The sequence below is a fragment of the Devosia sp. Soil_C_22 genome (genome assembly GCF_057657195.1).
In genome coordinates this window covers 115,344-226,250 of record NZ_JBDGIY010000001.1, presented here as the reverse complement: position 1 = coordinate 226,250, position 110,907 = coordinate 115,344, and the positions used below count along the sequence as shown (strand labels likewise).

Genomic DNA, 110,907 nt, shown 5'->3' with positions numbered 1-110,907 from the left:
GACAGCTGTCGGGCCGGATCCGCGCCACCGGGCCGGCGACGCTGGGCGTTCACCGCCTCGCCGCCATCGTCGCGCGCTTCTGCGCCGACAATCCCGGCATCACGCTGGAGATGAGCCTCAACGACCGGCGCGCCGATCTCATCGCCGAAGGCTACGACGTGGCGATCCGCATCGGCGAGCTGCAGCCGTCGGCGATGATCGCTCGACGGCTCGGCACCTATCAACTGAAGTGCGTCGCGGCACCGTCTTACGTCGCCGCGCATGGGCTGCCGGCGACCCCGGAGGAGCTGAAGCAGCATCGGTGTCTGCTCAACCTCAACATGAGCCCGCGCAACCGCTGGCCGTTCATCGGACCGGGCGGCGTGACGGTGGTGGCCGAGGTCGATGGCGGGCTGCAGATCGACAATGGCGAGGCGCAGCTGGTGGCGGCGCTGGCCGGCGCCGGCATCGTCTACCTGCCATCGGAACTGGTGGAGACGCCGCTCGCCGAAGGCAAGCTGGTGCCGGTGCTGCCGCAATGGGGGACGATGACGCTGCCCATCCACGCCCTCTACCCGTCGCGCCGGCTGCTGCCGCGGCGGCTGACCGCCTTCGTCGAGGCGATCGCCGCCGGGCTCAAGACCCAGACGACTGCCGCCCCGCTGCAATCAACTTGAGTCAGCAGCACGTTTACTACGTAGTTGGCTGAATACTGGCGGAACCGAAGGCATTCGCCTAAAATATGAGCATGAGTACGGTAGTCAGCAGCGTATCCGCGTCAGAATATCTGCATTCCATCCTCGCGCGGGAAACCGTCGATCGCGAGCACGCCGCGATGATCATGCAGACGGGCGAGAAGATCGCAGCCCTCTGCAACGGACTGTGCGGCAAGGACGTGATCCAGGTCACGCTGGGCGGCGGCTACGAGAAGGGTCTCGCCAACCGTTCGGGCATCAGCGCCGACTACGTGATCTGGTTCCACACCCGCTCGGGCAAACGCATCGCCGAGCTCTATACCCAGCTCTTCGACGGCATCGCGCGGCTGGGGCTGGCGCCGATCCGGCGCGATGTTTCGATCGGGCTCGATATCGGCGGCGCGGTGATCGACCTGCTACCGGCCAAGAAGCTGTCGATGATGTCGGAAATCCACGAGCTCTACTCGACCCGGCGCGGCCGGCCGCTCACCACCAATCTCGGCCAGCACGTGCTCAACGCGCAGGCCGCAGCCTGGCAGCACGAGATCCGCATCCTGAAGCTGTGGCGCGACCAGAACGCGCTCGATTTCCCGTCCTTCTATCTCGAACTCGCGACCGTCGCAGCCCTGCGCCGCCGCCCAGCGGGCGCGCTGGCGGAGAATGTGTGGGTCGTGCTCGGCTTCATCGAACGTCTGCTGCTGCCGCGCGCCATGCTCGACCCGGCCAACGCCGCCAATATCGTGTCGGACGAAATGACCTCGCCGCAGAAGCGGGCGGTGGCGGCAGCGGCAGCCGAGGCCCGCACCGGGCGGCCGTGGTCGGAGATCGTGCGGTAACTGCGCACGCCTGCGAGCAACTTCCGGCTCAAATCATAACGCGCTATGCTGTGGCTTCCTCCAGGGAGGAGGGCATGATGTTCGACCACAAGGAAACCTTGCTCCACGCTGCGAGCCTGCTGGCGCGGCAGTTGCAGAACGGATTGCGCGAGGCGCTGGCGCCGTACCAGTTGCACCCGGCGCAGTTCACGGCGCTCAGCGAGATTGGCCAGCGCGAGGGATTGACGCAGGCGGAGCTGGTGCAACGGCTCGATCTCGAACAGCCGGGCGTCGCGCGCACGCTCACCGGGCTCGAAGCCGAGGGCTGGATCGAAAAGAGCTCGCTCGGCAAAGGCCGGGCGCAGGGACTGTATCTCAGCGACAAGGCGCGGACGGTGTTGCCGGCAGCAACGCAGGCGGCGGAGGAAGCCGATCGGCTGGCGCTGGCCTCGCTGAGCCGGACGGAGGCGGCGCTGCTGATCGACGGGCTGCAGGAACTGGCGGCGGCGAACCGGACATAGCCACCGCAGCTTGCGGTCGTCATCTCCCCCTTGGCGGGGGAGAAAGCGAAAACTTGGGCTTAGCGCAGCTAAGTCCTTAGTTTTCGCAAGAGAGGGGGGCTTTGGGAGGCACCATGCCAGCCATACCCCCTCTCTGCTGCGACTAGTTCGCTGTCGCTCACAAGTCTCGCGTCTCTCCCGCAAGGGGAGAGAGGGCATCGTGCCTAGGGCAAGCGCCCCTATCCGGCCCAGACTGCTTGCCCTCGGGCGCGGGTAGAGCGCATAGTGATTGCACGCGTGTGACGAGGGTGGCTTTGTCCCCTTGCGCGGCCGGAGCTTTGCCCCTATACACCCGGCTTCTTCGACGGGCCGCCCGGCCAAAAGGCATGCCGTGGCGGTTCCGAATGCAGGCTCTGACGAGCCGCCTCTAACCAGGAACGCAAAATGCCAAAGATGAAGACCAAATCGGGCGCCAAGAAGCGCTTCAAGATGACTGCCAGCGGCCGCGTCAAGACCGGCGTTGCTGGCAAGCGTCACCGTCTCCTCAGCCACGATGCCGACTACATCCGCTCTCACCGGGGGACCAAGATCCTCAAGAAGGGCGATGAAGGTCTGGTCAAGTGGTACATGCCGTACAACCGCTAAGGAGATAGCTGATGAGCCGCGTCAAGAGAGGCGTTACCGCCCACGCCCGCCACAAGAAGGTTCTGAAGGCCGCCTCCGGTTTCTACGGTCGCCGCAAGAACACCATCCGTACCGCCAAGGCCGCCGTCGACAAGGCCGGCCAGTATGCGTATCGCGATCGCCGCGCCAAGAAGCGCAACTTCCGCGCCCTGTGGATCCAGCGCATCAACGCTGCCGTGCGCGATCACGGCCTGACCTACGGTCGATTTATCGACGGCCTCAGCAAGGCCGAGATTGCCGTCGACCGCAAGGTGCTCTCCGATCTCGCGATCACCGAGCCCGCAGCGTTCGCCGCCCTGGTCGCCCAGGCCAAGACTGCTCTTGGCTACCTCGAGACCCTCGAGGCGACCACGCATCAGCGCGTTACTGCCTGATCAGCACTCGCCTTTTCTGAGGCCACAAGCTAAGCCTTGCGCCGCCCCGAAACCGGGGATGGCGCGGGGCTTTTGTGTTTCTGCCGCGACGTTGTCATAGCCACGATGTCATCCCGGCGCAGGCCGGGATCCATCCTGAGATATTTCCTCCCTCCGCGACGGTGGCGAGACCTCAGGATGGATACCGGCCTTCGCCGGTATGACCCGGTGGGTGAGGCAACAAGGAAGCAAACGACGGTAAACGGATAGAAAAATGTCTCTCGACGCCCAGATCGCCTCCCTCCGCGCCGAAATCGCCGCGTCCACCGCCGCGGCCGCCGATGCAGGCGCCATCGAAGCGGTACGCGTTTCCGCGCTCGGCAAGAAGGGCTCGGTGTCGGCCCTGCTGGCGACGCTCGGCGGCATCGCGCCGGAAGAGCGCAAGTCAGCCGGTGCCGCCATCAACGGGCTGAAGACCGAAGTCACGGCGCTGATCGAGGCCAAGGCCGCCGAGCTCGCCAAATCGGCCCTCGATGCCCGCCTCGCCGCCGAGCGCGTCGATGTGACCCTGCCGATCCAGCCGGCGCCGACCACCGAGGGCCGCATCCACCCGGTCAGCCAGGTGATCGACGAGATCACCGCGATCTTCTCCGACATGGGCTTTTCGATCGCCGAAGGGCCGGACATCGAGACCGACTGGTACAATTTCACCGCGCTGAACTTCCCCGAGGGGCATCCGGCGCGCGAGATGCACGACACCTTCTTCATGGCGCCCTCGCCCGACGGGGTGAAGCGCGTGCTGCGCACCCACACCTCGCCGGTGCAGATCCGCACCATGCTGAAGTCGAACGAAGCACCCTCGGCGCCCTATCTCACCCCGGCCATCGATCCACCGATCCGCGTAGTGATGCCGGGCCGCACCTATCGCCACGACAGCGACCAGACGCACACGCCGATGTTCCATCAGGTCGAAGGCCTCGTCATCGACAAGAGCTCGCATATCGGCCAGCTGCGCTGGGTGCTGGAGGAATTCCTCAAGGCCTTCTTCGAGGTCGACAACGTCACCCTGCGCTTCCGCCCGAGCTTCTTTCCCTTCACCGAGCCATCGATGGAAGTCGACGTGCAATGCGACCGCTCGGGTTCGGAAGTGAAGATCGGCGAGGGCAATGACTGGCTCGAGATCCTCGGCTGCGGCATGGTCCACCCGAACGTGCTGCGCAATTGCGGGCTCGACCCCGATGTCTACCAGGGCTTTGCCTGGGGCATGGGCATCGACCGCATCGCCATGCTGAAATACGGCATGAACGACCTGCGTGCCTTCTTCGACGCGGACAAGCGCTGGCTCGATCACTACGGCTTCCGCCCGCTGGACCTGCCGACGCTGTTCGGGGGGTTGAGCAGCTGATGCCTTGCCCGGTGCAAAGGCCCCCTCACCCGCCGCTGCGCGGCGACCTCTCCCCCAAGGGGAGAGGTGAGGCTGCCGCCCGATCTCGCCACCTCTTCACCTCTCCCTGGGGGGAGAGGTCGGCCGAAGGCCGGGTGAGGGGGCCTTTCGGCGCCGCGGAGACGCTCCGATGAGCCTGCAGCCCCCGCTTCAGCCCGACGAACAGCCGGTGACCACCTTCGTCGTCACCGATATAGAGTCCGACGGGCATAACCCGCTCGAGTCCTCGATGCTGAGCTTTGCCTCGGTGGCGGTCGACGTCACCGGCAAGGTGCTCGCCGAGTTCGAGGCCGTGCTGATCCCGCGCACCGACCGCAAGCCCGACGACAACACCATGGCGTGGTGGGCGACGCAGCCCGAGGCCTACAAGTGGGCAACCACCAACCCGGAAGATCCGGCCGTGGTGATGCCGCGCTACGCCGACTGGGTGGAGCAGCTCCCCGGCTTCCGCGTGTTCGCGGCGGCGCCGATGATCTTCGACGGTCCGTGGATCGACCATTATTTGTGGACCTACGCCGGCACGCGCGTGCTCGGCGGCCCGTACAAGAGCCGGCAGATTTTCCGCGGCGGCGGCGTGTGCCTCTACACCATGGCCGGGGCGCTGCGCGGGGCCGAGTATCTCAAGTGGGGCATGCAGCGCGTGCCGCCCGCCTGGTACGGCCATATCGAGCACACCCACCGCGCCATCGACGATGCGCGCGGCTTCGCCAACGTCCTTGCCAAACTTTTCGAGATCAGCGGGTCCCTGCCCAAGATCGAAGCGACCGAAAGCATCTACAAATGAAGTTCACCCTCGACTGGCTGAAAGAGCACCTCGACACCACTGCCTCGGCCGACGAGATCGGCAAGGCGCTGACCATGGTCGGCCTCGAGGTCGAGGAGATCGTCGATCCGGCCGAAAAGCTGCGGCCCTTCGTTACCGCGCTGATCGTCGAGGCCAAGCCGCACCCCAATTCGGACCACCTCAACCTCTGCAAGGTCGATGCCGGCACCGGCTCGCTGATCGATGTCGTGTGCGGCGCGCCCAACGCGCGAACGGGCCTCAAGTCGGTGTTCGCCGCGCCGGGCGTCTATATCCCGGGCAAGGATTTCACGCTCAAGGCCGGCGTCGTCATTCGCGGCGAAAAGTCGGACGGCATGCTGTGCTCGGCGGCCGAGCTCGAGCTTTCGAACGACCATGACGGCATCATCGAGCTGCCGGCCGATGCGCCGGTCGGCGTGCCCTATGTCGAGTACGCCAAACTCGGCAACACGGTGATCGACATCTCGATCACCCCCAACCGCGGCGACGCCACCGGCGTCTACGGCGTGGCGCGCGATCTCGCCGCCTTCGGCCTCGGGACGCTCAAGGCCACCGATATGTCGCCGGTGCCCTCCAAGGGGCCCTCGCCCATTCCGCCGCTGCCGCACAACTTCGCCGCCGGCGAGCCCAAGGCCATCCGCAAGTTTGCGGGCCGTTATTTCAAGGGCATCAAGAACGGCCCGTCGCCCGACTGGCTGCAGCAGCGCCTGCGCGCCGCGGGCCTCCGTCCGATCAACGCCGTGGTCGATATCACGAACCTCGTCTCGCTCGGCTGGGGCCGGCCGCTGCACGCCTATGACGCCGACAAGATCGTCGGCCAGGCGGTGCTGCGCGTCGCCAAGCCCGGCGAGGAGTTCGATGCGCTCGACAACAAGATCTATGCGCTCGACGAGACCATGACCGTCATCGCCGACGACGCCGGCCCGCTCTGCCTCGGCGGCGTCATGGGCGGCATCCGCTCGGGCACCACCGAGGACACGGTCAACGTGCTGATGGAATGCGCCAGCTGGGACCCCGACCTCATCGCCCAGACCGGCCGCAAGACCGGCATCGTGTCGGATGCGCGCTATCGCCTCGAGCGTTCGGTCGATCCCGCACTCACCGAGCCTGGCCTCGAGCTCGCCACCCGGCTGATGCTGGAGCTGGTCGGCGGCGAAGCCATGGAGCCGGTGATTTCGGGCGAGGACGTGTTCCCCAACACCGTGGTCGATTTCCCACTCTCGGAAGTCGAGCGCCTCACTGGCCTCGAGACCAGCGCGCATGAGATCGAAGCGATCCTGAGCCGTCTCGGTTTCAAGCTCGAGCCGGGCGCCGGCGAAAGCCGCAAGGTGCATGTCCCATCGTGGCGGCCGGACGTGACCATGAAGGCCGACCTCGCCGAGGAAGTGATGCGCATGGTCGGCGTCGACAACGTGCCGGTCGATCCGCTGCCGCGCCTCAATCATGTCGCCCCGCGCATGCTGACCACGCTGCAGAACCGCCGCCGCCTCGCGCGCCGCACGCTCGCAGCCCGTGGCCTCGACGAAGCGGTGACCTGGTCGTTCATCACTGAGGCGGCAGCGCAGCAATTCGGTGGCGGGAAGCCCGAGCTGAAGCTCGCCAACCCGATCGCGTCCGAGCTCACCGACATGCGGCCCTCGCTGCTGCCGGGGCTGCTCGCGGCCGCGGAACGCAACACCAATCGCGGCTTTGCGGACCTAAAACTGTTCGAGGTGGGCCAGGTGTTCCACTCGATCACGCCCGAGGGCCAGCGCACCTACGCCACCGGCATCCGGCTCGGCAGTGCCAGGCACTGGCAGGCGCAGGCGGGCAACGTGTCGGTGTTCGACGCCAAGGCCGACATCGCCGCGCTGCTCGATGCGCTCGGGCACGATATCGACAAGCTGCAGCTTGTCGCCGAGCCGGCGAGCTGGAGCCATCCGGGCCGCGGCGGGCGTATCCAGCTGGGGCCAAAGGTGATCATCGGCTGGTTCGGCGAAGTGCATCCGAGCGTGCTCGAAGCCTACGACCTCACCGGCCCCGTGGCGGCATTCGAGCTCGATCTCGACGCCATCCCGGAGCCGCGCAAGAAGGCGACGCGCGCCAAACCGGCGCTGAAGCTTTCCGACCTCCACGCCGTCAGCCGCGACTTCGCCTTCCTCGTCGATCGCGACGTGCCGGCGGCCAATATCATCCGCGCCGCCCGCAATGCCGACAAGGCGCTGATCACCGACGTGACGGTGTTCGACGTGTTCGAGGGCAAGGGCATTGCCGACGACAAGAAATCGATCGGCATCGCGGTGACGCTGCAGCCGACCGAGAAGACGCTGACCGACGAGGAGATCGAGGCCGTCGCCGGAAGCGTGGTCGCCGCGGTCACCAAGGCCACCGGCGGGACTTTGCGCGGCTGATGGAGCGCGAGGCAGGGCTGCTCGGTACGGCGGTTCTGCTCGTTGCGCTGGGGCTGGCCCCGGCGCTGGGATATGGCACGACGTTCGTGGTGCTGGGGCTTTGCGCCTTGGCGACCGTCTGGTGGCTTTGGTCGCCCCCTCCACCGGCTACGCCGGTCCCCCTCCCCCGCCCCGCGGGGGAGGATCCGATGGGGGCACGATCTCGCCTTGATCCTCCCCCGCGGGGCGGGGGAGGGGGACCATCCGAAGGATGGTGGAGGGGGCGGCCAAGTGCACCAACCCTCCTCCTCCTCGCCGCCTTCCTCCTCCTGACCCTCAGCGCCCTCCTCACCCTCCGCACCCCCGCCGATCTCCTTCCCCTGTTCGGCTTCTCCGCCCTGCTCTTCCACGCTCCGCTCGCCAGACTGCTCGGCGGCGCCGACCTCACGCGCTACGCCCTGATCGGCGCCGGCGTCGGCCTCGCGACCACCCTGCTCCTTCGCTTCGGCCTCAACATTCCCCGCGCCGCCGAAGGGTTCTGGCTCACCGACCCCTACCGCCTCGCCGTCACCACGCTGCTCGCCGCGACCCTTGGCCTCGGCGCGCTGTTCCCGCCTGCTCCCCTCCCCCTTGCGGGGAGGGGTGGGGGGTGGGGGTCCATCGGTGATCACCGCACTACCCCCACCCTCGATCCCTCCCTGCAAGGGGGAGGGAGGCGGTGGCTGAGCCTGCTCGGCCTCGCCGCCGCCCTAGTCGTGATCGTCCTCACCGGCTCGCGCACCGCGCTCATCGCCCTACCGGTGCTGCTGCTCGTCACCGGCCTCACCCTCGTGAAGCGCCCGACGACCATAGCCGCCGTGCTGGTCGCGACCGCTGCCGTCGTCATCGCCGCGCTGTTCCTGGAGCTGCCGGGCACCGCCCGCATCCGCCTGTGGGATGTGCTCGCCACCGTCGCCCGTGGCGGGCAGGTGGCGGATGCGGCGATCGATATCCGGCTCGGCCTCTATCGCGCCGCAGCCGAGCTGTTCGCGCAATCGCCACTCGCCGGCCATGGCTGGGGTGGCGCGACCATGCCGCTCGTGCTCAAGCGCCTCACGCCCGAGCAGTTGAGCTGGGGCCAGGTCGTGCACCTGCACAACGACATCGCGCAGTTCGCGGTGTCGGGCGGGCTGCTGGGACTGATCGCCTGGGCATTGATGCTGATCGCGCCAGTGGTCGGCTGGTTCCGGCTGCCCCGCGACGAGCGCACGTCGCAGCGGCGGCATGCGCTGCTGGTGCTGGTGATCGGCGCGGCCGTGCTGGGTTTCCCCGACACCTATCTTGCCGCGCCGATGACGCTGACGGTCTATGTCGTGCTGGTGGCGGCGGCGGTGGGGCGGCGGAGCTAGAACCGCGGCAGACAACCCCCTCCCATCCTCCCCCATAAAGGGGGAGGTGTTCTGCCGGTGCGTTGGGCTCGATCGAAGGCCAAGCTCGACGCTTCACCTCCCCCTTTATGGGGGAGGCCGGGAGGGGGCCGTCTCGATCGGCCCGCCCCTTACTTCAACGGCCGGCTATCCACTAATCCGCCCTTGGCGGCCTCGTCGATCGCCGCGATCTCCTCATCCGACAGCTCGATATTGTCGAGCACGCCGAGGCAATCCTTGAGCTGATCGAGCGTGCGCACACCGATCAGCGCCGAGGTCATTTCCTTGCGCCGCAGCACCCAGGCGAGCGCCAGCTGCACCATGGACTGCTTGCGCTTTTCCGCAATGGCGCCGAGCTTCTGCACCGCATCGAGAATGCGCGGCTCGAGCCGGTTGGCGTTGAGCGAGTAATTCTCCGAAGCGCGCGTGCCCTCGAGCTTGCCGGCCAGCTTGTTGTATTTGCCCGACAGGATGCCCTGCATCAGCGGGGAGAAGGCGATGACGCCAATGCCGAGCTCGCCGCAGGCATCGATGGTCTTGTCGTCCTCGATCCAGCGGTTGAGGATCGAGTAGCTCGGCTGGTGGATGATGCAGGGCACGCCCATCTCAGCGAGGATGCGATGCGCATCGCGCGTCTGCTGCTCGGGATAGGACGAGATGCCGACATAGAGCGTCTTGCCCTGCCGCACGAGCTGGGCCAGCGCCTCCATGGTCTCCTCGAGCGGCGTGTTCGGATCGAACCGGTGCGAGTAGAAGATATCGACATACTCGAGCCCGAGGCGCTTCAGGCTCTGCTCGGCCGAGGCGATCACGTATTTCTTGCTGCCCCACTCGCCATACGGGCCGGGCCACATCAGGTAGCCGGCCTTACTGGAGATGATCATCTCGTCGCGGTAGGGGCGGAAATCGCGCGCCATCACGTCGCCGAACAGCTCCTCGGCCGACCCCGGGGGCGGACCGTAATTGTTGGCGAGATCGAAATGGGTGATGCCCTTGTCGAAGGCGTAGCTCAGAATCTCGAAGGCCGACGGATAGTCGCGCGTGCCCCCGAAATTCTGCCACAGCCCGAGGCTGATCATCGGCAGCTTCAGGCCCGAGCGGCCAGAGTTGCGATACTGCATGCTGCCATAACGAGCGTCGCTGGCCCGATAGGTCATTTCATCCTCCATGTCGCGATTTGCCCGGAGACGGCGGTCGATGATACACCGCGCAAGACATGTCCGAGCTTCAAGAAATCGCCGCGAACCTGCCCGAAAGCCTGAACCGGTTCAAGGTGCTGGCGCTCTATAAGTTCGTCGCACTCCCCGATGCAGAGGCGCTGAAGCCGGAACTGGCGCACTACTGTTGTGCGCGAAAGATTCGCGGCACCTTCATCCTGGCGCCGGAAGGCATAAACGGCACTGTCGCCGGCACGCCGGAGGCCATCGACGCGCTGCTGGCGTGGTTCGAAACCTCGCCTAGCTGGGCCGGACGGCTGGCCGGCGCCGAAGCGAAATTCTCCACTGCCGAGGAGATGCCGTTCCTGCGCATGAAGGTGCGGCTCAAGCCCGAGATCGTGACGCTGCGCGCACCCGAGGCCGATCCGTCACAGCGCGTCGGCACCTATGTCGAAGCGCGCGACTGGAACGGGCTGATCGACCGCAACGACGTCACCGTCATCGATACGCGCAACGATTACGAAGTGAAGCTCGGCACCTTTGCGCGCGCGCAGGATCCGGCGACGAAAAGCTTCACCGAGTTCAAGGACTACGTCGCCACGCTCGACCCGAAGCGGCACCCCAAGGTCGCGATGTTCTGCACCGGCGGCATTCGCTGCGAGAAGGCTTCGGCCTACATGCTGTCGCAGGGGTTCTCGGAGGTATTCCACCTCAAGGGCGGCATCCTCAAGTATCTCGAAAGCGTGCCGGCCGAGCAGTCGCGCTTCAACGGCGAATGCTTCGTGTTCGACGAGCGCGTCTCGGTTACGCACGGCCTCGCCGAAGGCGAAGCCATCCTCTGCCGCGCCTGCCGCAACCCGATGCTGCCGCACGAAGCGGTCGGTTCGCTGTGCCCGGACTGCGCCGAAGCCGCGCCCGATGGCGCCGCTGAGCGCGAACGGCAGATGGAGTTGGCCCGCGCGCGCGGCGAAGCGCACTTGGGCGACGATGCGGCGGAAGTCGCGGCGCGGAACAAGGCGGCCAAGCTGGCTCGGAAAGAGGCGGCGCGGAAGGTGCACGGCCGATAGAGACGGCCCCCTCCCAGCCTCCCCCATAAAGGGGGAGGTGAAGAGTCGAGGCTCTGGCTTCTATTGTGCCTCGAGCACCGGCAGGGCACCTCCCCCTTCATGGGGGAGGTCGGGAGGGGGTCGTCTGCTTCAGTCAGCACTCCCCCTTGCTCAAACCCCACCCATCAGCCTATCCAATGTGACAGCGCCCCGCGCGCCGCATGTCCGTCCGTCACATAAGCCGAGCCGATCCATGGACCTCGATCAGATCCGCACTTTCGACCGCATCGCGCAGGATTTGAGCTTCACCAAGGCCGCGGCGAAACTCAACGTCACGCAGGCGACGGTGTCCATGCGTATGCGCGCGCTCGAGGATCTGCTCGGGGTGCCGCTGTTCCATCGCGGCCGCAACATCCAGCTCACCGACCAGGGCATGACCTTCCTGCCCTACGCCCGCCGTATCCTGCAGGCGGCGCAGGAGGCCAGGGAAGCCTTGCGCCGGGTCGAGCGCGGGCGCGTCTCCATTGGCTCGCTGCGCAGCCTCGTGTCGCCGCTGATCACGGAATCGCTGCTGCGCTTCCAGCAGAAATATCCGGCGGTCGACGTGGTCATCCACGAGGGCCGGCAGAGCCAGATCGCCGCTATGCTGCGCGAGCGCGAGATCGAGCTCGGGATCCTGTGCTGGCCGAACCTCGATCCGATCATCACCGATCTCGTACCGCTGCTGGTGCTGCGCGAGCGCGTGCCGATGATGACGACGCCGGAGATCGCGGCCGAGCTCGGCCCCAGCCCGAAGATGGAGGAGGTGCTGAAGCGCGTCCCCCGGCTCATCTCGATCAACTGGTGGCAGGTCTATCCGGACGCCGCGCTGGCGCTGTTCCGCCGCGCGCCCGTATCGGTGGAGCTGCCCACCGGTCCCGCCCGCCGCATCGCCATCCGCGGCGAAGGCGTCGGCTTCTTCGTCCACTCGGCGGTCGCCGACGACATCGCCGCCGGCCGCCTCGCCGAGATCACCCCGTCCGATGTCGACGCCGTGCACCGCGACATCGCCATGGTGGTGCGCAACTCGTCGGTGCTTGACCGCGACATGCTCAAGGATTTTGCCGTCGAGATCGCCGAGGAATGCCGCAAGTCCGGCGCCATCCTCGAGACCGTACTGGAGCGGAAGGCCGCGAACGCGGCTTAGTGCGCTGCCCCCACTCTGGCGGCTTGCCGCGGCGGCGGCGCTCGGCTCTATTGCATCCATGAAACCGGCAGAATTGCAGCGCGCCTTCTATGAGATGCTGATGGAGAGCCAGTATTGGTCCTCATCGCAGCTTGAAGACTACCAGCGCAGCCAGCTCGAACAACTGCTGCGGCACGCACGAGCGAATGTGCCCTTCTATGCCGGCCGCCTCGATCCGGTGTTTACCCCCAGCGGCGATATCGACTGGAGCCGCTGGGAAGAGATTCCGATCGTTACACGCCTTGACATGGTCGACCGCCGCGATGAAATGCTGGCAACGGAACGCCCCAAGGGACACGGCGCCGTCGGCTCAATTTCGAGTTCCGGCTCGACCGGCCAACCGATCCAGATCACCAGCAATCGTCTCACGACCCTCGCCGGCAACGCCAATCGGTGGCGGGCACACCGCTGGCACGACTTTGACTGGTCGGCCACCTATACGGCCCGCTACGGCGCCGATCCGCGCGCCGGATATCCGCATGGTTTCGAGCGCGGTCATTGGGGGCCGTCGTGGGATGCCTCCGCGCAGCGCGGGCGCGTCATCGAACTACACAGCGATGCCTCGATGGCCGAGAACGCCGAATTCTTGCAACGCACGGGTTCGCGCTACTACTCCACCGGCCCGAAGACGCTGCATGTCCTGGCGCTGGAAGTCGAGCGGCGCGGCATCGACCTGAAGCTGCACTACGTGCTCTCACATGGCGAGCGTATGGATGAGACAGACAAGGCCGCCTGCGCCCGTGTGTTCGGCGCCAAAACGCTCGAGCACTACAGTTCCAAGGAGGGTGGGCAAATCGCCTATCCCTGTGAGCTCGGCGAGGGTCTACATGTCAATGCCGAGAGCGTGCTTGTGGAGATCGTCGACGCTAGCGGGCGCGCCGTTCCGACCGGCGTCAGTGGTCGCGTGGTCGTTACGCCCTTCGTCAGCACCGCACAACCGCTGATCCGCTACGATCAGGGTGACATTGCGAGTTTCGGGCCACCCTGCGCCTGTGGACGCCATCTGCCGGTACTTGCCGGAGTGGAAGGTCGCACCCTCGCCATGTTCACGCATCCCGATGGGCGCAGCATCGTAACGATGTTCAGCGACGAGGCGCGACAAGTGCTCGGCTGTACGTTCTGGCAGATCGCGCAGGTCGGCCCGCTGCAGTTCGAGGTCCGCTATGTGCCCCGCGACTGGAATGTGCCAGGCGACCATGAGGTCGCCACGGCAATGTTCCGGGCGAGTTTCTTTGCTGACGCCGCAGTGCGCTTCGTGCCAGTGCGTGACATTCCGTTCACTGCCGCTGGAAAATACCTCGAATACGTCAACGAGTGGACCAAGGCGCATAGATGACATGACGGCCAATTACGACCGTCGTCATCATCAACTCGCTTCGAAGACGCACTCGCCGTCGATCAGGACTTCGCCATCGGGACAAACGATCTCTTCCTCGTTAGGTTCATCTACCTCGAGCGACCCAGCGGCCGCGAACAGATCCAGCACGCGGTTGCGCGGATCGTCCTGGCGGTGGCGGTCGATCAGGCTCTTGCCCTCGTCGCCGAAGTAGCCCTTGAGCCCGATCTTGGCCGACCAGCGATCCTCATAGGCCCGGATCTCGCCCGTCGCCGAGAGCGGGAAGCCGATATCGGCGAACTGGTACTCGGTGGCAAGGTTCAGCGAGCCCTCCCCGAGGATGGTCGAGGCGCCGACGCTGAGACGCCAGTCGTCGGTCACGTAATAGGCGATATCGCCGAAGGCGAAGAAGCCGTCATCGTCGAAGGCGTCGATGTCGTAGTCGACATTGGCCCAGCCGGCCCAGGCCTCGAGGCTCATGCGGTCGAGATAGAGTTCGGCTTCCGGGCCGATCGCCGACAGCGTCACGCCATCCGCCACCACCACGCCGGCGGTAACGCCGAGCAGGTAGAACGAGGGATCGCGCATGAACAGGTGCAGCGCGCCGCCGGCGGCCCAGTCGCCATCGGTATTGTCGAAGCCGACGTCGGCCTGCAGGCCGAACAGGTTGCCCAGCGGCATCGAGAAGGAACCGCCGGCGCGGAAGATGGCCGCGTCCAGATCGGTGATCCCGCCCAGCGCGAACTCGATCTTGCCGTTCGGGCCGGAGACGGCCGGCAAGGTCAGGTCGACATATTGCTCAGCCACCGGCGCCGGATCGTAGATGATCAAGTCAGCTGCGTGGGCAGCGAAGGCCAGGGGCGTAGAAAATACCGAGGCGAGCAGCGTCGCCTTGCTGATCTTTACTATCGACATCGCGCATTCCCTCAACGACGACTTGGATGATCGCATCGGGCCGCAAGTTGATCAAGGCAGAACGCCACATCCGCTCCACATGACGGCCACGCCGTTGCCCAATTGCCGCAACATTCGCTGTCGTGCCCCGAGATGCCCCGAAGCCTTGCCCCGGCCCGCTACCCAATCGCCGCTTTGCCCGCTATGCAAAGCACAGCGGGAGTGACTGATGGCCGAGCGCATATTCGACTTCATCATCGTGGGCGGCGGCTCGGCGGCGTCGGTGGCGGCCATGCGGCTGGTCCGCGATTTCGGCTATTCGGTGCTGATCATCGAGCGCGGGCCGCGCCACACCAACCGGATCATGGCCATGCCGGCGGGCTACATGAAGTATCTCGCCAAGGACACCTATCTCGAGATGCACAAGACCGTGCCGCAGCCGCAGCTGGGCGGCCGCGCGCCGATCGTGCCCGTGGCCAAGGCGCTCGGTGGCGGCAGCGCCGTCAACGCCATGGTCTACATGCGCGGCCAGAAGGAAGACTATGACGGCTGGGCCGCCGGGCTGGGCGGCAATGCCGGCGAATGGAGCTATGACGACCTGCTCCCGCATTTCAAAGGCCTCGAGGCCAACCGCCGCTTCAACAACGCCTACCACGGCATCGGCGGCAATTTGCGCGTCTCCGATCCGGGCCACATCTCCGACAGCACCGAGGATTTCCTGCTCGCCGCGCAGGGGCTCGGCCATGCCTGGAACCCCGATTTCAACGGCGAACGGCAGAACGGGGTGGGCATCATGCAGCACACCTACGGGCTGTGGGGCCGCTACAAGCAGCGCTCGGACGGCAAGCGCGCCTTCCTCGATCCGCTGCGCCGCAACCGCAAGCTGACCATCGTCACCGAGGCGCGGGTCGACCGCATCCTGATCGAGAACGGCAAGGCGGTCGGCGTCGCCTATTCGCGTGACGGCGACCCGCACGAGGTGCGCGCCGGGCGCGAGGTGCTGGTGGCGGCCGGCACCTACAACTCGGCCAAGCTGATGATGCTGAGCGGCATCGGCCCGGCCGATCATCTCGACGATTTCCAGATCCCGGTGGTCGCCGATCTGCCCGGGGTCGGCTCCAACCTCATGGACCACCACGAGGTGCCGATCATCGCCACGACCAAGGGCAAGTCGGGCTATTTCGGGCAGGATCGCGGCTGGCCGATGCTCCGCAATGGCTTGCAATACCTGCTGTTCAACTCCGGACCGGTGACCACCACAGGCATCGAGGCCTGCCTGTTCTACGATCCCGATGGCGGCGACCGGCCGACCATCCAGCTCTACTGCGCGCCCATCGTCTACCAGGACCGCGACGTCTCGAAGGCCAAGCCCACCTGGGGCGTCACCTTCACCTCGTGCCTGCTCCGCCCCAAGGCGCGCGGCACGGTGCGGCTGCGTTCGGCCGATCCGGCGGCCCAGCCGCTGGTCGATCCCAACTTCTTCGGCGACTCCGAGGACCTGCGGCTCACCCTCGCCTCGATGCGCCATGCGCGAAAACTGCTCGAAACCGAGCCGTTCCTGAGCAAGATCAAGGAAGAGATACTGCCCGGACCGGGCGTCACCGACCTCGCCGGCATGACCCGCTTCGCCCAGGAGACGGTGAAGACCAACTACCACCCCTCGGGCAGCCTCAAGATGGGCCGCGACGACGACCCGATGGCGGTGGTCGATGCGCGGCTCAGGGTACGCGGGGTGGAGAACCTGCGGGTCATCGATTGTTCGATCATCCCCGCCATTCCATCGGCCAACACCAATGCCATCGCCATGGCGATCGGGAGCAAGGCCGCGCAGATGATCGCCGAGGACCAGGATTCAGCGCTCGTTCAGCCGGGCTGAGGGTATCCGGTCTCCACCGGAGCAGGCATATTTGGGAGACGAGGAGTAGACCATGTACCAGCCGCCCGCCTTCCGCGAGACCGATCTTGCTACGCAGCAGGTCTTCATAACCGCGCACCCGCTCGGGCTGCTGATCTCGGGCGGCGCGGCCGGGCTGATCGCCAACCCGATCCCCTTCGTGCTCTATCCGGAGGAAGGGCCGTTCGGCACGCTGCGCGCTCACCTGTCGCGCGGCAATCCGCAGTGGCGGGCGCTGGTCGAAGCGGCAGAGGTGCTGGTCGTGTTCCAGGGCGCCGAGCACTACATCACGCCCAGCTGGTATCCGCAGAAGGCGGTGGATGGCAAAGTCGTGCCGACCTGGAATTTTGCCGTCGTGCAGGCCCGCGGCGCCGCCCGGGTGATCGACGATGCCGCCTGGCTGCTCGCCAATGTCAGCGCGCTGACCGATCAGCAGGAGGGGCGCCGGCCAAAGCCGTGGGCGGTGAGCGATGCGCCCGAAAGCTTCATCGCCAGCCAGCTCAAGGGCATTGTCGGCCTCGAAATTCCGATCACGGCGCTCGAGGGTAAGTTCAAGGCCAGCCAGAACCGGCCGGAGGCCGATCGTGCCGGCGTCGCCGAAGGCCTGCTCGGCGAGGTCGATCCGCACGCGCAACCCATGCGCGAACTCGTGAAGTCACGCGGCGGCGTCTAGGGTGTAAGCTTCCATCGGCCGGAGGAGGATCCGGCAGACTGGAGGCTCCCATGCGGACGCACGACAGTGACTCCAAGACCACCACTCCCAAGCCGCGCGGAAAGTTCATGCCGTGGCCATTCCAGGCCGCGCTGCTGGCTTTGCTCGCCGCGCTCGGCGTCGCGATGATGGTCGAATAGGCCCGGCCCCCGCCGAGGCCTGAAAACTCCGCGCAAGGCCGCGGACGGCTGGCTGCGGCCGCCGGCTTCCGCCGTGCGCCGTTCCGCGCTAAAATCGGTGACCGGGCTTCGGCCCGGGTGGGAGAAGACTGGGAGGACTTCTATGGAAGTGATCCGCCACGAACGTCTGGACCACGCCCTCGAGCCTCAGAAAGAGCTGCACCTGCTGCCATGGCCGTTCCTGACCGTGCTGTTCATCGTGCTCTTTCTGGTGGTGTTCTTCGTCGTCGCCAACTGAGGCGCCGGCCATAGCAGCCGGCCCCGTGAGGCCGGCCGGGGTGAAGTGACGGCAGCCTACGCGCTGCCGATGAGAATGCCTGCGGCAAAGACCAGCGAGCCGCCCAGCACCACCTGCAGCACCGCGCGCCAGAACGAGGTGTGCATGTAGCGGTTCTGGATGAAGGCAATGGCCCACAGCTCGATCAGCACCACGAAGGCCGCAACGCCCGTCGCCAGCCAGAAATGCGGGATGAGATAAGGCAGTGCGTGCCCGAGCCCGCCCAGCGTGGTCATGATGCCGGTGACGACGCCGCGCGTGATCGGCGAGCCGCGCCCGGTGAGCTTGCCGTCATCGGCCGCCGCCTCGGTAAAGCCCATCGAAATGCCGGCGCCGACTGCCGCCGCCACACCCACGAGGAAGGTCGACCACGTATCGCCGGTGGCGAAGGCCGCCGCGAACACCGGCGCCAGGGTCGACACCGAACCATCCATCAGTCCGGCGAGACCCGGCTGCACATAGGTCAGCACGAACTGCCGGTGCTCCTCCGATTTCTCGGATGCCCGCTCCTCGGGCCCGAGCGCGTCGTCGGTCAGCTCATCGGCACGCGTCGCGTGCTGGCGCTCCTCGACCGCGAGATCGCCGAGCAGCTTGCGCACCGCGGTGTCGGTCGTGCGCGCCGCGGCCTCGGTGTAGAAATGCACCGCCGCCTCTTCCATCTCGAAGGCGAGCTGGCGCACCTGGTCGAGGCCCATGGTCTCCATCAGCCATACGGGCTTCCTCGTCAGGAAGCCGCGCACATGCTCGCGCCGGATCGGCACCAGCCGCGGCCCGAACTTTTCGACATAGAGATCGAGCAGTCGCCGGCGATGGCCGTCCTCCTCCACCGCCATGCCGGCAAACACCTTCGCCGTCGCCGGATATTTTCCCGCCAGCCGCTCGGCGATCTCGGCATAGATCGCCCCATCCTCCTCTTCGGCGGCCACCGCAAGGGACAGGATCTCGCGCTCGTCGAGCGTGGAAAAATCGCGCCGGTTGGGCTGGAGCAGGCGTGCAAACATGGGGCTGGTCCGTCAACAGTTTAGAATAGTTCTAAACTTTGAGAGGGCTTGAGGCAAGGTATGGAACAGTCCGACCAGTGCGCGCGGCTCCACCCCACCCAGTTCCGCTAGGCCGCAGGCGGCCAAGCTCCACTACCCTCCCCATCAAGGGGAGGGAGATCGTGCTGGAACCGAAACACCGAAGCCTGCAGTCAGGACTCCCTCCCCCTTGTGGGGAGGGGGGACCCGCGTAGCGGGTGGGTGGGGGTGGCCACACGCTCCGCCCCTACTCTTTCACCGCAAAGCTGAAATACCGATCCTCCAGCCCAGCTCCGGCCAGTGCCCGGCATGCGCCCTCGGCCGGCGGGATGCCCTCCTCCCGACGACCCAGCAGATCGCCATAGCAGGGCGGGGTCAGTGGCGCCGTCATCGTCATCCTCCCGGCTGCGGGCCGGTGCCGCGCCGCACCTGCGCCACATACCCCTCGGCCGAGTCCGGCACCTCGGTGCGCAGCCACTTGCGGAACAGTTTTACCTTTTTGGGCACGCGGCGGCCCTCGGCGACAATCAGCCAGTAGCCGACGTCACTGTCCACGGCCTGCGCGAACGGCCGCGCCAGCCGGCCGTCGCTCACCGCGTCGGCGGACATCATGTCCACCGCCATCAGCACGCCCTGCTCGGAAATCGCGGCATCGAAGGCCAACGTCGGATCGTCGTAGAGCGGTCCGCTCTGCGGAATCGGATCGATGCCCGCGAGCGCGAACCACGGCGCCCAGGGCAGCATCGAGGCGGTGTCGCGGATCAGCGGCACCTTCGCGAGGTCGGCCGGCGACTGCAGCAGTTTCGCGACCGTCGGCGAAGCCACCGGGCTGTAGCGCGATCCCCCCACCAGCTCCGCCGTGACGCCGGGCCACGAGCCGCGGCCGAAGCGGATGCCGGCATCGATATCGGAATGGGCGAGGTCGATCATGGTGCCGGTCACCACCAGCCGAACCTCGATCTCCGGATGCAGCCTGTTGAACTTGGCGATACGCCAGATCAGCCAGCGCGAGGCGAACACGCTGCCCACGGTGAGCGTCAGTACGCGCTCGTCGCTCGCCTTGAGCCCCGCCAGTCCGTCGGCCAGCGCGTTGAAGCCGGCGCTCAGCTGCGGCAGCACCGCCTTCAGCGCCGGCGTGGGCCGCAGCCCCTGCGGGGTGCGCTCGAACAGCTCCAGCCCCAGCCTCTCCTCGGCCCGGCGCAGATGCTGGCTCACCGCCCCCGGCGTCACGCCGAGTTCCTCGGCGGCCGGTGCGAGCGCCCCGCGGCGCGCCACGATCTCGATGGCGCGAATGGCGTTGAGCGGGATGGGAAACGCGCTTGGCATATAGATTTTCTACATCGGGGCCGAGTTCTTGTCGATTGTTGCGCCTCCCTGTCGCGCGCATATTCAACACGCAGCCGAGAGAAAGGAGACTTCCAAATGCACAAAATCTTCACATCGATCCGCGCCTGGCTCGAGGGCTTCCTCGCCACGGAAGTCGTCGATGATCCGCTGGCCGGCATGAGCGTCCGCGAACTCGCCGACCTGCCGGCGCACCACCCGCGCTGAGCTGACAGCCCGGTTCAGCGGCGGTTCAGCGCTCCGGCCTTAGTCCGGGCCCCGAATGAAAGAAGGAGGCCACGATGGCTCTCAAGGATATCTTCGCCCGCCGCCGCCCGCCCCAGCGCAAGCCGGCGCGCGACTGGACCAATACGCTCACCCCGCGCGACTGGGCCGACCTGCCCACCTACCATCCGCGCCGCGACGAGGACTGACTAGCGCAGCACCCCCGTCCGCCACAGCGTCACCCGCAGGCCGCCATGCAGCACCGGCGGGCCCGGAGGCAGGAAGGGCAGGCCGGTGGCGTTCACCAGCGCCTTGTCGGTCGCGACAATGCCGACGCGCCAGCCGGTGAACCGGCTCAGCAGCACCTGCCCCATAGTCCGATAGAGCGGCGCCAGCCCGCCCCGATCACCGATGCGCGCGCCATAGGGCGGGTTGACGATGACCAGCCCCGGCGGCCCATCCGGCCGGACCAGATCGGCGATCGCCTGCTCGGAAAAGCGTGTCAGCGCCGCAACGCCGGCTCGGCCCGCATTCTCGCGGCTCATCGCCACCGCGCCCGCGTCGCGGTCGGAACCGTGGAACAGCAGGTCGGGCGTGGCCCCCGGCGCGTCGCTCCGCATCGCCTGCCAGGCCGCCGCATCGAACCCCTTCAGCTGCTCGAAGGCAAAACTCCGCGTCCGCCCCGGTTTCAGCCCGGCCGCGATCTCGGCCGCCTCGATCACGAAAGTGCCCGAGCCGCACATCGGGTCGAGCACCGGCTCGGTGCCTTCATAGCCCATCTGGCGCAGGAACATCGCGGCCATGGTCTCGCGCATCGGCGCGCGGTTCACCGCTTCCTTGTGGCCGCGCTTGTGCAACGAGGCGCCGGTCGTATCGATGCTGATGGTGACGAGGTCGTCCTCGATCCGCGCCATCACCCGCAGATCGGCATCGTTGCGGACCGGCGCACCGAGCTCCTCGCGAATGGCGGTCGCGACGCGCTGCGCCGCCGCTCCGGCGTGGTAGATCTTCGACTTGCGACAGGTCGCCTCGACGCTTACCGGCATGTCGGCACGCAGGAACTCGCTCCACGCCACCTTGCGCGAGCGCTTGTCGAGCTGGGCCAGATGCATGGCCCGAAAACTCGCGATCCGCACCAGCACCCGCGTCGGCCCGCGCAGCTCGAGATTGGCGCGCCACACCTCGGGCCAGCCGCCGCTCAGCGTCACCCCACCCTCGACCAGGTTCACCCCGGCAAAGCCACGCTCGCGCGCTTCTTCCGCCACCGCAGCCTCGAGGCCGGGCGTCGCAACGAGGAAGATTTCGAGATCGTCGGCGGGGCTATCCATGCGCGGCTCATAGCACAACGCTATGCGCCGTCACTCGCAGATGCGCGCGGTGCAGGTCTTACCGTGGCAGCCGAGGTCGAGATGCAGGTGGTCGCGATGCAGCGCGTTCGCCTCCGGCCCGAGCACGGTGGTGAAGTTGGCGCAGGCGGCGCCATGGGCGAAGCGCAGCAGCCGGCCTTCCGGCGACACGGCGTCCGGCCACCCCTCTTCCACCGTGACGAAGCGTCCATCCTCGAGCTTGAAGCCGACCACATCGAGCGCATCGGCGAAGGCATGGAAGCTGAGATTGCCGGCCGCTCCGTTGTTGACGTTGCGGCACATGTAGCTGGTGCCGACCACCAGCTCGGCGATGCGCGTGTCCTCGCGGGAGATCAAGTAGCTGTCGACCGCCTCCAGCCAGGCCGGTAGCGCGCTCGCCACGCCGCAATCGGTCTCGACCCCGCCCGAAACCGGCACCATGCGGCCATTGGCGAGCACGCCGGTGAGCGATAGCGGCGATTGCGCCCTGCACTGTCCGTCGGCGATCGGCGGCAGCGCCTCGGCCTCGACTCGCCCGAGCAGCACCGCCGGACAAGCCGTCTGGTAGATGCGCGGCTCCTTCGGCGCCGCCGGCTCGGCGACGTGATCCTCGGGCTTTGGCGGGCCATAGACCTCACCGGCGGGTCCAGGCTCGTCCTCCTCGGTTTGCCCGGCCGACGCAGCATCCGGCCGCTGTCGCGGCAGCGGCACAGCCGGTTGCGCGTCAGCCGCTTCCGGCCGCGTCCGCGGCAAGGGAGGATCGGCCTCCTGCGCCAGGGCCGGCAGGGTGAGGAGGGTGATCAGTAACGCCGCTGCGATCCGCATGGCGCCGCAACGCCTCAGGGCCCGCTCGGGTTGCCGCGCATCACCCGCAGCGCTCGAGCACCCGATTGATCGCCGCCGACGAGCCCTTGGCCCCGAACTCGTTCGCATCGAAGCTCTCCCCGCCCGTCCGCACATAGGCGACGCGCAGCGTAACCCTGGCCTGTTGGGCGATCCTGGCCCATTGCCGGGCGACCGGCCCGCGCACGATCACCGAGCTGCCGTCGGCATGGATCAGCGGCATGTCCTGGGCAAAGCTGGCGCCGCCGCCGTCGGGCGCGATCGACAGGTTCATCGAAGCAGCACCCGCCACCTGCTTGTGCGGCTTTCTCACCCAGAAGCCCATGGCGAGATCGCCGCCCCGGCAGGCGAACTGGAACTGCGCGTCGCCATTGTCGAACCAGGCGATGGGGGTATCGCCGCCCTCGTAGGACCATTCTTCCGCCTGGGCGGTGGTGGCGAGCAGGAGGGCGAGAGCGATGGCTGAAATTCGGGGCATGCGGATCCTCGGAAACAGGACGGCGACCCTAGCCGACAAGGGTTAACGTCCGTAAAGCACGTCCCCGGCGGTTCCGGGCGGCCACTGGCGCCGAACCCGCACATTAACCCTGCACTCGCCGCACGGTTAACACCGGATAAACCATCTTTGCCCGGCCACACGGCTCTGCTATCAGCCGAGCATGAGCGTGCCCCTCGACCATATCCGCAATTTCTCCATCGTCGCCCATATCGACCATGGAAAGTCGACCCTTGCCGACCGGCTGATCCAGCTCACCGGCGGCCTCGAGGCGCGGGAGATGAAGGAGCAGGTGCTCGATTCGATGGAGATCGAGCGCGAGCGCGGCATCACCATCAAGGCGCAGACCGTGCGCCTCGCCTACAAGGCGCAGAATGGCGAGACCTATATCCTCAACCTCATCGACACCCCGGGCCACGTCGACTTCGCCTATGAAGTCAGCCGCTCGATGTCGGCCGTCGAGGGCAGCCTGCTCGTGGTCGATGCATCCCAGGGCGTCGAGGCGCAGACGCTTGCCAACGTCTACCACGCGCTCGATGCCAACCACGAGATCGTGCCCGTCCTCAACAAGGTCGACCTGCCCGCCGCCGATATCCCGCGCGTAAAACAGCAGATCGAGGATGTGATCGGGCTCGACGCCTCCGACGCCGTCGAGATCTCGGCCAAAACCGGGCTCGGCATCGACCTCGTGCTCGAAGCCATCGTCCACCGCCTGCCCGCCCCCGAAGGCAAGCTCGATGCCCCGCTCAAGGCGCTGCTCGTCGACAGCTGGTACGACACCTATCTCGGCGTCGTCGTCCTCATCCGTGTGGTGGATGGCACGATCCGAAAAGGCCAGAAGATCCGCATGATGGCCTCGGGCGCCACCTACGAGCTCGACCGCGTCGGCGTGTTCACGCCCAAGCTGGTGGTGGTCGATAGCCTCGGCCCCGGCGAGATCGGCATGTTCACCGCCTCGATCAAGGAAGTGGCCGACACCAATGTCGGCGACACCATCACCGATGACAGGAAGCCCACCGAGCACGCGCTGCCCGGCTTCCGTCCGGCCCAGCCGGTGGTGTTCTGCGGCCTGTTCCCGGTCGATGCCTCCGATTTCGAGGAGCTGCGCGAGGCGATGGGCAAGCTCCGCCTCAACGATGCCAGCTTCTCGTTCGAGATGGAAACCTCCGCCGCGCTCGGCTTCGGCTTCCGCTGCGGCTTCCTCGGCCTCCTCCACCTCGAGATCATCCAGGAGCGGCTCGCCCGCGAGTTCGACCTCGATCTCATCGCCACCGCGCCGAGCGTGGTCTACCAGGTCGAGCTCACCACCGGCGAGACGATCGACCTCCACAACCCGGCCGACCTGCCCGAAGTCACGCGCATCAAGGAAATCCGCGAGCCCTGGATCAAGGCGACGATCCTGACGCCCGACGAATATCTCGGCTCCATCCTGAAGCTGTGCCAGGACCGGCGCGGCATCCAGCGCAACATGACCTATGTCGGCAACCGCGCCATGATCGAATACGACCTGCCGCTCAACGAGGTGGTGTTCGATTTCTACGATCGGCTGAAATCCATGTCGAAGGGCTATGCCAGCTTCGACTACACCCTCGCCGATTACCGCGAGGGCGACCTCGTCAAACTCTCGATCCTGGTCAATTCCGAGCCCGTCGACGCGCTCAGCATGCTCGTCCACCGCAACGCGGCCGAGTCACGCGGCCGGCAGATGTGCGAAAAGCTCAAGGAACTGATCCCCCCGCACCTCTTCGTCATCCCGATCCAGGCCGCCATCGGCGGCAAGATCATCGCCCGAGAAACGATCCGCGCCCTGCGCAAGGACGTGACGGCGAAATGCTACGGCGGCGACGCGACGCGTAAACGCAAGCTGCTCGAAGCCCAGAAGAAGGGCAAGAAGCGCATGCGGCAGTTTGGGTCCGTGGAGATCCCGCAGGAAGCGTTCATTCAGGCGCTGAAGATGGGGGATGAGTGAGGGGTAACTCAGCGCATTATCCCTCACTTAATCGTGGCTCATTTAGGCGCCCGTCAGGCGTACTGAGCATCCGATCAGTAAGCTGGTGCCCGTCAGATTAACCTCGCGACGCCGACGATGACTGTGTCGCTAGGCATCGGTCGATCGTGATCGAAATGCGAGACCAGCCACAGGAGTGACTAGCTCGTCCGCAGCTATCACTGTGCTAACACGTTGGAATAGTTCCCCAAACAAGCCGGACTCTGACACCGCCACTTCTTCCCTCTCCTGAACTGCTCGATAGCCAACGCCGTCCCTGCCCCTGGCGATATCGAAGTAGAACATATCAGCATCGGCCGACCGCGACGAGGATCCGTCCAATCCGCGAACCATTAGGGGAAAAAGCGGAAGCGCCAGACCCCTCTCTATATCGACGATAAAAAGAAACTCAGATGGATAGGCGTCGCTTCCTTCGTACTCCATAATATCTATGAATGTACTGGACGAACCAACAGCATTTCGGAATATTCCTGTAAATCTATTCATACTGAACGGCTTCTTTCGCCCTTCATCAAAATACCCGAAGGCTCTCCCCTCCATTGATCTTACGATGATATTTCCGACCATTTCCAATAATCGTGTGTATGGAATGTCTGCTGCAAGCTTTCCATGTTTAGACAGAGCTATCTTCGATACGGCCGCGTCAATCTCCTGAACAAGAGGCGCCGCCGTCAACTCCGAAAGAGCTGCACCGAAGCCCCAGCTCTTACCTGTCGCTGCCACACATTGCTTCAGCATCGCCCATAGGGGCCCTGCCGATCTTTGGCGCATCGTTCGAAGCACGCTTCCACCCGCACCACCAGACGCACAGTGCTCTGCGTAGCAGACATAGGCACAAAACGTGAGCATCGCCTCCAGCGCCTCGCGTCCGCGAGAGTCCATATGATCAGGCATGGTCTCTGACAGATATCGGGCGAGAGGGTAGGCGATCGGATATGGCAACTCGTCAACTAGGTTGCTCAAGCTCAGCCAAGTCTTATCGGCAGCCCTCTCTGCATACACTCGCACGTCGTTTGCATCGACGTAGCAGACCGAAGACGTGCTGGTGCCAAAATCTAGACCGATATAGGCATCGCCCGAGTGCTCTTCCGTCGCGTATGTCATGTCGAGATAAAATGGCTTTCCAGGGACCGTCTTGATGCGGTCCTGCCCTCCCTTTCCGTAAAGGAAGAACGGTTCGGCCGTGCCGTCTTCACGCACAACAAGCTCGACTCCAATACTCCCACCGAAGGTGGCATCTCGGGGCGTCTGCGTGCGGCTTTCAATGTTGTGCCTGGCCTTCATGTCCTCATGGTCGAAGGATGAGCGCATAAAGAAGTAGTCCAGACTTTGCGTTGGCGCTCGGGATAGTCGGACTTTCCAGCGCAGTGGCTTCCCTACAAAATTCCGAAGGCTCGTTGACGATGGCAGCAATACGCCAGCCTCAACCTCGGCAGTCTCGAGGGTTTCGCTGTCCGGCACGAACTTCTTAAGTTCTGTACCGGTTTGGTTGGGGTCCAGCAGCAAGCAAAGTCGATTATATGTGACCGCACGAAAGTCGCCTTCGCCCGCATTGTAGAACCGCCGGGCGCACTCAACTGCCAACCCCTTCGACACGATTTCCTGGAAGTTTTCGCTAAGCTCAAGCACTTCAGCGCGACGCAGGGCAGCCCCAATGTCTCGTTCGATCAGGGGGCGAAGCCAGCGGATATTCGAACTGCCACCCGACAGAAGCACGATGGAAATGGGCTTACCGCCGAGCTCAGTCTCAGCTCGGCGAAGTGTTTCCTGTATAGCAGGGAGCAGCTTCTGCTTCCAAACCCGCTCCTCAAATATCTGGCGAATGTCGCCCGCCTCGAGTCGAACGGATGCCATAGGCGACTGCTCAGAGAGGGGCGTCTTTGGAACGTCGATACGCGCCGCCGGGGCGGATCGCAAGTCGGCACTAAGACGCCAATCTACGATCCCCGAGCAGATCGACAATTTGGCTTGCTCTACAGCCTGCAGCACCCGTCGATAGTGCCGAACAAAGGCAGCGTAATCTACCCGATGGTTTGCGAGAGTTTCATCGTCAGCATTCTTTAGCTGCGTAAATGCCTCAAGCGCTTTTCGGACGGATGATTTCTCAACGCTCTTTTCGATACCTTTGAACAGCAAATGCTCAGCAATCATTCGGTTGATGAAGTAGCCACCGACGGGGATCGATTTGGCTGCCAATGGCCTTGAGTTACGGCCTCCGTTGCTTATGTCTCCGGCGGCGGTTGTCTCAATGACGGATGCGTCAAAAGTGCCACCGCCGAAGTCGAAAACTAACGCAATGTGCTTAGTCTTTTGCGCAACTAGCGGGTGCTTCACGCCATATCTATAATATTGAAAGACCGCGAACGGCTCAGGCAGATAGTCTATCTGCTTGAATTTTCCACTGAGGATGCGTTTAAGTGCTGCACGATAGTTTCGCAACCAGTCATCTCGAGCCAATTCATCATCGACCAACGTAAGTGGCTCTGCCACTAGTATTTTTGATGGGGTCGGAAGACCGTAATTTTCGATTGCCTGAGCCGCCCGATCGGTGACGTGATCTATGAAGTCCTTCGCAATGCCCAGAACGGATCGAGATGGGGTCCAGCCAGACTTGTCGCGTTGCTGGGTGGTGCGCACGGGGTCATCTCGGCCCAACTCGACCTTAAAGTCCTCCCTAATCTCAGACGGATCATTGCAGGCCTCGATCGCTTCAAAACCAACCAGATAGCCCTTCTCTCGATATAGAACTGCTGTCGGAATTGAGGTGTGACCTGCAATCCTCACCTGCCGGATGCTGTTAATGAATAGCTCTTTTTGTGGCATATTGGCGCTCCAGTGCTCTCGTGATTACTAGTTGATGTTGACTGGGTAAACTGAGGATCGGACCTTATCCCCGCCCCCTCCCACCCACCGTATCCTCCGCCCAAACATCGTCACGGAGGACCACGCATGCCCATCACTCTGACCAAAGCCCTCATTGCCACCCATGAGCGGCTTTATCCGCGGGTGGCGTCGCTGCTGAAGCAGGTGGAGCGGGTGGCGGGGCGGCGGCCGGGGATGGGGGTGCCGGAGGAGAGCGTGAAGCTCGCCCGGGAGCTCTGCCGGGAGGCGGCCGGCCTGCTCGGCAAGGACGGGCGTGGCATCGGCCTGCCGCGTACGGCCAGGGCCGGAACGCTCGATCATGCCGCGCTCGCCGTGGCGCTCGGCCAGGCGCTGGCCGGGCTCGAGGCGTTCGAGGGCGAGCACGCCATGCTGTCGCACAAGCACCAGGCCATCTGCTGGCTGCTGCCCGATGGCCAGCGCCAGCCGGTCGTCCGCCACCTGCCGGCGACCCCGCCCAAGGGGGCCACGGCCTGGGCCGCCGAGGAACGCCCGTTCAACGAACTCGATCGCAAGCGCATCGCGCGGCGGTTCATCGAGCGCGAGAATGTCATCTACCTGCGCGGCTACCGCGATGCGCAGGCCGGCAAGCCGCCGCGCGAGCCGCTCGACGAATTCGAAACCGTCTGAGGCGTCCGCACTTCCGGCAGGCGCTCACAGTCGGCGAAAGAATCTTCTGTTCTGGCGGCAAAGGCTAAGCGGTGTAATCAGATTATCGCGCACTGCCGCGAGATATGACGCACTTCTCAGCCCAAGTTAGAAAGCACCTTCCTCCCGTCCAAAGCTATGATTTCCCCATCGATGCACAGTCGCGAACCCCCGTCGAACTGCGGAATCGCTGAAACGAAGTCATGGTTACGAGAGGAGTCTCCTATGGTTGACACGTCGCATGCCAACTCCGTGAAGAATGTGGTGCTGGTGCACGGCGCCTTCGCCGATGGGTCGGGCTGGCGCAAGGTCTATGACGACCTGACCGGGCGCGGCTTTGCCGTCACCATCGTCCAGAACCCGCTGACCTCGCTGGCCGACGATGTCGCCGCCACCACGCGGGCGCTCGAGCGGCAGGATGGCCCGACCATCCTCGTCGGCCATTCCTGGGGCGGCACGGTGATCACCGAAGCGGGCCTCCACCCCCGCGTCGCCGGCCTCGTCTATGTCTCGGCCCTCGCCCCGGATGCCGGCCAGACCACGGCCGACCAGTATGTCGGCTTTGCCGCCACCCCCAACTTCGTCATCGACGTGCAGGCCGACGGTTTCGGCTATCTCAACCCGGCAAAGTTCAAGGCCGGCTTCGCCCACGACCTCAGCGACGCCGACGCCGCGTTCCTCCGCGATACGCAGGTGCCCATCAACATGGCGGTGTTCGGCACGGCCCTGACCAATGCCGCCTGGCGGACGAAGCCCAGCTGGGCCGTGATCGCCACCGAGGACCAGTCCTTCGATCAGGCGATGCTTGTCCACATGGCCGAACGCGCCGGCGCCAAAATCACCCGGGTTTCGGCCAGCCACGCGCTCTACATCTCCCAGGCCGCCGTCGTCGCCGACACCATCGTCGCCGCCGCACAAGGCGCCGCCGCCCGCTGAGGCGCGCCGTCGAAAATCTTATCCCCCTCCCCTCCACCCGCCCACATAGTACCGGCACCTTTCCCGCACGGGGCGGAGCCGAGACGAACGGCGGCGGGGAGCGGAACGGGTGGATCGGCAGTCGTGCCGGTCCAGGCCGAAAGCACGACGGCAGGATCCGGTTCGCCGGGGACGCCGCTCAAAACGCGAGGGGTCGCCCGATGCAGGGCGGCGCCAGGGTCGAGGCCGCCATGCATAAGGTGGCCGCAACGTCGTGGCGGTGTGGCGGATGCCAGCCGTTCACGGCCTGCGCGACTTGAAGCGATGCGGCACGGGATGCGCCCGGGCCCTCGTGCCATAAGCCCAAAATCCCGGTCGGCCGGCGAGGCGTGCGCCTCGTCTATCACTGCGGACTACCGCTGGGGCAAACGCCTCGCCGGCCACGTCCCACCTTGCCGCAATACTCCGGCGCCCCAGGGCGGCCGGATGCTTCGGCATGTCCGCCGCCCGCCCACGGTTAACGCCGCCTTGCCGCGCCGCTGCAAAACCTGCAGCCGCCGAAACCGGGCGGTGACGGCTTTCCCGTAGAACTCGCGATGGGGGCAAGACGGGTCATTCCGCCGGCTGCCTCGACGTGACCGGGAGGCAGGTTTGCTGCGGCGTACCGAAAAGATCGTTCTGCGCGAAGATGGCGAAGAGCCCGAGGCCGACAGCTTCGCCCATGTGCGCCGCGGCCTCAGCGCGCTCCGTCCGCAGCGGTCGAGCGATGTGCCGGCCGAGCCGGACGCCGCGCCCCAGCCGATCGCCGATCTCGAGAATGTCCGCCGCATGGAAGAGCCGGTGGTCGAGCTGTCGCCCGAGCAGAAGCGCAATATCGAGCGCTGGCGCGCCGAGGTGCTGCAGTCGGTCTCGGCCAATGCCGATGACGGCGAGGCCGGGCGGCTGTCGCGCTTCCTCAAGCCCGCCAACATCGCGCTGCTCGCCGTGGCGCTCCTCGCCGGCGGCGGTGCGGCCTTCCTCGCCACCCAGCCGCAAAGCGCCACGGTGACGGCCGAGGTCGCGCCGGCCCCGGTGCCCGAACCGACGCCCGTGGTGGTGCCCGAGCCGATGGCCAAGGTGCTGGTGGCCAAGGCCAATATCGGCATCGGCGAACGGCTCAGCGACAAGAGCGTCGAGTGGATCGACTGGCCCCAGGCCAATCTGCGGCCCGAGTTCATGACCACCGAAGCCGCCGATGCCGATACCGGCATCGCCGATGCGGTCGCCCGCTTCGAGTTCGTCGCCGGCGAGCCCATCCTCGAGACCAAGCTTACCCGCGCCGCCGAGGGCTTCCTGTCGGCCGTGCTCGATCCCGGCACCCGCGCCGTCGCCGTATCGGTCTCGGCCGAATCCGGTTCGGGCGGATTTATCCTCCCCAACGACCGGGTCGATATAGTGCACACCGTGAGCATCAACGAACGACGGGTCTCGACCACCATCCTCTCCAATATCCGGGTCATTGCCATCAACAGCTCGCTGGGCAAGGCCGATCGCGAGGCGGAAAGCGAGGGCGAGGACAAGCCCAAGTCGCGCACCTTCGCCAATGCGCTCGCGACGCTGTCGCTCGATCCGCGCCAGGCCGAGCTGGTGATCTCGGCGACCGGCTCGGGTCAGCTGTCGCTGGTGCTGCGACCGACGGCCGACGTGGCTGAAGCGCAGACGGCGGATCGCAGCCAGGCGGCCAACGAAGCCATCCGGCTGTCGAGCCCGTTCTGGGCCAATTGAGCACGGCATTAAGCCGGTGTTGACCGAAGGTCGGTAGATTTTGCAGTGGGCTTGGTTGGACTGGACGGACAGATGATGCGGGGGCATTTTCGGGCATTGGCCCAGGCGGTGCGGGCGGCCTTGTGCGCGGCCGCGATGAGCGGGCTCGCAGCGCTCGGCGCGGCGCCGGCCATGGCGCAGACCGTCACCTATGATCTCAGCACCACCTCGGTGATGCGCATCAACCTGCCCATGTCGCAGGCGGTCACCGTGGTGATCTCGGATGCCGTGGGCAAGATTGTCTCGGCCGATCCGGGCATTGCCGATGCGCAGCCGATCACCGATCGCTCGCTCTACCTCGTCGGCAAGGGTTTTGGCACGACCACCGTGAACCTTTACTCCGAAGCCGGCGCGCCGGTCGGGCTACTGGCAGTCGAAGTGGGCGCCGATCTCGCCGATATCCGCAGTTCGATCCGCGACGCGGTGCCCAATTCCAAGGTGACGGTGTCGAGCGTCAATGGCCGCATCCGGCTGGGCGGCACGGTCAGCGACCGGCAGGCGATGGACCAGGTTCTCGCTGTGGTCGAGCAATATGGCAGCCCGGCCATCATCAACACCATGACCCTGACCGGCGGCCAGCAGGTCAATCTCGAGGTGCGCATTCTCGAAGCGCAACGCGATGCAGGGCGCGAGCTGGGCATCAGCTGGAACGGCAGCGTCGGCGATACCGGCGTAACCATTGGCGGTGCCTCGGCGTCGTTCTCGAGCTTCGTCACGCAGGTCATCTCGTCGGGCATGGGCATCAATCTCAGCGCCACCATCAATGCGCTCGAGGGCAAGGCGCTGGTGCGCACGCTGGCCGAACCGAATCTGACGACGCTGTCGGGCATCCCGGCGAGCTTTCTCGCCGGCGGGCAGATACCCGTCCGCACGGTCGACAACGACGGCAATGTCGCGCTCAACTATCGCGATTTCGGCGTGCGCCTGCAGTTCACCCCGGTGGTGATGGAAGGCGACCGCATCCAGATCCACCTCGCGCCCGAGGTCAGCGGCATCAACGGCTTTACCGGCACCGGCGACCCGGTGTTCAACACGCGCAATCTCGATGCGACGGTGGAGCTGCGCGACGGGCAGAGCTTCGCCGTGGCCGGCCTGCTGCAGAACGACACACAGCTCGACCAGACGCAGTTGCCCTGGCTGGGCGACGTGCCGATCCTGGGCTCGCTGTTCAAGTCCTCGAGCTACAAGAAGCACGATACCGAACTCGTCGTGATCGTGACGCCACGGCTGGTGCAGCCGGCAACGCCGGGACAGGTGCTGGCCACCCCGCTCGACAAGACCGCGCCGCCGAACGATCTCGAATTCTTCGCCGTCGGGCAGATGGAAGTGAAGCCCCGGGTGCTCAAGAACATCCAGAGCGGCGCCGGTATCGTCGGCCCCTATGGCTACATCATCGACCTGGGGAGCGGCAGTTGAGCGGGCGCAGCATGAAACTCGCCGGGCTGCTGGCGTGTGCCGCAGCATTGCTGGTGCTGGGCGGCTGCGCCTACGACTACATCCAGCGCACCGACCGGGTGTCCTACAATGCCGGCGATGCGGTGAGGGCGAACATGGCGATCCAGACGACCAACCCGTCCAAGGCTTCGCAGTATTCGACCACCGGCCTGGGCAAGAACAGCAACGTGGTCGGCGAGCCGTCCAAGGCGGCCGGCGAGGCCACCGAGTAGTCCCCGCGCCGCTGTAACCGCGCTATTGTTTCAGTGTCGGGATCAGGCCTGCGAGGCGGCTGCGGCGTCGCGCAGCAGCTGGATATTGTTGGCGACGACGACGTTTTCGGGATCGATCGCCTGGGCCTTGCGGAAGTTGGCCATCGCCTGGCGGAAGTCGCCGCGCAGCATCTGGGAATAGCCGACATTGTTGTAGTACTGCGCCGTGCCGCCGCTGAGCTTGAACAGCGAGGCGTAGACGCGGTCGGCGAGGTCGAAACGGCCGAGGCGGTCGTATGAGGCGCCAAGGCCGATATAGGCCTCGGCATTGGCGGGCTGCAGCTCGGCGGCGCGCTTGTAGAAGGCGGCCGAATGCCCGAAATCATTGTTACGGAAATGCGCCCGACCCTGCAGCAGCGCGCGGTCGGCGGTGTAGCTGCCGATATCGGAGACTTCCGCCACGGCGAGCTTGTTGTTGCCGAACGAGGACAGCCCCGCCGAGCTGCAGGCCGACAGGGCCACACCACCCGTCACCAGGGCGACGGCAAGCGCACTCATCCTGAGCGAAGACCGAAACATCGAAACTGCCCCCATTCCGCGTCGCAATGCGGATGTAACCAAGGATCACGCTAGCGAGGCCCGTGTTACGATTGGTGAACAGGCTTGGTTTCCTTGCCGGTAGCCTTAATGGAGCATTACGGGCGGCGGCCCGGCCCCTTTCTCCGGCGGCCGCGTCGTGCAAGTCTGGCCGTCGATCAGGGAGTTCTTCCATGCCCAGCATAGCCGCGCTCTCCGTCTCGCTGCCGCTCGAAACGCTGTCTCCAGGCACGCATCTCACCACCGAGGGCACGCGGTCCGGCCAGCTCTACGTGCTGGAATCGGGGCGGCTCAAGGTGACGCGGGGCGGCGTGACGCTCGCCAGCATCGAGGAACCCGGCTCGATCGTGGGGGAGATGGCGGTGCTGCTCGGCACGCCGCACAGCGCCACGGTGGTCGCCGAGACCGAGGTGAAGATTCGGGTCATGGCCAATGCCATCGACGTGCTGAGCCAGAATGCCGATTTCGCGCTGCATATCGCAACGCTCGCCTGTGCGCGGCTCAACACGACTTCGGCGCTGCTGGTCGAGATGCAGAACCAGTCCGAGGACCAGCCGCGCGAGAAGGCGCTGATGCAGCGCATCCTCGGGGCACTCACCGCCGCGCCGAAGTTTTCGCGCGGCGGCAAAGTTGATCATGAGTAGGTCAGGGGCCTCACGCCGGACGGCATGTTCTAGACTCCGGCGTCATCCCCGCGCAGGCGGGGAACCAGTTGTGGCCAGCACTGTGCCCCGACTGGATTCCCGCCTACGCGGGAATGACGGTCGTGGTGTTGGCGGCGACCTAAGCTCAGGCCCCGGTGACGCGCCAGATCACGTCGCCGACGTCGTCGGCGAGCAGCAGCGCGCCATCGGCCGCGATGACCACGCCGACCGGCCGGCCGTAGGAGAAGGACTCGTCGGCCGATAGGAACCCGGTGAGTATGTCGCGCGGGGTCGAGCCATCCGGCTTGCCGTTGGCGAAGGCAACGAAGGTCAGCTTGTAGCCCGACAGCGTCGAGCGATTCCACGAACCGTGCTGGCCGATGGCCATGCCTTCGGGGAAGCCCGGCAGTTGGCCGGCCGGCAGCCAGGCGAGGCCGAGCGAGGCGGTATGGCCGCCAAGCGCATAGTCGGGCGCCGTGGCGCGGGCGACCAGCGCCGGATCCTGCTCGACGCGGTGGTCGACGATGTTACCCCAGTAGGAGTAGGGCCAGCCGTAGAAGCCGCCATCCTTGACCGAGGTCAGGTAGTCGGGCGGGGTCTCGTCGCCGATACCGTCGCGCTCGTTGACCACGGTCCAGAGCTCGCCGGTGGTCGGCTCGAAGGCGAGGCCGACCGGGTTGCGCAGGCCACCGGCGAAGATGCGGCTTTTGCCGGTCGCGAGGTCGAGTTCGAAGATGCAGGCGCGGCCTTCCTCGACCTGCATGCCGTCGTCGCCGATATTGCTCTTAGAACCGACGCCGACATAGAGCTTGGTCTTGTCAGCACTCGCCAGGAGACTCCGGGTCCAGTGGCCGTGCGGCTTGGTATCCATCAGCTTCTTGCCGGGCGCGGTGATGCGGGTCTCGCCGACCTTGAACGGGAAGGCGTAGACACCGTCGGTGTTGCCAACATAGAGCGTCTCGCCGATCAGCTGCATGCCGAAGGGCTGGTTGAGGTTGTCGAGCAGCGTGTGCTGCTCTTCGGCCACGCCGTCGCCATCGGCATCGCGCAGCAGCGTGATGCGGTTGGCCGAGACGCCCGTCGCCTTGGCCCGCTTCATGGTGGCGAACATGGCGTAGTCGAAGGCGTTCTTGACGCCGCCCGGCGTGCTCAGCGCTTCGGCGACGAGGACGTCGCCATTGGGCAGCACGTGCATCCAGCGCGGGTGCTTCAGGCCACGGGCAAAGGCATTGACCTTGAGGCCAGCAGCAGCGGTCGGCTTCTCGTCGCCCTGCCAGCCGCGCGCGGTCGGCATCTTGAGGGTCGGGATGGACTGCGGGCGCGCTTCCGGAATGTCCGGCGTCTTGCCGTAGATGGGGGAGCGCCTGGGCTCATTGAACTGACGCGCAAGAATGGCGGCGCCGCCAATCCAGGCGACGACGCGCGCAAACATGTCGGTGATATTCATCTATCGGTCCCCAAGTCCATGCAGTGGGGCACGACTGCCCCACATCTGTTGTGCGCATACGTGGCGGGCAGCGCGAAGGCAACACCCGCCATGCCGGATCAGACCAAGCCGGCCGCCTTCAGGTCGGCCCAGACGTCATCCTTGGGATCGTAGCCGATCCACTTGCGGCCATCCTCGAGGTCCCAGGGCATGCCCGAGTTGGCCGACATACCGTTGACGACGATGGCCGGCCCCGGCCACTTGCCGGCATCGGCGGTGAGCGCGGCAAGCATCAACCGGTCGTGGTCGTCGTTCGAAAGCCACATGTCGCGATACCACTTGAGGTTGCGCGCGCTGACCTCATCGTTCGGCTCGGCCCGGTCGCCGCCGCCATTGGAGAGCGTGGTGGCGAGGTTCTCGGCGCGCTGGCACCAGCCGATGCGGGTCGCGACCGCGGTGATGCGGCCGTCGGTGGCATTGGCGCGTGCGATGCATAGCCGCTCGCCCAGCATCTTGGTCGCGCCATAGGCCGCGCCCCAGCGATACATGTCGCCGTCCCAGTAGCGGGTGCCGCTCTTTTGCGGCGTCGACATCCGGAGCTTGCCGCCATCGGTCAGCGGCTCGTCCTTGTAGCCACCCATGGCGTGGTTGGACGAGGCGAAGACGAACCGGCAGGGCTTGGTGCCGCCCCCCGCCTGCTCGAGCAGGTTGGCGGTCATGTCGAACGACTTGGCCGATTCCTCCCAGCTCGAGGTTGGGGCGGGATTGGCCGACGCGTAGTGAACGATGCCATCCGCGGCGCGCACCGGCTCGAGCCAGCGCACATCATGCGGATCGGCGAGATCGGCGACCACGGACCGGGACTTGCCCGAAGCCTCGAAGGGATGAACGTCGATACCCACGATGTCGCTGACCCAATCGGCCTTTTCGAGGGCCAAGCGAAGTTTGGTCCCCAGATTGCCGGCGCCGCCGGTCACCACTACGCGCATGCTTATCCTCCACGCGGGCTTCTCGCCCGTGACACTGAACTTGCCTATAACACCCAGCGCGCCAGTCGGCACGATGGAGATCATGTTATGCAGATCGGTATTGTCGGGTTAGGTCGGATGGGCGGCAATATCGCCAAACGGCTGATGCGCGCCGGACATGATTGCGCCGTCTACGACATCGACGCCGCCGCCCGCGCCGCGCTCGGCGAAGCCGGTGCCCGCCCGGCCGAAACGCTCGAAGCGCTCGTCGACTCGCTGACGGAATCGCCGCGCGCCATCTGGGTGATGCTGCCGGCCGGCAAGGTGACCGAAGGTACGCTCGCCCACCTCGCCTCGTGCCTCGCGCCCGGCGACATCCTGATCGACGGCGGCAACAGCTACTACAAGGACGATGTCCGCCGCGCCGCCGAGTTCGCCAAAATCGGCGTCCGCTATGTCGATGTCGGCACCTCGGGCGGCGTCTGGGGGCTGGAGCGTGGCTTCTGCCTGATGATCGGTGGCGACACCGAAGCGGTCGATCATCTCGACCCGATCTTTGCCGCCCTCGCCCCGGGCCGCGGCGAGATCGAGGTCACGCCCGGCCGCGAACATCTCGATCCCAGGGCGGAGTTCGGCTACATCCACGCCGGCCCCGCCGGTGCCGGCCATTTCGTCAAGATGGTCCATAACGGCATCGAGTACGGGATGATGCAGGCTTATGCCGAAGGCTTCCATATCCTCGCCAGCAAGGGCGGCGAGATGCTGCCGCCAGGCGAACGGTTCGACCTGAACATCGCCGACATCGCCGAGGTATGGCGGCGTGGTTCGGTGGTGACCTCGTGGCTGCTCGACCTGAGCGCCATCGCGCTCGCCAGGGATCCGCGGCTCGACGACTTCACCGGACAGGTCGCCGATTCCGGCGAAGGCCGCTGGACGGTTGAAGCGGCGATTGAGGAAGCGGTGCCGGCCGAGGTACTGACGGCGGCTCTGTTCACCCGCTTCCGCTCGCGCACCGACAACACGTTCGCCGAAAAGATGCTCTCGGCCATGCGCCTCGGTTTCGGCGGCCACAAGGAAAGCTAGGGCGTCGCCGCCATGGCCTGGCACAGCGTGCTGATCTCACTCAGCCGTCTGCTTTGCTCGGCCGTCAGCTGGGCCATGTCGGCAATGTCGACGAGCCCCTCCGGCTCGGCCTGCTCGAGCGCGCACTGGCAGAGGCGCTGGCAGTAGCCGGCGTCGTTGCCACCAGTACCGCAGCTTTGCGAGCAGGAATTGAGGAACCGCTCGGACGTGGTGAGCACCGGCGGCATGATCACCGGCGACTGCAGCTGGCTGAGCCCGAACAGGATGCCGATGATCGCCGGCTGGTGCAGCAGGTAGATCAACAGGCTCCAGCGGCCGGCGAAAGCCAGCCCGCGCGCCACCGGCTCATCGGAACGCCATGCCGCGACCTTTGATGCCAGCGGACTGGCCCGCAGCAGCCGCATGCCGGCAATGCCGAGCAGCGTCACGCCGAACCAGGGAAAGATCGGCACCACGTCGCTGGTTGGCGGCGAAACCGGCCAGAAGCCGATCCAGCCGAGTTCGCGGCTCGAGAATATCGGATCGTTCCAGGCGAAGTTCGCCGCGATGACGGCGACGCCGATCGCTGCGACCAGCCATGGATTGAGCCGCAGGAAGGCAAGGCCGAGCAGCGAGAATAATGCGATGGCGTGCAGCACGCCGAAGAACACGAAGTAGTCGGGGAACATCCAATAGGTGCCGGCCGTCGTTGCCAGCGCGCCGGCGGCGATCAACACCCAGCGGCGCCAGAAGCTGCGCCAGCGGATGCCGTCGCCATGGCCGAGCACCAGCCCGGCGCCGACCAGCAGCAGAAAACTCGTCAGGATCGACTTCTGGAACACCACCCAGCCGAGCTCGCTGGTGACGTCGACGTTGGAGTAGCCGAAATAGTAGAGGTCCCACGCCACATGGAAGACGATCATCGCGAGGATGGCGACGGCGCGCAGTATGTCGAGCAGCTGCCAGCGCGGGCGCGGCGCGATGCTCATCTCATCCGAACTCAAACTCAGGCCTCCGGGCGACTCATGCCCGACAATAGTGGAACCGGATCACCTCTCAAGCATTGCTTGGACGCCCCTGTCGGCGTGTGCGCCCCCACCGCCGACCCCATGAGCCGCTCGAACTCCCCCGTTCGGGCGGTTCTCCATTTGGGCTGTGCGGAGCTGACGCGCCCGCTTCGCAATGTCGTAAAGCTCGGCTACCATTGGCCAATCGCGATCCGGGCGGGAGTGCGCGCGTGGCAGATCAGGATTGGCTGAGATTCGATTTCTTTCCGGCCGGAGCGGAGCTCATCAGCCAGGGCTCGGAAGCCGGCGGCAGCATCATGGTGCTCAAGGAAGGCGAGGTCGAAGTCCTGCGTGACGGCAAGTATGTGTCGACGATCAAGCAGCCGGGCGCCATCTTCGGCGAGATGAGCGTGCTGCTCGAGCGGCCGCATTCGGCTACCGTCCGCGCCGTCACCGACGTACAGCTCTTCGTCGTCGACGATGCACTCAAGGTGCTGGAATCGCACCCGGCCTGGCTGCTGCAGATCGCGCGGCTGCTGGCGCAGCGGGTCAACGCCACCACGGCGCAGCTCGTGGCGCTCAAGCAGCAGCGGGTCGAAGGCGAGGACGACGAAGTGCTCGTCTTGCCCACCAACGTCTTTGCTTCATGGGCGGACCCGCAGATATGACCGGCAAGCCCAAACTCGCCATCACCTACTGCACGCAGTGCAACTGGTTGCTGCGCGCCGCCTGGATGCAACAGGAGGTGCTTTCCACCTTCAGCCTCGAGATGGGCGAGGTGAGCCTCATCCCCGGCACCGGCGGCATCTTCGAAATCCATCTCGATGGCGAACTGGTGTGGGAGCGCAAGCGCGATGGCGGCTTCCCTGACGCCAAACAGATCAAGCAACTGGTGCGCGACAGGATCGACCCCGGCCGCGACCTCGGTCACATTGATCGCCCCCATGGCCCGGCGGCCCGTACGGGACATCCCTGACCGTTACGTTCACGTCCCGACGTTAATTCCTGACGAAGCCGCTCAACTCTAAATGCTTGACCACAATTCGCTTTCCGTCGCGATATACTGTATTTCGTGAGTTGACTCCGCGTTTAACTGGTGATTAACCGGTAAATGCGGCTGGGTAAATTCGGAGTAGGAACATGAAATCAGTTTTGGGCCGCTCCCAGGCGGTATTCGCGACAATCCTCAAGCTGGCGGCGCCCGGCGTGAGGCGCGTAATGGCCGTAGCGTTTGGAGCATTCCTCACTTTTGCGGGCGGCGCCATGCTTTCCGCCCCCGCCTATGCCATCACCATCGACTTCAGCACGGCGAGCGTTGCTGGATTTACGTTCGATGGCCTCAATACGACCAATGGCAACTGCCCCAGCGCGCCGCCCTGCGATCATGTCAACAATGCAGGGGCGACGCTGACAATTACGGCGCTCTCCGGCACTTTTGACTTTGCGAGCTTCCTCTACAAGTTCCAGGGCAGCGACGGCACCTTGACTGTTACGTCCGACAAAACCACGGCGACGGATTTCATCGCACTGGTGTTCCCGGATACGGCGATACACACGTATAACCTGGCGGCGAACCTGGTCTCGTACTTCACCGGTGTGACCTGGATCAAGTTTACGTCCGACAATCAGGCGAACGTTCGTATCGATGACATCACGCTCAATGTCGCGGCCGTGCCGGTGCCGGCAGGCATCGCGCTGGGCGCGAGCGCCCTCGGGCTGCTCGGCGTCATGGGCTGGCGCCGGAAGAAGACCGCCGCCGCCTGACGGCGCGACCGTCTCCGCGTATACCAGCCTCGAGTCTTCATGCGCCGGCGAAACTTCGCCGGCGCAGTCTTTCCGGGGAGCACAGCGGCCTGCCTCGATAATCGGGCCGATAACGCTTGCGTGAGGCGCAGGCGTTTCCCATGTGTCAGCCGTTCTGGTTTCACCACTGGCTCGGGATCCTCATCAATGCTCAAGCGCCTCGCTTCGATTACCTCCGTCCTGCTGCTGACGAGCCTTGTTGCCGCGTGCGGCAACAACGATAACTCCACTAATGTGGGCAGCGTCGGCGTCGACTGGACCGGAAACGACATCACTGTCGAGGCCGTGGCCGATCCCGAGGTCAAGGGCGTCGTCTGCCATGTCGCCTATTTCAACCGCTCGCTGATCGACCGGCTGCAACAGGGCAACTGGTTCGAGGACCCGTCCTATTCCGCGGTCGATTGCTCGGCCGCTGGCCCGATCACCGTGGGCAACATCAACACCAACAAGGGCGGCGAGGAGATCTTCCAGCAGTCGCGCTCACTGATCTGGAAGAGCCTGCGCGTGTCGCGCATCTACGATGCGCCGAACAATGTGCTGGTCTATCTCGCCCATGCGCGCGAGTTGCAGCTCGGCTCGGGCAAGATGTCGCTCTCGGTCGTGCCGCTCACCGGCGAGAATGTCACCTGGACGAACGGTCCGCCGGCCGGCAGCGCAGCCGCCACTGCGGCTCCGACCGGCACGGCCTCGGGTGGAATTTAGCCATCGCTCTGGCCGCGACAGCTAAATCCCTCGTCGTGCACGCATTTCGAGCAACGCCGGGGACGCGAAAGCGATGTCCCCGGCTTGACGGCAAAATACAAAAACATTCCAACCCTTGCGGTCGCATTGTCGCGGCAGCCATCGGATAGTGTGGCCGCGTGCGCGTGCGGCGCATGTACGGCTCGACCGTAGAAGGAGTAAGTCATGGCAATTCTCATCGGCGATACCGCCCCCGATTTCGAGGCGGAGACCACCGAAGGTCGCATCCGCTTCCACGATTACATCGACGGCAGCTGGGCCGTACTGTTTTCGCACCCGAAGAATTTCACCCCGGTCTGCACCACCGAGCTCGGCTACACCGCCAAGCTGAAGCCCGAGTTCGACAAGCGCGGCGTCAAGGTGCTCGGCCTGTCGGTCGACAAGCTCGAGAACCATGCCGGTTGGGCCGCCGATATCGCCGAGACGCAGGGCGCGACGCTCAATTTCCCGCTGATCTCGGATGCCGAGCGGGAGGTCGCCACCAAGTACGACATGATCCACCCGAACGCCAACGACAGCCTGACCGTGCGGTCGCTGTTCGTGATCGGGCCGGACAAGAAGGTGAAGCTTAAGATCGAGTATCCGGCCTCCACCGGTCGCAACTTCGACGAGATCCTGCGCGTCATCGACAGCCTGCAACTCACGGCGCGCCACCAGGTGGCGACGCCGGTGAACTGGAAGCACGGCGAGGACGTGATCATCGTGCCGGCCGTCTCGGACGAGGCGGCGCGCGAAAAATACCCCGAGGGCTGGAAGACGCTGAAACCCTATCTGCGCCTCGTGCCGCAGCCGCGTGCCTGACACGCACGGCGTCGCAGCGATTGGTCAACGGGCGGTCCCAGCGGGCCGCCCGTTTCGCATCACGGGTTGCCGTGCAGCGACCGGTCGATGGAGGCGAGCAGCACCACGATCCGTGCCAGCGCCATCAGCACCAGGCCGCCGACGAAGGGCAGCACCGCCCATTCGAGGAAGCGCGCCGTCGAAATGATGGCCGGGAGGATGCCGTTGTCGGCAGCCGCGGCCGTATAGCTGTCGAATAGCGCAGGCCCGGAAAAGCCCACGACCACTACGGTCACCAACGTTGTGACCAGACCAACGAGATAGAGCAGTGCTGCAACCATGTGTGCCCCCTCAGGCTCGGCAAGGCTTGCAGGTTAAGGAGGCCTTAACGTTGAAGTCAACGCACCGACTGCGACAATCCAAGCTCGGCCTTGAGCTTGCGCGTCAGCTTGGCCGCGATCATGCGATGTGACGCGGCGATATAGCCAGCCAGGAGCTCCGCTTCGAGCGCATCCGGGCTCACCTGTACCCACTGACGCTTGGCGAAATAGGCCGCCTGCCCGATGCCATCGAGCTCGATCAGGCCGTCAAAGGCGATCTCGCTGACCTTGAATACGATGTCGCGGCTCGCATCACCGAGCAGGCAGAACACCTTGCCGCCGACCTTGCCGACCAGCGCTTCCCACTGCTCGTGCAGCGTCGCCGCCGGCAGCGTTGCGACGAAGGCGGTGAAGGCGGCGCGATCGTGGAGACTCATGGCGCGCTAGATCTGGTCGTGGCGCACGAACAGCCGGGTGCGGCGCGAGCGGCCCAACCAGGCGAGCAATACGCCCGGAACCGCCAGCACGGCCCAGCCGGGAAAGCCGAGCACGGCCTCGAAGGTCGGCTCCAGCACGAGGCCGAAGAAGCGCGAGGCGAAGAACTCGCGCACGATCCCGAGGCTGTCGGCATGCAGCCAGGCCCAGTCCTCGGCAAAGGATGTGAACAGCAACTGGTTGGCGCCCAGCGAGCGCGTGCCGTCGATGATCAAGAGGATCAGCGCCACACCCAGCAGCCAGGTGCCGATAATCCTGAGAAAGAGCCGCATCTCTCTGCCCGTCGCGTCCAGGTATGGCCAACCGGCGCGCCGGATGACCATGGTTCTTGTGGCATGCAGGGAGGGACCGCACAAGCCGAAGCCCCCGGCGGGACGATAGCGTCACAGGCCATTCATTATCCTTGCGGTCGGGGCTTCGATGAGTATATTGCGCCCGCTCCGGCCGGGTCTCCCGGCGGACGAGCAGACCCCGGGCCCGACCCGGCCGCTGCAGCAGCGGAGAGATGGCCGAGTGGTCGAAGGCGCACGCCTGGAAAGTGTGTAGGCGGGGAACCGTCTCAAGGGTTCGAATCCCTTTCTCTCCGCCATGCAGGCGCCCGCGAAGGTGCAGAATGCCTGTCGCGGAAAAAACTTCAAACTTTCAAATGGTTAGGCTGCCTCATAGCCCTGATTCCGTACCACTCACCCGCATCTCTAGGTGTGCAACGGGCCCGATTCTGAGATCGAGATTTGGCCGATACGGTTGGTCAGCGACCGCTCCGCGCCAAGAGCGGACCTAATGGTGGTCGTCGAAATGACGAGCAGACCGCCTCCCGGCTGGTTCTCTAGCCGAAGAGCGCCGCACAACTTACGCCCATGGCGGTTTCGACGATCCAGAGGCCAGACCGTTTGCCCAGTTCGCACCCACTTTGCCTGGGTAGAGCCTGCCAGTGGCGGCAGACAGTTCGCTCTCGTCCATCCCGCGTCCCATATCGGCGACCAAGATAGACAATCCTCGATCGCCACACGATACCTTCGCTCCACCTGTGTGGAACGGTGGTCTACTATTTTGAGTTCTTGGGGCGGCCAAGTTCCGAAATTGCCTTAAGCAGGGCCTTCATACCATCGCCAAACGATTTGGCAGGCAGCTGCTCGACAACCGGTCTAGCGAGATTGCCTGGGCAAGGCGCGGTCGGCTCGAGTACTCTCGTCTCATAGTACCGGTCGCGCATTTTGCGGTCGTGCACCCGTCCCTGATCGATGCGCTCCTGGGTCATGTCGCCGGCCCACACCACCGTATCCTTGCGGACGATGTAGTGCGATCGACAGGGCAAACCCCAGCTCCCGACTGACGGCCATAGACTCACCGTGTCGCCGTCATAGGTGAGTTCCCATCCAGCCGGCTTAATCGGCGTCACGACTTTGGTGCCGCAGCCGCAAAAGCAATTATGCACGGCGGTCGCGAAGGGAATCGACACATAGAGGACCCCCTCCTCGCGCTGCGGCGGCATCGTCTCGACGAACTCGTGCCTGATGCGAAAGTTCGTGTTCATGCCGCGTCTTCGTTGCTGAGCTCGTTGGTGACGATCTGCAGCGTCGTGTGATGCTCATGCTGCAGGTCGGCATAAAACCCGAAGAGCTTCTTCCACCGCATCACCGCCATGAACGCGTTCGCCATGTTCAGATCGGCGATCTGAATGTTCCGGTCGTACTCGTTTCGGTCGTTGGCGGCATTGAACCCAATGCGGTCGTATTCATGCACATGCTGGCGCATAGCGGGCGTCGACAACGTGGCGCGCACCACACCACCGAGGCTGCCACTGGCGGTCATGTAGACGCCCATGCCGACATCGATGAACGGAACGCCGAGTTCCTCGAGCCGGGCGACGACGGCGCGCTTGCCCTCGCCCTCCATGCACAGGAACACGAAATCCATCCCTGCCAGCTCGTCGACCGTCTCGGGCGTGATGAAGTAGGCATGCGGTACGATCCCACGCCGCATGTTCCGGTAAATGCCGTAGTAGTAGTCGACTTTATGCGGCGCCTCGGCGAGCTGAGCGCGGGACGCAGCACCAGGCGCGCGGAACGCATTGTGCTGATACATGCGGTCGCCATCGTAGGTGTGGATCTCCCGCACCGGCGTCTTGGCGACCAGGTCGAGAACATATCCGCCCGTCCCGCCCAAGCCCACGATGCCGACGCGCGGCAAAGCGAGCTTCTGCGAAAGCGCCACGATGTCGGCGCGGCTCGACGCCGTATCCACATATTCGAACACGTCGTCCGCTTCGACATCGTCGCCGGAAACGAGCGGGAACACCGCCGCCGTCGCCTTCGGGTCGATGGCAGCCGCCGGGCCACCAAGGATGGCGATGTAGCTCGTCACCTGATGGTAGAAGCCGTCATAGTGATCGAGCGGCTTGGGCTTGGCCGAAAAGTAGTGGCGACCAACAACCCCCTCGCCAATCTCGGTATTGGGATTGCCGGCATTCATGCGCTCGATGCGACGGCCATCGACGTGACACGGAAATTCCCCATCGAAGAGGATGGTGTGATCTCGGGGCATCTTGGCCACGTCATCGGCGACATCGCCGAGCGAGATGATGATGGTGCCGCGGGCAACTTCGCGCTTGCTCGTCACGTAGGGTACCTGACGCACGGTCAGGTACCCATTGATGACGCGCAGGTCGAAGCCCTCGTCGCGCAAGCGCTTGAGGTCGGGACTACGAGCGATCGGTCGTTGTGACATCGAAGACCATCCCCTTCTTGATCCGCACCGTGTCGCCTTCGAGCAGCGAGCCCTTCGGATTCTTCCGCGGGCCACGGCTGTAGACGATCGTGAACATGATGTTTTCGCCCGCCGGCACAGGGTTGAACGCGAGCTTCACCAAGTCATCGAAGCTCAGCCGCGGCTGCGTCGTCGTCTTCGGTTCGGCGTTCACGAAGATCGTGATCTCCTTCTCCGTGTAGAAATGGTCGCCCTTGCGGAGATCGACCGGGGTGTCGTCGTTTGGGATGAATTCATCCTCATCGTCGGCCGGCAGATCGCGGAACAGCTCCCGCTTCCGGCCGATGTCGGCCAGCTCGTAAAGCGCCCCGCCCGTGGTCGGATCGGGGGAATCGTACTGCTGACCGTCGATATGGATGCGCACCGTCGGGCGCTTTTCAGAATCGCTCATAACCGAGCTCCTGCTTGATGTTGCGCCGGCACCAGATCGTCCAGCTTGTTTACATGGTAGGCAGGCTTCGGCCAAAAGTGCAAGAGAAAGTTTACACTATTGTGTTTTTGGTTGACACTCACGACGGAATAAGGGACACGTAGGCCATGGAAGTTGACAAGAAAATCCTCATCGCGCTGATTGAAGCGGCCATGTCCGCCGATTACACGCGAGTCCGTCGGACGGCGAATATGCTTTCGAAACAGTTTCTGGAGCTTAAGGACAGCGACACCGCCAAGCAGATTCAGACGATCGTCCGCAAGAAGGGCGTGCCCCTGCAGACCTCCGGCTACGCGCAGGCACTGCCGCTCGATGCCGGGTCCCGCTTGCCCCTCTTAGAGGAGGGCCCCGCACCATCGTCGCCTATCCTGCTCGACGAAGCCCCAGGCAAAATCGTAAGGCAGTTCCTCGAGGACGCCGCGAACTTCAATCTGCTCGAAGAGATGGGCCTGACCTCGAGGCTAGGCCTCCTGCTCTACGGCAAGCCGGGTACTGGCAAATCGCTTCTTGCTTCACACATTGCTGCAAAGCTCGAGCGACCCTTCTATATCGTCCGGCTCGACTCCCTGATTTCAGCGCGACTTGGTGAAACGGCCAAAAACATCCGCGGCATTTTCGACTTTGTTCCCGCCACCGGCGCAGTTCTGTTTCTTGACGAAATGGACGCTATTGCAAAACTCCGCGATGACCGCCAAGAACTTGGCGAGCTGAAGCGCGTCGTCAATGCTGTGCTACAAGGAATCGACTCCCTGAGTGATGGCGTCGTCATTATCGGCGCCACCAATCATCCACAATTACTCGATCAGGCGATTTGGCGTCGCTTCCCCTACAAGATCGAACTTGAGCTTCCCGGCGAATCCGTTCGACAGGCGATGTGGCAGGAATTCTTACTCGGCGGTCAGGAAAGCAGCGCGTCCGATGCGCTCGTGCTTGCGAGATTGTCCGAGCAGCTGAGTGGTGCGGACATCGAGAACATCGCCCTTAGTGCTCGTCGGCGCGCAATTCTCGATAAGACCGCAATCAACATGCCATCGGTGCTGCTCGCGATTTCAACCTCACGCACGGGGAGTCCGACGCTTCCCGATACGCGTCCACTCAGCAGCGACGACAAGCGCGCCCTCGCTCTCGTGCTCCGCGATCGTGCGCAAATCACAGTCAGCGAAATTGCCCGCGTAATCGGTACCAGCCGACAGATGGCGCATCGCTATTTGAAAAATGAAGTGGAGGGCGACGATGGCTGACGAACCGGTCAAACGGCCACTGCTCAATCCCGTTCTTAGGTTCACGAGGGACCCGAGGCCCGAGGGCATTGCTGGCGGCGGCAAGAATGCCGGCGGCATCCGCACCGAGCGCCTTACGGAACAGCGAAAAGCCCTGCGCGACGCATTTGCCAGTATCCATGCGCAACGCAGCAGCCTGCCCCAGCACGGCAAGCGCGTGGTCCTCTATGCATCGATGTTCGCGGATTCACACGCACCGACCTGGACGCCGGGCGATATCTTCAATGCCGATCACGGTGCGACGCTCATCGCGCCATTCCGCGCGGGCTATCTCCTCGAGGTGCAGGCCAACCGACTGCAATACCTTTCCGGCCTAATGGCGACCGCCACGACCGCCCGTGAGATGGTCGATATCTCCCGCGTTGAAGAAGTTCGCCCGTTCGACACCGATGATGCGTCGCATGGTGTGGATTTTGACGACCTCTGGGAAGAAGCGCCCCAAGTAGATGACGGCCGGGCCTTCGTGGTCTGGCTCATGCCCTTCTCGCATACCGAGGCCGTCGATAGCGTGCTGCGCGACGTCGAGCGCCTGCGTGGCAATATCCTCCTGCCTGCGCCCAACGTTGCGTTCGATAGCGCGAACAGCACGCTGCCTGCCACGCTGAGCAGCCGCCTCGCCATTCAATCCGCAGACAGCATCGCGACGTTGATGCGCGACTATCGGCTGCGCGGGCGCGGCAAAGCTACGATCGTCGTTCCAAATCAGGATGCCCTCATACAGCTGATGGCATCCGGTGGTGTCTTCCGCCTCGACCCGGTCGTGCCCATTACCTCGACCTCGCCTGGTGAAGGTGCGGAGCCGAACCGGCCACTTCCACAAGATTTGTCGTCCATGCCAATCGTGGGCGTGGTCGACGGCGGTCTGACGGCAGCCTCCTACAAGTCCGCCGAGGCCTGGCGCGCGCCTGCGCTCATCAAGGACGCGTTCGCAGACGCAAAGCACGGCAACCGTGTCGCCTCGCTGATCGTGCAGGGCCACGACTGGAACAACAACCTCACCCTGCCCGCGCTCTATTGTCAGGTCGGCGTGGTTCAGGCTGTTGCGCGCGAGAAGACCAAACAGTTCGTCAGCACCACCGACTTCATTACCTATCTCGATGCTGTGATGACCGCCCGGCCCGAAACAAAGGTGTGGAATTTTTCGCTCAACCAGAAGATCGACTGCGAGTTCGATCAGGTAAGCGAGCTTGGCCATGCGATCGCGATGCTCGCTCGCAAGCACAAGGTGCTGCCGATCATCTCCATCGGCAACAAGCCGGGCGACCGCATGCAGCCACCAGCCGACTGCGAAGCGGCGCTGACGGTTGGCGGGCGTTTGCACACATCGAACGGCAAGCCCGGTCGGTACTGCACGGTTTCGACTTCCGGCCCCGGCCCCTCGAGCATGCTTAAGCCAGAGCTCGCGCATTTCTCCCACGTTCGCGCCATCGGCGGTGCGACCGTGCCGGGCTCCAGCTTTTCCGCGGCGTTGACCTCACCCTTGGCCGCCCACACAATGGCTCAGTTGCGCGACCCCAACCCGGATCTTGTCAAGGCGCTTTTGCTGAACCAGTGCGATGGTCACGGCTTCGACCCGGCCATCGGCTTCGGCTCACCAAGCGAAACGATGCCCTGGAACTGCGCACCCGGCATGGTCACGCTGCAGTGGTCCGCATCTCTGAAGGCGGGGGCCGCCTATTATTGGGAGCTGCCGATCCCACTCGCCATGCGCAAGACCGGCAAGCTCCGTGGACAAGGCACTCTCACAGCTATCCTAAATCCGCACCCGCTCGTCAGCGAATACGGCGGCGCCAACTATTTTAGCGTCCGTCTTGCGACGGCGCTCCAATACGAGCGCGGCAACAAGTTTCACAACTTCCTCGGCTCCATCGACACTAAAAAGATCACCGAGGAAGAGGCGCGCGCCAACGACCACAAGTGGAGCCCGGTTCGTCACCATCACGCGGGATTGAGCTCCCACGATTTTGACGGCGACAATCTGCGCGTCTATGGCCGCGTCTACACCCGCGACCTCTTCCTCTACGGCTACTCCCACCCGGACGAGACACCCGAGATGGATGTCCAGTTCGTGCTCTCGATTGGCACCGGCGATCCCGAGGACGATGTTTACGGTCAGGTGTTCACCGACCTCGGCAGTTACGTCGAAAACGCTACGATCAATGCCGACCTCGAAGTGACGCACTAAGGGTGAAGCATGAAGGTCGGCGCCAAGGACGATTTCGAAAACAGGTACATGGGCCGGTTCCGCCAGCTCGTGGCGCCATATGGCGTGTTTGTTGAGTACGAGCGTGATCGAGCCGGTCGCGACATCGGCGTCCACCTAACGCAGCCGCACCCGAAGAAAATGGGTCACATCATGACGCCCGCCCTTATCTGGTTCCAGATGAAGGGCCTTATGAAGTCCACCCTCACCAAGGCCAAATTTGACGCTGCCACTGACGTCCCTGTTGGCCTCAGAACTGAGCACCTGCGGTTTTGGTACATGAACCCGCAGCCGACCTACCTGGCCCTTTACGTAGAAAGCGTAGACCGATTTCTGGTCATCGATATTCAGGATTGGGTGCGGAAAAAATTCGGGCAAGCAATCCTGACGCTCAAGCAAAAATCCGTTCAAGTGCGCGTGGGAAAACGCAATATTCTCGATGATGACTTCTTCCGGATCATCATCCAGAAGAACCTGACGCCGGTATTGAAGGCGACACTGGCCGATGAGAGCGATGCGGACATCGGGCGCTTTCTTCGTGACTCTGGCGTCATCAAATGGCTCGCCGAGTGCCGGAAGAACCGGTTACCGACGCGGCTGACAGTATACAAATACATGTCGAAAACCCGTACCGAGGCGTACTTCGAGAGTCAGGACGCCGACGGCGAATGGCAAAGATTTCGCGAGCATTGGCAATACATGATGGGCGATATCAACGTCGCTTTTCCCTACCTCACGTTCATCCCTGAGCGACGCGCCAAAATCTCGAACTGGATCGACGACGAAGATTTTGACGGCAATCCGATCTGGGCCAGAGGCATCACGATCGTCGAGAGCGAGGACGACGACGCTCTTATCTACGACGATGAACCGCTCGATGGAGAATGCCTGCTCCCAATCGGGGAGAACGACTACTCCTATGGAGAGATGCTCGGCGGCGAGCAAATCGTCCATCGCATCGGCATTGGGCTCAACGACATAGGCGACCGGTGGGCCGCGAGAATTGATGTTCTCGAAGCCGCCGAGGTGCTTTCGGTTGTTCGCGAACCGCACAGCATCAGCGTCGCGCCTTGGCACGCGAGGGATATCTAGACAATGCGGATGCCATGAACACGATGTTTCAACCGCCGTGGTGCGATCCTCTCACACTCGATCGGTGGCTCGAGGCGCCGCTCTACAAAGGCCTCTACATCGCTGGGAATTTGTGGAAGACCGCCGGCCCTAGATAGAGGGCCGGCGGTAATGCTCCGCCCCATGCTGCCCATAGATGTGATAGCTGCTCTCTCTATGCGCTGCAGCTGCCCCTCATTGCACTCCACGGCGGGGAGGACCCATCGGCCCGCGCGATCCAGGCGGCACCGCGATGGGGCAGTGGAGGCACATCGCCCTTGATGATTGGAGTGGCAGCGTCCGGCCGACAACGGAAGCATCCGAGCCCTGCAGTCTGCCATGTGGGCACTGAGACTGTTGGCAGGCCTCCTCGCGCATTCAGTTCTTTGCACGTCTTTGCACGCGGATCGACTGTGCGGTCTACCATTGCCCTGTCAGCGCTCGAACGAATGACTTGCAGTCGGTTCTGCTCATCCTCCACCGCCCCATCGCGGTGCCGCCTGGATCGCGCAGGCCGATGGGTCCTCCCCGCCGTGGAGTGCAATGAGGGGCAGCTGCAGCGCATGAAGGGAGCAGCTACGAAGGTTTTGTGGATCGCCGCCGCCGACCGGCGCGGAAGTCGAGGCATGTCGCGGAATAGTCGCGATGAAAGGGCTTCGGCAGGACTGATGTTGCCGGCGGTATCTGGTATTAGGCGCCGCTAACCCATTGATATGTCGCTACCCCGACGGCGACACGATCGCCGACCATACGACTTCATGACGCGCAGAAGGCGACACGAGCCGAGTGGCCGGCATATTCTGGCTTATCCACGCCACCCCAGCGGCACGTCACCATCAACGGTCAGCGCCTTGACCGACATCCCCGCCGGCTGCTCGCCCCGCAGGATCGCCTCCACCACATCCGGCGCAAGGAAGGCCAGGTTCACTACCCGGCTGACATAGCGGTCGGTGACGCCGACCCGCTCGGCGATCTCTCTGAACGAGGTGGCCTTGCCGCTGGCCAGCTCCTCGAACCAGGCTCGCCCGCAGGCCACAGCCCTGATGAGAGCAGCGTCCTTGATGGGGCCACCGACGTGGTGCGAAGCCTCGACCACGAGCCGCCTCTCAACCCCATGCCTCGGTGCTGAGGTGGGCACCTCGATCACCAGCGGGTCGTCGTGAGCCTCACCGTCATCTCCGAGCAGCCGCCAGCGCAGTTCTGCCGGCCGCAGCTCGATGCGCAACCGGTCCTTGCCCACCTGCACCTTGTCGACCAGCTGCTCGATCAGCGCACGCTGCTGGGTCGGTAGACCTTGCTGCAGCTCCGTCGAAAGAGCAGCCGCCATCTCGAGCGCGATCGCGATCTCGTTTGGCGACGCGGCATCCAGCCCCAGCGCCGACACCAGCCGCGGCTGGTCAGCGAACAGCGCCACGATGCCGGCAATGACCGCTGGCTCGATGTCGGCCGCCGCCAGCCGATAGCTGCTCACCGGCCGGTTGTGGGCGCCCCGCGCGGTCGATGCTCTGCTGGCATAGTACCGATAGCGCCGGCCAGCCTTGACCGTATGGGTCGAGGTCAGCTTGTTGCCGAACTCATCGACGATCAGCCCGCTCAGCAGCCCGGGATGCTTCGCATTGGAGCGCTTGCGAACCCCCTGCTGATTGAGCCGCAGCATCTGCTGCACCCGGTTCCATGTCGGCCGGTCGATGATCGCCTGGTGCAGTCCCTTGTGGTTTTTGCCCTTGTGCGAGACGGCGCCGGCATAGAGCGGATTACCGAGGATCTTGTAGAGATTCCCGCGGGTAAAATGCATCCCACCCATCTGCCGCCCGGACTTTGCGACATAGGATTTGGTGGTGAGCCCGAGCGTGCGCAGCTCTTCCTCGACCAGCCGGACGCTGCCGAGATCGAGGTAGAGCGCGAAGATGCGCCTAACCGTTGCGGCTTCCGCTTCGTTGATAACGAGGCTCCGGTCTTTCACGTCATAGCCGAGGGGGATCGGCCCACCCATCCACATGCCGCGTTTCTTGCTGGCCGCCACCTTGTCGCGGATGCGCTCGCCGGTCAGCTCACGCTCATACTGGGCAAAGCTGAGCAGCACGTTGAGCATCAGCCGGCCCATAGAGCTGGTCGAGTTGATGTGCTGGGTGATCGAGACGAAGGAGACGTTGTGCTGCTCCAGCACCTCGTTGAGTTTTGCAAAATCGGTCAGTGAACGGGTAAACCTGTCGATCTTGTAAAAGACGATGACGTCGATCTCGCCGGCCCTGACCTTGTCCATCAGCGCGGTGAGGCCGGGCCGTTCGGTGTTGCCGCCGGAAAAGCCGCCATCATCAAAATGGTCGGGGACCAGCACCCAGCCCTCATGGGCCTGCGACTTGATGTAGGCCTCGCAGGCCTCGCGCTGGGCTTCGAGCGAGTTAAACTCCTGCTCGAGCCCTTCCTCGCTGGATTTCCGGGTGTAGATGGCGCAGCGCAGCCGTTTTGCAGAACCATCAGCCATTGATCTTGCTCCCGGTCTTGCCGACCCCGAAGAAGGTGTGGCCGTTCCAGCTGGTGCCGGTGATCTCCTTGGCAACGGCCGACAGCGAGGTGAAGCGGCGGCCATTCCACTCGAAGCCGTCGGCGAGGACCTCGACGGAGTGCGTAACCCCCTTCCAGTCGCGGATCAGCCGGGTGCCGGGCCGAAGAGTCCGCGGTGCATCAGCAGTGGTGAAGCCACCTCCGGCCTCCGCCTCTTTGGCGATCCGCAGCAGTTTTCGCCGCGTGGCTGGTGCGAGACCACCGAGTGCTTTCTCCTGCAGCTTGTAGGCAATGGCCCGGATCAGCAGGTCACGCCGAAAACCCTGAGGGGCAGAGGTGCGATAGAGCGTTCGCCAGCGCTGGCGCAGCTCGCCAAGGTCAAGGTGTTGAAGCGCTGCGATCTCGGACCGCAGCGCTTCATTCTTGCCCAGTGGACGGCCTGCGGATGGCTCGACGTCATCGAGCCGTGCAGAATCCTCGTCGCGCAGGTCGTCCATCATGCTCAGGCCGCCTTCGTGCTCTTGAGCGGCGCGATATGATAATAGCGGATGCCGTCAGGGCCCTTCTCGGAGATGAACTCCAGCCCCAACCGCTTCTTCGCCGTGCCCGACATCCAGCCGCGCACCGAGTGCGGCAGCCAGCCGGTGGCCGTGGTCATCTCCGCGATCGAGGCGCCCTGCTGCCGGCGCAGCAAAGCCAATATGACATCCTGCTTGGAGACCTTCTCGTCGGCGCCAGACTGCTCCTCTGAAGCAGATCCAGGCTCGAGGCCGATGGCCTTCAGGCCAGCCTCGGTGACGACCAGCGTCACTCGAGCTTCGTCGGCCTCGCGCCACACGACTGCCTGATCTGCAGCCGGCGTTTCGGCAACCAGCCCGGCGCCGATCAGCTCCGTCACCATCCTATTCGCCATCGCTTCAGACACCTTCAGGGTCTCCGGCAGGGGAAGCACATGCAGGTCGGTGCGGGACGCCGCGCCGGCAAGGATCGTTCGCTTCGTATCGTTAAGTTTCGAGGCCATCAGCTCTCTCCTCAGTTCACCCGGAGCGACATTGCTCCCGATGCACTGACACAGGCCCGGCCAGACCTGCCGGGCAGAGAGGTGCTGGTGCACTTCACGTGCAGTACTCATGCTCCGATCGCGCAGCCAGTCCAGCGATTTCAAGGATTTCTTATGCTCGGCGGGCGAGGCACGACGGCGTCACGCGAGACGCGTTCGTTGCGCGAAAATTACGCGCGAGGCGACTTCGGGCAGAAACCCTGAAGTGCCGTCCACATTTCAAGCGACAACGCTCGCCATGCCCAAAGGGTGTAAGGCAGTCCTACTTGTTGCCACCTGGATCGAAGATCACCAAGCGCCCCACGGCGTCGACGACAGTGATGTCGGAGCCACCGGCGAAGCGGATCTCGGCAAGTACGCGCCCTAGCTCTTCGCTGGAACGTGCCTCAAGGCGTCCCATTCCGGTTTGCATGCGGTAAGTAAGGTAGTACGTCGCAGCTGGCGGCGGATCGGACGACCGGCGTCGTCGACGCAGCCAGCTCATACCGTGACGGTCGGCACGAGTTCGACCACGGTGATGGTCAAATAAACGTGGCCGTCAGTCATTACTCAGCTCTCCGGTGTTGACCAACGCGCCAGGTAGGCAGATCCGCATAGAGGCGATGGAGACACCCGCAGCGAGCGATGCGCGGACGTCTCCATCAGTTCGTGGAAAGACAGATGCATTCCACGCACCGCCTCGCCAATCCCGGCCGTAGACACTCCGGAATCGCCCATACAAGGCGGCTAAGAGGGCTTGGTCCGAACCCTCCCAACGGGTCGATACCGGCAACTGGAAGCCAAGGCAGCTCCCGACATCGAGAGTATCGTCGGCCACATGAGGGGCGGGGTAAAGTTGCGCGGCGGACACAATTGCGTGTGCCGCGTCGGAGCGCCGGCGGGTGCCGGAACGTGCAGCTAGCGATCCGCCAGCCAGTGTGGCCTTTGCGATAGGACAGGAGCCTAGCTGCCTCTCCTGGCAACGGCCTCGGCTTGGACAATGGTGATGGCCAGCTCTGCCTCGGACATGGCTTCGGCGGCCATGACCAGCCGCTCCAGCAGCCCGCCACGCGATGACTCGGCTGACGGCTCACCGAGCAACCAGCTCGGCGAGGTGCCCAATGCCCGCGCGATGCGGACCAGCGTTTCCAGGTCCGGTTCCCGGCGGCCAGTCACGTAGTGGGCATACCGGCGCTCGTCGAGGCCGCTCCGGCGAGCCGCCTCGGCATTGGAGATTCCGAGCTGGGCTGCCCGTTCACGCAATCGGTTGGCGAAGATGTCCATGAGAACGGATTGTTCTCGATAGACGTCAAATTGCACACGTACGTTACGGACTTCGACAGGAACGGATTGTACTGTCTTGAGAACACCAACGAGGCATCCCATGACACAGACAAAAGCCTTCGGCCGCCGCAATGCAACCCGCCCGCCATCGCCTTCGGCCCGGGCGGTTGCTCCCAGGACCGAGACCGATGAACCCGCGCCGATGGACAGAAAGCTGCTGCTCGACTGGAGCAGGTACGCTGCGCTCGCTGCGGTCGCCTTCCTTGCCGTGGTGCTCATCCGCACGACCAACAATGGCGAGGCGGCGCAGACTGCCCCTGCCACCAAGCCGCCGGTACAGACCAAGTGTGGTGCGACACTGGCCGAGTTCTACGAAATGCGGCCCGGCATGTCCTATCGCGAGGTCCGCGACATTGTCGGCTGCGAGGGCGAAGTCATCTCCCAGATGGCCCTGATGGGCAGCAACCACATCACCGTCCAGTGGGACGCCCAGAACACCCGGTTCGGCAGCATGACGGCGTCGTTCAGGGACAATTCGATGGTCTCGAGGACGCAGTTCAATCTGAAATAGATGCTCCCCTCCGTGAACCGGCGTGCGGGATTGGTCACGCCACCTCTACTTGATCTGGCCGGCGCTCGTTCTCGCGCTTCAGCATGCGCATCCATTCGCCGATGACCGGCCCGTGGTCGTGCCAGGTGCGGCCCGAGACGATATTGCCGTCGACGACGCAGGGCTCGTTGACGAAGATGCCGCCGCACACTTCGAGGTCGAACTGGCATTTTGGCACGCAGGCCATGCGGCGGCCGCGGACGCGGTCGGCGCGGGCCGGGATCTCGACACCGTGGCAGATGCTGGCCACCGGTTTGCCGCTATCGATGAAATGCTGCGTGATCCGGATCAGGTCCGGGTTGTCGCGGATATATTCGGGCGCCCGGCCACCGGAAAAGAAGATGCCGGCATACTCGGTCTCGTCGATCTCGCTGAAGGCGATGTCGGCGTCGATCGTGTAGCCCTCCCACTCGCGGGTGATGGTCCAGCCTGGCTTGATCTCGTGCAGCACCATCTGGAACTGGCGCTTTTCCGGGCCGGCGACGACGGGTTCGAAACCATCCTCCTGCAGGCGCAGGTAGGGGTACAGCGTGTCGACCGTCTCGGTCGCATCGCCGACGATGATCAGGACTTTGTTGCTATGCATTTTGTCGAACTTCCGCATGGAGAGAGAAAAGCGTCAGCCCTTGCCGCCGCTGAGGTTGATGCCCTGGATGAACTGGCGCTGCGCGAACAGGAACAGCAGCAGAGGCGGCAGACAGGCGAGCAGGGTTGCGACCATCAGGTACTGGTCAGTACTCTGCGAGGTGACCGTGGTGTCGGCGGCGCCCGTCTGCAGGAACCTCAGGCCCAGCGTGAGCGTGAAGTTGCTCTGCGACTGCAAATAGATCAGCGGCTGCAGGAACTCGGTCCAGTGCCAGATGAAGCCGAGCACGGCCACCGCGCCGAGCGCCGGCTTGGACAGGGGCAGGATGATCGACCACCAGATCCTGAGGTAGCTCGCGCCATCGAGCAGCGCCGCCTCTTCCAACTCGCGCGGGATGTTGGCGTAGAACTGCCGCAACAGAAAAATCGAGAAGGCGCTGCCCGAGCCCGCCGCCACCCACCACGGCACCACCAGCGGCAGGAAGGTGTCAAGCCAGCCCAGCTGCGTGTAGATCACGTATTGCGGGATCAGGTAGCTGATCCCGGGCAGGATCAGCACCGCGATCACCACGCCGAACAGGATACGGCGCAGCGGAAAGCGGAAGCGCGCAAAGCCATAGGCGACGAGCGAGCAGCTGAGCAGCTGGCCGGCCAGCGCCAATACGGTGACGATCATCGTGTTGGCAAAGAAAGTGCCGAGCGGCAGCAGCGTCCACACGTCGATCCAGTTTGACCACAGCCACTCCCTGGGGAACAGCGGCTGCGGATATTGCTGAAGCTCGGCCGGCGACTTCAGCGAGGCCAGCACAGCCCAGACCAGCGGGGTCAGGAAGAACAGCGTGAACAGCCCGAGCATGCCGTAGAGCAGCACCTTGCCGCCGGCCCGGTGCGGGCGCGCATGGCTCACATCCGCGCTCATCTCAGACCTCCGTTCCGTAGTAGACCCACTTGCGCTGCAGTCGGAACTGGATCGCCGTAAGCACGAACAGGATCAGCGTCAGCACCCAGGTCATGGCCGAGGCCGACCCGAAATCGAAGCTGTGAAAGCCCGTCGTGTAGATGTGCATGAAGTAGGTGTAGGTCGAATATTGCGGCCCGCCGCCAGTGGTCACGTAGACGATGTCGAACACCGTGAACGAGCCGATGGTGGCGATGATCAGGTTGAAGAAGATGGTCGGGCTTATCAGTGGAACAGTAATCGAAACGAACTGCACGAAGCGGCTGGCGCCATCGATCTCGGCCGCCTCGTAGAGCTCCTTGGGCACGCTCTGCAGCGCGGCGAGGAAGGTGATCATCATGGTGCCGCCAATGGCGCCCCAGATCGCAATGATCACCACCGAGATCAGCGCCGTATCGGTCGAGCCGAGCCAGTTCGGACCGTGGATGCCGACCAGCTCGAGAGCGCTGTTCACCAGCCCGAATTCCGGGCTCAGCATCCACAGCCACAGATAAGCCGCGGCGACCGACGGCACGAGCGAGGGGAAGAAGAACACGCCACGGAAGAAGGCCCGGCCCTTGACCCGGGCATTGAGCAGCACGGCGCAGAGCAGCGACAGCCCGACCGACAGCGGCACCAGCATGGCGGTGTAGGCCAGCGTGGTAGTGAGCGCCCGCCAGAAGATCGGCTGCGATGTCAGCCGCGCGTAGTTGGCGAGCCCGATCCACTGCGGCGAGGAAAATACGTCGTACTTGGTGAACGAGTAATAGAGCGACAGTACCATCGGGATGAGCGTCAGGCACAAGGTGCCGACCAGCCAGGGGCTGATGAAACAGAAGCCCCACAGGGCCTCGCGGACGCCTGCCCGCATGGGCTTGCGATCCGCGAGGCGATGACGGGCCGCCGGGGTGGCGCCGGCAGATGCCGTCATCTCGCTCATGCCTGGCTCAACAGATCGGCGAGCTGCTGGTCGGCGGCAGCAAGCGCGTCGGCGGCGGTCTGGTCGCCGCTCCACACGCCGTCGAAGGCGAGCTTCATCATGGCGTACATCTCGGTGATCTTGTTGTTGGCCGGCACCGAGGCGGGCGGCGGCGGATTGTCCATCACGGCGCGGTTGTAAAAGGCGTAGATCGGGTCGTTCGCCACCATCTCGGCGTCGTTGATGGCATCCTCGCGCGGTGCGGCGACGAAGCCATGCGCGATGCGCGCGATACCCTCCTCCTTGCTCGTCGCCAGCTTGGTGAAAGCCCAGGCGGCATCCGGATTCTTGGTGGTCGAAAAGATCGGATAGCCCTCGACCACGAGCTGGCCGACGCGACCGGCAGGGCCCTGCGGGATCAGCGCGATGTCGTAGGTCTCGGCGAACGCCTCGGGGCCGAGCGCGGTGCGCAGCATGTTTGCGTGCCAGGGCGAGGCCTGCCACATCGCCACCTTGTTGGAGCCGAAGAAGCCATTGTAGTCAATTGAGCCCGAGGCAAGGCGCGGCAGCTCGGCCGGCTGCTTCATCACCTTCTTGTCGTTGATCAGCCCGGCGATCCACTCGAAGGCGGCGCGTATGCCATCGTCCTTCAGCGCGCTCTCGGTGCCGTTGTTCTTGAGCACGTCGCCGCCGAACGAACGCGCCAGCACCACCAGTGCCTCGGGGTTATCGAGCGGCAGCACCACACCGAACTGGTCGTTCTCCGGCTTGGTCAGCGCCGCCGCCGCAGCCTCGAACTCGGCCAGTGTCCATTCCGGCGTCGGGTAGGCCACACCGGCCTCGTCGAAGAGCTTCTTGTTGTAGAACATCGAGATCGGCCCGCCATGAAAGCCGGTCGGGATCATGTAGAGCTTGCCGTCAATGGTCACCGCATCGAGCGCGGCCTTGAGGTACGGCGACAGGTCATGCCCGTCGGCGGCGACGAATTCGTCCACCGGCAGCACCAGCCCCTTGGACTGGAACAGGTTAAAGTTCTGCGTCGTCACCAGCCAGGCGAGGTCGCCGACGGTCTTGGAGATCGAGCCAGTGAGCAGCTTGGTGTCGTAATTGGTACCGGTATCGCTCGACTCGACCACGACCTGCAGGTTTGGCGCCTCGTCGATAAAGCGCGCGCCCAACTGCTCCCAGTAGGCGATCTTGTTGGGCGTGGCGCGCTCGTTGATCTTCAGCGTGCCGGTCCACGAGGCCGGGTCGGACGCGGCGAGCGACGACGTACTGTGGCCGAAGGTGGCGGCAACGGTGGCGCTGGCGGCCGATAGTGCGAGGAACCGGCGGCGGTTCAGGAAATCCAAGGTCATGTCTTCTCCTCCCAGATAAAGTCTCAGGCGCGGGCGCGCTGCCCTGCCGAAATTCCCTCGCGCCGAGCGGCATCGAGGGCCGAAAAACTGGTTCTGATCGCATCGAGCGGGTCGTAGCCCGCCGCGTTGAACACCATCGCGCTCACCTCCACCGTCACCGGCCGGCTCCAGCCATGGCGGCCGAGCACCGCGAAATACCGGGCCAGATCCAGCGAACCGGCGCCGGGCAGGACGAAGCAGAAGCCGCTCTCGGTGGGCACGCTGTCCTTGATGTGCGCGTGCACCGCATAGGGCAGCAGCCGGGTCGCGGCGTCCTCGAGGTCGAACTCGACCCCGGGCAGCGCGTAGTGGCTGATATCGAAATTGAGCCGGATGGCCGGGTGGTCCACGGTCTGCATGAGCCAGACGGCGCGGTCGACCGCGTCGATCAGGCCCTTCACATGCGGTTCGACGGCGAGCACCGCGCCCTCGCGCACCGCGATATCGCCGAGCTGGCGCAGCCGCTCGACCAGTTCCTCGTTGCGTGCCGGCCATTCGGCGCGCGCGCCACCCATGGTGAAGGTGATGATCGCGTCGTCGCCTGCGCCGCAGTGGTGCGCGGACTGGATCAGCGCGCCGAGCGTGTCATCGTCCATGCCGGCGCGATCGGCACCGGGCAGCACCGTGTCCTTGGCGAGGAACGCGGTTAGCTCAAGTCCCGCGTCGGCGATACCTTGGCGAATGACCGCGCCGTCCTGCACCGCGATCCGTCGCGATACATCGGGATAGCCATCGGCCAGGGTCAGCTCCACAGCCTCATAGCCAGCCGCCGCGATGGCAGGAATGGCAACATCCAATGCGACTGCACCCAGCCCGTATGTGCCGTAGGCGAGCGGGATCATTTCGCGGTCCAATCGAACAGGATGCCCGACCACTGGCCGGGATTGGTGCGCAGCCCTTCATAGGCGCGCGGCGCCTCGGCGGCGGGCACGACATGGTCGATCACCCGCGACAGATCGAGCCGGCCACGCGCGATCAGCCCGAAAATGGCGTGCGCGTTTTCTTCCATCGAGTGGCGATTGAACGGGGTGCGGTACGAGGGGAACTGCCACTCGTGGGCGCCCTTCACAGTCACCGAACTGTGCGGCCGCCATAGATGCATGCGCTCGAGGATCGGGGTGATGTCCACCACCTCGGCGCCGCGCGGCGAACCGAGCAGCACCAGGTCGCCGCCCTGCCGGGCGAAGTCGAAACACTGCGCCACCACGGATGGGATGCCGGTCGCCTCGATCACGATGTGCGCTCCGTCCTCGCCGGTCACCGCCCGCACCGCAGCCAGTGTGTCAGCGGTCCCGGCCAGTACGCCGTGGCTGATGCCCAGGGTCTTGGCGAGCGCCAGCCGGCCCGGGTCCCGATCGATCCCGACCACGGTCACCCCGGCCGCTTCGTAGAGCTGCGCCGCGATCATCCCCACCGGACCGAGCCCTACCACCACGACGCTGTCGCCCAGCTCCGGCGGGCTCACCCGCAAAGCCGTCATGGCCACCAGCGCCAGCGCCGTCGCCGCGGCCTGCTGCGAGGACACTGCCTCGGGCACGGCGACGCGGAATGCATCGGTCAGCACGTGGCTGGTGTGCGGTGTGTGCGCCAGCACCCGGTCGCCCGGCTTCACGTCGGTCACGTCGCTGCCGACCGACACCACCTCGGCCACAGCACGGTTTCCGGCCACCCATGGATAGGCGATCTTCTGCAGCCCGGTGAGCTTGGCGCGCTCGGTGCCGGTCGAGACGAACGAGTATAGCGTCCTGAGCAGGACCTGCCGCGGGCCGGGGTTCACCTCAGCCTCGCGTGCCCGCACCTCGACCTGATTTTGGCCAACAAAAACAACTTCGCGCACCAGCATGCGACGCAACTCTCCTCCTGTGCCGGTCGTTTCCGTAACCGGTTACGGAGATTGCTAAAGCCGATCGATTTCCGTGTCAATCACTTCATTTCAGATGCCGGAAAGTGACCTGACAATTGGCCGTTCGGCGGCCCCTCAGGCGGATTCCCTCACCACCAGCGTGGTCTCGAGCTGCACATCGGGGGTGACGTCTTCGCCGCCGGCGAGGATCTGCAACAGCAGCGCCACCGAACGGGCGCCAATCTCGCGCATCGGCACATGTACCGTGGTCAGGGCAGGCACTGTCACCGGGGACGAGATGATGTCGCCGAAACCGGCAACCGCGATCTCGTCGGGTATGCGCAGCCCGCGATGTGCCAGCGCGTGCAGCCCGCCGGTAGCCAACGCATCACTGGCGAAAAAGATAGCGCTGGGCCTGGCTTCGGCCAGCAGCCGGTTGGTCGCCGAAATCCCGTCGGCAAAGGCATTGCCTTCGGCTACGAGCTCGCTGCCGGATCCCGAACCGAGCGCCCCGATCGCCTCGCGATAGCCGGCAAGCCGCTCGAGCGCCGCCTGGGTGACGGGCGGCAGGCCGACATAGCCGACGCGATCATGCCCGCGTGAGGCGAGAAACCGCATCATGTCGAGCGCGCCCCGCTTGTGGTCGATGAACACCGCAGGAAAGGTCGACTCCTGCGAACGCCGGAGCGCGACCACGACGGGCAGTTGCGGGAACTGTGCCCGGAGCTCGACATCGTGCTGGCCGCTGCCGCCCAGCAGCAGCACGCCAGCGACGCGGAACTGCTCGAACGAGCGCACCGCGGAGTGCAGCGATTCCTCGGCATGGTCGGTGAACGACATCATCACCGCCACGCCGGCCTCGGCCGCCGCCTGCTGCACGCCCTGCGCGAAATCGAGGAAGAATGGATCGTAGACGGTCGGGATGACGATGCCGATGGCGGAGGTCACGTTGCGGGCGAGGCCCCGCGCCAGCGGGCTCGGCGTGTATCCGAGCTCACGCGCCTTGGCGAGGATGCGCTCGCGCGTCGCCCGGCTGACTTCGGGGTGGTTGTTGAAGGCACGCGATACCGTCCCCGATGAAATCCCAAGATCCCGGGCAATGTCATAGATGCTGAGCGCCTTGTCGCGCTGCTTTCTGGACAATGGAAACGTCCTGCCTGCTGCTTGTTGTTGCGGCAGTGCTACACCAGCCGTCTCTTGATACAAGTCCGTACGAGGATTGAATGCCAACCCTAGCGTGCACTTCGAACGATCACCAGCGCCTAAACACCGGTCGCGCCGCGCAGTTTTTGTGCACGTCAAAGCCTTGACGCGTGCGAACGCGGCCCTCGGTTGCGGTAGCGTTTAGTCCAGCCGAACGTCCGTTTTCTCAGCTCAGAAGTTCGCGCATTGAGGTGACCAAGTGGGGCTGATGGAAGGGCTTGGCGAAAAATACGCTCCCGTCCGGGATATCTGTGATCTCGACGAGTCGATGGCCTGAAACCACGATTATCTTGACCGGCGGCCATCGATCAGCCACGGCCCGGGCGAGCTTCAGCCCGTCCATGCTTCCGGGCATATCGACATCGGTGATGATCAGCCTGATGTCGTCGTAGCGCTCAAGGAAGCCGATTGCCTCGTCGGCGTTCGAGGCCTCACGCACGTTGAAGCCTTCGCTCCTCAGAAAGTCGGCCAGATCCAGCCGAATGAAGGGTTCATCTTCAACAACGAGTACGGAGCTAGCAACGGCCACGGTTAGTCCATTCGAAGTTAGTCTGCAGTGATCCGGAGGCCCTCCGTGGGCATCCGAACGTCCATTCCGCGAGCCGGTTGCGTAAAAGCTCGGCGCGCCGCTGTTTTGCTCAGCGTTAGACTAACATATGACAGTCCCGGGATCGCTGGAATGCGATACCGACGTCCTACCCCCGCTGGCTATCGTGGAGCACGATCCCCGTGTATCTGCGTACACAACGCGCCCCTCACAGGCAGACTTTCCAATGAACCGTCGGCAAGACCCCAAGACATCGACCCAGATACTCGGTCTGGACCTGAGCGTAGCGTTGGGCCTCGTCGCCGCGTTTCTGTTTTTCGTCGCGAGCGGCGTGATCGCGTACCTCAACTTCGACGCGCTTCGGATAGGCAACCAGAGGATCGTCCAGACACACCAGGCAATCGTGTCGCTGGACGTCCTCCTGTCACTCGTGCAGGACGCCGAAACCGGTCAGCGGGGCTTCTTGCTGACCGGTGAGGAGACGTACCTCGCGCCGTACTCTGCAGCTCTTCGCGCCATTCCGGGTCAGCTGGGCGAGATCGGGCGAATTACCTCGATCAATGCCGGGCAGGACGAAGCGCTCGTGGTGTTGGGCCAACGCGTCGATGCCAAGCTCGCAGAGTTGGCGCAGACGATCGAACTGATGCGCACCGGCCAGACCGATGCCGCGCTCGCTGTGGTCAGGTCGGATACGGGCAAGCAGGAGATGGATGCCATCCGAGCGCAGATCGCCTCGATGGCGCAGGAGGAGACGCGGGTTCGCGGCATTCGCCTAGCCGAGATGGACGGTGCGCAGCAGCGTGCTTTCCTCGGCACCCTTTTGTCCGCCTTGCTCGGCATACTGTTGACAGCCGTGATCGCATACCTTGTGCGCCGGGCGACCGATGCGCGCAGACGCGAGGAATGGCTTCAGTCCGGTGAAGTCGGCCTGAGCGTTGCCATGATGGGCGATCGTCCGATCGAACAATTGGGCGAGAGCATCCTCGACTACCTCTCCCGGTACACGGGCGCGGTGGCCGGCGCGATGTTCGTGAGCAGTGGCGAGAACTTCCTGCGGGCCGCCGTGCATGGCGTTCCACAGGACGCGGTCATCCCATCCAAGTTCGGCCCGCGGGAGGGTCTGCTTGGTCGGGCCGTCGGCGAACGCCGGTCGATCGTTGTCGAGGACGTTCCGGAAGGATATCTGGCCTTCGGTTCCGCACTTGGGCAGGACAAGCCCAGGCATCTTGCGATCGTGCCCGGTCTGGTCGACGAACAAGTCAATTCGGTTGTCGAGCTTGGCTTCCTGCGCCCGGTCGACGAGCGGATCATCGCCCTGCTCGACCGCGCTTCTGAGGCGGTAGCGATCGCGGTGCGATCGGCGGCCTATCGGGGTGAGCTGCAAAACCTGCTCGAAGAGACCCAACGCCAGGCCGAGGAGCTGCAGACCCAGAGCGAGGAGCTACGCGTCTCCAACGAAGAACTTGAAGAGCAGAGCCGCGCGCTGAAGGAATCGCAGGTGCGCCTGGAGCAGCAGCAGGTTGAGTTGGAGCAAACAAATGCTCAGCTCGAGGAGCAGGCCCAGCAACTGGAAACCCAGCGGGACGATCTCGAGCGCGTCAATATCTCGGTCGAGCTGAAGGCAAGGGAACTCGAGCAGGCGAGCCAGTACAAGTCCGATTTCCTCGCCAACATGTCGCATGAGCTTCGGACACCCCTGAACTCCTCGCTCATCCTAGCCAAGCTGCTCGCCGACAATCCCGAGGACAACCTGACCGACGAGCAGGTGAAGTATGCGAAGACGATCCAGTCCTCCGGCAACGACCTGCTGAACCTCATCAACGACATCCTGGACCTGTCCAAGATCGAGGCTGGTCACGTTGAGATCCGCCCCGAAACGGTCGTCGTGGAGCGCGTCACCGGCAACCTTCGGCAGGTCTTCCAGCCGCTAGCTCAGGACAAGAAGCTGGACTTCTCGGTCGAAGTGGCTGCCGACGTGCCGCGCACGATCGAGACCGATCCGCAGCGGCTGGAGCAGGTCCTCAAGAACCTGCTGTCCAACGCCATCAAGTTCACCGAGACGGGCAGCGTCCGGCTATCCATCAGCGCCGGCAGCGGCGGCGCCATCCAGCTCGCTGTTTCCGACACCGGCATTGGCATTGCCAAGGACCACCAGCAAAGCGTCTTCGACGCCTTCCAGCAGGCTGACGGCACGATCAGCCGGCGATATGGCGGTACCGGCCTCGGACTTTCGATCTCGCGCCAACTGGTCCGCCTGCTGGGCGGGAGCATCGGCCTGCAGAGCGAGCCTGGTCGTGGAAGCACTTTCACCGTAACTGTCCCGGTGACCTACGATCCCGCCAAAGTGGCGCCGCGCGAACCCGCAGCGATGACGGTTTCACCGGCGCTCGCGACGGCGGTCGCGCAATCGAGCTCAACCGAACGGCCAGTGCCGCGGACGATCGAGGACGACCGGGACGCGGCCGCAGCTGACGGACGACGCATTCTCCTGGTGATCGAGGACGACACGACCTTTGCGTCCATCGTTCGTGATCTGTCGCGCGAGATGGGCTTCAAGTCGATCGTCGCCGGCACCGCCGAGGAGGCTCTGCGGCTGGCGAAAGACCATATGCCCAGCGCCATCGTGCTCGACGTTGGCCTGCCCGACCAATCTGGGTTGGCCGTGCTCGACCGTCTCAAGCAGGACGTGCGGACCCGGCACATTCCGATTCACGTCGTATCGGCTGGCGACCACACCGAGAGCGCCTATTCGCTCGGAGCGGTCGGCTTTGCCAACAAGCCGGTGACCCGCGAGCAATTGGTCGATGTGCTGCAGAAGCTCGAGACCAAGCTCTCGCAGCGCATGCATCGCGTGTTGGTGGTCGAAGACGATGCCGTCCAGCGTGACGCGGTCGCGCGGTTGCTTGGCTCCAGCGATGTGGAGACTGTTACGGCGAGCACGGCCGCCGAGTGCCTTGCGCTGCTAAAGGAACAGACGTTCGACTGCATGGTCCTCGATCTGTCGCTGCCGGATGCCTCCGGCTACTCACTGCTCGAAACCCTGAGCGCCGAGGACGCCTACTCGTTCCCGCCGGTCATCGTCTACACCGGGCGCGAGTTGTCGGGCGTGGACGAAGAACGGCTCCGCAAGTACTCCCGCTCGATCATCATCAAGGGCGCAAAATCGCCGGAGAGGCTGCTCGATGAGGTGAGTTTGTTCCTCCATCAAGTCATCTCCGATCTGCCCGACGAGCAGCAAAAGATGATCCGCAAGGCGCGCAACCGGGACGCCCTGCTCGAGGGTCGGCGCATCCTCGTGGTCGAAGACGACGTTCGCAACGTCTATGCCCTGACCAACATCCTCGAGCCGCGTGGCGCAGCGATCCAGATTGCGCGTAACGGTCAGGAAGCCCTGGACGCGCTGGCCATCGCCGACAGCGGCATCGACCTCGTGCTGATGGACGTGATGATGCCCGTCATGGACGGGCTGACCGCCACTCGCGAAATCCGCAAGAATCCGGCCTGGAAGAAGCTGCCGATTATCGCACTCACTGCCAAGGCAATGCCGGACGACCAGCAGCGGTGCATTGAGGCCGGCGCCAACGACTATATGGCCAAGCCGCTGGACGTCGAAAAATTGCTGTCGTTGGTTCGTGTCTGGATGCCGAAGTGAGCGAGCTGTCGCATTCCGATAAGGTCGAGGACATCGAGATCCGGTTGCTGCTTGAGGCGCTCTTCCTCAAGTACCACTACGACTTCCGCAACTATGCCATGGCCTCGATCAAGCGTCGCCTGAGGCAGGCGCGAGTGCAGTTTGGACTGCCAACTTTCTCGGCAATGCAGGATCGGTTGTTGCACGACCCGGAAATTCTGCCGCGCCTTCTCAGCTACCTGACCATCCAGGTGAGCGAGATGTTCCGCGACCCGGGCTACTTCAAAGCGATCCGCGAACAGGTGGTGCCGCACTTGCGGACCTACCCCTCTCTTAAGGTCTGGGTCGCCGGCTGCAGCGAAGGCGAGGAGCTCTATTCGCTCGTCATCCTGTTCCGAGAGGAAGGTCTCGAGGATCGCACGATCTTCTACGCCACGGATATCAACCATCAGGCGCTCGAGGCAGCGCAAGGCGGCGTCTTTCCGCTCGAGCGCATGCAGCTTTACACAGAGAACCACCGCAAGTCGGGGGGCAAGTCCTCTCTGTCCGACTACTATCAAGCGGCTTACGGGCGAGCGTCCTTCGACCGGACACTCCGCCGCAACGTCGTCTTCTCCGACCACAGCCTCGTCAGCGATGCCGTGTTCGGAGAGATGAACCTCATTTCCTGCCGGAACGTGATGATCTATTTCGACCGCGCCCTGCAGGACCGCGCCATCGGCCTGTTCAGCGACTCACTGGCCCGAAAGGGATTCCTTGGCATCGGCTCGAAGGAAAGCCTTCGCTTTTCCAGCCATGGTGCGGCGTTTGCCGACTTCGTGAGGGAAGAGAAGATCTATCAGAAGCGATCTACCGATGCCGGCTGAGATCGAAGCGATCGCCATCGGCGCCTCCGCGGGGGCGGTTGAGGCTTTGACCAGGCTCTTGCCTTCTCTGAGCCTCGACTTCCCGCTGCCGATCATGATCGTCGTGCACCTGCCGGCCGATCGACGGAGCGCGATGGCGGATCTCTTTCGTGCCAAATGCAAGCTCGACGTGCACGAAGCCGAGGACAAGGAGGCCATCGCAGCTGGGACGATCTACTTTGCGCCGCCGGACTACCATATGCTGGTGGAATCCGACCGGACGTTTTCCCTGTCGTGCGATGCGCCTGTACTGTTTTCCCGCCCTTCGATTGACGTCCTGTTCGAAAGCGCCGCTGATGCTTATGGGCCTGCATTGATCGGGATCGTCCTGACCGGCGCCAATGGGGATGGCGCCCAGGGACTGAGGTCGATCATCGACGCAGGCGGCCAAGGAATAATTCAGACCCCTGCCTCCGCCTTTGCTTCTGCCATGCCCGAGGCAGCCCTGACGTTGAACCCGTCGGCGAAATCCATGACCCTCGAAGCGATTGCAGAATACCTTGACCACCTTTGAGCCAAACCCGTCCCCGGTTCCGCTTCTTCTGGTCGATGACCTCGCGGAGAACCTGCTGTCGCTCGAAGCGCTGCTAAAGCGCAGCGACGTGCTGCTCCTCAAGGCGCGCTCGGGCGACGAGGCGCTGGAGTTACTACTCGAGCATGATGTCGCGCTGGCGCTTATCGACGTCCAGATGCCCGGTCTCAGTGGCTACGAACTCGCGGAACTGATGCGTGGCAACGAGCGCACCAGACGCGTGCCGATCATTTTCGTGACTGCGGGCACCGCGGATGGGGCAAGGCGCTTCCGCGGCTACGAGGCCGGTGCCGTCGACTTTATCCAGAAGCCTATCGAGCCTGACATTCTCCGCAGCAAGGTCGACGTCTTCGTCGAACTTTATCTCCAGAGGCAGCTGCTCGCGGTCCAGCGCGACGAACTCGCTGTTCGCGCCGCGGCACTGGAAGATGCCGCTAGAGGCAAGGATATCCTGCTGCGCGAGATCAACCACCGGATCAAGAATCTCTTCAGCCTGACCGCGGGCCTAATCTCAATCAGCGCACGTTCGGCGACCTCGGTTTCCGACTTGGAATCCGATCTCAGGTCTCGCATGAACGCGCTGGCGCGAGCCCACGACCTGACGCTGCCTGATCTGTCCCGCTCGGCTGATCCTGTGGCGGCCAGCACCACTGTCACTCAGCTCCTGGACGCCATTTTTGATCCCCATCGACAGCCGGGCGGCGCACATATCAACGTTTCCGGCGACGACGCTGTGCTTCGTGGTTCGGCCCTGACATCGCTGGCACTGCTCCTGCACGAGTTGGCAACGAATGCAGTGAAGTACGGAGCCTTAGCGACTCCCCATGGCCAGTTGGACGTTCAACTGTCGAACGACAACGAAGTCCTCAATCTTGTCTGGGAGGAGCAATCGGCCTCCGCATCGCCATCCGGGGTCCCTCGGGAAGGCTTCGGCACGACTTTGGAACGCGCGGCATTGCAGGGACTGAACGGCGAACTCGTAAGGGAATGGCGTCCGGAAGGTCTCCGACTTCGCCTCGTCATCCCCCTGGTCAGCTTGGCGGCCCAATAGGTTCTGGCGCTGCGGAGACGCTCAACGCGTCGTGTCAGGTCAGTAGGTCGAATTTGCCGCACGACCGGTGCGGCGAATGACGGAACAACTCCCCAATCCCTACGTTCGCGTTGCAACAAGAACATTGGGAGGATGGGTATGGCCGGAAGCACTGGGCGTGGGATTGGCTTCTGGCTGATCATGGTATTTGCGGCGATCCTCGCACTCGCCGGGCTGGCACTGCTGGGCGGCGGCATCTACCTGATCGTGCTGGGCGGGTCGTGGTACTACGCCCTCGCCGGATCTGCGCTTCTGGCTACCGCGATCCTGCTGTTCCGGCGCTCGCGTCTCGCCGTCTGGGTGTACTTGGCGCTGTTCGCAGCGACAGTGGCTTGGGCGTTGTGGGAGTCCGGCCTCAATGGGTGGGCCCAAATACCCCGCATCTTCACGCCGTTCGTCCTGCTGTTGCTTGTGCTCGCCTGCCTGCCGGGACTGAAACGCGGACCGCGAGTGGGCCGTACTACGGTCGCCGCAAGCTTGGCGGCGTTGGTGGGCGTTTTCGCCCTCGGCATCACCCTCAACAGTTCCGATCGCGAACTGGTGGCACAGGAGGCGGCACCCGGCACGCCCGTTGAGCAGCCGGCGGCCGCCGCTCCTGCAGCGGCGAACGCGAACTTCCCCATGCCCGAGATCGGCGCTGACTGGCCGGCCTATGGCGGATCGAACTTCGCCACCCGCTATTCCCCGCTCGACCAGATCACCACCGAGAACGTCACCCAGCTCGAGAAGGTATGGGAGTTCCGCACCGGCGATCTGCCGGAGGGCAACGAGAAATTCGGCAACCAGAATACCCCGATCAAGGTCGGCGACCGGCTGTTCGTCTGCTCGGCGCTGAATAAGGTCAGCGCCCTCGACGCTGCCAGCGGCAAGGTGTTCTGGACCTATGATCCGCAGGTGTCGACCGACGCCATTGGCTACAACGCCACCTGCCGCGGCCTCGCCTACTACGCGAACACCGCCGCTGCTGCGACCGACCTCTGTGCGGAGCGCGTGGTCATGAACACGCTCGACGCCCGCCTCATCGCGCTCGACCTGGAAACCGGCCAGCTCTGCAGTGATTTCGGCAATGGCGGTAGCGTCAACCTGCTCGAAGGTATCGGCGACACAGCGCCGGGCTTCTACTCCCCCACCTCCCCGCCCACCATCGTGCGCAATGTCGTGGTGACCGCCAGCCAGGTCAGCGACGGGCAGACGCGCGAAGCGCCCTCGGGCGTCGTGCGCGGCTGGGACGTGCTGACCGGTGATTTGCTCTGGGCGTGGGACATGGGTCGCCCGGGTCAGACCGGACCGCTGCCCGAGGGTGACATCTATACGCCGGGAACCCCGAACGTCTGGACCATCGCGTCCGGTGATAACGAACTCGGCCTCGTCTACATGCCGCTGGGCAACTCGGCCGTCGACTACTGGGGCGGTGACCGCAGCGCCGAGGAGAACCAGTTCTCAACTGCACTCGTCGCGCTCGACGTCACCAACGGCACAGTGCACTGGTCCTACCAGACGGTGCACTACGACATCTGGGACTACGATCTCGGCTCTCAGGGCACGCTGCTCGATTTCCCCACCGCCGATGGCCCGGTAGCAGCGCTGCTGCTGCCCACCAAGCAGGCCGAGTTCTACGTCTTCAATCGCGCTACCGGCGAACTGCTGGTGAATGTCGAGGAGCGTTCTGTTCCGCAAGGTGGCGTTGAACCCGAACGCCTCTCGCCGACGCAGCCTTTCGTCACCGATTTCCCCAACCTGCTGAAGCCCGAACTGACCGAGGCGAATATGTGGGGCATCACCCCGCTCGACCAGCTGTTCTGCCGCATCCAGTTCCACGAGGCGAGCTACGAGGGCCGCTACACTCCTCCCACCACCGATACCTACTGGATCCAGTATCCTGGCTATAATGGCGGCGTAGATTGGGGTGGCGTCGCGATCGACACGCAGCGCAACATCCTCGTCACCAACTACAACGACACCCCCAACTATAACCGGCTGGTGCCGCGCGAGGAGGTCGACCGTATCGGCATCGTGCCGCGCGGCGACCCCGGCTATGCCAACAACCCGCAAGGCACGGGCATCAGCCCGCAGGCCGAAACACCGTTCGGCATCCATGTGAATGCCGGCTGGCGTGTGCCGCTCACCGGTATGCTGTGCAAGGAGCCTCCCTATGGCGGCATCGCAGCCATCGACCTCAACACGCGTCAGGTGTTGTGGGATCGACCGTTCGGCACGGCGCGTAAGAACGGGCCGTTCCGCATCCCTTCGATGCTACCCTTCGACATCGGGACACCCAACAATGGCGGCTCCGTGGTCACGGCGAGCGGCCTTATCTTCATCGCCTCGGCCACCGACGACCTGATCCGCGCCATCGACATCGACACCGGCGAAACCATCTGGACCGACGAACTGCCGGCCGGCGGTCAAGCGGGGCCGATGGTGTACGAGGCCGAGGGCCGGCAGTTCCTCGTCATCAACGCGGCCGGCCACAACTTCATGCAGACGCCGATCGGTGACTACTTCATCGCCTACGCGCTGCCCGACTGAGTTCACCTCAGGCCGACGAGTTGGGGACGAAGCTGATGCACCGGGCAGCCGTCCATGGCCGACGGCTGCCCCAAACCTCGCTTCGCCTGTCCACGTCGGAACGAAGCCATGACGCGGGGGTTGTGCACTTACCCCAATCGAGGAGTGATATCATGGACTGGAATCGCGTCGAAGGCAGCTGGAAGCAGCTTACCGGCAAGGTCAAAGAGCAATGGGGCAAGCTCACTGATGACGATCTCGCCCAGATCAATGGCAGCCGAGAGCAGCTTGAGGGCAAGCTTCAGGAGCGCTACGGCAAGGCCAAGGACGAGGTCAAGAAGGACGTCGACGACTGGTACAACCGGCAGGGGTGGTAACCCCCCAAGGGCCGATCCGAGCAAGGATCGGCCCAAACTTATCAGGGCACCATGCCGAGATGCTTCTTCGACGTGGATGAGGACGGTACTCAGGTCATCGACGAAGAGGGCCTTGAGTTGCCCGACGACCACGCTGCCGTGCAAGCCTCAATTGCCGCAACAGAGATGGCGCCGGAGCAGGCGGGCGCAAGCCTTCCCACGTCATCACGATGTCAGTGCGCCGAGATGGCCGTGAGATTTTTTTCCTCAGTGCTGGACTGGCGTATCGAGAGCGCGTTGACCTCCGATTTGCGTGGTTTCAGGCCTGGCGCGCGGCCATCCTTCCGGAGATGACGCTTCGGCTCGTAGCCGACCGTCCAAAGTCAGCTCTACGAAGGGCTGCGGCGACAACGGTTGCAGTCGCGTTAAGCAGAGACCGCATGGTTGGGGGAGCTGCTAGCACTGCACCACAGCACGCTGTGAGGCCTCACTCACGATGAGGTCGGCGGTTTCGTCCGCGGTCAGCATACCGGTGTCCAACCACCATCCCATGTTGCCGATCTCTCTCTGCATGTTGGCAGCGGTATGGGCAAAATCATAACTAACGCGATCGCGCTCAGGCCTTGTGGCGTTGCGGTGTCGAGCAACGTCCAATGGCGGGGCGAGGACGATCAACATTAGCGGCCGCGCCGTTACGAGGCCGGCAATGAACTCCAGCTCTTCTCGCGTCTCCACAACTGTGTCGAGCACAGGTGTGAACCCGGCGTTGGCAAAATTGTTTGCCACAGAACAGGCATTAATCATTCGCAACCGCAGTTCACGCCTGCCGTCAGGTCCAGGCGCCCAGTTGCCGGCCTCGTCGAGCAACGTCGCTTTGCCTCGGACCATCAGTTGCTGCATGACGTCGCCGTCGATACGTGCTGACCGCTCCAGCCGCTCAGCGACGAGCCTTGACACGGTGGTCTTCCCGGCACCGGGCGTACCGGTGACGATGATGCATCCATCCATGGGCAATTATCTCCTGCATCTGGGCGCCCTATCGCCGGTCGAAAAAGCGGGCTGACGCGTGCGGAAAACTCGACCGGTTAGCCTCACGGCGCAAGAGGCGGCGACGGCCTCCTCGTCAATCCACCGCCCGACCATAGTGGCCCGCAAGCGCCTCGATCTCCTCGTGCGTCAGCGGCCCTTCCTCGGCATTTGGCAGGAGACGAAGCGCCTGCGCCATGATGTCGGCGTGAGCGCCGCCCCGTTTAGCGCCGTGCTCGTTGAACAGCTCGAGCTGCCGGACAAGATAGTCCCGGCTCTGCCCCATCAGCCGCGGGTACTCGGCGCGGGCGGTACCGTGACAGGAATCGCAGGCGGCGACGTCTCGATCGGGGATGCCCTTCGCCGCAATTTCGGCTCCTAAGCTAGCCGCAGGCTCCGCCAGCTCGGCGACCTGCCGTCCAAAATACTTGGAAAGCTCGTCAATCTCCGCATCGGTCAGTCGAGCTGCCGCCGTCATCATCGTACCGCTGGGTCGGGTGCCATCCCGATAGGCCAGGAGCGACGCGGCAAGATAGGCCGGCGACTGAATGTTGAGCCTGGGTGCCGCCGGCGTTCCCTCGCCGGTCTCGCCATGGCAACTGGCGCAGCCTTCACGATCAAGTCCAGCCAACTGGGAGTACTCGCCCGCAGGCATCGCCGCCATCTGGTCGAGGAATGCGACCATGTCCCACACCTCGTCGTCGCGCATCTGCGTGGGCCAGGCCGGCATGGCCGTGTGCTTGATGCCGTGCTTCACCGTCCAGAACACACGTGCGCCCGGGTGCCAGTTATCCATCTGTTGCATCAGCCGAGGTGGCCGCGGGACCAGATCGTCGGCGAACTGCTCCGGCGGTCCGGCCGGGCTGCCGTGACAATCGGCGCAGACCATCTCGTAGTGCCCTGCAGCACGTGCCGCCGCGCCCTCGTCGTCAAGGTCAGGTACCGTCAGGCCAGCCGATCGCAGCGTGATCGATTGCTGCGCCGCAGTGCCAAAGTACCAGTCGGTGACGCCCCATTGTCCGCGGCTCGCGTCGTAGTCGAGAAGGCCGGTCAGCGGCAGGATGGCGGCTGCCATTACCGCACCGACGGCGCCGACGATGTAGGGCCGGTACTTCTTCATGCCGGCCTGCGCCGCAAGACCCGCGCCATCAGGATCAAACCGCCGGCCAGATAGACCACGCCGCCAATGGCCAGCATCACCACGCCGCCCAGTTGCTGATCGGCCAGCGGCGACAGGTCAAGCCAGCCTGCGGCTCCATCATGATGGCCGGCGTATAGGGGGCGCGGTGACAGTCCGAGCAGCGCCCCCAGCAGCGTCATGTGCATCGAGGTGAAGAACAGCGCCATGGCTCCGCCCAGTGCCGCATTGCCCTGGTCGCGCCCACCCAGCGCCACCAGCCACACGAGCAGCGAGGTGCCGAAGAAGCTCGCCTGCTCCAGCGCCAGCGCCCAAGGCAGGCTACGCGAAGCATGATGCAGCGCCGGGGCATGCCAGCCCCAGACGACGACGAAATCCAGCAGGCTGACCACGATCGGAAGCGCCAGAGCCGAGGTAAAGGCGAGGCGGGGCGCCAGCCAGGTCGCGATCAACGGCACCGCTACGCCGACGACCAGCATATGCAGCAACATATGCGCGGCAAAGCTCCGCGGCACGAGCTGCGGCAGCGGGCCAGCCCATGCGAAGAGGAGGATCAGCACTCCCGCGATTCCCATCACGCGCGGGCTCATCGGCAGCTCGTGAGGTAGAGCATGGGGATCGCCACGTAGACCACCGCGACGGCCGACAGCACGCATAGCATCAAGGCCACGTGGCTGAGGAAGCGGTGCCGCTCTTCGGGCGTGTTGTGCTCGAACTCGAAGTCGTTGTCGGTGAGGCTGCGCCCCCGCACCTGCCAAAGGTGCCAGGTCGAGGCGGCGATCAGCGCCAGTGCCACCGCCGTAGCGATCACGATCACCAGCGTGGGTCCCGCGAGCGAGGCGTCGCGTCCCGCCTTGGCGCAGTAGATCGCCCCGTAGACATAGCAGAACAGGAAGTGCAGCGCCCAAACGATCGGCGCCGCAATAACCCGCCACAGGTCGGTGCCGGAGCCGGTCTCGCGTTGGACTTCTCGTGTGAGCTTGCCGGTCATGTCAGCAGCGGAAAGCCTCCGATCACCATTGCCGTCAGCAACGCGCCGAACCCGGCGAAGTGCCAGTAGAGCGTGACGTTCCACAGGTCCGCGTCGTAGCGCGGGGTCATCTTGCCGTAGAGCGAGCGAGCAAGACAGTAGCCCTGCATCAGCATGCCGGTGGCGAGGTGGAGCACCGTCCACACAACCAGCGCCCAGACGATCGCCGGGTAAGAGTTCGTGGTCGGATCGAGCCCTGTGGTCACTGGGCCGGCGACCAGCGCCGCCGCTGCCGCGGCCGCCGCGATGAATCCTCCAACCAGCGCGAGGCGGGCTTGCTGCACTCGCTCGCTCGAGTTCAACAGCCGAGCTGCCAGCGTCAGCCCCCACGCGGCGACGGCCAGCACCGCTGAGACCGCGGGCCAGGCCCAGCCCGGACCATCGACGCCATCGGGGGGAAACTGCGGATGCACCGTCCAGAAGAAGAAATATCCGAAGATCAGCGACAGGAAGGCGGTCAGGTCGCCCGTCATGGTGATGAACATCGCCCACCACCCAGTAGACTGTACGCCCGACACATAGAGCGGCAGGCGCAGGCCTTCGCCGACCTCCTTGGTCTGCTTTTCCGGGATCACCGCCGAGCCGGTCCACAGCCAGCGCAGCACAGCGACGATAAACACCAAGCCGCCAGCCGCCGTTGGCCACCACAGCTTGTAGGTGGAGAAGATGAACAGGGCACCCAGACCGATGGCGGCGATCATCGGCAGCCATGTCGGGCCACCGACGCGCAACACCTGCACCGGCCTCGCGTCGAGCACGCTGGTCACCAGGGTTTCGCGTTTCCCCTCCTTAGCGCTCGCAAGCATCCCTCGACCCTCGTCCAAGGTCTCGAGGAAGCCGTCTTGCTCCCAAAGTGGGTAGCGTGTCTGTACCGTTGGGATTGAACGCATGCCATAGGCCGGCGCCGGCACTGGCGTCGCCCATTCCAGCGTGCCCGCGTTCCAGATGTTCCGTTTTGCATCCGGCGCCCGGCATTTCGATCGCACGCAATCCCACGCGAACACCAGAAAGCCGGCGGCGAAAACGAAGGCGCCAATTGTCGAGACGAGGTTCAGCCAGGTCCAGCCCATCTCGGCGCTGTAGGTGAATACGCGTCGCGGCATGCCCAGCAGGCCGGTGAGGTGCATGGGCAGGAAGGCGACGTTGAAGCCCAGGAACATCAACCAGAACGACCAGATGCCGAGCTTGCGCGACAGCGTCTTCCCCATCGCGAAGGGATAGTAGTACTGCACCCCGGCCATCACCGGGAACAGCATGCCGCCGATCAGCGTGTAGTGCAGGTGTGCGACGACGAAGTAGCTGTCATGCGCCTGGAAATCGAACGGTGCGACCGCCACCATCACGCCGGTCAGCCCGCCGACGATGAACACCGCCAGCGCTCCGAGGCAGTACAGCATCGGCACGGAGCGAACGACCGTGCCCAGCATCACCGTGGCGATGAAGGCGAAGATCTGGATGCCGGTGGGGATCGCGACGGCCTCCGACGCCGCCGAGAAAAATCCGAGCGAGATAGAGGGCAGCCCGGTGGTGAACATGTGATGCACCCAGAGCCCGAAGCTCAGGAAGCCGGTGCCGAGCGCTGACAGGACGATCCACGAATAGCCCGCGATTGGTCGCTGCGCGAAGGTCGGCACGATCATCGCCAGCAGCGCAATGGCCGGCAGGAAGATGATGTAGACCTCGGGATGGCCGAAGATCCAGAACAGGTGCTGCCACAGGATCGGGTCGCCGCCCCGCGTTACGTCGAAGAACGGCCAGTCCAGCAACCGCTCGAGTTCGAACAGCAAGTCTCCCGCGATCAGCGGCGGAAACGCGAACAGGATCATCGCCCCGACGATCAGCACATACCAGCCGTAGAGCGGCGTCAGGTTGATATGCATGCCCGGCGCACGGCATTTCAGCACGCCGACGATCAGCTCGACAGCAGCAGCGATGGACGCGACCTCGATAAAGCTGAGGCCGAGTAGCCAGATGTCGGCGCCGATCCCTGATTGCTCGGTTGAGAGCGGCGGGTACATGAACCAGCCGGCATCAGGTGCCTGCCCAAAGAAGATCGAGCTGGAAACGAATACGCCTCCGATCAGGAAGCACCAGTAGCCGAACGCCGACAGCCGCGGGAACGGCAAGTCTCGCGCGCCGAGCATTGCTGGCAAGATCAGGATCGCCACCGCCTCGAAGATCGGCACGGCGAACAGGAACATCATCACCGTGCCATGCAGGGTGAACATCTGGTTGTAGGTCTCGGCCGAAACCAGCGTGTTGTCGGGCACAGCTAGCTGCAGCCGGATGATCAGCGCCAGCGCGCCGGCAAACAGCATGAAGGCGAAAGCAGTCGCGACGTACCAGAGCCCGACCGTCGAGTTGTTGACATCCGACCAGTAGGCCCAGCCCTTTGGTCGGGCCCAGGTTCGCTCCAACTGGGCGGTTTCCGCGGCTTTATCGTCGACGGTCATCTGAGCCCCATGAGATAGTCCGCCAGCGCCTCGCGATCGATGGCGGGCAGCGACGCATAACCCGGCATCGCCGCGCCCGGTTTTACGGTCTGCGGATCGGCCAACCAGGCCAGCAGGTTGTCGCGCGTATTGGGCAGCGTGGCTGCGCCCAGGGTTGTTCGACTGCCGAAATGCGTAAGGTCCGGACCGACCTTCCCAACCTCTGCCACGCCGCGGACGGTGTGGCAGGCGCCGCATCCGGTCGACACGAACAACTCGCTGGCGGCCGACGCCGGCGAGCCCTCGGCCTCTAGCCAGATGGGGAAGTCCGCCGGCTCATGCACGACTACCGGGAAGGCCATGAAGGTGTGCGACGGCCCGCAAAATTCGGCGCAGACGCCCCGATACGTCCCCACCTTGGTCGGCGTCAGCCGCAGCACATTGGTCCGTCCGGGGATGGCATCCATCTTGCCACCCAGCGCCGGTATCCAGAATGAGTGGATGACGTCGGTGCTGGTTAGCACGAACTCGACCGTCGCATCGTTCGGGATGTGAAGTTCGTTTGCCGTCTCCAGAACCGTCCCATCGGGGAGCTCGTAGCCAAACCGCCACCAGAACTGTTCTGCGCGCACATGCACCCGCAGTCCTGGCTCCTCGGCGGAGGTCCAGTTCGGCAACAGCGACAGGCCGTAGACAAGAAGGACTGCGAGCCCGATCGTCGGAAAAGCCACGCCGCCGCCAATGATGAAAGCGTCGGCAAATTTCTCGGTGCGTGGCCGCTTCCGACCGAGGACCGCGTAGACCGTGATCCCCATGACGATGGCCCAGACAACCACCGCGCCGCTGAACATAAACCAGGTCAGCCCCGAAAGTGCCTCGGCATCGCGACCGGCTGGATGCAGGGCGCTCTGGTTGTAAGCACAGCCGGCCAGCAGCAGGCACACGCCCGCCATCGGTAGAAAGCTCCATCTCGCTCGAGATATCCGACGCGCCAACTAAACCCCAACGTCCTGCGATGGGGCTGGAACGTGACTGGCGACGTCCGAGTTGCAGTGCAAGAACGCCGCACCCAGGAGCATGCATGGCGCCTCGCTCAGCCCCCGAGGGCTACTCGCTGGTTCAGATCATCCTGCACTGGACCGTCGCGGTACTGGTCGTTTTCCAGCTGGCGGTCAACGAAGGCGTTCAGGATGCCTTCAAGGACCGTTCAGACGGCAAGCAGACCGACGATGAAATTGGGGCAGCCCTGCATATCCTTGTCGGCCTGACGATCTTCACGCTTGCCCTAGTCCGCCTCGCCGTCCGCCTGTGGCGCGGCGCTCCCGAGGCGCACTCGACCAACCCCTGGGTCATCAATTTCGCCGGCCACGCCGCCCATCTCCTGCTCTATGGCTTCCTCTTCGCTATGCCCCTCACCGGCGCCATAGCGTGGTTCACGGGCCTCGAGCTCAGCGCCGAACTCCACGAACTCGGTCGCCTGATCCTCATCCCCCTGATCTTGCTGCACGCCCTCGGCGCATTGGCCGAACACTTCGTCTTCCGCACCAATTCCCTCGTCCGCATGCTTAAGGCCGAGCCGCCGAGCCGCTAGCTCGTCAGTCGGCAAGTATGGAACATCGCCAATTGCGTCTCAGCTTGCCGGCGTCTGGATCCACCCGCGGCGGTGGGGTCAGGGCGCCCGCCCGGCCCGCGACCACGGCCAGAGGCTGCGCGAGGGCAACGCAACACGGCAACGCGAAATATCTACTGCTTGATCCCTCGACCACCGCGCAATGGACTGTCGCGTTCCTAGCCCGAGCGAAATGATCGATTAACCAACGGTCCATACGCTGTCGGGACACTCGAGACGGGGCAGTAATGCGCGTTCATCAAATCGCTGGGGGCATCGGCTTGCTTCTCGTCTGTGCTTTGCTCACAGCCTGCTCATCTCTCGGTCTGCCGAAGGACAAGCAGCCACTATCTTCGCAGACCGCGAAGGTGCTGGCGGCTATCGACACAACGGCGGCGGCGCCGATGCTGGTACGCGTGTTCAAGGAAAGCTCGGAGCTCGAGGTCTGGAAGCCGGATAGTCGCGGTCAGTATCGGCTGCTCAAGACCTATGCGATCTGTAAGTGGTCCGGTCAGTTGGGCCCCAAGATCAAGGAGGGGGACTACCAGTCGCCCGAGGGCTTCTACAATGTGACGCCGGGCATGATGAACCCGAAGTCGGGCTACTACCTGTCGTTCAATACCGGCTTCCCGAACAAGTTTGATCGTGCCTACGGCCGGACAGGCACCAATCTGATGATCCATGGCGACTGCAAGTCGGTGGGCTGCTACGCGATGACGGATGACCAGATAAAGGAAATCTACGCTTTGGCACGTGAGAGCTTTGCGGGTGGCAATGCCAGCTTCAAGCTCGAACTCTACCCATTCCGGATGACCGAAGAGAACATGGCGAGGCACAGCGCCAACCCCAATATCGAGTTCTGGCGCAACCTCAAGCAGGGCTACGACACCCTCGGCAAGACAATGCGACCACCCACTGTAGATGTCTGTGGCGGCCGCTACGTGTTCAATGCGAGTGCCGAGGGCATGCCGACAGATGGCATGGGCGCGTGCCCGGTCACTGTGGCCTCCAACGCCTGAAGCTGGATTGTCGAGACACCGTGTCACGGTTGGCATCTGGGGTGTGTGTTCTAGACTTCGCTCATGAACCAGCTGCTTCGCTTGCCTTTCAGCGCTCTGATTGCTGCTTGCGCGACTGCAATGATGAGCCAGGGTGTCTGGGCGCATGGTGTGGAGGTCGTCCACGCGTCGCCGGGCGGTGACTTCCGCACCGTCTCGATGCACCAGTCATTTGTGCCTCCAATCACTGAACAGGTTGTGGCACAGGCGAAAAGCTGCCTGACCCTTTCAGGCGCGGCCAGTCGGGGTTCGTATCGCGCTGAACTGGCGGTGATCTTCGAGAGTGGCATCGCTGCCGAGATCCGCGTCGCGGAGATCGATCCGCCAGGCAGGATCGGGCAGTCCATCGGTGATGCTGCCAGTCGCGCGGTCCAGCGTTGCGGGCCTTACTCAGGCGTCGAAGATGGGACCATGACACTGGTGTTCGAAAGCGAAGAGTAGACGGTCCTCCGCCTGCGCGTTGACGAAGTTGTGTGCCGGTGGCGTTTGGCCACGGTTGCGGAAGAGCATTCGCGCGGTAGACTCATCGTCGATGATGAAGCTGCTTCGCACTCTTGCTTGCCTGGTTCTGGCCGTCGCTATGGCTTCGGTTAGTCTGGCTGCTTCGGCTCACGGCGCTGTCGTTATCGATGAGGCTGGCTATCATACCGACACAGTCGCCAGCGAGCTGCCTTGTGCGGACTGCGGCTCGCATCGCTTGCGGGTCTGCGCGCAATCATGCTTCGCATCGCTGGATGCAGTTGAGCCCGAGATTTCTGCACTGGGTACTGGTGCGCTCAGTATCGATCCGCCGCCGCGCGACAGCATGCGGGCGGGCAAGCCGCCCGAGCCGCTACTTGGACCGCCGATAGCCTGATCCCACTGGGGCGAGAGTCCGCCCACCATCCAGACGTCCCACGTTCTAGCGTGCGGGCTTGATGTGTTTTCCGGTCGCGTTGGCGCCGGACGGGATATCACCTCATGACTGCCTTGAATGCGGCCCTCGGCCGCCACTCCTCGCGCGGGCGAAGGCGCGTCCAGCGAGGATTTGACTACAGCGGCTTCGAGGATGCGCCGCCGCTTACGCTCCAGGCGATGGAGGGTGAACACCCGCGTGGGCGTGAACTCAGCCTCGCCTGGCTAACAGGCACTGTGATGACCGGGCTTACCTCGGTGCTGCTGATGGGTGCGGCGCTTTACGTGTCGTTCGATGGCCAAGGCAATTTCTCGACGGCATCGAAGGCGTTGACGGTTCGGCGAGATGTGCAAGTGCCGTTGGTGACCGCCGCAAAGGGTGACCGGCTGCGGCCGATCGCGCGAACACGGTCCGACGTCGAGGTGCTCGAGGCCTCGATCCAGGCCTTGGAGGGTGGACGAACCATCATTCGTAGCCAACAGTTCACACGGGTCGACGCAACCCTTGCGCTGTCAGCTACGCCGTTGGCCGAAGACATTCCGGAGTTTGATCCACTCGCGCTTGCAGCCGCGGCCGACGAGGCTACGGAGCCGGATACTGGCGCCCCCGCGCAAATATACTCGGCAAGCGTCGAGGGCGAAGTCGCCATTCGCATGGCGAAACTGATGCCCTCGTTCACTCCCGTCTCATCGATCGATGATGGTGCGGCGGCAGAGTTCGTCCGTGCCTCGTTGCAGGACGCATTCTTTGAAACATCGGTCAACCCGGTCATGGCGTATGCCGGTCAGCCCGCCGCTGTGCTCGATCTGGCGAGATCGCCCAATGCAATGGGTGTTGCCGAGAATGTCACTATCGTTCCAAGGACACCGCCCGCGTTGTTGGGAGGCGGTCGCACCGAGCGTATCGTCACGGTTCGAGAGGCCAGTTCGCTCGCAGACGTGCTGCAAAGGAATGGCTTAGGCGAAGACGCCGCCGCGAGGATCAGCCGAACGCTGGCAAATGTGCTGCCGCAGGGAACGCTGCCAGCAGACACCAAATTGCGCATCCTCATGGGACCGTCGCGGTCGTCGCCGGTGCCCGTGCCGTATCGCCTCAGCATCTATTTCCATGACCGAGCTACCGGGGAGGTTCGGCACGCGGCGACGGCGGCAATGACCGACCGTGGCGGCTACGTGGTCGGACAGGCTCCTAGCGCCATTCAGTTTCCAGAGGAGGATACCGAAGCCGCCGATGTCACGGCACTCCCCAGCATCTATCGCTCGATCTGGGAGACTGCTCGCCGTCACGAGTTGAATGACGAGACCGCCACGCAAGTGGCGGCCATGTTCGCCTACGAGGTTGATCTCACCCAGAAGGTGACGCCCGGCGACGGGATCAAGCTGCTGACCACTGCGGGAGCGTCCGGCGAGACAGAACTTATCTATGCCGCGCTCACCACCGGCAGCACGACACGTGAGCTGTTCCGCTTCCAGAACCCCGACGGGAGCGTTGACTACTACAGCCCGGACGGCACCTCAGGTAAGCGCTTCCTGGTCCGGCGGCCGGTAGAAAGTGGCGGGCGGCTGTCGAGCCGATACGGCTACAGAACGCATCCGATCTTCAAAACGCGGCGACTGCACTCCGGCGTCGATCTCGCGGCGCCGCGCGGCACGCCGATCTATGCCGGCGGCGATGGTCAGGTGGATATTGCGGGCTGGACCGGTGGCTATGGGCGCTATGTCGCGCTCGATCACGTCAACGGCTTCCGGACCACCTACGCACACATGAGCCGGATCGCCGACGGCCTGAAGCCGGGGGACCGCGTCAAGCAGGGTCAATTGATCGGCTATGTCGGATCAACCGGCAACTCTACCGGCAACCATCTTCACTACGAGATCCTGATCAACGGTCGAACGGTCGATCCGCTCAGCGTCAAGCTGCCGCGTGACAAGGAATTGCCGGCGCAGGCCGAAGCCGCGTTCGCGCGGGCCACGGCACAGATCAAACAACTCATGGAACGTAATCCGTCGGAGGCCTCGGCCCTATGAAGCTGCCCGTCTTGCTACTCATCGCCCTGTTCGCAGCTATCCCGCAGGTCGCGGCCCAAGTGACCGCGGTGGCCGTAACGCGCATCGTCATCGCTCCTGCACTCTCTGCTACCGCCAAGGCTGTGAAAGCCGAGCTGAGCAAACGGCGAGCATCCGAGCTCCAGGGTGCGCAGGACACGTATTTTTTCTACGGTGGGCGCGGCTTTGAGCCGCTTTGGCTCAATGGATCGGATGACGGGTGGTCGGTCAATCAGGCCGGTCGGTCGTTACGGGACGCGCTAGGGGGAGCCGCCGATCTTGGCCTCGATCCCAGCGACTACGCTCTTCCGCCGGCAGACCTTTCATCGCCGGAACAGGCGGCGACCTATGACCTCGCCGTCACTTCCGTGGCCGTCCACTTCGCTCAGGACAATTACGGCGGTCGGCTCGAACCGCGTTCGCTGTCCAGCAATCTCGATATGCCTCGGCCGCAGATGGCGATGCGTGACATCTTCGCATTGCTGCAGGAGGATGAGGCAGCCTCGTTGCTCATCGGACTAGCGCCAGAGGAACGTGAGTTCCAGACTCTTCTGGGCATGCTTCGGGACTACGAGGAGCCTGCTGCAACCGTCCAGCTGGGCGAAGGGCCTAGCATCAAGCCCGGCATGGTCGATCCACGTGTCCCTGCTTTGCGCGAACGCTTGTTGTTGCCCGCTAGTGATGATGGCTCGACGATCTACGATGATGCACTGGTCGAGGCGGTTGAAGTCTTTCAGGCGGAAAGCGGTCTCGTAGCGGATGGCATCTTGGGTAACGCGACCAGGCAAGCGCTCAACCGAGGCAATGCGATCACGCGCGAACTGCTCTTGGTCAATCTGGAGAAGTGGCGCTGGTTGCCGCGCAATCGTGGCACCTACCGAGTGGAAGTGAACATTCCGGAATACCGCTTGTGGGTTCGACGTAACGGCGAGGTGGTTCACGAAACCAAGGTGGTCGTAGGCACGCCAAAGAACCAGACGCCGATCTTCTACGACCAGATCAGGCATGTGGTCGTGAACCCTTACTGGAACGTCCCCTCTTCGATCGCGCGGGGCGAAGTGGGCCCGCAGGCCATCCGGGATCCCGGCTATCTGGCGAGGCGCGAGTTCGAGCTTCTCGGCGGTGATGGAACAGTGCTCGACCCGTGGACCGTGAACTGGGCAGCCGTTGCACCCGGGACATTCCCCTTCCTGCTACGCCAGAAGCCAGGTGCGTTGAATGCCTTGGGCCAAGTGAAGTTCCTGTTCCCCAACAAGCACGATGTCTACCTGCACGACACTCCCGAAAAGTCGCTCTTCGGTAGAGACCTCCGAGCTTACAGCCATGGCTGCGTGCGTGTGGAGAACCCCTTCGACTTCGCCGAGACACTGCTGGCTGACGAGCCCGGCTTCGGGCGCAGCACGCTTGAAGCCGCGTTTGGACCACGGGAGCGTTGGTTCAACATGGAGGTCAAGGTGCCGGTGTTCCTGACCTACTTCACCGTTCGGATCGACGACTCCGGCAAGGCTCGAACGTTTGCGGACGTTTACGGACACGACGAGCGGATCGCCGCCGCCCTTTCAGATGGGGTCGAGCTGTGACCGGTTCAGCATATGTGAATCGCCAGCACCATGGCCGCGTAGAACGCCGCCATAGCCGCCGCCACGAATATCGCGGCGACCATCCACCTGTTCAAAGCCATGTGTCGTCCTCTGTCGCTCGATGTAGGGCACACGGCGAAGAACACCGCCAGTCACCAGTCGCTCACATCCGTTTGACGAGAGTTCGGGGAGTTCATCGATGATCCGCAATCGCCCAAATCAGCTGTCCCGCAGGTCGTTTATTGCGGGGGCCGCCGCATTGGCCGCTCTGCCGGCCTATGGGCAGGACCAGTCCGCCAATGTCGAAAGCAACATTGCGACGGCCAGAAGCCTGGTCGACACCATCGAGCCCATACTGAGCTACGACACCTCCTACAATCTGCAGCGCGCCATCCAGAACTACGAGGCGTTCGTCGCGGCGAACGGGAGTTGGGAGCTGCCGGGTCGAGACACGTACGGGCTGAAGCTGGGGGACAATCGAAAGGCGGTGGGCCTGCTAAAACGGCGGCTGATGATCAATGGTGACATGCCGCTGCAGCAGCGGGTCAACAACGACTTCGACGCCCCACTCGATGCTGCCGTCCGTCTGTTCCAGGCGCGGCATGGTCTGACGTTAAACGGCATGATCGATGAGGTCACGTTCTATGCACTGTCGGTGCCAACTGACTACAGGTTGAACCAACTCCGTCTCAACGCGCAGCGTATCGAGAACTGGGCCCCCTCACTCACGGACCGCTACGTGGTCGTGAACATTCCGGCCGCCAGCATTGAGGCGGTCGAGACCGCGCAGGTCGTGCAACGGCATGTCGCTGTCGTTGGAAAGGTCGATCGCGCTACGCCGATCCTCAACTCCAAGGTCCATCAGGTGAAGTTCAACCCTTACTGGACGGTGCCCAAGAGCATCATCGAGAAGGACATGATCCGCTATATGAACGAGGATCCGGAGTATCTCACCAAGTACCGCATTCGCATCTTCGACGGTAAGGGTGCCGAGCTACAGCCGACCGACATCGACTGGTCGACCACCGAGGCCGTGCAGTACACCTTTCGGCAGGACCCCGGACCCGACAATTCGCTCGGGCGCTGCAAGATCGATTTCTATAACAAGCACGACGTCTACCTGCATGATACCCCGCAACAGGCGCTTTTCGGCGAGAACTCCCGTTTCTACTCCTCCGGTTGTGTCCGTGTTGAGCAGGTGGAGACGCTGATTGCCTGGTTGCTGCGCGATAATGGCAACTGGGACATCGACGCCGTGCTGACGGCCTTTGCCTCGGGCGTGCAGGACAACGTCGCGCTCGAGGTACAGGTGCCGATCCACACGACCTACATCACCGCCTGGGCCAACAGGCAAGGAACGGTGAGCTTCCGGGACGACGTCTACCAGTTCGATGCACAGGGGCTAGTCAGCTTCGGCTAAGGCGAAGTTAGCAGGAGGCTGGATGGATCACCCACTGAGCGCTTCGATGACGCGGCACTCGGCGACGACGCCCTTCCCGCACTCGGCAATCATATGCTTGAGTTCGGTGCGAAGACTCTCCAGCTTAACGATGCGGCTCTCGACGGCCTCGAGTTGCGCCTCAGCGATCCGACTCGCATCGGCGCATGAGGCTTCCGGCCGCTCCTGCAGGGCCAACAGCGCGCGTACGTCGACGAGGTCGAAACCGAGGTCGCGCGCATGGCGAATGAACCCCAGACGGTGAGCATCACCCTCTGAGTAGGCCCGCCGGCCATTAGCCAGGCGCGCCGCAATGGGGAGGACGCCGATCCGCTCATAGTATCGGATGGTTTCAATGTTCACCGAAGTGACGCGCGATAGATCGCCGATCTGCAATTTTGACCTTGCTCCTGTAGTCGCTACAGGTTGTAGCGTGATGCAGCAACTCGTCGCAAGCGTGGTTCAAACGGTCACCTCGCATGCTTCTCCACCGGCCTCGAACGGAAGGGACCAACTCATGAGTGCTGCCGCAACTGCCCGCTATCACGTAACGGGTATGGACTGCGCCTCGTGCGCTGCCAAGATCGAGGGAGCTACACGAAAGGTTCCCGGCGTCTCTGATGTGAAAGTTTCGATCGCGTCACAGATCATGACACTGGAGGTCGACGATCCGGCTGCCAGCCTGCCGGCTGTCGAAAGCGCAGTCACTGAACTCGGCTACCAACTCGATCGCATGGACAGGTCGAGGGAGCATGGGTCAGAACACGATCACGACGAGGATGGTGATGATGACCGTATCCCAGACCTGTCGCATGTCACCCCGGCCTACAAGCAGGCGCTATGGATCGTTGTGCTGCTCAATGTCGGGTACGGTGTGATTGAGATCGGCGGTAGTTTCCTGTCCGGTTCGCAAGCCCTGCAAGCGGATTCACTCGACTTCATTGGCGACGGCTTGATCTCTTTCCTCGGTCTGATTGCGGTGGGTTGGGGTCTAGCTGCCCGCGCCCGTGCAGCCCTGCTACAAGGTATTTTTCTGGCCCTGCTCGGCTTCGGCGTGATTGGGTCAACGCTGTACCGTGTGTTTGTCGAACACGAACCACAAACCCTGTTGATGGCGGGGTTTGCGATCGTCGCCTTCATCGTGAACGTGGTCGCCGCAGTCGTCCTGATCCCGCATCGCAAGGGCGACGCCAACATGCGTGCCGTGTGGCTGTTCTCGCGCAACGACGCGATCGGAAATCTCGCCGTGGTTTTTGCAGCCGGGCTTGTCTGGGCTTTGAACTCACCCTGGCCCGACCTGATCGTCGCGTTTGCCGTGGCTGGGCTATTCTTGCAGTCCGCATGGTCCATCATTCGAGATGCCCGGTCGGACCTTAAAACTGCCCACGAGACACCATGAGCGTCCGGATAGGGCTCATAGTCATGATCGCAGCGATTATCGCGATCGACTACATAACCAAGACTTGGGCTGCGACTTTGCCGGACGCGGGTCTGACGGTTTTTCCCTTCTTCGCCTTGCGCCTTGGCTTCAACACAGGGGTCAGCTTCGGCCTCCTGGCGGCGGACGGCCCGGAGGGCTACATCGTGCTCATTGTGCTTGCACTCGCGATCTCGACCTTTTTCTTTTCCCGCGCTTGGGTAGCGACAAGGGCACTCGAACGAGCGGGATATGGCGCGATCGTGGGAGGTGCGTTTGGCAATCTCATCGATCGTTTACCCGATGGCGCCGTCACCGACTTTCTAGACCTGCGTGTAGCGAGTTGGCACTTCCCAACCTTCAACTTGGCTGACGCTGCAATTGCGATCGGCGTAGGACTCCTGCTGCTCGCCGCCTTTCGAAGGCCGCTAGCAATTGGGAAAGCCTGAGGACACCCGCCGGGCAACACCCCTATGCACCGGCAGCGGCGACCTCGCTGGTGACAAGCTCATAGAGTTGCTGTGGACCGAACTCGGTCAGCGGCTTCCCGTTGACGAAGAAGGTTGGCGTTCCACGCAGGTCGATCGCCTGCACGTCCTGCGTATCCTGTGCCAGTAAGGCCGCGACTTCCGGTAGAGCAGCGTCAGCGCGCGCCTTTGTCAAGTCGAGGCCCGCCTCGCCAGCAATTTCCCAAGCGCGTTCGAGATTGGGAGCGCCGTCCTGCGCCCATTCAGGCTGTTTCTCCATTAAGGCATCGAGGACCGGGAGGAACTTGTCCTGCCTACGAGCAGCCTCGATGATGCCGACGGCTATGTCAGAGCCTTGATGCAGCGCCGCATAGCGTAGCACCAGCCTGACCTTGCCCTCGTGCATGCCCATGATCTGTTTGACGATGGGGTAGAAGGCCCGGCACGCCTCGCATGACGGGTCGAAGAACTCGGTGATCGTCACCGGCGCATCCGCCGGCCCGATGATGGGCGCATGGTCGCGAAAGAGCGCCGCCTGCACCTTGGCAGCCGCTTCGCGCGTCGCTGCAGCAACCGCCTCGCGATAGGCGAAAGTCCCACCGGTAAAGGCCACAATGCCGAGTGCCGTTACGCCCAGGACGAAGTCACGACGCTTCATTTGGCGTCTCCCTTGCGGATGCGAAGCATGAAGCCGGCGAGAGCGACGAAAGAAGCGAGCGAGAGAACCGGGATCGCGAGGCCGAGCACGGTCATTTCCGCATCGGTGCAGGAGGGACCCGCGCCGCATGGCACGATCCCTTCGGGAACGACTCCGTAATAGAGCAGCGTGTGATAGGCCGCGACGAGCAAGCCGGCCGCAGCGAAGGGCAGGCCGTAGCGCCACACGCCCAGGTCGCCCCGCCAAACCGCCACGCCGAGGATAATGGCGAGCGGGAACATCGCGGCGCGCTGGTACCAGCACAGAACGCATGGCGCCTGTCCCATAACCTCGCCGATGAAGAGCACGGCGAGCGAGGCGGCGAAGGCCAATGCCCAGGCAGTCGCCAGCGCATAATGCGCACCGTCTCTCAGGTTCAGCTCCACCGGCGTGGGGGCAGCAGTCGTTGTCGCCATGCTCTCCTCATATCGTTTGATCGGCTTCACCCTGCCGGGTTGCCGCGGTTTCGATCTGGATGGTGATGTGGTCGATGCCGAATTGCTCGTGCAATTGCTCGCGGGCCGTTCGGAGCACCATCTGCTCATCAGTGTTGTCGCCTACGACCAAGTGGCCGCTCATGGCATCGATGCCTGAAGTAATCGTCCACACGTGGAGGTCGTGCACGCCCTCGACACCGTCGATGCCGAGCAGCGCGTTTTCAAGCCGCTGCAGGTCGAACCCCGCAGGGACCGCTTCGAGCAGAATGTTCACTGCCCCCTTCAGCAGGGTCCATGTGCGCGGGACAATGAAGAGGCCTATGGCGGCACCGACAATCGGATCAGCCAAAGTCCAGCCTGTGAACATGATGATCAGCGCCGAGATGATGACGCCGATGGAACCCAGCATGTCGGCGAGCACCTCAAAATAGGCACCCTTCAGATTGAGGCTCTCTCCGGCGCCGGCCGCTAACAGGCGCATGCTGATGAGGTTGACGACCAAACCGACGACAGCGACCAGCAGCATCGGTAGCGACAGCACCTCGGGCGAAGCAAAGAAGCGCTCATAGGCTTCGTAGAGGATGTAGACGGTGAGCAGCAGCAGCACGACGGCGTTGGCGAGCGCTGCAAGCACCTCTGCCCGGAGATATCCGTAGGTTTTTGAAGGAGATGGCGGGCGGGCGGCGAACCAGATCGCAAACAGCGCCAGCGCCAGCCCGCCCGCGTCGGTGAGCATGTGCGCTGCATCCGCCAGTAGCGCCAGGCTGCCCGAAAGAAAGGCTCCGATGAACTCGACAACGAGGAAAGTGGTCGTCAGCGCCAGCGCCCACACCAGGCTCTTTCGATGCCGGGCGCCGGCGCTGCCGGTAGCTGGTCGCGAAGGTCCGTGACTGTGGCCCGCTCCCATATCAGCCCTCGATCAGCTTCTTGAGTTTGCCGAGCTTGACCTCGAGCGACTCCTTGTCGTCGAGGGTACCGGCGAACTCACCATTGGCATCGACGAGGTAGATGCTGGCAGGATGCTGCATGGCGTAGCCACCTTGATCGTCTGGCAGCTTTGCGAACGACACGAAGCGCGACTTGGCCATCGCTTCGATAGCGCCGAGTTCGCCTGTCAGTCCCGCGATCCTTGGGCTAAAAAAGTCGACATAACTCTTCATGACCTCAACCGTGTCCCGCTCGGGGTCGACCGTGACGAACACGGCATTCAGCTTATCCGCCTCGGGACCGAGCTGAGTAAGCAAAGCGGCCATCTCTGCAAGTGCTGTCGGGCATACGTCGGGGCAGTTGGTGAAGCCGTAGAACCAGGCACCGGGCTTGCCGGCGAAATCGGCCTCAGTTACGGCCTTGCCATCCTCATTCACGAGCTGGAACGGGCCATTCATCGCGACCCCCGGCCCAAGGGATGGCATTTCGACCGACACACCTGATGGTGCCTGCGTGACCACTGCGTTCCTCGGCAGAAACCGCGGAAGCGCCATATATGCCACTGCAGCGAGCAGCGAACCCCACAGGATGATCTGAAAGACTACGAACCACCGCGGAGCCTTAGTGGCCACTGCCATGCTCCGTCATCGCGTCGTTCTGCGTTGTGCCGGCAGGTTCGACTTCGAAGGTGATCTCGACCCGCCCTGCCTTCTCGAATATCAGCGTGCCTTCAATGAGCTGACCTAGACCAATTGGCGCGGACAGACCTTCGAGCATGGCATGCGAACCATCGAGGCCAAGCTGATATTCACCGCCGCCTGGAATTTCTAGCCCGCCCTCGATAGGCAGCATCTTGGCCATTCCGCCTTCCACAACGGTGCGATGGAAGGTCACTCGTTCCGCTATGCCGGTTTCGATGCCGATTAGGCGATCGGGATCGGTGCCTGTATTGCGCAGGATCAGGTAGCCGGCCCCGGTTTTCGCGCCGGGGGGAGTGGCACGAACGAACGGGTGGACGATTTCGATAGTGCCGGCATTGAAGCCGTGCGCCGATGCATTGCCCGACAACAGGCCCAGCGCAAAGGCGAGCACCGTCACGTGGTGGAGCTTCATTTCTCCATCCCCTTCCAGACTAGCAGTCGCATGGCGTTGGCGGTGACCAGCACGGTGGCACCGGTATCGGCGAGGATGGCCGGCCACAGCCCGGTGATGCCCATCACGGTGGTGACGAGGAAGAAGGCCTTCAGCCCAAGCGAGATCGTGATGTTCTGCATGATGTTCGCCGTGGTCGCACGCGACAAGACGATCATGTTGGCGATGTCCATCACTCGGCCGTGCAGCACGGCAGCATCTGCCGTTTCAAGGGCGACGTCAGTACCTCCGCCCATGGCAATGCCAACATCGGCTGCCGCCAGCGCGGGCGCATCGTTGATACCGTCACCGACCTTGGCGACGATCTTGCCTTGCGACTTGAGGTCGCCGACGATCCGCTGCTTGTCCTCCGGCAACAACTCAGCGCGCGGCTTGATCCCGAGCTGCTTGCCAATCGCGGCTGCAGTCCGGCTGTTGTCGCCGGTCAGCATCACAGTTTCAGCGCCTATGCGCCTCAGGGCATCGAGGCCAGCCTTGGCGTCTTCTCGAGGTTCGTCACGCATGGCGATGGCGCCGGCAACGGAGCCATTGACGAGCAGCACGGACACCGTCTTCCCCTCGTCATTGAGGTCGGCGATCCTTGAATTCAGTTCTTCAGTCAGCCTGGTCTTTTCGGCAACTGCGTTCGGCGAACCGAGGAAAAGCTCCTCGCTCCCCACCCGTCCGGTCACGCCCTTGCCACCCACCGCACCGCCGGCGACGGCGCCGGCGACCTGCAGCTTGCGATCTTCAGCGGCCCCAAGGATGGCGGTGGCCAACGGATGGCTGGAGCCGATCTCCAATGCGGCGGCGAGCCGAAGCACGTCATCTTCGCTCCGTCCAACGCCGACGATATCGGTGACCTTGGGCTTGCCTTCAGTCAGCGTGCCAGTCTTGTCGAGCGCGACCTGATTGACCTTGCCGAGTTGCTCGAGCACTGCGCCGCCCTTCATCAGCAGACCACGTCGAGCGCCGGCAGAGAGGGCCGCGGCAATGGCCGCGGGGGTGGAAATGACCAGCGCACACGGGCAGCCAATCAGCAGCACTGCTAAGCCCTTGTAGATCCACTCCGACCAGACTCCTCCGGCAACGAGCGGAGGAAGCACGGCGATCAGCGCGGCGACGACCATGACGGCAGGCGTGTAGTAGCGCGAGAAGCGTTCGATGAACCGTTCGGTAGGCGCCTTGGACTCCTGCGCTTCCTCGACCAGCTTGATGATGCGAGAGATCGTATTGTCTTCGGCCGCCGCCGTGACCCGTACGCGCAGCGTGCCTTCCTGGTTGATGGTGCCAGCGAATACATCGTCGCCGTCGACTTTTCGCTTGGGGACGGACTCTCCGGTGACCGGGGCTTCGTCGATCGAGCTTTCGCCCGACGCAATCACGCCGTCCGCTGCGATGCGATCGCCCGGCCGCACAAGAATGATGCTGTCGACCGCGAGTGCCTCGGCCGGCACTTCCTTCGTGGTGCCGTTGGCCTCCACAAGCGCAGTCTTGGGCACGAGGGTAGCCAGCGCCTTGATGCTGGCACGGGCACGGCCGGTGGCAATGCCTTCCAGCAACTCGCCGACAAGGAAGAGGATCACTACAACGGCGGCCTCCTCACTCGCGCCGATGACCACAGCGCCGATCGCGGCCACCGTCATCAGCGTCTCGATGGTGAACGGAGCGCCGTTGATCGCACCCATGTAAGCACGGCGCGCAATGGGGATCAGGCCGACCAACATGGCGGCCGTGAAGATCCAGTAATCGAACGCGGGGATCAGCCAGGTGATCACGAATGCTGCAGCGATCGCTGCACCGCAGATGAAGGTCAGCCTCGCCTTGCGTGTCGCCCACCACGGCCCCTCTTCGAGGGCGTGATCATGGCCGTGCAATCCTGCGAGTTTGTCCCTTTCCTCACCACCACCATGCTCGTGACCGGAGTGATCATGGTTATGGTTATGGTCATGGTGATCGTGGTTGTGATCGTGGGCGCTGTGGTCGTGCCCTTTGTGATCGTGATCGTGGTCGTGCTTCTGCTGGGGGTCTGCCTTGCTCCGGCTAGTAGCCCCAGCGGACAGAACCGCGGCGCTATAGCCGACGTCTCCGACCTTCTTTGCAATCTGCGCCAGATCAGTGGCGGGAGCATGCCGAACCGTCATCGTCCCGGCCGTCACCGAAACGGAGACTGTTTCCACGCCTGAGACACGTCGCGTCGCTGCCTCGACCTTGGTGGCGCAGGCAGCGCAATCCATGCCTGCTACGCGGAAGCGAGTGTCGATGCTGTTGTCGGCCATGGCGACGGGCTCCAAACGAATTAGAGCCACCCCGATACAACCTCTGGCCACTAGAGGTTCAAGACGTAATCTAGTTACGTGGGCGTCTTTGTCGCAGGCTGACCCGGCGCTGCTGCCGGTAGCTTGGACGCCACCGCTCGGTTACAGCGCCGACATGCGGTTCAGTCGATCTCAACTCAGGAGACCTAACGAGATGTATGATCTGTCCGGTGTTCGACCTGGTATGACTGTTGTGGGCGCCGACGACGCGCCGATCGGCAAAGTCGCGTCGATTTCAGACGACCGCATCAAGCTGGAGCCTGTCGGGATGGGACAGCACTCCGAGCATAGCCACTACATACCCGGTGGCTTGGTAGTGGGTGTAGAGGGCGACGTCGTCCGTCTATCAGCGACCGGCGCAAACGCCGTTCTGCTCGACGAAGAGGAGGGCGGCTCACCAGCCGACTGATCCTCGGTGCCGCCGGGCGAGGACAGCTCCGGAACTCGCCGCCCTACGAGCGTCAGGCGGTGATCGACCAGGCGATAGCCAAGCCGCCGAGCGATGATCTGCTGCAGCTTTTCCAGCGTTTCGTCTGAGAACTCGACCATCTCGCCGGTGTCTGCGTCGACGAGGTGATCGTGGTGGCCGGTCCCGACGTCATACTTGCCGACGCGGCCACCGAAGGTCTGACGTTCGATAACGCCGGCCGCTTCGAATTGCCTAAGCGTCCTATAGACGGTTGCCATCGAGATGCGAGGCTGGGTCTGTCGCACCAAGTCGAGCAGGTCTTGTGCACCCGGATGATGATGTGCGACCGCAAGTGCCTGTGCGACAGCCCGGCGTTGCGGCGTCAGCCTCACGCCCTTCTTAAGGCAAAGCTGCTCGATCGACGGAGGTGCCGCGTCACATGAGGAAGTCATAGAGCAGCTTGACGTTGAGGACTGCGATGACCACGGCAACAAGGCCGGCCAGGCCGATCAACCACAGCGGCGCGACAAGGTCTCCCATCTTCTTCCTGTCGGCGGTGAACATGACCAGCGGGAACACTGCGAAGGACAGCTGCAGGCTCAGCACGACCTGGGTCAGGATGAGCAGTTGCGCCGTGCCCGACTGGCCGAACCAGATGGTGACGCCGGCGGCGGGAATGATGGCGATGGCGCGCGTTATCAGGCGCCGCAGCCATGGCGCGAGCCGGATACGCAGGAAACCCTCCATCACGATCTGGCCGGCGAGCGTTGCGGTCACCGTCGAGTTGATACCGCAACAGAGCAGCGCGATGCCGAACAGGGTCGGCGCGATGGCGGCGCCGAGCATCGGTGCGAGCAGGCTGTGCGCCTCGCCCAGTTCGGCGATCTCGGGCCTGCCGCCGGCATAGAAAGTGGCGGCGGCGAGGATGAGGATCGAGGCGTTCACCAGCAGGGCGAACATGAGCGCAAGCGTCGAGTCGATCGTTGCGAACTTCAGCGCCTCGCGCTTTTCGGCAAGGCTGCCGCCATAGGCGCGGGTCTGCACGATGCCCGAGTGCAGGTAGAGATTGTGGGGCATGACCGTGGCGCCGAGAATGCCCAGCGCCAGGTAGAGCATATCGGGATTGGTGACGATCTCGGTGGTGGGCGCGAAACCGCGGATGACATCGCCCCAGTTCGGATCGGCAAGGACGATCTGGACGAGGAAGCAGACCGCGATGATGCCCAGCAGCGCGACGACCAGAGCCTCGATCCAGCGGAAGCCCAAGCGCTGCAGGTAGAGGATGAGGAACACGTCGAGCGCGGTGATGACGACGCCGATCTCGAGCGGGATGCCGAAGAGCAGGTTGAGACCGATGGCAGTGCCGATCACCTCGGCGATGTCGGTGGCGATGATCGCGATCTCCGCCAGCAACCACAACACCCAACCCACGGGCTTCGGGAACGCGTCGCGGCAGGCCTGAGCCAGATCGCGACCCGACGCGATGGCGAGCCGTGCGCACAGCGATTGCAGGATGATCGCCATGATGTTGGAGACGAGCGCGACAACGAGCAGCGTGTAGCCGAAGCGCGAACCTCCAGCGATCGAGGTCGCCCAGTTGCCGGGATCCATGTAGCCGACGGCCACCAGATAGCCCGGCCCGGCGAAGGCTGCGGCCCTTCGAAAGAACGACCCCTTGACCGGTACACTTCGATGGACGTCGGCCAGCGAAGCATCGCCTCGCTCGGTCTTCCACCCGTTGAGACCCCGATTGAGGGTATCGTCCATGATCGCTTCTCGCAGTTGCAATTCATTCGCAATAGCATTTGGGATGAAATGCCGCAAGAGAGCGCGAGTCTCGCGGCTAGTCGCGCCTCCCTCGAGCTAGACGCGTCATTCCCCACCAGGAAATGGGAGCCAGAACGATAACTGTCGCCATTCCAGGGAAGTAGCCGTAGGGCTCGCCCGTCAGGAACGGGAAGATCAGGAAATGCGCCAGTTCGGTCACGCCCATGGCGGCGAAGGCGGTCCATGCCAGGTAGTAGCCGAAAGCTAGCCGATGGATCACGAGGAAGGGCATTGCGATCCATCCACCAACCGAGAGAAGGACAAGAAGCATGACTTGCCACGAAAGGATGGCCGGCGTTGCAGTGCCGGTTATCCGCGCGAGTTCGGTGAAGAAGCCCGTGCCGTATTCCTCAACTCGGTGCGCTATGAAGAGCGCGAACGCGATGAGGAACGGCCACTTGATCACCTGGAAGTCCGGTTGGCGTGGAAAGGCCAACCAGAGGACCAACCCAACGCCGAAGCCCGAACTGAAGATCAGCATCGTCCATATGCCGAAACTGAAATAGCCGAGCGCGAGGATGGCTATGGTCATCCCGACGGCAACCAAAACGGTCAGGTTGTCGCGCTCCATGCTTCATCCTTCCAAGCGAGAATGGATGAAGGTAATTTCTCTAGCCACTATAGGGTCAAGAGGATCGATGCATGGATTTACCGATAGGCGAGCTGTCTGCGCGAACCAGCGTTAAGGTTCCGACCATCCGCTACTATGAGCAGATAGGGCTGCTAGCGGCTCCGCCGCGCAGCGAGGGTGGGCAGCGCAGGTACAGCAAGAGGGAAGTCGACCGTCTGAACTTTATCCGGCATGCCCGCGAACTGGGATTTGAGGTCGAGGACATCCGCGAACTTCTCGCGATGAACGAGCAGCCGCAGGAGTCATGCCACCAGGCCGACAGTATAGCGCAAGCGCACTTGCTTGAGGTGGACAGACGCATCGCCAGCTTGCAGGCGCTCCGTAGCGAGCTGTCCCGCATGGTGGAAGAGTGCGGCCACGGCAGGGTGTGCGACTGCCGAATAATCGAAGCCCTAGCCGACCACAGTCTTTGCCAAACCGAACATACGCATTAGGTGCCGTGGATGTCGTCTGTTCGACGCAAGCATGCGTCACGCCTCGTCGACGAACGGGCCATCGAGAATGCGGAGGACGGCAAGTACACGGAAGTCATCGGAGACCGCGGGCCCAAGTGGTAGGGCCCGCGGAATTTCCGGTGAGCACCTTGTCGCCGCCAAGCGGACAGCTGCTCCCTATGTGCGCTGCGGCTGCCCCTCATTGCACTCACAGGCAGGGAGGACCCATCGATCTGCGAGAGCACCATGGCGACGGCGACCGCCTGCGGGGCTGAAGGACAACGCCCTGCAAGACGGATGTCCGTAAGCTCCGCTGCGATTGCGTGCAGAAACGTAGTGTGCGGTTGGAAGGACTTGGCGGCGCCGTACCATCGGGCGACACGATCTATCTGCTTCGTCGGCTCACCGATCTACCAAGACATCTTGTAGGCTCGCGACGAATAGCCGTTGCGCGATCACATCTCTCCGGACACGCAGGCGGTCGCCGTCGCCATGGTGCTCTCGCAGATCGATGGGTCCTCCCTGCCTGTGAGTGCAATGAGGGGCAGCCGCAGCGCATGTAGAGAGCAGCCACGGTGTTTTTTTCCGATTGCTGCTGCCGGACCTTCCAGAAGTGGCATCAACCTCCGGATATCACCGCCGAAGTTGGCACCGGCAGTTAGCCCGACCGCTGCAATTGCCAGCTTTGGCCCGACTTAACCCATTGAAGTTACGTCTCTTGTCGTTGCTGCGGCATTGCCGCCGCACTTGGTTCGGCAACTGCCGACAAGCCCCGGAAAAGTCCGAGCTAATAGGGAGTAATGGCCCTTCTGACCGCTGCTATGCGCCATCTTGCGCGCTCAAGGGGCGCGCGGACATAGATGCTTCGACAGCAAGCAGGCCGCAGCCGCATTACACCACTTCAGCCGCCTTGACGTCTCGATAGCTGACCCCTTCGGAAGTTCGCCATTCCCTTGGCCCGCTTGCACTTCGACCAGCGACAATCGCGGCTGCCGCACTCGGACTGCTGAATGCAACATCCCGAGTGAAACGAAGGTGATCGCCGTCTGCGGAGAGGCTCCCATTGGCAAGCAGTCCGTCCCGTAGCGTCCGATAGCCAGCCGGGAAGGTGCCAGTCTCGCCGCTGCGTGCCGTCGAGCCGGCGAGAACGACAAAGCCCGCTTCGGTCTCCATGCCCCGCGCACGCGCGCCCACCGGCCTCGAAGACAAACACCTTCCCGTCCTCAGATACCGTCCGTGACTGGCCGGCGACGATCGCAGCCGGCGCTGGCCTCAAAAGATCCTGGCTGACGAACGGGAGCACGATTCTGAGCTGGGCGAGGAAGAAGTCCATGTCGGCACGATCCGACTCCGGCAGACGGCGGAAATCCGGTTCGCGCGTATTGGTGAGCCTCACCGAGCCAGCGCTCCCCACGGCACGGATCAACTGGCTCTCAAGGTAGCGCACGTGAGTCTTGGTGAGGTTGTCGTCAGCCGAGACGATGACCGCGACCCGGTCGAAGAAATCCTGATCGCCTGAACTCACGTGAAAGCGCATCCGCGCGGCACATCGTCGGCCTCGCCGACGTAGGCGGCGGTCCCGTTCACCCGCTCGGGATCGGGGCCCATCATGATGTAGATGCCGGTGCGGGCGCACTCGGGGCGGCGCAGCAGGTCGGCCACACGTGCCCGTGGAGCGCTCAACACCTTACCCGCCCAATTGCCCATCTCCACGGACACCAGGCCCTCGGCCGTTCCGTCAACAAGGAACAGGCGAATGGTGCGGCCGGCTGGCTGGTTAGGGCTCTCTGACACTGACAGGCTCTCCATGGAGCCTGCAGACTATAGTCGACATCGTTCACAGCGGATGAATGTGGACGATAGTCCGTGGGAGTATCGTCTGCCCCGTGGCCTCGTCTGGTCATGGCCACCATCCAGGACACACTCGCGAAAAACCTTCGCCTCGCCCGTCGGCGAGTGGGTGTCTCACAGGAGGAACTGGCCGATCGGGCCGGTATCGATCGCACGTACAAGGGGGCGAGCGCGGATGGGCCGCTATTGGAGAATCTCGGCCGAAACGGACATCCCGCCGATGGGCTTTCGCCTATCGTTGAAAATCGAACCAGGTGCCGTGGAGCATGCGGCTATCGTCGTCGCCATCACAACAAGCGAGCCTGCAGCGCTTGCACGACGCCCCGGGGCCCATTCGCTTGATCCGGCTGGCGGCTCAACAGGCGTCGGTGATGAGCGAGCGAAATTGCTTCATCACGTCCATGCTTGCCGGACTGTAGACCATCATCTTGAGGTCAGACCGACCTTCGACTGCGAAGGTGGAGAACTCCATTTCGATCGGTCCGAGGACGGGATGGTGAAAGCGCTTGATGCCTTCGCGCGCCCCCGTGACCTCGTTATCTGTCCACATTGCCTTGAATTCCGGGCTGCTGGCGGAAAGTTCTTCGACCAGATGCCGGATTTCCACGCCCGCCCCCGCGCGCGCCGCATCGGCGCGGAATGCGCCAACGACATAACGAGCAACATCGCGCCAGTCGTCCTGCGCAGCGCGCATGCGCTCATCGGAGAACATCATGCGAAGAATGTTGCGACGTTCCCTGGGCAACTGGGCATAATCTGTCAGGATCACAGCCGCCGCCTTGTTCCACGCCACCACATCCCATGTCGCCGTCCTGATGATGGCCGGGCTGAGCGGCATTGAGTCCAGCACTGTCTGCAGCACTGGCGTGATGCCTTCGTGGTGGCGGTAGTGTGGCTCAGGCGGATGCCCAAAAGCGAGAACGTGCAGGTGATCACGCTCAGGCTCGGTCAGCATCAGCCCTCTTGCGATGCGATCGAGCACGTCGGAGGACGGTGAGCCACCCCGCCCCTGCTCCAGCCAGGTGTACCAGGTCGGGCTTATGTTGGCACGCTGTGCGACCTCCTCGCGACGCAGGCCGGGCGTGCGTCGGCGACCCGCCTGGAAGCCGAATGCAGCCGGATCAAGACGCATGCGCCGGTCGCGCAGGAATGTACCAAGAGCACTGTCACCCATGTGAGCCTGTTGTAGGTTATACTGGGATAAAGTCACTACTTTAACAGGATCATTTTCAATGAGATCAACCGGAGCGTCAATGCTGGAGATTTCATATGCGCGTTTTTCTGACAGGTGCCACCGGGTTCGTCGGGTCCAATGTGCTTCGCGAGTTATTGGCCGCCGGCCATGAGGTAATCGGCCTCACTCGATCTGACTCAGGAGCAAAAGTACTGGCCGGCGCGGGCGCGTCCGCGCATCTCGGTACGCTGGAGGATCCCTCTGGCTTGGCACGGGGAGCCGAGAACGCCGACGCAGTCATCCACACAGCGTTCGATCATGAGTTCTCGAATTTCGAGGCCAACTGCGAAAAGGATCGCCGTGTCATTGCCGCGCTTGGATCCGTCCTGCGGGGATCGGACCGGCCGCTGCTCATTACATCGGGCGTCGGCATCGGCGATCCGGGCAACGGCGAACCCGCTCGCGAGGATGTTTTCGACACCCATCATTTCAATCCACGAATAGCCTCAGAACTGGCGGGCCAAGAACTGCTTGAAGCGGGCATCAATCTCGGCGTCGTTCGACTTCCGCAGGTGCACGACACTGTCAAGCAGGGCCTGATCTCTTCCTATGTCGATATGGCCTGCGAGAAGGGCGTCGTTGCCTACGTAGATGAGGGCGCCAACCGCTGGGCGGCAGGCCACGTGAGCGATGTGGCGAAACTTTACGTTCTCGCACTCGGCCGGGGGGAGACCGGTGCCCGCTACAATGCGGTGGCCGAAGAGGGGGTTGCCGCGCGCGACATCGCCGAAGCAGTCGCTATCGGCCTTGGGCTACCCACCACCTCGCTTTCGAAAGAAGAAGCCAAGTCTCATTTCGGCTGGTTCGCCATGTTCGCCGCGGCAAACTTGACGGCTTCGAGCGCACTGACCCGACAAAAGCTTGGTTGGCTGCCAACAGGGCCGAATTTGCTCGAGGATTTGAGAGAGAGGGACTACTCGGCGAAGCAGGGCTGAAGGCCGACGAAGCGAAAAGCGACGGCACCCACCGGGGTGTGCCGTCGCTCTGCCGACGCCCCTGGGGGCGGCATCACAGTTCCTGGCGCTCGATCCCGCCGGCGTTCGGTGATGACAGATCGCGTTAGGCTTCGGCCGCGAACAATTGACTGCTCAGGTAAACGGCTCGGTTCGCCCCACGATCACCACTCATCGTGCCAGCAGCGGTCCGCCCTCAGCTCCCGCTTGCGCCAAAAGCGGCCTTGCGGCGTCGAGACCGGAAGTCGACGCGTCGAAATGGCACTTTGGTATGAGTAATCTCGTGCAATTATTGTAATAGTCTGAGGATTAGGTTACGCATCCTTTCAGTCGGCCTAGCGTCGGCGAAGGAGGAAACCATGAAAGTTGTCCGCACTACCCTGGCAGGCCTCGGTGGCCTGCTAGGTGGGATGAGTCTTGCCCTAGCCTTGGCGGTTGCCCCTGCAATTGCGCAGGAACCTGCCACGGCGCCGATCACAGATCTGCCGCGCAACGAAACGCTGATCATCAACAATCCGGAGAGCCCAGCGTCCAGTCCGGGTAACTTCAACCTCTGGGTCGCCGGCAATGGCGCCGGCAACTCCACCGGCCTCCATCAGCTCGTGATGGACACCTTGTGGTTCATGGACCCGGAGAAGGGGCTCAACGGCTCGCTCTACAATGAGCTGGCAGCCGAGCCGTGGCAGTACAATGCCGACTTCACCGAGATGACGGCGAAACTGAAGCAGGGCATCAAGTGGAGCGACGGCGTCGATTTCACGTCCGCCGACGTCAAGTACACCGTGGATACCCAGATCGCGACCCCGGGGCTGACGTGGTCGGCGCCGCTGTCGGCGCAGGTGGACAGCGTCGATACTCCGGACGACTACACGGTGCACTTCAAGCTCAAGAAGCCCAACGCTCGGTTCCACACCATCTTCATGACCTTCTGGAACGGCGCCTGGATCATGCCCAAGCACGTGTTCGAGAAGGTCGCAGACATCAAGTCCTACGATTTCAACCCGCCGGTGGGTCTGGGACCGTATACCCTGCACTCCTACGATCCCAACGGGGCCTGGTACATCTGGCAGCGCCGCGAGGACTGGAAGAACACCGGCATGGCCGAGTGGGGCGAGCCGGGGCCGAAATACATAATCTACGAGTCGATCCCGTCGAACGACAAGCGGCTCATCGAGATGGTCAACGGCAATCTCGACCTGATCCATGACCTGTCGCCCGAGGGCATGTTCAGCCTGCCGGCACAGGACAAATTCGCCCGCGGCTGGTTCCCCACCTTCCCCTATGCGCATCCCGATCCGACGCTGGTCAGCATCATTCTCAACGACCAGAATCCGATGTTCGCCGACAAACGCGTACGGTGGGCCTTGGCCCTGATGCTCGATCCTGTCGAAATCTCGATGGCGTCCTATCGCGGTGCGGCGACGATGTCGGCCATCGCGATCCCGCCGACCGGCACGCACACGGATGACTACTTCGCCCCGATGCAGGATTGGCTGACCAACTACGAGCTCGATACCGGCAAGTCCAAGATCAAACCGTACGATCCGACCTTCGGCGATGCCATCACGGCACAGCTGCGTCCGCAGTTCGGCGATGCGGTACCGAGTGATCCCGAGCTGATCAAGAAGGCCTTCGGTTTCGGCTGGTGGAAGAAGAACCTGCAGGCGGCCGGTGAGCTGCTGGAGTCCGCGGGTTTCACCAACCAGGGCGGTAAGTGGTTCAAGCCGGACGGCACACCGTTCAAGTTCACCATCAACACGTTCCCGGACGGTGTCATCAATCGCCTCGGCACCGACATCGCCCAGCAGTGGTCGCTTGCCGGCGTTGAGGTGACGGCGCTGGTCGATCCGAACGTGTTCGGTGGCACGCTGCAGAGCGGTCAGTATGAGGCCGCCACGGCCTGGACCATTGCCACCTGGGGCGGTAACCCGGATCTCAGCTTCTTCCTCGACAGCTGGCATTCGGAATACCTGGCCAAGCCGGGCGACCGCCAGCCCGACCGCAACTTCCAGCGCTGGGCCGATCCGCGTCTCGATGCGATCATCGAAAAGATGCGGACGACCGAGTTCACCGATCACGACGCCAACGTGGCCATCGGCAAGGAGTTCATCGAGCTCATGGTCGACGAGATGCCGATCATCCCGCTGATGTCGTTCAACGTGTTCTCGGCCTACAGCACCCGCTACTGGACCGGCTTCCCGACGGGCGAGGCCAATCCCTACGCCAACATCGTCAACAACTGGGCGAACTCGAAATACATCCTCACCCAGTTGAAGCCTGCGGCCAACTGACGATCGACTTGGACATTGCGGCGCCCGGCCTGTGCTGGGCGCCGACTTGGGGACCTTCATGCAAAGTTATGCACTCTTCGCGCTGAAGCGGCTCGTTCAACTGCTGGCGGTCATCGTCTGTGGGTGTTCGATCGCGTTCCTCATCGCGCACCTCTCGCCGATCAGCCCGGTCGACCAGATCCTGGCGCGAGTCACCGGCAAGTCGAATTTCGATCCTGACTCGATCATCGAACTGCGCCGGGTGCTCACCGAACTGTTCGGCCTCGATGTGCCGCTGCACGAGCAGTACCTGCACTTCCTGAGCCGGTTGCCGTTCTTCGACTTCGGGCCGTCACTGATGGCATTTCCCACACCTGCAACGTCGCTTGTCGCATTGGCGCTGCCCTGGACCGTCGGCCTGCTCACGGTCGCCGTCCTTATCACCTGGGTGCTGGGAAACCTTGGTGGTGCGCTCGCGGGCTACTACCCGAATTCTCGCATCCTCAAGGCGCTTGGCGTCGTGTTCATCGGCATCCAGCCGATTCCTTACTACATCGTCGCCTTCCTGATGGTCATCGTCTTCGGGTTCCTCTGGCCGGTGCTGCCGATCAGCGGCGGCTTTGCGATGAACGTGCGCCCCGGCTGGACCTGGCAGTTTGCGCTGTCGATTGCGCAGCACGCCATTCTGCCGGCGGGATCGCTGATCATCGCAGGTCTTGGTGGCTGGTTTCTCGCCATGCGGTCGCTGGCCTCCAACATCGTGACCGAGGACTACGTGACCTTCGCCGAGCTTGCCGCCGTACGGCCGGGCCGCATCGTCTACAGCTACGTGTTTCGCAACGCGCTGGTGCCCCAGTTGACCGCCCTCGCGATGGTCCTGGGAAGCATCTTTTCGGGGACGATTATCACCGAGCAAGTGTTCTCCTATCCCGGTCTAGGCTCACTCCTCGTCACCGCAGTGAATGGCGGTGATACCGGCGTCGTGCTCGCGATCTCCTGCATTTCCATCGTCGCCGTGGCTTGCGCGATCTTCATCGTCGATCTGCTGCAGCCGCTCATCGACCCTCGCGTACGAGCGGAATAGCGATGTTCAGCATCTTCCGTGACCTGCTGCGGCATAACTCCGAGTTCGCAATCGGGCTGATCCTCGTCGGCATCATCGTGGCTTTCACTCTTCTGAGCTTCCTGTCGCCCATCGACCCGACGCTCGTCTATCGCGCGCCCCCGGACCAGCCTCCCAGCCTGCAATACTGGTTCGGCACCAATTCGCGCGGCCAGGACCTTTTCTGGCAGCTCAGCTTCGCCTTTCGCAACACGCTGGTCTTCGGCCTGACCGTTGCGGTCCTTTCCCGCATCATCGCACTCGTGGTGGGTCTGGTCGCCGGATATATCGGCGGCCGGGTCGACCGAACGCTGATGTTCGTCACCGACATCCTTGTCGCCATTCCGCTGTTCCCGATACTGATCCTGTTCTACTTCGTCATGCGCGCCAACATGAACGCCTTCTACCTGGCGATCATGATGGCGAGCTTCGGGTGGGCATTCGACGCGCGCCTGATCCGATCGATCGCGCTCGGCCTGCGCAATCGCGAGTTCACTCGGCATGCGGTCTTCGCCGGCATGTCACCGGTCGAAACGATGGTGCAAGAGCATCTGCCCTATGTGATGCCCATCGTCTTTGCCAGCACCATCAACAACATGATCTGGTCGATGGGTCTGGAGGTGACGCTCGCAGTACTCGGCTTCACCAACCTGAACGTGCCCACCGTAGGGACAACCCTCTACTGGGCCAACAATCACTCAGCCATGCTGGTCGGAGTCTGGTGGTGGATCCTGATCCCGGTGGCGCTGGTGGTGGCGCTCTTCATCGGGCTGTACCTGCTTGCCGTCTCCCTCAACGAATATATCGATCCGCGCAGCAGGCTGCGTCGCATGGGATTGTGAGATGAGCGACATCCTCACCGTGTCGGGCCTGAAGGCCTATTACCAGATCGGGCCCAAGGCTCAGGCTCGTTATGTCAAGGCTGTCGATGACGTCACACTGAGCATCGGCCGGAACGAGATCTACGGCATCGCCGGCGAGAGTTCGTCTGGCAAAACCAGCCTCATCAAAGTACTGGCGGCAGCCGTTCGGCCCCCCTTGCGCGTCATGGAGGGTAGCGCCACCTACAGCTTCGCCACTGGCGATCTCGATGTCGCCTCGGCAACGCCCAGGGAGATTGAGGCCGCTCGATGGAAGAGCCTCAGCTACATCATGCAGGGCTCGATGAGCGTCCTCAATCCGCTACGCCGCATCGGCCGGATATTCGAGGACTTTGCCAGTCGTCCGCTGGGGCTGGACGGAACAGCCTTCCGTGAGCGCGTCGCTGGGCATCTCGACCGGTTGAAGCTCGGTGCCTCCGTGCTCGATGCGTATCCGCACGAACTGTCGGGCGGCATGCGACAGCGCGTGACGATCGGCCTCGCCACCGTCTGCAACCCCGAGTTCGTCATCGCGGACGAGCCCACGACCGCGCTGGATGTCGTGGTGCAAAAGGACGTGCTGGCCCTGATCAAGGATCTCAAGGGGCAGATGGGGTCATCGATCGTCTTCGTCACTCATGACATGGCAGTCCACGCCAACATGGCAGACCGTGTCGGTATCTTCTACGCGGGCCGCCTCGTGGAAGAAGCGCCAACTCGCGCTCTGTTCCAGGCGCCGAGACATCCGTACACCGCCCATCTCATCGGCAGCCTTCCAAGGATCGGAGACACAGCGCCGCGGCCCGCCCTGGAAGGCCGCCCGCCAAACCTTTCGGCCCCGCCCGAGGGCTGCAGGTTCCATCCACGCTGCCCCCTGGCCATCGACAAGTGCAGGACCGAAGCACCGCCCCTTGAGACGGTGGAGCCGGGCCGGCGCACTGCCTGCTGGCGCTGGCGTGATGTCGAACCGATCGCGGCACATCCCGCCCAGCGAGGAGTTCCGGCATGACCGCCGTACTCGAAGTCAGCGCCATCACGAAGTCGTTTTCGGTCGGTGGCGCCTTGTCCCGCCGCCTGACCCATGCCGTCAGCGATGTGTCATTTTCCCTAGGAGAGACAGGGCCGGAGATTTTCACCATCATCGGCGAAAGCGGATCGGGCAAGACCACGCTGTCCCGCATGATCCTGGGGCTCGAATACCCCACCTCCGGCGAAATCGTCTTCATGGGCCAGCCGATCGGCCGTCTGGACCGGGCGCACCGGCTCGCGTTCATGGCCAAGGTGCAGCCGGTTTTCCAGAACCCGTTTGAAGCGTTCAATCCGCTGCGGCCCATCGAGCGCTACCTGCAGTCAACGGCCCGGCGGTTCCGTGGCCTCAAGCGCCGCGAGGACATTGACCGGGCAATGGACGAAGCGCTCCAGAAGGTCGGCCTGTCCCTGGCCGAAATCCGCGGACGCTTCCCGCACGAGCTGTCGGGTGGCCAGTTGCAGCGCGCCGCCATCGCCCGTGCGCTCATCCCCAATCCGGCTCTGCTCATCGCGGACGAGCCGGTATCGATGGTCGACGCGTCCCTGCGCATGGCCATCGTCAACCTGCTGAAGCAGCTGCGCGACGAGCTCGGCGTGTCTGTGGTTTACATCACTCACGACCTTGCCACCGCCTACTACATTTCCGACCGCCTGATGATCATGCAGAAGGGCAAGGTCGTCGAGATGGGCCCCGCCCGTCCGATCCTGGACGCCCCCGAACATGCCTATTCGCGGCTGCTCAAGGGGGCTGTGCTGTCGGTGGATGGGGCGCCAGGCAACCTGACGCGCAGTGCAAGCGTCGACGCTCCAACTACCGTGCAACCTGGCCAGCTTGTGGAAAGCACCGGTGGACGGCTGGTGCGCCGCGAACTTGCCGATCATGCACAATGACGGCGGCTTCGCCCATCGGGCTTGTTGAGACTTTCCGGGACGGCCGGGCTGTGCAGCCTGACTAGAGGACTCGCTATATGGCACTACTCATCAACGCGCACCCCGACGGACGAGCCCGCGGCGTCGCCGACGACTTGATGAAGGAAACGGCGCGCGTCGACCGCGAGCTGAATATTGGCGAGGCGTCCGGCAAGGTGCTCGAGCTCGATCAGTCGCGGCGCCAGATGCGGGCGCTCGCGACGCTGGCGGCCAGCCATTACAAACGTCCCGACATGGCGATCTCCGAGGGACACGTGCAGACGCCAGTCGGAGACGTGCTGGTGCGTACCTACGCGCCGGACAGTTCCGGAACGATGATCGTCCTGATCCATGGCGGCGGCTGGGTGGCGGGAGGAATCGACACCCATGACTCGATCGCTCGCTGGCTGGCCGACGAGGCCGGCGCGTCAGTTGCCGTCGTTGAATACAGCCTCGCCCCGGAGCATCCTTTCCCCCACAGCATCATCGAAGTTGCCTCCGTTATTGAATGGCTTGGGGCGCTCGATAAATCTCGTCGTCTCGTTGTCCTTGGCGACTCGTCAGGCGCCAATATTGCGGCGATGGCGCTGTTGAGGTTGGCGCCAGAGAAACGCCAACGGGTCAATGGTTTTGTGTCCCTTTACGGCCCCTATGCTCCGGCCATGGACCTGTCCTCGCACCGTCTCTACGGCGATGGCAGCTTCGGCCTCTCGGCGGCGGAAATGCAGTCATGCTGGATGCGTTATGGCTCGGCCATGCTGCCGGATCGGGCGGGCGAACTGACCCCTATCGGCCAGGATCTCAGCGGTTTCCCGGCCACGCTTTGCATCGGAGCAGAGTACGATGTGCTGCTCGACGACACACTCGCTCTCTATAGCGAACTGGCGGCGGCGCAGGTCGATGTCTCGCTGTCGCTATGGTCCGGCCTCACGCACGGCTGCCTGCACTATGTCGGTGCTGTCGAGAGTGTCACCCGAGCTGCGCTTTCAATGCTCCCCTTCATCAATGACGCGGCGCGTCCGCATCCCCAAACGGAAGGCATTGAGACGCCGAGAAGGACTGCAAGCGCATCGCAACAACCGACCGGAGAAGATCAACTCGAGCCAAGTCGCACGATCAAGCGGCGCCACAACTCCGTGGCACATCGACTTGGCATCCAGATTTTGCGCGGGGACATGAAATCGGGCGACGTACTTCCCACGGAGGAAGATGCCAGCTCTGCGCTTGGAATTTCCCGCAGCGCGTACCGCGAGGCCATGCGGACGCTTTCAGCTAAGGGTCTCATCACTTCATTGCCAAAGGTAGGGACCAAAATCGCGCCGCGGCGCGATTGGAACATCCTCGACCCTGATCTGCTTTCGTGGAGCTTTGAGGCCGAGCCCGATGAGAAGTTCATTCGCGACCTGTTCGAATTGCGAAACACCGTCGAGCCGACGGCGGCCGCGATGGCAGCGCAGCGTCGTGACGATCAGGATCTGGGTTATCTTTCAGATGCGATGGCACGACTTGCGGGCAGTAGCCCGGGATCTCCGGCCTCCTTCCAGGCAGAGGCCGACTTTCACATGCGCGTATTGCTCTCCAGCAAGAACGAAGCGTTGGGAGCGCTCTGGTCGGCGATCCAATTGACACTGAGATGGTCCGCGAGGCTCCAACGGATGCTTCCGGTGCACTCCTCGCTGGAGAAGCTGGTAGCCGGGCATTCTCGTGTGCTGGATCGGATCGTTGCTCGACAGGCGACGGAGGCCCAGAGCGCTATGACTGAAGTGGTCCGCCATAGCTTCGACGACGCAATCGCCAACCTCCGTCAAGTCCGTCGGGTAACTGGTGGCAAGTCCGTCGTATGAGGCGAGAGGCCCTGCGGGTGCGAAAGGGAAGTTGCGTAGCGTATTTGGCTCTGGGCGGGGGATGTGCTGAACGCCCGCTTCGCTGCCTATGAAGGCGAACAACAGGTGCTCCAGCGCACCTGGCGCGAGGCGTTTGACTACTAGGCGAACGGAGCTGCATCATAGCTGACAATGATGCGACTCCGAGAGCGCGCCCTTCGCAGGCCGCCGCCTCCAAAATGTGGTTGCACCTGCAGCATTTCTTTCGACTCAATCAGTGCGCCAAGTGGTGGCAGGCTACCCTTTGAGCGCTCCACTCGAGATACCCTCGATGAAGCGGCGTTGCAGCAGCACGAAGAACACGACGGTCGGGATGGCGATCATCGTCGCCGTGGCCATCTGCTGAGGTACGTCGCTGGCATAGCGCGATCCGAGCTGGCTGAACCGGACTGTGGCGGTCGCGGCGCCTGAGTCCTGCAGAAAGGTGATGGCGATCAGAAACTCGTTCCACACGTTGAGGCCCGTGATCAATGCCACGGTGACCAGGCCGGGGGTCAGCATAGGCAGGATGACCTTGAGGAAGATGTCGAGTTCTGACGCCCCATCGATACGCGCCGCTTCCTCCAGCTCCACCGGAATCTGGAGTACGTAAGTCCGAAGCAGGAAAAGGGAGAAAGGCGTGAAGATCGCTGTGTAGATGAGGATCACCACGGCCGGATGGTTGATCAGCCCCAATTGCGCGAACAGGAAATAGAGCGGGAAGATGAACATCTGCAGCGGGATGGTGGTCGAGGCGAGGAAATAGAGGCTCATGATCAGCCAGCCGGGGCAGCTGCGCCGCCCGATCACCCAGGCCGCCATTGAGGTGACGAGACAAACCGAGACGACGGTGAGGCCGGAGATCACCAGCGAGTTCAACATCGCTCTGCCGAGCTGCCCGGTGTTCCAGGCCTCGACATAGACGTTGAAATCGAGCTGCTCGGGCAGCCCTATCGGGCTCTGGAACAGCGCGAAATTGTCGCGAAAACTGTTCACTACCATCAGGGTGAGCGGGAACACGATGACGAAGGCAGCGACGCCCAGGACGAGATAGGTGATGAGCTTGGCGATCGGCTCGTTGCGCAGTTCCATTAGGCGCGCTCCGCTTTCACTTGAATTCGCATGTAGACGACGATCGCGCCCAGCCCGACCAGGCTCATGACCAGCGAGTAGGCCGAGGCGTGGCCGACGGCGAATTGCTGGAAGGCGGTCTTGTAGGCGAGCGTGCCGAGCACCTCGCTCGAAAAGCCCGGACCGCCGTCGGTCATGATGAAAATCCAGTCGAACACCTTGAACGACCAGATCGTGGTCATGAGCAGCATGAACAGCACGGTCGGCAGAATCTGCGGCACCAGTACATGCCTGAAGATTTGGAGGCGCGTGGCACCGTCGATAGTGGCTGTCTCAATGAGCGAGCGATCCACCTGGCGGAGAGCAGCGAGATAGATG

Annotated in this window: 111 protein-coding genes and 1 tRNA gene (2 of these 112 running past the window's edge); 60 read left to right on the top strand and 52 right to left on the bottom strand. The window is 63.7% G+C overall.

Translation table 11 applies throughout. The features are described 5' to 3' along the window. The 9 genes from AC3A6I_RS01030 to AC3A6I_RS00990 form a co-directional block, all read left to right on the top strand. Positions 1–656, top strand: partial view of a LysR family transcriptional regulator gene (locus AC3A6I_RS01030; protein WP_487541149.1) — the 3' portion only. It extends 262 nt beyond the left edge of the window; 656 of the gene's 918 nt are visible here — the last part of the coding sequence; its start codon lies beyond the left edge, outside the window; the stop codon is at positions 654–656. Between the two features lie 71 nt (positions 657–727). Then, positions 728–1,510 carry a hypothetical protein gene (locus AC3A6I_RS01025; RefSeq protein ID WP_487541148.1) on the top strand — a complete coding sequence of 261 codons (783 nt, stop codon included), beginning with the start codon at positions 728–730 and terminating at the stop codon, positions 1,508–1,510. 77 nt (positions 1,511–1,587) lie between these two features. After that, complete coding sequence (locus AC3A6I_RS01020) at positions 1,588–2,010, top strand: MarR family winged helix-turn-helix transcriptional regulator (protein ID WP_487541147.1); 423 nt, start codon at positions 1,588–1,590, stop codon at positions 2,008–2,010. Between the two features lie 423 nt (positions 2,011–2,433). Beyond that, positions 2,434–2,634: a 50S ribosomal protein L35 gene (gene rpmI, locus AC3A6I_RS01015; protein ID WP_487541146.1), complete on the top strand. Its 201-nt coding sequence runs from the start codon at positions 2,434–2,436 to the stop codon at positions 2,632–2,634. 11 nt (positions 2,635–2,645) lie between these two features. Further along, entirely contained in the window at positions 2,646–3,047 is a 402-nt protein-coding gene (gene rplT, locus AC3A6I_RS01010) for a 50S ribosomal protein L20 (RefSeq protein ID WP_487541145.1), read from the top strand. 253 nt (positions 3,048–3,300) lie between these two features. Next, positions 3,301–4,431, top strand: coding sequence for a phenylalanine--tRNA ligase subunit alpha (pheS, locus tag AC3A6I_RS01005; RefSeq protein WP_487541144.1), 1,131 nt, complete (start codon positions 3,301–3,303; stop codon positions 4,429–4,431). Between the two features lie 169 nt (positions 4,432–4,600). After that, positions 4,601–5,254: a 3'-5' exonuclease family protein gene (locus AC3A6I_RS01000; protein ID WP_487541143.1), complete on the top strand. Its 654-nt coding sequence runs from the start codon at positions 4,601–4,603 to the stop codon at positions 5,252–5,254. Further along, entirely contained in the window at positions 5,251–7,662 is a 2,412-nt protein-coding gene (pheT, locus tag AC3A6I_RS00995; protein WP_487541142.1) for a phenylalanine--tRNA ligase subunit beta, read from the top strand. Before AC3A6I_RS01000 ends, pheT begins: the two co-directional genes overlap by 4 nt. 188 nt (positions 7,663–7,850) lie before the next feature. Further along, on the top strand, positions 7,851–9,029 hold the full coding sequence (locus AC3A6I_RS00990; RefSeq protein ID WP_487541141.1) for an O-antigen ligase family protein: 1,179 nt from the start codon (positions 7,851–7,853) through the stop codon (positions 9,027–9,029). A 149-nt stretch (positions 9,030–9,178) separates the two neighbouring features. On the opposite strand, the gene AC3A6I_RS00985 is transcribed toward AC3A6I_RS00990, so the two are convergent. Next, positions 9,179–10,204, bottom strand: coding sequence for an aldo/keto reductase (locus tag AC3A6I_RS00985; RefSeq protein WP_487541140.1), 1,026 nt, complete (start codon positions 10,202–10,204; stop codon positions 9,179–9,181). A gap of 59 nt (positions 10,205–10,263) precedes the next feature. On the opposite strand from AC3A6I_RS00985, the gene trhO reads away from it, so the two are divergent. The 3 genes from trhO (at position 10,264) to AC3A6I_RS00970 (ending at position 13,811) form a co-directional block, all read left to right on the top strand. Further along, on the top strand, positions 10,264–11,271 hold the full coding sequence (trhO, locus tag AC3A6I_RS00980) for an oxygen-dependent tRNA uridine(34) hydroxylase TrhO (RefSeq protein ID WP_487541139.1): 1,008 nt from the start codon (positions 10,264–10,266) through the stop codon (positions 11,269–11,271). A gap of 232 nt (positions 11,272–11,503) precedes the next feature. After that, positions 11,504–12,436 (top strand): LysR family transcriptional regulator, encoded by a 933-nt coding sequence (locus AC3A6I_RS00975; protein ID WP_487541138.1) that lies wholly within the window; start codon positions 11,504–11,506, stop codon positions 12,434–12,436. 58 nt (positions 12,437–12,494) lie between these two features. Beyond that, entirely contained in the window at positions 12,495–13,811 is a 1,317-nt protein-coding gene (locus tag AC3A6I_RS00970) for a phenylacetate--CoA ligase family protein (RefSeq protein WP_487541137.1), read from the top strand. 30 nt (positions 13,812–13,841) lie between these two features. Here AC3A6I_RS00970 and AC3A6I_RS00965 read toward each other — a convergent pair whose 3' ends face one another. Further along, on the bottom strand, positions 13,842–14,726 hold the full coding sequence (locus AC3A6I_RS00965) for a hypothetical protein (protein ID WP_487541136.1): 885 nt from the start codon (positions 14,724–14,726) through the stop codon (positions 13,842–13,844). Positions 14,727–14,934: 208 nt separating this feature from the next. Between AC3A6I_RS00965 and AC3A6I_RS00960 the strand changes: the two genes are divergently transcribed. The 4 genes from AC3A6I_RS00960 (at position 14,935) to AC3A6I_RS00945 (ending at position 17,728) form a co-directional block, all read left to right on the top strand. Next, on the top strand, positions 14,935–16,581 hold the full coding sequence (locus tag AC3A6I_RS00960; protein ID WP_487541135.1) for a GMC family oxidoreductase: 1,647 nt from the start codon (positions 14,935–14,937) through the stop codon (positions 16,579–16,581). Positions 16,582–16,633: 52 nt separating this feature from the next. Continuing rightward, entirely contained in the window at positions 16,634–17,272 is a 639-nt protein-coding gene (locus AC3A6I_RS00955; RefSeq protein WP_487541134.1) for an FMN-binding negative transcriptional regulator, read from the top strand. A gap of 50 nt (positions 17,273–17,322) precedes the next feature. Further along, entirely contained in the window at positions 17,323–17,451 is a 129-nt protein-coding gene (locus AC3A6I_RS00950; RefSeq protein WP_487541133.1) for a hypothetical protein, read from the top strand. A 142-nt stretch (positions 17,452–17,593) separates the two neighbouring features. Beyond that, positions 17,594–17,728 carry a hypothetical protein gene (locus AC3A6I_RS00945; protein WP_487541132.1) on the top strand — a complete coding sequence of 45 codons (135 nt, stop codon included), beginning with the start codon at positions 17,594–17,596 and terminating at the stop codon, positions 17,726–17,728. A gap of 56 nt (positions 17,729–17,784) precedes the next feature. Here the strand turns inward: AC3A6I_RS00945 and mbfA are convergent, their stop codons facing one another. Further along, the gene (gene mbfA / locus AC3A6I_RS00940; RefSeq protein WP_487541131.1) at positions 17,785–18,768 is read right to left on the bottom strand and encodes an iron exporter MbfA; all 984 of its coding nucleotides are present in this window, start codon (positions 18,766–18,768) and stop codon (positions 17,785–17,787) included. Between the two features lie 411 nt (positions 18,769–19,179). Further along, the gene (locus AC3A6I_RS00935) at positions 19,180–20,112 is read right to left on the bottom strand and encodes a LysR substrate-binding domain-containing protein (protein WP_487541130.1); all 933 of its coding nucleotides are present in this window, start codon (positions 20,110–20,112) and stop codon (positions 19,180–19,182) included. 96 nt (positions 20,113–20,208) lie between these two features. Here AC3A6I_RS00935 and AC3A6I_RS00930 point away from each other — a divergent pair, with 96 nt between their 5' ends. Then, positions 20,209–20,337, top strand: a complete 129-nt coding sequence (locus tag AC3A6I_RS00930) for a hypothetical protein (RefSeq protein ID WP_487541129.1) — start codon at positions 20,209–20,211, stop codon at positions 20,335–20,337. Positions 20,338–20,411: 74 nt separating this feature from the next. Beyond that, a complete protein-coding gene (locus tag AC3A6I_RS00925; protein WP_487541128.1) occupies positions 20,412–20,543 on the top strand; it encodes a hypothetical protein in 132 nt (43 codons plus the stop codon). On the opposite strand, the gene AC3A6I_RS00920 is transcribed toward AC3A6I_RS00925, so the two are convergent. From AC3A6I_RS00920 to AC3A6I_RS00910, 3 genes are read right to left on the bottom strand one after another with little or no spacing between them, the layout of a single operon-like run. Beyond that, positions 20,544–21,662, bottom strand: coding sequence for a THUMP domain-containing class I SAM-dependent RNA methyltransferase (locus tag AC3A6I_RS00920; RefSeq protein ID WP_487541127.1), 1,119 nt, complete (start codon positions 21,660–21,662; stop codon positions 20,544–20,546). It lies immediately after the preceding gene. Between the two features lie 30 nt (positions 21,663–21,692). Then, complete coding sequence (locus tag AC3A6I_RS00915) at positions 21,693–22,505, bottom strand: extensin-like domain-containing protein (RefSeq protein WP_487541126.1); 813 nt, start codon at positions 22,503–22,505, stop codon at positions 21,693–21,695. 40 nt (positions 22,506–22,545) lie between these two features. Further along, positions 22,546–23,001 (bottom strand): hypothetical protein, encoded by a 456-nt coding sequence (locus tag AC3A6I_RS00910; RefSeq protein ID WP_487541125.1) that lies wholly within the window; start codon positions 22,999–23,001, stop codon positions 22,546–22,548. A gap of 181 nt (positions 23,002–23,182) precedes the next feature. Between AC3A6I_RS00910 and lepA the strand changes: the two genes are divergently transcribed. Next, on the top strand, positions 23,183–24,988 hold the full coding sequence (gene lepA / locus AC3A6I_RS00905; RefSeq protein ID WP_487541124.1) for a translation elongation factor 4: 1,806 nt from the start codon (positions 23,183–23,185) through the stop codon (positions 24,986–24,988). A gap of 129 nt (positions 24,989–25,117) precedes the next feature. On the opposite strand, the gene AC3A6I_RS00900 is transcribed toward lepA, so the two are convergent. Beyond that, positions 25,118–27,850 (bottom strand): Hsp70 family protein, encoded by a 2,733-nt coding sequence (locus AC3A6I_RS00900; RefSeq protein WP_487541123.1) that lies wholly within the window; start codon positions 27,848–27,850, stop codon positions 25,118–25,120. A gap of 126 nt (positions 27,851–27,976) precedes the next feature. Here AC3A6I_RS00900 and AC3A6I_RS00895 point away from each other — a divergent pair, with 126 nt between their 5' ends. The 5 genes from AC3A6I_RS00895 (at position 27,977) to AC3A6I_RS00875 (ending at position 32,940) form a co-directional block, all read left to right on the top strand. Beyond that, positions 27,977–28,537: a hypothetical protein gene (locus AC3A6I_RS00895; RefSeq protein ID WP_487541122.1), complete on the top strand. Its 561-nt coding sequence runs from the start codon at positions 27,977–27,979 to the stop codon at positions 28,535–28,537. Between the two features lie 243 nt (positions 28,538–28,780). After that, the gene (locus AC3A6I_RS00890) at positions 28,781–29,491 is read left to right on the top strand and encodes an alpha/beta fold hydrolase (protein WP_487541121.1); all 711 of its coding nucleotides are present in this window, start codon (positions 28,781–28,783) and stop codon (positions 29,489–29,491) included. A 630-nt stretch (positions 29,492–30,121) separates the two neighbouring features. Next, complete coding sequence (gene cpaB / locus AC3A6I_RS00885) at positions 30,122–31,234, top strand: Flp pilus assembly protein CpaB (protein WP_487541120.1); 1,113 nt, start codon at positions 30,122–30,124, stop codon at positions 31,232–31,234. A 135-nt stretch (positions 31,235–31,369) separates the two neighbouring features. Further along, entirely contained in the window at positions 31,370–32,689 is a 1,320-nt protein-coding gene (locus AC3A6I_RS00880; protein WP_487541119.1) for a type II and III secretion system protein family protein, read from the top strand. Continuing rightward, positions 32,686–32,940: a hypothetical protein gene (locus AC3A6I_RS00875; protein ID WP_487541118.1), complete on the top strand. Its 255-nt coding sequence runs from the start codon at positions 32,686–32,688 to the stop codon at positions 32,938–32,940. Before AC3A6I_RS00880 ends, AC3A6I_RS00875 begins: the two co-directional genes overlap by 4 nt. A gap of 42 nt (positions 32,941–32,982) precedes the next feature. On the opposite strand, the gene AC3A6I_RS00870 is transcribed toward AC3A6I_RS00875, so the two are convergent. Then, a complete protein-coding gene (locus tag AC3A6I_RS00870) occupies positions 32,983–33,498 on the bottom strand; it encodes a tetratricopeptide repeat protein (RefSeq protein ID WP_487541117.1) in 516 nt (171 codons plus the stop codon). A 191-nt stretch (positions 33,499–33,689) separates the two neighbouring features. Here AC3A6I_RS00870 and AC3A6I_RS00865 point away from each other — a divergent pair, with 191 nt between their 5' ends. Then, a complete protein-coding gene (locus AC3A6I_RS00865) occupies positions 33,690–34,160 on the top strand; it encodes a Crp/Fnr family transcriptional regulator (RefSeq protein WP_487541116.1) in 471 nt (156 codons plus the stop codon). Positions 34,161–34,305: 145 nt separating this feature from the next. Here the strand turns inward: AC3A6I_RS00865 and AC3A6I_RS00860 are convergent, their stop codons facing one another. Both AC3A6I_RS00860 and AC3A6I_RS00855 read right to left on the bottom strand, forming a co-directional pair. Then, positions 34,306–35,607: a PQQ-dependent sugar dehydrogenase gene (locus tag AC3A6I_RS00860; protein WP_487541115.1), complete on the bottom strand. Its 1,302-nt coding sequence runs from the start codon at positions 35,605–35,607 to the stop codon at positions 34,306–34,308. A 98-nt stretch (positions 35,608–35,705) separates the two neighbouring features. Further along, positions 35,706–36,575: an NAD-dependent epimerase/dehydratase family protein gene (locus tag AC3A6I_RS00855; RefSeq protein ID WP_487541114.1), complete on the bottom strand. Its 870-nt coding sequence runs from the start codon at positions 36,573–36,575 to the stop codon at positions 35,706–35,708. Positions 36,576–36,662: 87 nt separating this feature from the next. On the opposite strand from AC3A6I_RS00855, the gene gnd reads away from it, so the two are divergent. Then, positions 36,663–37,637: a phosphogluconate dehydrogenase (NAD(+)-dependent, decarboxylating) gene (gnd, locus tag AC3A6I_RS00850; protein WP_487541113.1), complete on the top strand. Its 975-nt coding sequence runs from the start codon at positions 36,663–36,665 to the stop codon at positions 37,635–37,637. Here gnd and AC3A6I_RS00845 read toward each other — a convergent pair. Then, the gene (locus AC3A6I_RS00845; RefSeq protein WP_487541112.1) at positions 37,634–38,620 is read right to left on the bottom strand and encodes an acetyltransferase domain-containing protein; all 987 of its coding nucleotides are present in this window, start codon (positions 38,618–38,620) and stop codon (positions 37,634–37,636) included. The genes gnd and AC3A6I_RS00845 overlap by 4 nt on opposite strands. A 233-nt stretch (positions 38,621–38,853) precedes the next feature. Between AC3A6I_RS00845 and AC3A6I_RS00840 the strand changes: the two genes are divergently transcribed. The 5 genes from AC3A6I_RS00840 to AC3A6I_RS00820 all read left to right on the top strand — a co-directional run bounded on the left by AC3A6I_RS00840 (position 38,854) and on the right by AC3A6I_RS00820 (position 41,968). Then, positions 38,854–39,291, top strand: a complete 438-nt coding sequence (locus tag AC3A6I_RS00840; RefSeq protein ID WP_487541111.1) for a Crp/Fnr family transcriptional regulator — start codon at positions 38,854–38,856, stop codon at positions 39,289–39,291. Next, complete coding sequence (locus tag AC3A6I_RS00835; protein ID WP_487541110.1) at positions 39,288–39,599, top strand: Rdx family protein; 312 nt, start codon at positions 39,288–39,290, stop codon at positions 39,597–39,599. Before AC3A6I_RS00840 ends, AC3A6I_RS00835 begins: the two co-directional genes overlap by 4 nt. A gap of 164 nt (positions 39,600–39,763) precedes the next feature. Continuing rightward, positions 39,764–40,387, top strand: a complete 624-nt coding sequence (locus AC3A6I_RS00830) for a hypothetical protein (protein WP_487541109.1) — start codon at positions 39,764–39,766, stop codon at positions 40,385–40,387. 186 nt (positions 40,388–40,573) lie between these two features. Next, positions 40,574–41,128: a CreA family protein gene (locus AC3A6I_RS00825; RefSeq protein ID WP_487541108.1), complete on the top strand. Its 555-nt coding sequence runs from the start codon at positions 40,574–40,576 to the stop codon at positions 41,126–41,128. A 204-nt stretch (positions 41,129–41,332) separates the two neighbouring features. Beyond that, positions 41,333–41,968 carry a peroxiredoxin gene (locus AC3A6I_RS00820; protein WP_487541107.1) on the top strand — a complete coding sequence of 212 codons (636 nt, stop codon included), beginning with the start codon at positions 41,333–41,335 and terminating at the stop codon, positions 41,966–41,968. A gap of 59 nt (positions 41,969–42,027) precedes the next feature. On the opposite strand, the gene AC3A6I_RS00815 is transcribed toward AC3A6I_RS00820, so the two are convergent. Genes AC3A6I_RS00815 through AC3A6I_RS00805 form a run of 3 tightly spaced genes read right to left on the bottom strand, consistent with a single transcriptional unit; the run spans position 42,028 to position 43,034 of the window. Next, complete coding sequence (locus AC3A6I_RS00815) at positions 42,028–42,288, bottom strand: hypothetical protein (RefSeq protein ID WP_487541106.1); 261 nt, start codon at positions 42,286–42,288, stop codon at positions 42,028–42,030. A gap of 56 nt (positions 42,289–42,344) precedes the next feature. Then, complete coding sequence (locus AC3A6I_RS00810) at positions 42,345–42,704, bottom strand: MmcQ/YjbR family DNA-binding protein (protein WP_487541105.1); 360 nt, start codon at positions 42,702–42,704, stop codon at positions 42,345–42,347. A gap of 6 nt (positions 42,705–42,710) precedes the next feature. Further along, positions 42,711–43,034 carry a hypothetical protein gene (locus tag AC3A6I_RS00805; RefSeq protein ID WP_487541104.1) on the bottom strand — a complete coding sequence of 108 codons (324 nt, stop codon included), beginning with the start codon at positions 43,032–43,034 and terminating at the stop codon, positions 42,711–42,713. Positions 43,035–43,261: 227 nt separating this feature from the next. Here AC3A6I_RS00805 and AC3A6I_RS00800 point away from each other — a divergent pair. Then, positions 43,262–43,351, top strand: a tRNA-Ser gene (locus AC3A6I_RS00800). Positions 43,352–43,807: 456 nt separating this feature from the next. Here the strand turns inward: AC3A6I_RS00800 and AC3A6I_RS00795 are convergent. Genes AC3A6I_RS00795 through AC3A6I_RS00785 form a run of 3 tightly spaced genes read right to left on the bottom strand, consistent with a single transcriptional unit; the run spans position 43,808 to position 45,919 of the window. After that, positions 43,808–44,296 (bottom strand): ubiquitination-like system serine protease family protein, encoded by a 489-nt coding sequence (locus tag AC3A6I_RS00795; protein WP_487541103.1) that lies wholly within the window; start codon positions 44,294–44,296, stop codon positions 43,808–43,810. Next, entirely contained in the window at positions 44,293–45,489 is a 1,197-nt protein-coding gene (locus AC3A6I_RS00790) for a ThiF family adenylyltransferase (protein ID WP_487541102.1), read from the bottom strand. Before AC3A6I_RS00790 ends, AC3A6I_RS00795 begins: the two co-directional genes overlap by 4 nt. Continuing rightward, the gene (locus tag AC3A6I_RS00785; RefSeq protein ID WP_487541101.1) at positions 45,464–45,919 is read right to left on the bottom strand and encodes a multiubiquitin domain-containing protein; all 456 of its coding nucleotides are present in this window, start codon (positions 45,917–45,919) and stop codon (positions 45,464–45,466) included. Before AC3A6I_RS00785 ends, AC3A6I_RS00790 begins: the two co-directional genes overlap by 26 nt. 146 nt (positions 45,920–46,065) lie before the next feature. Between AC3A6I_RS00785 and AC3A6I_RS00780 the strand changes: the two genes are divergently transcribed. Genes AC3A6I_RS00780 through AC3A6I_RS00770 form a run of 3 tightly spaced genes read left to right on the top strand, consistent with a single transcriptional unit; the run spans position 46,066 to position 50,533 of the window. Then, the gene (locus AC3A6I_RS00780) at positions 46,066–47,199 is read left to right on the top strand and encodes an AAA family ATPase (RefSeq protein WP_487541100.1); all 1,134 of its coding nucleotides are present in this window, start codon (positions 46,066–46,068) and stop codon (positions 47,197–47,199) included. Further along, positions 47,192–49,423, top strand: coding sequence for a S8 family serine peptidase (locus AC3A6I_RS00775; protein ID WP_487541099.1), 2,232 nt, complete (start codon positions 47,192–47,194; stop codon positions 49,421–49,423). Before AC3A6I_RS00780 ends, AC3A6I_RS00775 begins: the two co-directional genes overlap by 8 nt. Positions 49,424–49,432: 9 nt before the next feature. After that, on the top strand, positions 49,433–50,533 hold the full coding sequence (locus tag AC3A6I_RS00770; RefSeq protein WP_487541098.1) for a DUF4365 domain-containing protein: 1,101 nt from the start codon (positions 49,433–49,435) through the stop codon (positions 50,531–50,533). 823 nt (positions 50,534–51,356) lie between these two features. On the opposite strand, the gene AC3A6I_RS00765 is transcribed toward AC3A6I_RS00770, so the two are convergent. The 5 genes from AC3A6I_RS00765 to AC3A6I_RS00745 form a co-directional block, all read right to left on the bottom strand. Next, positions 51,357–53,036 carry a recombinase family protein gene (locus AC3A6I_RS00765; protein WP_487541097.1) on the bottom strand — a complete coding sequence of 560 codons (1,680 nt, stop codon included), beginning with the start codon at positions 53,034–53,036 and terminating at the stop codon, positions 51,357–51,359. Beyond that, positions 53,029–53,556, bottom strand: coding sequence for a DUF2924 domain-containing protein (locus AC3A6I_RS00760; protein WP_487541096.1), 528 nt, complete (start codon positions 53,554–53,556; stop codon positions 53,029–53,031). The genes AC3A6I_RS00765 and AC3A6I_RS00760 overlap by 8 nt, the downstream gene beginning before the upstream one ends. 2 nt (positions 53,557–53,558) lie before the next feature. Next, positions 53,559–54,077: a DUF3489 domain-containing protein gene (locus tag AC3A6I_RS00755; RefSeq protein ID WP_487541095.1), complete on the bottom strand. Its 519-nt coding sequence runs from the start codon at positions 54,075–54,077 to the stop codon at positions 53,559–53,561. A 301-nt stretch (positions 54,078–54,378) separates the two neighbouring features. Continuing rightward, positions 54,379–54,516 (bottom strand): hypothetical protein, encoded by a 138-nt coding sequence (locus AC3A6I_RS00750; RefSeq protein WP_487541094.1) that lies wholly within the window; start codon positions 54,514–54,516, stop codon positions 54,379–54,381. A gap of 542 nt (positions 54,517–55,058) precedes the next feature. After that, entirely contained in the window at positions 55,059–55,379 is a 321-nt protein-coding gene (locus AC3A6I_RS00745; protein ID WP_487541093.1) for a helix-turn-helix domain-containing protein, read from the bottom strand. 202 nt (positions 55,380–55,581) lie between these two features. Between AC3A6I_RS00745 and AC3A6I_RS00740 the strand changes: the two genes are divergently transcribed. Next, positions 55,582–55,950, top strand: coding sequence for a hypothetical protein (locus tag AC3A6I_RS00740; RefSeq protein ID WP_487541092.1), 369 nt, complete (start codon positions 55,582–55,584; stop codon positions 55,948–55,950). A gap of 34 nt (positions 55,951–55,984) precedes the next feature. On the opposite strand, the gene AC3A6I_RS00735 is transcribed toward AC3A6I_RS00740, so the two are convergent. From AC3A6I_RS00735 to AC3A6I_RS00700, 8 genes are all read right to left on the bottom strand, one after another. Further along, positions 55,985–56,575 carry a DJ-1/PfpI family protein gene (locus tag AC3A6I_RS00735; protein WP_487541091.1) on the bottom strand — a complete coding sequence of 197 codons (591 nt, stop codon included), beginning with the start codon at positions 56,573–56,575 and terminating at the stop codon, positions 55,985–55,987. A gap of 33 nt (positions 56,576–56,608) precedes the next feature. After that, a complete protein-coding gene (locus tag AC3A6I_RS00730; protein WP_487541090.1) occupies positions 56,609–57,493 on the bottom strand; it encodes a carbohydrate ABC transporter permease in 885 nt (294 codons plus the stop codon). 1 nt (position 57,494) lies between these two features. Next, entirely contained in the window at positions 57,495–58,451 is a 957-nt protein-coding gene (locus AC3A6I_RS00725; protein ID WP_487541089.1) for a carbohydrate ABC transporter permease, read from the bottom strand. Further along, positions 58,448–59,788, bottom strand: coding sequence for an ABC transporter substrate-binding protein (locus AC3A6I_RS00720; RefSeq protein WP_487541088.1), 1,341 nt, complete (start codon positions 59,786–59,788; stop codon positions 58,448–58,450). Before AC3A6I_RS00720 ends, AC3A6I_RS00725 begins: the two co-directional genes overlap by 4 nt. A 23-nt stretch (positions 59,789–59,811) precedes the next feature. After that, the gene (locus tag AC3A6I_RS00715; protein WP_487541087.1) at positions 59,812–60,669 is read right to left on the bottom strand and encodes a sugar phosphate isomerase/epimerase family protein; all 858 of its coding nucleotides are present in this window, start codon (positions 60,667–60,669) and stop codon (positions 59,812–59,814) included. Beyond that, a complete protein-coding gene (locus tag AC3A6I_RS00710; RefSeq protein WP_487541086.1) occupies positions 60,666–61,670 on the bottom strand; it encodes a zinc-binding dehydrogenase in 1,005 nt (334 codons plus the stop codon). The genes AC3A6I_RS00715 and AC3A6I_RS00710 overlap by 4 nt, the downstream gene beginning before the upstream one ends. 135 nt (positions 61,671–61,805) lie before the next feature. Continuing rightward, positions 61,806–62,813 (bottom strand): LacI family DNA-binding transcriptional regulator, encoded by a 1,008-nt coding sequence (locus tag AC3A6I_RS00705; protein WP_487541085.1) that lies wholly within the window; start codon positions 62,811–62,813, stop codon positions 61,806–61,808. 226 nt (positions 62,814–63,039) lie between these two features. Further along, complete coding sequence (locus AC3A6I_RS00700) at positions 63,040–63,402, bottom strand: response regulator (protein ID WP_487541084.1); 363 nt, start codon at positions 63,400–63,402, stop codon at positions 63,040–63,042. 244 nt (positions 63,403–63,646) lie between these two features. On the opposite strand from AC3A6I_RS00700, the gene AC3A6I_RS00695 reads away from it, so the two are divergent. From AC3A6I_RS00695 to AC3A6I_RS00665, 7 genes are all read left to right on the top strand, one after another. Further along, a complete protein-coding gene (locus tag AC3A6I_RS00695; protein ID WP_487541083.1) occupies positions 63,647–67,072 on the top strand; it encodes a response regulator in 3,426 nt (1,141 codons plus the stop codon). Continuing rightward, a complete protein-coding gene (locus AC3A6I_RS00690; protein ID WP_487541082.1) occupies positions 67,069–67,917 on the top strand; it encodes a CheR family methyltransferase in 849 nt (282 codons plus the stop codon). The genes AC3A6I_RS00695 and AC3A6I_RS00690 overlap by 4 nt, the downstream gene beginning before the upstream one ends. Continuing rightward, positions 67,907–68,470 carry a chemotaxis protein CheB gene (locus AC3A6I_RS00685; RefSeq protein WP_487541081.1) on the top strand — a complete coding sequence of 188 codons (564 nt, stop codon included), beginning with the start codon at positions 67,907–67,909 and terminating at the stop codon, positions 68,468–68,470. The genes AC3A6I_RS00690 and AC3A6I_RS00685 overlap by 11 nt, the downstream gene beginning before the upstream one ends. Then, a complete protein-coding gene (locus tag AC3A6I_RS00680; protein ID WP_487541080.1) occupies positions 68,457–69,539 on the top strand; it encodes a response regulator in 1,083 nt (360 codons plus the stop codon). Before AC3A6I_RS00685 ends, AC3A6I_RS00680 begins: the two co-directional genes overlap by 14 nt. Positions 69,540–69,677: 138 nt before the next feature. Beyond that, positions 69,678–72,107: a membrane-bound PQQ-dependent dehydrogenase, glucose/quinate/shikimate family gene (locus AC3A6I_RS00675; protein WP_487541079.1), complete on the top strand. Its 2,430-nt coding sequence runs from the start codon at positions 69,678–69,680 to the stop codon at positions 72,105–72,107. Positions 72,108–72,259: 152 nt separating this feature from the next. After that, the gene (locus AC3A6I_RS00670; protein ID WP_487541078.1) at positions 72,260–72,463 is read left to right on the top strand and encodes a CsbD family protein; all 204 of its coding nucleotides are present in this window, start codon (positions 72,260–72,262) and stop codon (positions 72,461–72,463) included. A gap of 51 nt (positions 72,464–72,514) precedes the next feature. Further along, on the top strand, positions 72,515–72,796 hold the full coding sequence (locus AC3A6I_RS00665; protein ID WP_487541077.1) for a DUF6894 family protein: 282 nt from the start codon (positions 72,515–72,517) through the stop codon (positions 72,794–72,796). Between the two features lie 102 nt (positions 72,797–72,898). Here the strand turns inward: AC3A6I_RS00665 and AC3A6I_RS00660 are convergent, their stop codons facing one another. From AC3A6I_RS00660 to coxB, 6 genes are all read right to left on the bottom strand, one after another. Beyond that, a complete protein-coding gene (locus AC3A6I_RS00660) occupies positions 72,899–73,450 on the bottom strand; it encodes an AAA family ATPase (protein ID WP_487541076.1) in 552 nt (183 codons plus the stop codon). Between the two features lie 115 nt (positions 73,451–73,565). Then, positions 73,566–74,588, bottom strand: coding sequence for a c-type cytochrome (locus tag AC3A6I_RS00655; protein WP_487541075.1), 1,023 nt, complete (start codon positions 74,586–74,588; stop codon positions 73,566–73,568). Then, positions 74,585–75,196 carry a cytochrome c oxidase assembly protein gene (locus AC3A6I_RS00650; RefSeq protein WP_487541074.1) on the bottom strand — a complete coding sequence of 204 codons (612 nt, stop codon included), beginning with the start codon at positions 75,194–75,196 and terminating at the stop codon, positions 74,585–74,587. Before AC3A6I_RS00650 ends, AC3A6I_RS00655 begins: the two co-directional genes overlap by 4 nt. Beyond that, entirely contained in the window at positions 75,193–75,597 is a 405-nt protein-coding gene (locus tag AC3A6I_RS00645) for a hypothetical protein (RefSeq protein WP_487541073.1), read from the bottom strand. Before AC3A6I_RS00645 ends, AC3A6I_RS00650 begins: the two co-directional genes overlap by 4 nt. Beyond that, on the bottom strand, positions 75,594–78,089 hold the full coding sequence (ctaD, locus tag AC3A6I_RS00640) for a cytochrome c oxidase subunit I (protein WP_487541072.1): 2,496 nt from the start codon (positions 78,087–78,089) through the stop codon (positions 75,594–75,596). Before ctaD ends, AC3A6I_RS00645 begins: the two co-directional genes overlap by 4 nt. Then, the gene (gene coxB, locus AC3A6I_RS00635; protein ID WP_487541071.1) at positions 78,086–79,021 is read right to left on the bottom strand and encodes a cytochrome c oxidase subunit II; all 936 of its coding nucleotides are present in this window, start codon (positions 79,019–79,021) and stop codon (positions 78,086–78,088) included. The genes ctaD and coxB overlap by 4 nt, the downstream gene beginning before the upstream one ends. 128 nt (positions 79,022–79,149) lie before the next feature. Between coxB and AC3A6I_RS00630 the strand changes: the two genes are divergently transcribed. The 6 genes from AC3A6I_RS00630 to AC3A6I_RS00605 all read left to right on the top strand — a co-directional run bounded on the left by AC3A6I_RS00630 (position 79,150) and on the right by AC3A6I_RS00605 (position 86,675). Next, entirely contained in the window at positions 79,150–79,659 is a 510-nt protein-coding gene (locus tag AC3A6I_RS00630; protein WP_487541070.1) for a cytochrome b, read from the top strand. A 266-nt stretch (positions 79,660–79,925) separates the two neighbouring features. Then, positions 79,926–80,696 (top strand): L,D-transpeptidase family protein, encoded by a 771-nt coding sequence (locus AC3A6I_RS00625; protein ID WP_487541069.1) that lies wholly within the window; start codon positions 79,926–79,928, stop codon positions 80,694–80,696. A 63-nt stretch (positions 80,697–80,759) separates the two neighbouring features. Beyond that, on the top strand, positions 80,760–81,176 hold the full coding sequence (locus AC3A6I_RS00620; protein ID WP_487541068.1) for a hypothetical protein: 417 nt from the start codon (positions 80,760–80,762) through the stop codon (positions 81,174–81,176). 519 nt (positions 81,177–81,695) lie between these two features. Continuing rightward, positions 81,696–83,657: a peptidoglycan DD-metalloendopeptidase family protein gene (locus AC3A6I_RS00615; RefSeq protein WP_487541067.1), complete on the top strand. Its 1,962-nt coding sequence runs from the start codon at positions 81,696–81,698 to the stop codon at positions 83,655–83,657. Next, positions 83,654–85,255 carry a L,D-transpeptidase family protein gene (locus AC3A6I_RS00610; RefSeq protein ID WP_487541066.1) on the top strand — a complete coding sequence of 534 codons (1,602 nt, stop codon included), beginning with the start codon at positions 83,654–83,656 and terminating at the stop codon, positions 85,253–85,255. The genes AC3A6I_RS00615 and AC3A6I_RS00610 overlap by 4 nt, the downstream gene beginning before the upstream one ends. 199 nt (positions 85,256–85,454) lie before the next feature. After that, the gene (locus AC3A6I_RS00605) at positions 85,455–86,675 is read left to right on the top strand and encodes a L,D-transpeptidase family protein (RefSeq protein ID WP_487541065.1); all 1,221 of its coding nucleotides are present in this window, start codon (positions 85,455–85,457) and stop codon (positions 86,673–86,675) included. 27 nt (positions 86,676–86,702) lie between these two features. Here AC3A6I_RS00605 and AC3A6I_RS00600 read toward each other — a convergent pair whose 3' ends face one another. Next, positions 86,703–87,089: a MerR family transcriptional regulator gene (locus AC3A6I_RS00600; protein WP_487541064.1), complete on the bottom strand. Its 387-nt coding sequence runs from the start codon at positions 87,087–87,089 to the stop codon at positions 86,703–86,705. 40 nt (positions 87,090–87,129) lie between these two features. On the opposite strand from AC3A6I_RS00600, the gene AC3A6I_RS00595 reads away from it, so the two are divergent. Beyond that, positions 87,130–88,092, top strand: a complete 963-nt coding sequence (locus AC3A6I_RS00595) for a cation efflux transmembrane domain-containing protein (protein WP_487541063.1) — start codon at positions 87,130–87,132, stop codon at positions 88,090–88,092. Further along, complete coding sequence (lspA, locus tag AC3A6I_RS00590) at positions 88,089–88,559, top strand: signal peptidase II (protein WP_487541062.1); 471 nt, start codon at positions 88,089–88,091, stop codon at positions 88,557–88,559. Before AC3A6I_RS00595 ends, lspA begins: the two co-directional genes overlap by 4 nt. Before the next feature lie 22 nt (positions 88,560–88,581). On the opposite strand, the gene AC3A6I_RS00585 is transcribed toward lspA, so the two are convergent. From AC3A6I_RS00585 to AC3A6I_RS00560, 6 genes are read right to left on the bottom strand one after another with little or no spacing between them, the layout of a single operon-like run. Next, on the bottom strand, positions 88,582–89,235 hold the full coding sequence (locus AC3A6I_RS00585; protein ID WP_487541061.1) for a DsbA family protein: 654 nt from the start codon (positions 89,233–89,235) through the stop codon (positions 88,582–88,584). Next, positions 89,232–89,690, bottom strand: coding sequence for a disulfide bond formation protein B (locus tag AC3A6I_RS00580; RefSeq protein ID WP_487541060.1), 459 nt, complete (start codon positions 89,688–89,690; stop codon positions 89,232–89,234). Before AC3A6I_RS00580 ends, AC3A6I_RS00585 begins: the two co-directional genes overlap by 4 nt. Before the next feature lie 7 nt (positions 89,691–89,697). Next, the gene (locus AC3A6I_RS00575; protein WP_487541059.1) at positions 89,698–90,618 is read right to left on the bottom strand and encodes a cation diffusion facilitator family transporter; all 921 of its coding nucleotides are present in this window, start codon (positions 90,616–90,618) and stop codon (positions 89,698–89,700) included. A 1-nt stretch (position 90,619) separates the two neighbouring features. Further along, a complete protein-coding gene (locus AC3A6I_RS00570) occupies positions 90,620–91,270 on the bottom strand; it encodes an SCO family protein (RefSeq protein ID WP_487541058.1) in 651 nt (216 codons plus the stop codon). Continuing rightward, the gene (locus AC3A6I_RS00565; RefSeq protein ID WP_487541057.1) at positions 91,260–91,751 is read right to left on the bottom strand and encodes a copper chaperone PCu(A)C; all 492 of its coding nucleotides are present in this window, start codon (positions 91,749–91,751) and stop codon (positions 91,260–91,262) included. Before AC3A6I_RS00565 ends, AC3A6I_RS00570 begins: the two co-directional genes overlap by 11 nt. After that, positions 91,748–94,048: a heavy metal translocating P-type ATPase gene (locus tag AC3A6I_RS00560; protein ID WP_487541056.1), complete on the bottom strand. Its 2,301-nt coding sequence runs from the start codon at positions 94,046–94,048 to the stop codon at positions 91,748–91,750. The genes AC3A6I_RS00565 and AC3A6I_RS00560 overlap by 4 nt, the downstream gene beginning before the upstream one ends. Here AC3A6I_RS00560 and AC3A6I_RS00555 point away from each other — a divergent pair. After that, positions 94,005–94,496, top strand: coding sequence for a DUF2171 domain-containing protein (locus tag AC3A6I_RS00555; RefSeq protein WP_487541055.1), 492 nt, complete (start codon positions 94,005–94,007; stop codon positions 94,494–94,496). The two genes, AC3A6I_RS00560 and AC3A6I_RS00555, sit on opposite strands and share 44 nt — an antisense overlap. On the opposite strand, the gene AC3A6I_RS00550 is transcribed toward AC3A6I_RS00555, so the two are convergent. From AC3A6I_RS00550 to AC3A6I_RS00540, 3 genes are all read right to left on the bottom strand, one after another. Then, positions 94,382–94,888: a Fur family transcriptional regulator gene (locus AC3A6I_RS00550; RefSeq protein ID WP_487541054.1), complete on the bottom strand. Its 507-nt coding sequence runs from the start codon at positions 94,886–94,888 to the stop codon at positions 94,382–94,384. The two genes, AC3A6I_RS00555 and AC3A6I_RS00550, sit on opposite strands and share 115 nt — an antisense overlap. A 43-nt stretch (positions 94,889–94,931) precedes the next feature. Then, positions 94,932–96,263, bottom strand: coding sequence for an Nramp family divalent metal transporter (locus AC3A6I_RS00545; RefSeq protein ID WP_487541053.1), 1,332 nt, complete (start codon positions 96,261–96,263; stop codon positions 94,932–94,934). 76 nt (positions 96,264–96,339) lie between these two features. Continuing rightward, on the bottom strand, positions 96,340–96,894 hold the full coding sequence (locus AC3A6I_RS00540) for a hypothetical protein (protein WP_487541052.1): 555 nt from the start codon (positions 96,892–96,894) through the stop codon (positions 96,340–96,342). Positions 96,895–96,965: 71 nt separating this feature from the next. Between AC3A6I_RS00540 and AC3A6I_RS00535 the strand changes: the two genes are divergently transcribed. Then, positions 96,966–97,388, top strand: a complete 423-nt coding sequence (locus tag AC3A6I_RS00535) for a MerR family transcriptional regulator (protein WP_487541051.1) — start codon at positions 96,966–96,968, stop codon at positions 97,386–97,388. 891 nt (positions 97,389–98,279) lie between these two features. Here the strand turns inward: AC3A6I_RS00535 and AC3A6I_RS00530 are convergent. The 3 genes from AC3A6I_RS00530 to AC3A6I_RS00520 all read right to left on the bottom strand — a co-directional run bounded on the left by AC3A6I_RS00530 (position 98,280) and on the right by AC3A6I_RS00520 (position 100,413). Next, the gene (locus tag AC3A6I_RS00530; RefSeq protein WP_487544961.1) at positions 98,280–98,582 is read right to left on the bottom strand and encodes a DUF4357 domain-containing protein; all 303 of its coding nucleotides are present in this window, start codon (positions 98,580–98,582) and stop codon (positions 98,280–98,282) included. A 327-nt stretch (positions 98,583–98,909) separates the two neighbouring features. After that, on the bottom strand, positions 98,910–99,182 hold the full coding sequence (locus AC3A6I_RS00525; protein ID WP_487541050.1) for a hypothetical protein: 273 nt from the start codon (positions 99,180–99,182) through the stop codon (positions 98,910–98,912). 412 nt (positions 99,183–99,594) lie between these two features. Next, positions 99,595–100,413: a helix-turn-helix transcriptional regulator gene (locus tag AC3A6I_RS00520; RefSeq protein WP_487541049.1), complete on the bottom strand. Its 819-nt coding sequence runs from the start codon at positions 100,411–100,413 to the stop codon at positions 99,595–99,597. A 95-nt stretch (positions 100,414–100,508) separates the two neighbouring features. Here AC3A6I_RS00520 and AC3A6I_RS00515 point away from each other — a divergent pair, with 95 nt between their 5' ends. From AC3A6I_RS00515 to AC3A6I_RS00485, 7 genes are all read left to right on the top strand, one after another. After that, a complete protein-coding gene (locus AC3A6I_RS00515) occupies positions 100,509–101,408 on the top strand; it encodes an SDR family oxidoreductase (protein ID WP_487541048.1) in 900 nt (299 codons plus the stop codon). 377 nt (positions 101,409–101,785) lie between these two features. Then, positions 101,786–103,717 (top strand): ABC transporter substrate-binding protein, encoded by a 1,932-nt coding sequence (locus AC3A6I_RS00510; protein ID WP_487541047.1) that lies wholly within the window; start codon positions 101,786–101,788, stop codon positions 103,715–103,717. A 58-nt stretch (positions 103,718–103,775) separates the two neighbouring features. Then, positions 103,776–104,780, top strand: coding sequence for an ABC transporter permease (locus AC3A6I_RS00505; RefSeq protein WP_487541046.1), 1,005 nt, complete (start codon positions 103,776–103,778; stop codon positions 104,778–104,780). Between the two features lie 2 nt (positions 104,781–104,782). Further along, the gene (locus AC3A6I_RS00500) at positions 104,783–105,640 is read left to right on the top strand and encodes an ABC transporter permease (protein ID WP_487541045.1); all 858 of its coding nucleotides are present in this window, start codon (positions 104,783–104,785) and stop codon (positions 105,638–105,640) included. Between the two features lies 1 nt (position 105,641). Further along, positions 105,642–106,667 carry an ABC transporter ATP-binding protein gene (locus AC3A6I_RS00495; protein ID WP_487541044.1) on the top strand — a complete coding sequence of 342 codons (1,026 nt, stop codon included), beginning with the start codon at positions 105,642–105,644 and terminating at the stop codon, positions 106,665–106,667. Further along, positions 106,664–107,578: an ABC transporter ATP-binding protein gene (locus AC3A6I_RS00490; RefSeq protein ID WP_487541043.1), complete on the top strand. Its 915-nt coding sequence runs from the start codon at positions 106,664–106,666 to the stop codon at positions 107,576–107,578. Before AC3A6I_RS00495 ends, AC3A6I_RS00490 begins: the two co-directional genes overlap by 4 nt. 77 nt (positions 107,579–107,655) lie before the next feature. Continuing rightward, the gene (locus AC3A6I_RS00485; RefSeq protein ID WP_487541042.1) at positions 107,656–109,440 is read left to right on the top strand and encodes an alpha/beta hydrolase fold domain-containing protein; all 1,785 of its coding nucleotides are present in this window, start codon (positions 107,656–107,658) and stop codon (positions 109,438–109,440) included. 276 nt (positions 109,441–109,716) lie between these two features. Here AC3A6I_RS00485 and AC3A6I_RS00480 read toward each other — a convergent pair whose 3' ends face one another. Both AC3A6I_RS00480 and AC3A6I_RS00475 read right to left on the bottom strand, forming a co-directional pair. Continuing rightward, entirely contained in the window at positions 109,717–110,550 is an 834-nt protein-coding gene (locus AC3A6I_RS00480; protein ID WP_487541041.1) for a carbohydrate ABC transporter permease, read from the bottom strand. Beyond that, a protein-coding gene (locus AC3A6I_RS00475; RefSeq protein WP_487541040.1) for a carbohydrate ABC transporter permease crosses the window boundary here: on the bottom strand, positions 110,550–110,907 show its 3' portion. Its footprint extends 563 nt past the window's final position; only the last 358 of its 921 coding nucleotides appear in the window; the start codon falls outside the window, past its right edge — the gene reads right to left on this strand; the stop codon is at positions 110,550–110,552. The genes AC3A6I_RS00480 and AC3A6I_RS00475 overlap by 1 nt, the downstream gene beginning before the upstream one ends.

Excerpts from the sequence above, each read along its gene's own strand:
- AC3A6I_RS01025 (WP_487541148.1), top strand. The coding sequence starts at position 728 with ATGAGTACGGTAGTCAGCAGCGTATCCGCGTCAGAATATCTGCATTCC.
- AC3A6I_RS01020 (WP_487541147.1), top strand. The coding sequence starts at position 1,588 with ATGTTCGACCACAAGGAAACCTTGCTCCACGCTGCGAGCCTGCTGGCG.
- rpmI (WP_487541146.1), top strand. The coding sequence starts at position 2,434 with ATGCCAAAGATGAAGACCAAATCGGGCGCCAAGAAGCGCTTCAAGATG.
- rplT (WP_487541145.1), top strand. The coding sequence starts at position 2,646 with ATGAGCCGCGTCAAGAGAGGCGTTACCGCCCACGCCCGCCACAAGAAG.
- pheS (WP_487541144.1), top strand. The coding sequence starts at position 3,301 with ATGTCTCTCGACGCCCAGATCGCCTCCCTCCGCGCCGAAATCGCCGCG.
- AC3A6I_RS01000 (WP_487541143.1), top strand. The coding sequence starts at position 4,601 with ATGAGCCTGCAGCCCCCGCTTCAGCCCGACGAACAGCCGGTGACCACC.
- pheT (WP_487541142.1), top strand. The coding sequence starts at position 5,251 with ATGAAGTTCACCCTCGACTGGCTGAAAGAGCACCTCGACACCACTGCC.
- AC3A6I_RS00990 (WP_487541141.1), top strand. The coding sequence starts at position 7,851 with ATGGGGGCACGATCTCGCCTTGATCCTCCCCCGCGGGGCGGGGGAGGG.
- AC3A6I_RS00985 (WP_487541140.1), bottom strand. The coding sequence starts at position 10,204 with ATGACCTATCGGGCCAGCGACGCTCGTTATGGCAGCATGCAGTATCGC.
- trhO (WP_487541139.1), top strand. The coding sequence starts at position 10,264 with ATGTCCGAGCTTCAAGAAATCGCCGCGAACCTGCCCGAAAGCCTGAAC.
- AC3A6I_RS00975 (WP_487541138.1), top strand. The coding sequence starts at position 11,504 with ATGGACCTCGATCAGATCCGCACTTTCGACCGCATCGCGCAGGATTTG.
- AC3A6I_RS00970 (WP_487541137.1), top strand. The coding sequence starts at position 12,495 with ATGAAACCGGCAGAATTGCAGCGCGCCTTCTATGAGATGCTGATGGAG.
- AC3A6I_RS00965 (WP_487541136.1), bottom strand. The coding sequence starts at position 14,726 with ATGTCGATAGTAAAGATCAGCAAGGCGACGCTGCTCGCCTCGGTATTT.
- AC3A6I_RS00960 (WP_487541135.1), top strand. The coding sequence starts at position 14,935 with ATGGCCGAGCGCATATTCGACTTCATCATCGTGGGCGGCGGCTCGGCG.
- AC3A6I_RS00955 (WP_487541134.1), top strand. The coding sequence starts at position 16,634 with ATGTACCAGCCGCCCGCCTTCCGCGAGACCGATCTTGCTACGCAGCAG.
- AC3A6I_RS00950 (WP_487541133.1), top strand. The coding sequence starts at position 17,323 with ATGCGGACGCACGACAGTGACTCCAAGACCACCACTCCCAAGCCGCGC.
- AC3A6I_RS00945 (WP_487541132.1), top strand. The coding sequence starts at position 17,594 with ATGGAAGTGATCCGCCACGAACGTCTGGACCACGCCCTCGAGCCTCAG.
- mbfA (WP_487541131.1), bottom strand. The coding sequence starts at position 18,768 with ATGTTTGCACGCCTGCTCCAGCCCAACCGGCGCGATTTTTCCACGCTC.
- AC3A6I_RS00935 (WP_487541130.1), bottom strand. The coding sequence starts at position 20,112 with ATGCCAAGCGCGTTTCCCATCCCGCTCAACGCCATTCGCGCCATCGAG.
- AC3A6I_RS00930 (WP_487541129.1), top strand. The coding sequence starts at position 20,209 with ATGCACAAAATCTTCACATCGATCCGCGCCTGGCTCGAGGGCTTCCTC.
- AC3A6I_RS00925 (WP_487541128.1), top strand. The coding sequence starts at position 20,412 with ATGGCTCTCAAGGATATCTTCGCCCGCCGCCGCCCGCCCCAGCGCAAG.
- AC3A6I_RS00920 (WP_487541127.1), bottom strand. The coding sequence starts at position 21,662 with ATGGATAGCCCCGCCGACGATCTCGAAATCTTCCTCGTTGCGACGCCC.
- AC3A6I_RS00915 (WP_487541126.1), bottom strand. The coding sequence starts at position 22,505 with ATGCGGATCGCAGCGGCGTTACTGATCACCCTCCTCACCCTGCCGGCC.
- AC3A6I_RS00910 (WP_487541125.1), bottom strand. The coding sequence starts at position 23,001 with ATGCCCCGAATTTCAGCCATCGCTCTCGCCCTCCTGCTCGCCACCACC.
- lepA (WP_487541124.1), top strand. The coding sequence starts at position 23,183 with ATGAGCGTGCCCCTCGACCATATCCGCAATTTCTCCATCGTCGCCCAT.
- AC3A6I_RS00900 (WP_487541123.1), bottom strand. The coding sequence starts at position 27,850 with ATGCCACAAAAAGAGCTATTCATTAACAGCATCCGGCAGGTGAGGATT.
- AC3A6I_RS00895 (WP_487541122.1), top strand. The coding sequence starts at position 27,977 with ATGCCCATCACTCTGACCAAAGCCCTCATTGCCACCCATGAGCGGCTT.
- AC3A6I_RS00890 (WP_487541121.1), top strand. The coding sequence starts at position 28,781 with ATGGTTGACACGTCGCATGCCAACTCCGTGAAGAATGTGGTGCTGGTG.
- AC3A6I_RS00880 (WP_487541119.1), top strand. The coding sequence starts at position 31,370 with ATGAGCGGGCTCGCAGCGCTCGGCGCGGCGCCGGCCATGGCGCAGACC.
- AC3A6I_RS00870 (WP_487541117.1), bottom strand. The coding sequence starts at position 33,498 with ATGTTTCGGTCTTCGCTCAGGATGAGTGCGCTTGCCGTCGCCCTGGTG.
- AC3A6I_RS00865 (WP_487541116.1), top strand. The coding sequence starts at position 33,690 with ATGCCCAGCATAGCCGCGCTCTCCGTCTCGCTGCCGCTCGAAACGCTG.
- AC3A6I_RS00860 (WP_487541115.1), bottom strand. The coding sequence starts at position 35,607 with ATGAATATCACCGACATGTTTGCGCGCGTCGTCGCCTGGATTGGCGGC.
- AC3A6I_RS00855 (WP_487541114.1), bottom strand. The coding sequence starts at position 36,575 with ATGCGCGTAGTGGTGACCGGCGGCGCCGGCAATCTGGGGACCAAACTT.
- gnd (WP_487541113.1), top strand. The coding sequence starts at position 36,663 with ATGCAGATCGGTATTGTCGGGTTAGGTCGGATGGGCGGCAATATCGCC.
- AC3A6I_RS00835 (WP_487541110.1), top strand. The coding sequence starts at position 39,288 with ATGACCGGCAAGCCCAAACTCGCCATCACCTACTGCACGCAGTGCAAC.
- AC3A6I_RS00830 (WP_487541109.1), top strand. The coding sequence starts at position 39,764 with ATGAAATCAGTTTTGGGCCGCTCCCAGGCGGTATTCGCGACAATCCTC.
- AC3A6I_RS00825 (WP_487541108.1), top strand. The coding sequence starts at position 40,574 with ATGCTCAAGCGCCTCGCTTCGATTACCTCCGTCCTGCTGCTGACGAGC.
- AC3A6I_RS00820 (WP_487541107.1), top strand. The coding sequence starts at position 41,333 with ATGGCAATTCTCATCGGCGATACCGCCCCCGATTTCGAGGCGGAGACC.
- AC3A6I_RS00815 (WP_487541106.1), bottom strand. The coding sequence starts at position 42,288 with ATGGTTGCAGCACTGCTCTATCTCGTTGGTCTGGTCACAACGTTGGTG.
- AC3A6I_RS00810 (WP_487541105.1), bottom strand. The coding sequence starts at position 42,704 with ATGAGTCTCCACGATCGCGCCGCCTTCACCGCCTTCGTCGCAACGCTG.
- AC3A6I_RS00805 (WP_487541104.1), bottom strand. The coding sequence starts at position 43,034 with ATGCGGCTCTTTCTCAGGATTATCGGCACCTGGCTGCTGGGTGTGGCG.
- AC3A6I_RS00795 (WP_487541103.1), bottom strand. The coding sequence starts at position 44,296 with ATGAACACGAACTTTCGCATCAGGCACGAGTTCGTCGAGACGATGCCG.
- AC3A6I_RS00790 (WP_487541102.1), bottom strand. The coding sequence starts at position 45,489 with ATGTCACAACGACCGATCGCTCGTAGTCCCGACCTCAAGCGCTTGCGC.
- AC3A6I_RS00785 (WP_487541101.1), bottom strand. The coding sequence starts at position 45,919 with ATGAGCGATTCTGAAAAGCGCCCGACGGTGCGCATCCATATCGACGGT.
- AC3A6I_RS00780 (WP_487541100.1), top strand. The coding sequence starts at position 46,066 with ATGGAAGTTGACAAGAAAATCCTCATCGCGCTGATTGAAGCGGCCATG.
- AC3A6I_RS00775 (WP_487541099.1), top strand. The coding sequence starts at position 47,192 with ATGGCTGACGAACCGGTCAAACGGCCACTGCTCAATCCCGTTCTTAGG.
- AC3A6I_RS00770 (WP_487541098.1), top strand. The coding sequence starts at position 49,433 with ATGAAGGTCGGCGCCAAGGACGATTTCGAAAACAGGTACATGGGCCGG.
- AC3A6I_RS00765 (WP_487541097.1), bottom strand. The coding sequence starts at position 53,036 with ATGGCTGATGGTTCTGCAAAACGGCTGCGCTGCGCCATCTACACCCGG.
- AC3A6I_RS00760 (WP_487541096.1), bottom strand. The coding sequence starts at position 53,556 with ATGATGGACGACCTGCGCGACGAGGATTCTGCACGGCTCGATGACGTC.
- AC3A6I_RS00755 (WP_487541095.1), bottom strand. The coding sequence starts at position 54,077 with ATGGCCTCGAAACTTAACGATACGAAGCGAACGATCCTTGCCGGCGCG.
- AC3A6I_RS00750 (WP_487541094.1), bottom strand. The coding sequence starts at position 54,516 with ATGGGACGCCTTGAGGCACGTTCCAGCGAAGAGCTAGGGCGCGTACTT.
- AC3A6I_RS00745 (WP_487541093.1), bottom strand. The coding sequence starts at position 55,379 with ATGGACATCTTCGCCAACCGATTGCGTGAACGGGCAGCCCAGCTCGGA.
- AC3A6I_RS00740 (WP_487541092.1), top strand. The coding sequence starts at position 55,582 with ATGGACAGAAAGCTGCTGCTCGACTGGAGCAGGTACGCTGCGCTCGCT.
- AC3A6I_RS00735 (WP_487541091.1), bottom strand. The coding sequence starts at position 56,575 with ATGCATAGCAACAAAGTCCTGATCATCGTCGGCGATGCGACCGAGACG.
- AC3A6I_RS00730 (WP_487541090.1), bottom strand. The coding sequence starts at position 57,493 with ATGAGCGCGGATGTGAGCCATGCGCGCCCGCACCGGGCCGGCGGCAAG.
- AC3A6I_RS00725 (WP_487541089.1), bottom strand. The coding sequence starts at position 58,451 with ATGAGCGAGATGACGGCATCTGCCGGCGCCACCCCGGCGGCCCGTCAT.
- AC3A6I_RS00720 (WP_487541088.1), bottom strand. The coding sequence starts at position 59,788 with ATGACCTTGGATTTCCTGAACCGCCGCCGGTTCCTCGCACTATCGGCC.
- AC3A6I_RS00715 (WP_487541087.1), bottom strand. The coding sequence starts at position 60,669 with ATGATCCCGCTCGCCTACGGCACATACGGGCTGGGTGCAGTCGCATTG.
- AC3A6I_RS00710 (WP_487541086.1), bottom strand. The coding sequence starts at position 61,670 with ATGCTGGTGCGCGAAGTTGTTTTTGTTGGCCAAAATCAGGTCGAGGTG.
- AC3A6I_RS00695 (WP_487541083.1), top strand. The coding sequence starts at position 63,647 with ATGAACCGTCGGCAAGACCCCAAGACATCGACCCAGATACTCGGTCTG.
- AC3A6I_RS00685 (WP_487541081.1), top strand. The coding sequence starts at position 67,907 with ATGCCGGCTGAGATCGAAGCGATCGCCATCGGCGCCTCCGCGGGGGCG.
- AC3A6I_RS00675 (WP_487541079.1), top strand. The coding sequence starts at position 69,678 with ATGGCCGGAAGCACTGGGCGTGGGATTGGCTTCTGGCTGATCATGGTA.
- AC3A6I_RS00670 (WP_487541078.1), top strand. The coding sequence starts at position 72,260 with ATGGACTGGAATCGCGTCGAAGGCAGCTGGAAGCAGCTTACCGGCAAG.
- AC3A6I_RS00665 (WP_487541077.1), top strand. The coding sequence starts at position 72,515 with ATGCCGAGATGCTTCTTCGACGTGGATGAGGACGGTACTCAGGTCATC.
- AC3A6I_RS00660 (WP_487541076.1), bottom strand. The coding sequence starts at position 73,450 with ATGGATGGATGCATCATCGTCACCGGTACGCCCGGTGCCGGGAAGACC.
- AC3A6I_RS00655 (WP_487541075.1), bottom strand. The coding sequence starts at position 74,588 with ATGAAGAAGTACCGGCCCTACATCGTCGGCGCCGTCGGTGCGGTAATG.
- AC3A6I_RS00650 (WP_487541074.1), bottom strand. The coding sequence starts at position 75,196 with ATGAGCCCGCGCGTGATGGGAATCGCGGGAGTGCTGATCCTCCTCTTC.
- AC3A6I_RS00645 (WP_487541073.1), bottom strand. The coding sequence starts at position 75,597 with ATGACCGGCAAGCTCACACGAGAAGTCCAACGCGAGACCGGCTCCGGC.
- ctaD (WP_487541072.1), bottom strand. The coding sequence starts at position 78,089 with ATGACCGTCGACGATAAAGCCGCGGAAACCGCCCAGTTGGAGCGAACC.
- coxB (WP_487541071.1), bottom strand. The coding sequence starts at position 79,021 with ATGGCGGGCGTGTGCCTGCTGCTGGCCGGCTGTGCTTACAACCAGAGC.
- AC3A6I_RS00630 (WP_487541070.1), top strand. The coding sequence starts at position 79,150 with ATGGCGCCTCGCTCAGCCCCCGAGGGCTACTCGCTGGTTCAGATCATC.
- AC3A6I_RS00625 (WP_487541069.1), top strand. The coding sequence starts at position 79,926 with ATGCGCGTTCATCAAATCGCTGGGGGCATCGGCTTGCTTCTCGTCTGT.
- AC3A6I_RS00620 (WP_487541068.1), top strand. The coding sequence starts at position 80,760 with ATGAACCAGCTGCTTCGCTTGCCTTTCAGCGCTCTGATTGCTGCTTGC.
- AC3A6I_RS00615 (WP_487541067.1), top strand. The coding sequence starts at position 81,696 with ATGACTGCCTTGAATGCGGCCCTCGGCCGCCACTCCTCGCGCGGGCGA.
- AC3A6I_RS00610 (WP_487541066.1), top strand. The coding sequence starts at position 83,654 with ATGAAGCTGCCCGTCTTGCTACTCATCGCCCTGTTCGCAGCTATCCCG.
- AC3A6I_RS00605 (WP_487541065.1), top strand. The coding sequence starts at position 85,455 with ATGATCCGCAATCGCCCAAATCAGCTGTCCCGCAGGTCGTTTATTGCG.
- AC3A6I_RS00595 (WP_487541063.1), top strand. The coding sequence starts at position 87,130 with ATGCAGCAACTCGTCGCAAGCGTGGTTCAAACGGTCACCTCGCATGCT.
- lspA (WP_487541062.1), top strand. The coding sequence starts at position 88,089 with ATGAGCGTCCGGATAGGGCTCATAGTCATGATCGCAGCGATTATCGCG.
- AC3A6I_RS00585 (WP_487541061.1), bottom strand. The coding sequence starts at position 89,235 with ATGAAGCGTCGTGACTTCGTCCTGGGCGTAACGGCACTCGGCATTGTG.
- AC3A6I_RS00580 (WP_487541060.1), bottom strand. The coding sequence starts at position 89,690 with ATGGCGACAACGACTGCTGCCCCCACGCCGGTGGAGCTGAACCTGAGA.
- AC3A6I_RS00575 (WP_487541059.1), bottom strand. The coding sequence starts at position 90,618 with ATGGGAGCGGGCCACAGTCACGGACCTTCGCGACCAGCTACCGGCAGC.
- AC3A6I_RS00565 (WP_487541057.1), bottom strand. The coding sequence starts at position 91,751 with ATGAAGCTCCACCACGTGACGGTGCTCGCCTTTGCGCTGGGCCTGTTG.
- AC3A6I_RS00555 (WP_487541055.1), top strand. The coding sequence starts at position 94,005 with ATGCCTGCTACGCGGAAGCGAGTGTCGATGCTGTTGTCGGCCATGGCG.
- AC3A6I_RS00560 (WP_487541056.1), bottom strand. The coding sequence starts at position 94,048 with ATGGCCGACAACAGCATCGACACTCGCTTCCGCGTAGCAGGCATGGAT.
- AC3A6I_RS00545 (WP_487541053.1), bottom strand. The coding sequence starts at position 96,263 with ATGGACGATACCCTCAATCGGGGTCTCAACGGGTGGAAGACCGAGCGA.
- AC3A6I_RS00540 (WP_487541052.1), bottom strand. The coding sequence starts at position 96,894 with ATGGAGCGCGACAACCTGACCGTTTTGGTTGCCGTCGGGATGACCATA.
- AC3A6I_RS00535 (WP_487541051.1), top strand. The coding sequence starts at position 96,966 with ATGGATTTACCGATAGGCGAGCTGTCTGCGCGAACCAGCGTTAAGGTT.
- AC3A6I_RS00520 (WP_487541049.1), bottom strand. The coding sequence starts at position 100,413 with ATGGGTGACAGTGCTCTTGGTACATTCCTGCGCGACCGGCGCATGCGT.
- AC3A6I_RS00515 (WP_487541048.1), top strand. The coding sequence starts at position 100,509 with ATGCGCGTTTTTCTGACAGGTGCCACCGGGTTCGTCGGGTCCAATGTG.
- AC3A6I_RS00510 (WP_487541047.1), top strand. The coding sequence starts at position 101,786 with ATGAAAGTTGTCCGCACTACCCTGGCAGGCCTCGGTGGCCTGCTAGGT.
- AC3A6I_RS00505 (WP_487541046.1), top strand. The coding sequence starts at position 103,776 with ATGCAAAGTTATGCACTCTTCGCGCTGAAGCGGCTCGTTCAACTGCTG.
- AC3A6I_RS00500 (WP_487541045.1), top strand. The coding sequence starts at position 104,783 with ATGTTCAGCATCTTCCGTGACCTGCTGCGGCATAACTCCGAGTTCGCA.
- AC3A6I_RS00495 (WP_487541044.1), top strand. The coding sequence starts at position 105,642 with ATGAGCGACATCCTCACCGTGTCGGGCCTGAAGGCCTATTACCAGATC.
- AC3A6I_RS00490 (WP_487541043.1), top strand. The coding sequence starts at position 106,664 with ATGACCGCCGTACTCGAAGTCAGCGCCATCACGAAGTCGTTTTCGGTC.
- AC3A6I_RS00485 (WP_487541042.1), top strand. The coding sequence starts at position 107,656 with ATGGCACTACTCATCAACGCGCACCCCGACGGACGAGCCCGCGGCGTC.
- AC3A6I_RS00480 (WP_487541041.1), bottom strand. The coding sequence starts at position 110,550 with ATGGAACTGCGCAACGAGCCGATCGCCAAGCTCATCACCTATCTCGTC.